This is a genomic window from Fibrobacter sp. UBA2449, assembly GCF_002342555.1.
In the GTDB taxonomy this organism is placed as follows: Bacteria; Fibrobacterota; Fibrobacteria; order Fibrobacterales; family Fibrobacteraceae; genus Fibrobacter.
The window spans coordinates 57,672-161,988 of record NZ_DDQF01000015.1 but is presented as its reverse complement, the minus strand read 5'-3'; the positions used below and the strand labels follow the sequence as shown (position 1 = coordinate 161,988).

At 55.9% G+C, this 104,317-nt stretch carries 89 protein-coding genes and 1 tRNA gene (1 of these 90 running past the window's edge); 57 read left to right on the top strand and 33 right to left on the bottom strand.

The annotated features are described in order from the left end of the window. Positions 1-796 precede the first annotated feature (796 nt). Positions 797-1,120 (bottom strand): helix-turn-helix transcriptional regulator, encoded by a 324-nt coding sequence (locus B4B27_RS10015; RefSeq protein WP_073324052.1) that lies wholly within the window; start codon positions 1,118-1,120, stop codon positions 797-799. Between the two features lie 123 nt (positions 1,121-1,243). Between B4B27_RS10015 and B4B27_RS10010 the strand changes: the two genes are divergently transcribed. From B4B27_RS10010 to B4B27_RS09970, 9 genes are all read left to right on the top strand, one after another. Beyond that, positions 1,244-1,426, top strand: a complete 183-nt coding sequence (locus B4B27_RS10010; protein ID WP_073324054.1) for a hypothetical protein — start codon at positions 1,244-1,246, stop codon at positions 1,424-1,426. Further along, complete coding sequence (locus B4B27_RS10005) at positions 1,404-1,874, top strand: hypothetical protein (protein WP_074207732.1); 471 nt, start codon at positions 1,404-1,406, stop codon at positions 1,872-1,874. The genes B4B27_RS10010 and B4B27_RS10005 overlap by 23 nt, the downstream gene beginning before the upstream one ends. A 22-nt stretch (positions 1,875-1,896) precedes the next feature. After that, complete coding sequence (gene bet / locus B4B27_RS10000) at positions 1,897-2,748, top strand: phage recombination protein Bet (protein WP_073324057.1); 852 nt, start codon at positions 1,897-1,899, stop codon at positions 2,746-2,748. An 11-nt stretch (positions 2,749-2,759) separates the two neighbouring features. Then, a complete protein-coding gene (locus B4B27_RS09995; protein ID WP_139261248.1) occupies positions 2,760-3,743 on the top strand; it encodes a hypothetical protein in 984 nt (327 codons plus the stop codon). Positions 3,744-3,864: 121 nt separating this feature from the next. Continuing rightward, positions 3,865-4,131 (top strand): hypothetical protein, encoded by a 267-nt coding sequence (locus tag B4B27_RS09990; protein ID WP_073324061.1) that lies wholly within the window; start codon positions 3,865-3,867, stop codon positions 4,129-4,131. 48 nt (positions 4,132-4,179) lie between these two features. After that, entirely contained in the window at positions 4,180-4,497 is a 318-nt protein-coding gene (locus tag B4B27_RS09985) for a hypothetical protein (RefSeq protein WP_073324063.1), read from the top strand. Further along, positions 4,481-4,747, top strand: a complete 267-nt coding sequence (locus B4B27_RS09980; protein ID WP_073324065.1) for a hypothetical protein — start codon at positions 4,481-4,483, stop codon at positions 4,745-4,747. The genes B4B27_RS09985 and B4B27_RS09980 overlap by 17 nt, the downstream gene beginning before the upstream one ends. Before the next feature lie 65 nt (positions 4,748-4,812). Continuing rightward, positions 4,813-5,073 (top strand): hypothetical protein, encoded by a 261-nt coding sequence (locus B4B27_RS09975; RefSeq protein ID WP_141225542.1) that lies wholly within the window; start codon positions 4,813-4,815, stop codon positions 5,071-5,073. After that, complete coding sequence (locus tag B4B27_RS09970; protein WP_088656778.1) at positions 5,070-5,402, top strand: hypothetical protein; 333 nt, start codon at positions 5,070-5,072, stop codon at positions 5,400-5,402. The genes B4B27_RS09975 and B4B27_RS09970 overlap by 4 nt, the downstream gene beginning before the upstream one ends. A gap of 45 nt (positions 5,403-5,447) precedes the next feature. On the opposite strand, the gene B4B27_RS09965 is transcribed toward B4B27_RS09970, so the two are convergent. After that, positions 5,448-6,479, bottom strand: coding sequence for a tyrosine-type recombinase/integrase (locus B4B27_RS09965; protein WP_173371514.1), 1,032 nt, complete (start codon positions 6,477-6,479; stop codon positions 5,448-5,450). 272 nt (positions 6,480-6,751) lie between these two features. Further along, positions 6,752-8,182 carry a glycogen synthase gene (locus B4B27_RS09960; protein ID WP_290726155.1) on the bottom strand — a complete coding sequence of 477 codons (1,431 nt, stop codon included), beginning with the start codon at positions 8,180-8,182 and terminating at the stop codon, positions 6,752-6,754. Positions 8,183-8,330: 148 nt separating this feature from the next. Between B4B27_RS09960 and B4B27_RS09955 the strand changes: the two genes are divergently transcribed. Beyond that, the gene (locus B4B27_RS09955; RefSeq protein ID WP_290726153.1) at positions 8,331-9,392 is read left to right on the top strand and encodes a hypothetical protein; all 1,062 of its coding nucleotides are present in this window, start codon (positions 8,331-8,333) and stop codon (positions 9,390-9,392) included. A 49-nt stretch (positions 9,393-9,441) separates the two neighbouring features. Here B4B27_RS09955 and opgC read toward each other — a convergent pair whose 3' ends face one another. Both opgC and B4B27_RS09945 read right to left on the bottom strand, forming a co-directional pair. Next, positions 9,442-10,518: an OpgC domain-containing protein gene (gene opgC, locus B4B27_RS09950; protein ID WP_290726151.1), complete on the bottom strand. Its 1,077-nt coding sequence runs from the start codon at positions 10,516-10,518 to the stop codon at positions 9,442-9,444. A 32-nt stretch (positions 10,519-10,550) separates the two neighbouring features. Continuing rightward, positions 10,551-11,669 (bottom strand): hypothetical protein, encoded by a 1,119-nt coding sequence (locus tag B4B27_RS09945; RefSeq protein ID WP_173366032.1) that lies wholly within the window; start codon positions 11,667-11,669, stop codon positions 10,551-10,553. Between the two features lie 107 nt (positions 11,670-11,776). Between B4B27_RS09945 and B4B27_RS09940 the strand changes: the two genes are divergently transcribed. Genes B4B27_RS09940 through recF form a run of 4 tightly spaced genes read left to right on the top strand, consistent with a single transcriptional unit; the run spans position 11,777 to position 16,204 of the window. After that, a complete protein-coding gene (locus tag B4B27_RS09940; RefSeq protein ID WP_290726150.1) occupies positions 11,777-12,412 on the top strand; it encodes a LolA family protein in 636 nt (211 codons plus the stop codon). 2 nt (positions 12,413-12,414) lie between these two features. Then, positions 12,415-14,040 (top strand): hypothetical protein, encoded by a 1,626-nt coding sequence (locus B4B27_RS09935; protein WP_290726148.1) that lies wholly within the window; start codon positions 12,415-12,417, stop codon positions 14,038-14,040. Next, the gene (locus B4B27_RS09930) at positions 14,040-15,089 is read left to right on the top strand and encodes a hypothetical protein (protein ID WP_173366034.1); all 1,050 of its coding nucleotides are present in this window, start codon (positions 14,040-14,042) and stop codon (positions 15,087-15,089) included. The genes B4B27_RS09935 and B4B27_RS09930 overlap by 1 nt, the downstream gene beginning before the upstream one ends. After that, positions 15,086-16,204: a DNA replication/repair protein RecF gene (recF, locus tag B4B27_RS09925; protein ID WP_290726146.1), complete on the top strand. Its 1,119-nt coding sequence runs from the start codon at positions 15,086-15,088 to the stop codon at positions 16,202-16,204. Before B4B27_RS09930 ends, recF begins: the two co-directional genes overlap by 4 nt. A gap of 99 nt (positions 16,205-16,303) precedes the next feature. On the opposite strand, the gene mscL is transcribed toward recF, so the two are convergent. Beyond that, on the bottom strand, positions 16,304-16,744 hold the full coding sequence (gene mscL / locus B4B27_RS09920; RefSeq protein ID WP_290726144.1) for a large-conductance mechanosensitive channel protein MscL: 441 nt from the start codon (positions 16,742-16,744) through the stop codon (positions 16,304-16,306). An 86-nt stretch (positions 16,745-16,830) separates the two neighbouring features. On the opposite strand from mscL, the gene B4B27_RS09915 reads away from it, so the two are divergent. Together B4B27_RS09915 and coaE are read left to right on the top strand one after the other, a co-directional pair. Further along, positions 16,831-17,703 carry a DMT family transporter gene (locus tag B4B27_RS09915; protein WP_290726142.1) on the top strand — a complete coding sequence of 291 codons (873 nt, stop codon included), beginning with the start codon at positions 16,831-16,833 and terminating at the stop codon, positions 17,701-17,703. A 23-nt stretch (positions 17,704-17,726) separates the two neighbouring features. Next, the gene (coaE, locus tag B4B27_RS09910) at positions 17,727-18,296 is read left to right on the top strand and encodes a dephospho-CoA kinase (RefSeq protein ID WP_290726140.1); all 570 of its coding nucleotides are present in this window, start codon (positions 17,727-17,729) and stop codon (positions 18,294-18,296) included. Here coaE and B4B27_RS09905 read toward each other — a convergent pair. After that, positions 18,274-20,154, bottom strand: a complete 1,881-nt coding sequence (locus tag B4B27_RS09905) for a glycoside hydrolase family 9 protein (RefSeq protein WP_290726138.1) — start codon at positions 20,152-20,154, stop codon at positions 18,274-18,276. The two genes, coaE and B4B27_RS09905, sit on opposite strands and share 23 nt — an antisense overlap. A gap of 320 nt (positions 20,155-20,474) precedes the next feature. Here B4B27_RS09905 and B4B27_RS09900 point away from each other — a divergent pair, with 320 nt between their 5' ends. The 4 genes from B4B27_RS09900 to B4B27_RS09885 all read left to right on the top strand — a co-directional run bounded on the left by B4B27_RS09900 (position 20,475) and on the right by B4B27_RS09885 (position 27,994). Further along, complete coding sequence (locus tag B4B27_RS09900) at positions 20,475-23,090, top strand: carbohydrate-binding protein (protein ID WP_290726136.1); 2,616 nt, start codon at positions 20,475-20,477, stop codon at positions 23,088-23,090. Between the two features lie 13 nt (positions 23,091-23,103). Next, entirely contained in the window at positions 23,104-26,073 is a 2,970-nt protein-coding gene (locus tag B4B27_RS09895) for a glycosyl hydrolase family 95 catalytic domain-containing protein (protein ID WP_290726134.1), read from the top strand. Positions 26,074-26,216: 143 nt separating this feature from the next. Then, positions 26,217-26,516, top strand: coding sequence for an ArsR/SmtB family transcription factor (locus tag B4B27_RS09890; protein WP_290726132.1), 300 nt, complete (start codon positions 26,217-26,219; stop codon positions 26,514-26,516). Between the two features lie 2 nt (positions 26,517-26,518). Then, positions 26,519-27,994, top strand: coding sequence for an SO_0444 family Cu/Zn efflux transporter (locus B4B27_RS09885; RefSeq protein ID WP_290726130.1), 1,476 nt, complete (start codon positions 26,519-26,521; stop codon positions 27,992-27,994). Positions 27,995-28,056: 62 nt separating this feature from the next. Here B4B27_RS09885 and ispD read toward each other — a convergent pair whose 3' ends face one another. Further along, the gene (ispD, locus tag B4B27_RS09880; protein ID WP_290726128.1) at positions 28,057-28,776 is read right to left on the bottom strand and encodes a 2-C-methyl-D-erythritol 4-phosphate cytidylyltransferase; all 720 of its coding nucleotides are present in this window, start codon (positions 28,774-28,776) and stop codon (positions 28,057-28,059) included. Positions 28,777-28,794: 18 nt separating this feature from the next. Then, entirely contained in the window at positions 28,795-31,413 is a 2,619-nt protein-coding gene (locus B4B27_RS09875) for a DEAD/DEAH box helicase (RefSeq protein ID WP_290726126.1), read from the bottom strand. Between the two features lie 78 nt (positions 31,414-31,491). Here B4B27_RS09875 and rfbA point away from each other — a divergent pair, with 78 nt between their 5' ends. The 11 genes from rfbA to B4B27_RS09820 all read left to right on the top strand — a co-directional run bounded on the left by rfbA (position 31,492) and on the right by B4B27_RS09820 (position 43,619). Beyond that, positions 31,492-32,379, top strand: a complete 888-nt coding sequence (rfbA, locus tag B4B27_RS09870; protein ID WP_290726124.1) for a glucose-1-phosphate thymidylyltransferase RfbA — start codon at positions 31,492-31,494, stop codon at positions 32,377-32,379. A 166-nt stretch (positions 32,380-32,545) separates the two neighbouring features. Further along, positions 32,546-34,609, top strand: a complete 2,064-nt coding sequence (locus B4B27_RS09865) for a family 43 glycosylhydrolase (protein WP_290726122.1) — start codon at positions 32,546-32,548, stop codon at positions 34,607-34,609. Between the two features lie 78 nt (positions 34,610-34,687). Then, positions 34,688-36,076 (top strand): DNA methylase, encoded by a 1,389-nt coding sequence (locus tag B4B27_RS09860; protein ID WP_290726120.1) that lies wholly within the window; start codon positions 34,688-34,690, stop codon positions 36,074-36,076. After that, entirely contained in the window at positions 36,069-36,287 is a 219-nt protein-coding gene (locus B4B27_RS09855) for a hypothetical protein (protein ID WP_290726118.1), read from the top strand. The genes B4B27_RS09860 and B4B27_RS09855 overlap by 8 nt, the downstream gene beginning before the upstream one ends. Before the next feature lie 140 nt (positions 36,288-36,427). Then, positions 36,428-37,675 carry a cytosine permease gene (locus B4B27_RS09850; protein ID WP_290726116.1) on the top strand — a complete coding sequence of 416 codons (1,248 nt, stop codon included), beginning with the start codon at positions 36,428-36,430 and terminating at the stop codon, positions 37,673-37,675. A gap of 20 nt (positions 37,676-37,695) precedes the next feature. Then, positions 37,696-38,526 carry a pyridoxamine kinase gene (locus B4B27_RS09845; protein WP_290726114.1) on the top strand — a complete coding sequence of 277 codons (831 nt, stop codon included), beginning with the start codon at positions 37,696-37,698 and terminating at the stop codon, positions 38,524-38,526. Positions 38,527-38,537: 11 nt separating this feature from the next. After that, entirely contained in the window at positions 38,538-39,197 is a 660-nt protein-coding gene (locus tag B4B27_RS09840) for a TatD family nuclease-associated radical SAM protein (protein WP_173381133.1), read from the top strand. A gap of 26 nt (positions 39,198-39,223) precedes the next feature. Then, positions 39,224-39,892: a fibrobacter succinogenes major paralogous domain-containing protein gene (locus B4B27_RS09835; RefSeq protein WP_290726112.1), complete on the top strand. Its 669-nt coding sequence runs from the start codon at positions 39,224-39,226 to the stop codon at positions 39,890-39,892. Positions 39,893-40,013: 121 nt separating this feature from the next. Beyond that, a complete protein-coding gene (locus B4B27_RS09830) occupies positions 40,014-40,931 on the top strand; it encodes a hypothetical protein (RefSeq protein ID WP_290726110.1) in 918 nt (305 codons plus the stop codon). 70 nt (positions 40,932-41,001) lie between these two features. Next, entirely contained in the window at positions 41,002-42,966 is a 1,965-nt protein-coding gene (locus B4B27_RS09825; protein ID WP_290726107.1) for a GTP-binding protein, read from the top strand. Positions 42,967-42,980: 14 nt separating this feature from the next. Next, complete coding sequence (locus B4B27_RS09820; RefSeq protein WP_173381137.1) at positions 42,981-43,619, top strand: CatB-related O-acetyltransferase; 639 nt, start codon at positions 42,981-42,983, stop codon at positions 43,617-43,619. 3 nt (positions 43,620-43,622) lie between these two features. Here B4B27_RS09820 and B4B27_RS09815 read toward each other — a convergent pair whose 3' ends face one another. The 8 genes from B4B27_RS09815 to B4B27_RS09780 form a co-directional block, all read right to left on the bottom strand. Next, positions 43,623-44,513 (bottom strand): DUF58 domain-containing protein, encoded by an 891-nt coding sequence (locus tag B4B27_RS09815; RefSeq protein WP_290726104.1) that lies wholly within the window; start codon positions 44,511-44,513, stop codon positions 43,623-43,625. Between the two features lie 174 nt (positions 44,514-44,687). After that, a complete protein-coding gene (locus tag B4B27_RS09810) occupies positions 44,688-45,068 on the bottom strand; it encodes an Hsp20/alpha crystallin family protein (RefSeq protein ID WP_173381139.1) in 381 nt (126 codons plus the stop codon). Positions 45,069-45,378: 310 nt separating this feature from the next. Continuing rightward, complete coding sequence (locus B4B27_RS09805) at positions 45,379-46,902, bottom strand: T9SS type A sorting domain-containing protein (protein WP_290726102.1); 1,524 nt, start codon at positions 46,900-46,902, stop codon at positions 45,379-45,381. Positions 46,903-47,094: 192 nt separating this feature from the next. Next, complete coding sequence (locus tag B4B27_RS09800) at positions 47,095-48,612, bottom strand: T9SS type A sorting domain-containing protein (protein WP_290726099.1); 1,518 nt, start codon at positions 48,610-48,612, stop codon at positions 47,095-47,097. A 205-nt stretch (positions 48,613-48,817) separates the two neighbouring features. After that, a complete protein-coding gene (locus B4B27_RS09795; RefSeq protein ID WP_290726097.1) occupies positions 48,818-50,110 on the bottom strand; it encodes a TolC family protein in 1,293 nt (430 codons plus the stop codon). A gap of 103 nt (positions 50,111-50,213) precedes the next feature. Further along, positions 50,214-50,288, bottom strand: a tRNA-Val gene (locus B4B27_RS09790). Between the two features lie 50 nt (positions 50,289-50,338). Beyond that, a complete protein-coding gene (locus B4B27_RS09785) occupies positions 50,339-50,803 on the bottom strand; it encodes a PTS sugar transporter subunit IIA (RefSeq protein ID WP_173366093.1) in 465 nt (154 codons plus the stop codon). Between the two features lie 121 nt (positions 50,804-50,924). Continuing rightward, on the bottom strand, positions 50,925-51,689 hold the full coding sequence (locus tag B4B27_RS09780) for a type I 3-dehydroquinate dehydratase (RefSeq protein ID WP_290726095.1): 765 nt from the start codon (positions 51,687-51,689) through the stop codon (positions 50,925-50,927). 96 nt (positions 51,690-51,785) lie between these two features. Between B4B27_RS09780 and B4B27_RS09775 the strand changes: the two genes are divergently transcribed. The 6 genes from B4B27_RS09775 to B4B27_RS09750 are packed head-to-tail and all read left to right on the top strand — an operon-like array spanning position 51,786 to position 55,777. After that, complete coding sequence (locus B4B27_RS09775; protein WP_072809322.1) at positions 51,786-52,367, top strand: ATP-dependent Clp protease proteolytic subunit; 582 nt, start codon at positions 51,786-51,788, stop codon at positions 52,365-52,367. A gap of 23 nt (positions 52,368-52,390) precedes the next feature. Continuing rightward, complete coding sequence (ftsY, locus tag B4B27_RS09770) at positions 52,391-53,311, top strand: signal recognition particle-docking protein FtsY (protein ID WP_290726093.1); 921 nt, start codon at positions 52,391-52,393, stop codon at positions 53,309-53,311. A 14-nt stretch (positions 53,312-53,325) separates the two neighbouring features. Beyond that, entirely contained in the window at positions 53,326-53,679 is a 354-nt protein-coding gene (locus B4B27_RS09765) for a hypothetical protein (protein ID WP_290726091.1), read from the top strand. Next, positions 53,676-54,167, top strand: coding sequence for a thioredoxin family protein (locus tag B4B27_RS09760; RefSeq protein ID WP_290726090.1), 492 nt, complete (start codon positions 53,676-53,678; stop codon positions 54,165-54,167). Before B4B27_RS09765 ends, B4B27_RS09760 begins: the two co-directional genes overlap by 4 nt. After that, positions 54,164-55,315, top strand: a complete 1,152-nt coding sequence (locus B4B27_RS09755) for a glycosyltransferase family 2 protein (RefSeq protein ID WP_173366089.1) — start codon at positions 54,164-54,166, stop codon at positions 55,313-55,315. Before B4B27_RS09760 ends, B4B27_RS09755 begins: the two co-directional genes overlap by 4 nt. Positions 55,316-55,318: 3 nt before the next feature. Then, positions 55,319-55,777 carry a hypothetical protein gene (locus B4B27_RS09750; RefSeq protein ID WP_290726087.1) on the top strand — a complete coding sequence of 153 codons (459 nt, stop codon included), beginning with the start codon at positions 55,319-55,321 and terminating at the stop codon, positions 55,775-55,777. 91 nt (positions 55,778-55,868) lie between these two features. Here B4B27_RS09750 and pflB read toward each other — a convergent pair whose 3' ends face one another. Further along, on the bottom strand, positions 55,869-58,130 hold the full coding sequence (pflB, locus tag B4B27_RS09745) for a formate C-acetyltransferase (RefSeq protein WP_173382905.1): 2,262 nt from the start codon (positions 58,128-58,130) through the stop codon (positions 55,869-55,871). A 408-nt stretch (positions 58,131-58,538) separates the two neighbouring features. On the opposite strand from pflB, the gene alaS reads away from it, so the two are divergent. Continuing rightward, on the top strand, positions 58,539-61,184 hold the full coding sequence (alaS, locus tag B4B27_RS09740) for an alanine--tRNA ligase (protein WP_290726084.1): 2,646 nt from the start codon (positions 58,539-58,541) through the stop codon (positions 61,182-61,184). A 10-nt stretch (positions 61,185-61,194) separates the two neighbouring features. Here the strand turns inward: alaS and B4B27_RS09735 are convergent, their stop codons facing one another. The 4 genes from B4B27_RS09735 to B4B27_RS09720 all read right to left on the bottom strand — a co-directional run bounded on the left by B4B27_RS09735 (position 61,195) and on the right by B4B27_RS09720 (position 68,785). Next, entirely contained in the window at positions 61,195-63,057 is a 1,863-nt protein-coding gene (locus B4B27_RS09735) for a glycosyl hydrolase (RefSeq protein ID WP_290726081.1), read from the bottom strand. Between the two features lie 158 nt (positions 63,058-63,215). Further along, positions 63,216-65,102: a T9SS type A sorting domain-containing protein gene (locus tag B4B27_RS09730; RefSeq protein WP_290726078.1), complete on the bottom strand. Its 1,887-nt coding sequence runs from the start codon at positions 65,100-65,102 to the stop codon at positions 63,216-63,218. 229 nt (positions 65,103-65,331) lie between these two features. Next, positions 65,332-67,602, bottom strand: coding sequence for a glycosyl hydrolase (locus B4B27_RS09725; protein WP_290726075.1), 2,271 nt, complete (start codon positions 67,600-67,602; stop codon positions 65,332-65,334). A gap of 175 nt (positions 67,603-67,777) precedes the next feature. After that, positions 67,778-68,785, bottom strand: coding sequence for an aldose 1-epimerase (locus B4B27_RS09720; protein ID WP_290726072.1), 1,008 nt, complete (start codon positions 68,783-68,785; stop codon positions 67,778-67,780). A 34-nt stretch (positions 68,786-68,819) separates the two neighbouring features. Here B4B27_RS09720 and mnmE point away from each other — a divergent pair, with 34 nt between their 5' ends. Together mnmE and B4B27_RS09710 are read left to right on the top strand one after the other, a co-directional pair. After that, entirely contained in the window at positions 68,820-70,214 is a 1,395-nt protein-coding gene (mnmE, locus tag B4B27_RS09715; RefSeq protein ID WP_290726069.1) for a tRNA uridine-5-carboxymethylaminomethyl(34) synthesis GTPase MnmE, read from the top strand. Continuing rightward, positions 70,204-71,067: a GRP family sugar transporter gene (locus tag B4B27_RS09710; protein WP_290726066.1), complete on the top strand. Its 864-nt coding sequence runs from the start codon at positions 70,204-70,206 to the stop codon at positions 71,065-71,067. Before mnmE ends, B4B27_RS09710 begins: the two co-directional genes overlap by 11 nt. Here B4B27_RS09710 and B4B27_RS09705 read toward each other — a convergent pair. Further along, complete coding sequence (locus B4B27_RS09705; RefSeq protein WP_173366498.1) at positions 71,048-71,959, bottom strand: hypothetical protein; 912 nt, start codon at positions 71,957-71,959, stop codon at positions 71,048-71,050. The two genes, B4B27_RS09710 and B4B27_RS09705, sit on opposite strands and share 20 nt — an antisense overlap. 33 nt (positions 71,960-71,992) lie before the next feature. Between B4B27_RS09705 and B4B27_RS09700 the strand changes: the two genes are divergently transcribed. Then, positions 71,993-72,772: a hypothetical protein gene (locus B4B27_RS09700; protein ID WP_290726063.1), complete on the top strand. Its 780-nt coding sequence runs from the start codon at positions 71,993-71,995 to the stop codon at positions 72,770-72,772. Positions 72,773-72,846: 74 nt separating this feature from the next. Next, complete coding sequence (locus B4B27_RS09695; RefSeq protein ID WP_290726060.1) at positions 72,847-73,332, top strand: hypothetical protein; 486 nt, start codon at positions 72,847-72,849, stop codon at positions 73,330-73,332. A gap of 3 nt (positions 73,333-73,335) precedes the next feature. Here B4B27_RS09695 and B4B27_RS09690 read toward each other — a convergent pair whose 3' ends face one another. Then, positions 73,336-74,721 (bottom strand): MATE family efflux transporter, encoded by a 1,386-nt coding sequence (locus B4B27_RS09690; protein WP_290726058.1) that lies wholly within the window; start codon positions 74,719-74,721, stop codon positions 73,336-73,338. A gap of 250 nt (positions 74,722-74,971) precedes the next feature. Between B4B27_RS09690 and B4B27_RS09685 the strand changes: the two genes are divergently transcribed. After that, positions 74,972-76,117 carry a hypothetical protein gene (locus B4B27_RS09685; protein ID WP_290726056.1) on the top strand — a complete coding sequence of 382 codons (1,146 nt, stop codon included), beginning with the start codon at positions 74,972-74,974 and terminating at the stop codon, positions 76,115-76,117. Positions 76,118-76,129: 12 nt separating this feature from the next. On the opposite strand, the gene B4B27_RS09680 is transcribed toward B4B27_RS09685, so the two are convergent. Then, positions 76,130-77,011, bottom strand: coding sequence for a GGDEF domain-containing protein (locus B4B27_RS09680; protein WP_173365801.1), 882 nt, complete (start codon positions 77,009-77,011; stop codon positions 76,130-76,132). Positions 77,012-77,305: 294 nt separating this feature from the next. On the opposite strand from B4B27_RS09680, the gene B4B27_RS09675 reads away from it, so the two are divergent. Beyond that, positions 77,306-81,700, top strand: coding sequence for a fibro-slime domain-containing protein (locus tag B4B27_RS09675; RefSeq protein WP_290726054.1), 4,395 nt, complete (start codon positions 77,306-77,308; stop codon positions 81,698-81,700). A gap of 70 nt (positions 81,701-81,770) precedes the next feature. Further along, a complete protein-coding gene (locus B4B27_RS09670) occupies positions 81,771-82,181 on the top strand; it encodes an SPOR domain-containing protein (RefSeq protein ID WP_173365803.1) in 411 nt (136 codons plus the stop codon). A 42-nt stretch (positions 82,182-82,223) separates the two neighbouring features. Here the strand turns inward: B4B27_RS09670 and B4B27_RS09665 are convergent, their stop codons facing one another. Both B4B27_RS09665 and B4B27_RS09660 read right to left on the bottom strand, forming a co-directional pair. Next, positions 82,224-86,318, bottom strand: a complete 4,095-nt coding sequence (locus tag B4B27_RS09665; RefSeq protein ID WP_290726050.1) for a hypothetical protein — start codon at positions 86,316-86,318, stop codon at positions 82,224-82,226. Between the two features lie 36 nt (positions 86,319-86,354). Continuing rightward, positions 86,355-87,224 carry a glutamate--tRNA ligase family protein gene (locus B4B27_RS09660; RefSeq protein ID WP_290726048.1) on the bottom strand — a complete coding sequence of 290 codons (870 nt, stop codon included), beginning with the start codon at positions 87,222-87,224 and terminating at the stop codon, positions 86,355-86,357. Positions 87,225-87,605: 381 nt separating this feature from the next. Here B4B27_RS09660 and B4B27_RS09655 point away from each other — a divergent pair, with 381 nt between their 5' ends. Beyond that, positions 87,606-88,196 (top strand): hypothetical protein, encoded by a 591-nt coding sequence (locus tag B4B27_RS09655; protein ID WP_290726046.1) that lies wholly within the window; start codon positions 87,606-87,608, stop codon positions 88,194-88,196. A 20-nt stretch (positions 88,197-88,216) separates the two neighbouring features. Then, the gene (locus B4B27_RS09650) at positions 88,217-88,783 is read left to right on the top strand and encodes a 3'-5' exonuclease (RefSeq protein WP_290726044.1); all 567 of its coding nucleotides are present in this window, start codon (positions 88,217-88,219) and stop codon (positions 88,781-88,783) included. A gap of 9 nt (positions 88,784-88,792) precedes the next feature. On the opposite strand, the gene B4B27_RS09645 is transcribed toward B4B27_RS09650, so the two are convergent. From B4B27_RS09645 to B4B27_RS09620, 6 genes are all read right to left on the bottom strand, one after another. Continuing rightward, positions 88,793-89,902, bottom strand: coding sequence for a glycoside hydrolase family 3 N-terminal domain-containing protein (locus B4B27_RS09645; RefSeq protein WP_290726042.1), 1,110 nt, complete (start codon positions 89,900-89,902; stop codon positions 88,793-88,795). Between the two features lie 15 nt (positions 89,903-89,917). Continuing rightward, positions 89,918-92,464 carry a DNA topoisomerase III gene (locus tag B4B27_RS09640; protein ID WP_290726040.1) on the bottom strand — a complete coding sequence of 849 codons (2,547 nt, stop codon included), beginning with the start codon at positions 92,462-92,464 and terminating at the stop codon, positions 89,918-89,920. Between the two features lie 2 nt (positions 92,465-92,466). Further along, the gene (locus tag B4B27_RS09635) at positions 92,467-93,600 is read right to left on the bottom strand and encodes a glycosyltransferase (RefSeq protein ID WP_290726038.1); all 1,134 of its coding nucleotides are present in this window, start codon (positions 93,598-93,600) and stop codon (positions 92,467-92,469) included. Between the two features lie 156 nt (positions 93,601-93,756). After that, positions 93,757-94,473: a queuosine precursor transporter gene (locus B4B27_RS09630; RefSeq protein WP_290726036.1), complete on the bottom strand. Its 717-nt coding sequence runs from the start codon at positions 94,471-94,473 to the stop codon at positions 93,757-93,759. A gap of 1 nt (position 94,474) precedes the next feature. Then, positions 94,475-94,951 carry a preQ(1) synthase gene (gene queF, locus B4B27_RS09625; protein ID WP_290726034.1) on the bottom strand — a complete coding sequence of 159 codons (477 nt, stop codon included), beginning with the start codon at positions 94,949-94,951 and terminating at the stop codon, positions 94,475-94,477. 116 nt (positions 94,952-95,067) lie between these two features. Further along, the gene (locus tag B4B27_RS09620) at positions 95,068-95,949 is read right to left on the bottom strand and encodes a glycoside hydrolase family 26 protein (RefSeq protein ID WP_290726031.1); all 882 of its coding nucleotides are present in this window, start codon (positions 95,947-95,949) and stop codon (positions 95,068-95,070) included. A gap of 154 nt (positions 95,950-96,103) precedes the next feature. Between B4B27_RS09620 and B4B27_RS09615 the strand changes: the two genes are divergently transcribed. The 10 genes from B4B27_RS09615 to B4B27_RS09570 all read left to right on the top strand — a co-directional run. Further along, complete coding sequence (locus B4B27_RS09615) at positions 96,104-97,420, top strand: GntR family transcriptional regulator (RefSeq protein WP_173382348.1); 1,317 nt, start codon at positions 96,104-96,106, stop codon at positions 97,418-97,420. A gap of 157 nt (positions 97,421-97,577) precedes the next feature. Then, complete coding sequence (locus B4B27_RS09610; protein ID WP_073113399.1) at positions 97,578-98,108, top strand: YceD family protein; 531 nt, start codon at positions 97,578-97,580, stop codon at positions 98,106-98,108. Positions 98,109-98,110: 2 nt separating this feature from the next. Further along, a complete protein-coding gene (rpmF, locus tag B4B27_RS09605) occupies positions 98,111-98,299 on the top strand; it encodes a 50S ribosomal protein L32 (protein ID WP_072813504.1) in 189 nt (62 codons plus the stop codon). Positions 98,300-98,335: 36 nt separating this feature from the next. Continuing rightward, complete coding sequence (gene plsX / locus B4B27_RS09600) at positions 98,336-99,319, top strand: phosphate acyltransferase PlsX (RefSeq protein ID WP_290726026.1); 984 nt, start codon at positions 98,336-98,338, stop codon at positions 99,317-99,319. Positions 99,320-99,612: 293 nt separating this feature from the next. Beyond that, positions 99,613-100,092: a hypothetical protein gene (locus B4B27_RS09595; protein WP_173382346.1), complete on the top strand. Its 480-nt coding sequence runs from the start codon at positions 99,613-99,615 to the stop codon at positions 100,090-100,092. 141 nt (positions 100,093-100,233) lie between these two features. Further along, positions 100,234-101,154, top strand: a complete 921-nt coding sequence (gene fabD, locus B4B27_RS09590; RefSeq protein WP_290726025.1) for an ACP S-malonyltransferase — start codon at positions 100,234-100,236, stop codon at positions 101,152-101,154. Positions 101,155-101,179: 25 nt separating this feature from the next. Continuing rightward, on the top strand, positions 101,180-101,920 hold the full coding sequence (gene fabG / locus B4B27_RS09585) for a 3-oxoacyl-[acyl-carrier-protein] reductase (RefSeq protein ID WP_173382344.1): 741 nt from the start codon (positions 101,180-101,182) through the stop codon (positions 101,918-101,920). Positions 101,921-101,967: 47 nt separating this feature from the next. Next, positions 101,968-102,210, top strand: a complete 243-nt coding sequence (gene acpP, locus B4B27_RS09580; protein ID WP_173382343.1) for an acyl carrier protein — start codon at positions 101,968-101,970, stop codon at positions 102,208-102,210. Positions 102,211-102,316: 106 nt separating this feature from the next. Continuing rightward, positions 102,317-103,135, top strand: a complete 819-nt coding sequence (gene rnc, locus B4B27_RS09575; RefSeq protein WP_173382342.1) for a ribonuclease III — start codon at positions 102,317-102,319, stop codon at positions 103,133-103,135. 10 nt (positions 103,136-103,145) lie between these two features. Continuing rightward, positions 103,146-104,317: the 5' portion of an extracellular solute-binding protein gene (locus B4B27_RS09570; protein WP_290726021.1), read on the top strand. It continues 640 nt past the right edge of the window; 1,172 of the gene's 1,812 nt are visible here — the first part of the coding sequence; its start codon is at positions 103,146-103,148; the stop codon falls past the right edge of the window.

Sequence of the window (104,317 nt, the reverse complement as noted above, 5' to 3'; positions counted from 1 at the left end):
GCCTTGCGTTCGTCGATGGAAACCTTTATTTCATGGTCTGAAATGCGTTCAAGCTGGGGACGGGAGGAATCCTCGGCTTTGAAGAAGCCGAGGATGGAGTACTCCATCGCGTCCAGCGAATCCGCCTTGAAGGGCGGCTGGTGCATGTCGAAGATTCGTTCGAAATTCTGCATCTGTTCTCTCTTTTCGCCGTAAAAGATACAAAAATGGAGGCGCCTCACTTGACAGCTTCTGCAATTCGCAAGCAATCGCAGCCGTTCCCGCCGTTTCGCTTTTGTTCGCTGTGCAAAACGCTGCAAGCGTTCCGCAGCATTAAGCCGCTAAACTGTCCGCCAAAGGCGCCAAATGGGCGTACGCGAAGCTGCACGCCTGCGGGGGGGGGGGCTAAAGTTGCGAAATTTCACTTTTTTCAAAAGTGTCACGAATTGACAGAATAAATTTTTATTTTTTCCGCTGCTCAAGTCGGGACGGAAAAAATCCCCTTCGATATCTATATCGCCCTCAAGCTCATTTTCTTTTTTTCGTCGCGCAGTCGCGTGAGTTGAGTATGAGGTTTTTATATATCAATATCTCCACAATAACGGAGTGAGTCCTACTCATACTCCTACTGTTGATTATTCTCCTATTACTACTACTGATATAATAGGCTTGCAAGTTTTTGTCGCGACTTGAACCCGTTTGTTATGCCTGGGTTCAAGCGTTTGCAAATCGTTGCGACTTGCAAAAGTTCCCACAAAAAAAGGCCCGAACAGGGCCAAAGGACTGCTTATGCCTAAGCTAAAGGAACACGGGGAAATTACCCTTGTTGGTCTTCAGAACTTTCATCTTTTAGACGCAGACTGCGAAGCCCGTTGCGTACGATTAGAGCGCATTCCTCGGGAGTCAGCACAACCTCGCCCCGAAACTCCGCAGCGTGACGAGTCTTTATCGCCTCCCAAAGTTCAGGAGTGAAAAGCTCGTCGATTCCCATGCCGATTTCCAGTAGCTTCTGGCAAATGTCGTAGCTGGGAGTCGCCTTGCCTTTCTTCCAAGCGGTGACGCTTGAGGCGTTGAGTCCCAGTTCGTCGGCCAGGGTGCTGGCCGTCTTGTTTGTTCTGTCAAGGTATTTTTCAACGTTCATGCCATAAATTTAATCAAAAATTGCACAGTATTCAATAATTTTTAAAAAATTTTTAAAAAATCCCTTGATTTTTTGCTTAGAATTGAATAGATTTTGAATGTAAGGCAAAAGAAATTGAAAAGTATGCAAAAGAAAATAAACGGTACGCAAAAAATTTGGCAGGTCGGCATAACGGCACGGGCGAAGCAGGCCCTGGAGCAGCTGGCCAGCGAGAACAAGCGAAAGGGTTTCCCGGCGAGCCAGGGACTCATTGCCTCAACCTTGATACTTAGGGCTTTTGAACATGGCGAATCCATATTGGGCTAAGGTTTCGTTCAGTGACTTTATCAAGCACTTCCGAAAAATGACGGATGAACAGATTATCGCCGACGTGAGGGATTCGATGGATGCACTTGAGGATGTTGACGGGACTGGCGACAGTTTCGGGGCGTTCATGGTGAAATGTTCCAGCGAGAGAATCCAGCAGCGGAGCGAGGTCAACAGGGCGAACGCCCTGGCTGGACACGAAAAACACGGACATGAGATTAGGAAAGTACAGCCGCCGCGATTGCCGACGACCGAGGAGCTTTACGACTTCTGCGCGGAAAAGCACCTCGACGACGCGCTGGGACGCGAATGGCTGGAGATTACGCTTTCCAGGGGAGGGAAAACCCGTGAGGGCATGACGATTATGAACTGGAAAGGGGCGGTCACGAACTACGTGGCGGCAAGGCTAAAAACCCTGTCGAAGGGACAACAAATGAACAACTACTAACAACAAAGGGAAACCAACAACTATGAATAACGCAATAGCTACACAATCCAATCCGCAGCAGGTCAACGACGCCCTGCTGCTTGACTACCTCACCGCGACGACGCCGGGTCTCAATGACCACCAGGTCAAGCAGTTCCTCGCGGTTTCCATGGCGTTCGGGCTGAACCCGTGGAAGAAAGAAGTTTATGCCGTCACGTACAACAATCGCGACGGCGGAAAGACGATGAGCATCGTCACGGGGTACGAAGTGTACCTCAAGCGTGCCGAGATGAACCCCAACTACGACGGCTACGAGACAGAATGGCGCGGCGAGTTCGTCAGGGGCAAGTCCACCAAGAGTGGCAAGAACGGCAACTACAGCGTGGATGCGCTTGTTCCCAAGGACGGGGACGTGAGCTGCATCTGCCGCGTTTTCCGCAAGGACAGGAAGGTTCCCGTCAAGTGCGAGGTGTTTTTCAGCGAGTACGACCAGGGCAATTCCATGTGGCAGAGCAAGCCCAGGGTCATGCTTGAGAAGGTCGCGATTGCGCGTGCGTTCCGCCTCGCTTTCCCCGTGGAGTTCGGCGGGATGCCCTATGAGAGCGCGGAGCTTTCGCCGGAACAGGGACTTGACCCTGAAAAGGAAATCAAGATTGAGGAAGCGGTGGAAAGGGCGGAAGCCCCGAAGCCGGAACAGCAGCCGCAGGAACATACGGGCGACCGCAAGGCGAAATTCATCGAGGTGTGCAACAAGATGATTCCCGCCGCGATTAAGGACACGCTCAAGGCGTACAACTGTCGCAGCCTGGAAGAACTGGGCCTTGACCAGATTGACGGATTCTACCGCGAGGCGAAGCGCGTGGAAGCCGGAATGATGCAGGAGGTGGAGTTCTAATGGAGGCGACGATGGAAACCGAAGAAGTGATGGAAGAAAAGAACCCCAACGCGCTCGTCCTTATCGACGAGGGAAAACAGTTCGCGGTCAAGACGGACTGCATGGACCCGGAGGCGCTTTTCCTTGACAAGAAGAACTTTGTCCCGATGCTCAACCAGGTCAAGAAGATTGCGCGTGGGCTGGTTGCCGACGTTCACACCGAGGAGGGGTTCAAGGCCCGCAAGGCGATGAACGCCAAGCTCGCGAAGCTCAAGACCGCCATCGAGGACAGGGGCGCACAGGTCGCCAAGGAACTCAAGGCGAAGCCCAAGCGCGTCGATGAAACGCGTAGGCTTGTGAAGGAAACGCTCGAAATGCTCCAGAAGGAGGTCTTGGCGCCCATCAGGGAAATCGAGGCGAGACAGCAGGAAATCGTCGAGATTTCCAACATTCCCGCGACGGCCATCGGCTGCAATTCCGAAGGGTGCAAGCAGGTGCTTGAGGCCATCGAAGCCCATGTTCACGACGCCAAGTACTGGGACGAAAGCTACCAGGAAGCGATGGACGCCATCAACGACGCGAGGCGCCAGGTCAACGGCATCCTCGCCAGCGCGGAGAAGCAGGAAGCGGAGAAAGCTGAACTGGAACGCTTGAGGGCGAGTCAGGCGGACTTTGAAAAGGCGGCGCGTGAGAAGGCGGAAGCCGAGAAGCGCGAAACGGAAGAAAAACTGCGCAAGGCGCAAGAAGAAGCGGAAACTGCAAAACGCGAGGCGGAAGCGGCCAAGCGCGAAGCTGCGGAAGCACAGAAATTGACCAATGTCGATTTCGGGGAAGCTGATGCCAAGGCGACACGCGAGGCGATGCTTTTCCCGGACGACGAACGCCAATACCGACGCATGGCGAATCGGGAAGCACTCGAAGACCTGATGAACTACGGACTTGACGAAGCCGCCGCGAAGCAGCTCGTTACGGACATAGTGCACGGGAAAGTGCGCCATGTGCGGTTTGTTTACTAAGAAAACTCGCAGCTTTTTCTAACCCAAGCTGCGGCGCTGCTGGTGCGCGAATCGCCAGCGTTCTTTCTTTGACTAACAGCAGTTAAGAAAATCAACAACCAATAAACATAAAGGAAAAAAAATGACATACGAAGCAAGAGGAAGGTTCGAGGAAACCTTCGCAAATGTACCGGGCGTAACCGTTTCGGAACTCAAGATTACCTGCGACGACCATGCACACGTTCTGCGCTGGATGGCAGCTGTCGTAAAGGAATGTACGGGCGTCGCACTTGAGGAACGGATAAAGTTCAGCGTCTATGAAAAGATTGACGACGAACGCGTGAACTCGAAGGAGTATTTCGTTTACGAGGGAGGCGAGAACGTCTCCTGGAACAAGGTGAAGATTTAGCCGACCGCTGCATGGTGCAGGCGGTGGCCTAGATGGATTGAATCGAAGATGGACAGACTGGAAAAGGAACTTGAACAGATAATCGTGATGGAAGATGCAGGGCTTAGCCTACGCTCGCTCTGTCGCATTTATAAGGAAACCGTGCTGGACGACGAGTCCATGAAGGACATTCCGCTTGAGGCGAAGCAGTTCGCCGTTGCGGAGAGCCTTACCAAGGGCTACTGCGGGATAGCACGGAAGTTCGGGTTTAATGATGAAAAGTTCATGTCTGGACTCATGTCAAACTTTATGCTGCCACTTGTGGCCGCGCTGCATTATATCGTCACCAGGAATGGTGAAAGGAGTACCGATGAAGATAATCGCTGATGAAGAATTTCTCGACCGTACCGAGGCTGGGAATTTTATCGGGATGGCGACATCCACTTTCGACAAGCTGTTGGCAAAAAGCCGTCACGGCAAGTTGGTCTATCCGCTGGAAGTTTACCAGCCGGGTGGACGCGGCACTCCGATGTGGTTTAGCAAGTCCAGGTTGAAGGAATGGCTCAACAATGTCATTTCCAGCGGCGGCATCGCCGTATGTGCGAGAAAGACGCACTTCACGATGGACGAATTTTAGGAAGATACCTCCTTGACGCACGAAGGCCCTGGCTCATGCCGGGGCCTTTTCTATTTTTTGTCGTGATGAAAAAGCGGCTGACATATTCCGATGTGCTTGAGTCCCAAACTTGCTTTGAATTTCAGATGAAGTTCAGCTGGGAGAATATGTTTATCCATATTTTCGGCGGATTCATGGGGCAGAAGGATGCAGATGGCCCTGACCTGGATATTGACCTTTCTCCCGAAAAACTGCTTGAAACGATGAAGAAGTCCGTCGAGACTGGCGAAGATTTACTGCTTCGCGTTGCTACTCCGCATATTGTCCCCGAAGGTGCTGTTGAATGATTGAAATTGAACACGCCCTGAGAAATTACCTGGTGAATCCAAACGACTTGGATTTGGGTTTCGCGATGGCTGCTTTGGCTCGAAAGACAAAAGCGCATTATCGCGAACTGGGAGGCAACCTAAAGAAGGAAGCAGTCACGCTCGGCAAGACTTTCGCGATTGATTTGAAAATCGGTAAATGGCCCGATGTTCTCGATGGAAAGTTTGAAGACAACTTTAAAACAAAAACCGTTTCCTTCTTGAAGAAGATAAACGGCGATGTGCATAAGGCTGCGGAGCTGATGCTCAAACAGTGCTTCGACACCGTTGAAAAGAATGTTAAGCGGTGAAATGAATGGAATAAGATGAAGATGGCTCGCTTTCGCGAGCCTGATTTATTTCTTATTGAGAGCCTTTTCCAGGTCGTCTTGCAGCAGGTGGCTGTAGGTGTCCAAGGTCTGGCGCACGTCTTCATGGCGCATCAACTGCTGAACGATTTTCGGGCCAACGCCTGAACGGATTAGGTTGGATGCGAATGAATGACGCCACTTGTGGTTCGTCGCGTCGTCGCTCTTATATCCCGCAGCTTCCACTGCAATTCGCAGCGTTTCGTTGCACCTGTCCGCATGGTCGAAACGGGCTGTCGCGAACATGCCGTCTTTCAGCTTGCCGTAGCGTTTGATTTCCGCCTTGAGGCGGTCGCTAATAGGGAGGAACGCTTCCTTGTCGCCCTTGCCGACGACGCGCATCTTTCCGTCCTCTTGGATGCACGACGGCCCGAATCGGCAAGCCTCCGCATGACGTAGGCCAGCGAAAGCCATGACCGACCAGAACAGTCTAAATTCCGGGTCGGGCGCGTTGTCGAGAATCCTTTCAATCTGTTCGGGAGTCCAGAACGCCTTGGCGCGTTTCGGAACCTTGGGGAACGCCACGTCGCGGAACGGGTTGTAGTCGCCCAGGTCGTAAATCTTAGCCGCCCACTGGCAGAACTGGCTTGTGCAGCGAACCATTTCGTGCTGGGACTTGGGAGCGTACCTTTCGGACAGCCACACCGCCCAGTTCGTCGCCTGTTCGGCATCGAAGCGCATGAGCGTCTTGATGCCGTTTGCGTCAAGCCATTCCCTGAATGTCTTGAGTCGGTACTTGTAAGCGAGGTGGGTCTTGGAGTCGTCGCCCTTGGACGCCGCGACAGAATCCAGGAACTTCGGGAGCGCCTCGTCGAAGCCTCTGTCCTTCGGCATGAGCTTGCGGCGGATTTCCTCGGGCATGAACCTGGCCGCGTTCATCATGTTCAGCCATTCCTGTGCGTCGCTCTTGCGCTTGGTTTTAAGGCTTATGTAGGAGAACTCGCCATCCTCAGCGATTCTCCCGTACCATGTAAGGTTGCCGCGGTACTTGTACCGCTGCGATATGCTGTAGCTTTTCATACAAACAAATCTACTAAAATTTGCCTAAAAGTCGGCTCACAAAAAGCTCACAAATGTCTCACATTATACCCGATTTTTGGCGGTTTCTCCCGTCTTTCGGGAAAAACCATTACAAGCGACGGAGAACCGCGACAGACAGTCCAAATCGCGCCGGAAGCCTTGATTTTACTGATGAAAAAGGCCCGGAGGCTTTTGCCTTCGGGCTTCCAATGGAGTACTTTCTGAAAATTTTTCGGGGCTGGGTTGATAGTCCGCTGCTCTAACCAATTGAGCTAAAGTCCCAGTTCGCCCAATATTAGCAAATATTTCGAAATCGTGCGGTCCCATTCGTAATGGAACCCGCTGTAGGCGTTGACTACGGCCTTGTCCCAGTCGGCGACTTCGTTGCGGTAGACGTGCAGCGCGTCCTTGAGGCGGCGCAGCATCTGGTGCGGGGCGTTCGCATCCTCGACGAGGAACGCGTTCGCGCAGCCGGCGGTTTCGGGGGCGTAGTCGTCGAGCATGGTCGCGACGCCGATGTTGCTGCCGGTGAGCGGGAGTGTCCCCGCGGCAAGCGCCTTGAGGATGATGGAGGTGGAGGGCTCGCGGAGGTTGGCCGCAAAGAGGATGTCGGATGCGGCGAGGACTTCACGGAGAGGTCCGGTGTTCTCGGCCCCCTTGGCAAGCGGCCACACGTGCAGGATGTCGGGGTACTGGTGCGCGAAGTCCTGGTAGTAGTTCCATTCGGGGGCGTCGGGATACATGCCGACGATGACGAACACGTCCTGCTTGGTGATGTCGGCGAGGATGGTGGCGAGCGTCTCGGAGGTCTTGCCGGCTTCTTCGTCGAGGTGGACGTAGAGGGCGAGCTTCGAGTCGAAGTCGATGTTCAACTTCTTTTGGAGGGCGAGCTTCGCCTTGTGCTTCGCTTCCTTGATGGGGAGGTTCTCTTCGCGGTTGAAGTCCCACACCTTGTAGCTCACGCCGAACTGCACCCCGATGAGCTTGTCGGCGTTGTAGTTCAGGAACCCGCTGAGTCCGCCGGGCAGGTTCGTGTTGAGCATGGCGTCCCGGTAGCCGGGCGAGGGGAACAGGACCTTCTCGGCGTAGCAGATGCCCGCCTTCAGGAGGCTCACCTTGCCCCAGAATTCGTAGCCGTCCATGTTGAAGTCTTGCGGGGGCAGTCCAATCTTCTCGATTTCACTCGCCGGGATATGGAAGTCGTAGGTGATGTTATGGACGTTGAAGAAGAAGGGGGTGTGGCCTGCGTAGTTCGTGTAGGTGGTGCGCGCTAGCGCTCCGACGAGGGCGCCGCCCCATTCGTGGCCGAGGATGGCGCTGCACTTGAAGCCGCTTTCTTCGGCATAGGCGAGGGTCGCCGACGCGAGGAAGGCGAACCGCAGGTGGTTGTCGCTATAGGGGAGGTCCTTGGGCGGGCCGTAGACGTAGGGGCGGCCGAAATATTCGTCGTTGTAGATGTAGGTGTGCAGGGGGTCGGATTCCGACTTCCAGATCTCGTAGGGCTTGCCCTGGAGGCGCTCGGTGCCCCGGAATACGCAGTGGTAGTCGGTCGTGTCCTGGAAGAGCCTCTTGTAGAAGGGGGAACAGGTGACGACGTTCACCCCGGCACGGGCGAAAGCGTCGGTCAGCCGGTTGACTGCCGTAGCGAGTGGGCTTGGCGTTTGCCAGTTGCCAGCTTCGGGGCTTACGACTAGGATTTCCATTCCCTGAACACCTCTCCAAATAAAAATTTACCATTAAAGGCAATATAAGACAAATTTATTTATTTAAATTACATTTTGTAAGACCCCCTTGCCTATAAGGGTGGGTAATCGGGTCATTTTTGAACTAAAATCCACGAGGTTTTGAAAAATGAAGAAACTCTTTCTTGCTGCTCTGGCCGTATCGGTCGCTTTCGCGCTGACCGGATGTAAGGGCGCCAACGAAAAGCGCGGTGACGAGCATCTGCAGGCCAACCGCTACAAGAACGCCATCAACCAGTACCTGGACGCCCTCAAGAAGGGTAAGGTTTCCGATGAGTTCTATGACAACTTTACCCTCGCCCTCGTGCGTGCCGCCAATGCGGAAGCCAAGGCCGACATCAACAGCAGCCTTTTGAGCGGCTACTTCGACCGTGCCGTTTCCAACGTGCCCAAGGTCACCAAGCCGGAAGTCATCGAAGAATTCGTGACAAGCTACGCGAACGTGGGCAAGGTCCAGGCCGCCCAGGAAGGTATCGACTACGGCACCATCCTTCAGGCATTCGCAAAAATCGATACCGCGCTTTCCGTGGCCAAGCGTACCAACACTGCCGAAGCTGCCGTGAAGACCATCCGTAACGAGGCCGAAAAGCTTTACGTTTCGAAGGCCCTCCCCGAAGCTAACGACGAAAGCGATCCGGTGGTCTGCGAATACATGCTCCTCCGCATTGCCGAAGTCGCTCCCGAAAATGCCGACGTGAAGGCGGCGCTCAACAAGAGTCGCAAGAGCACCCGTGGCTACTTCCTCATCTTCGGTGAAAACATTCCCGACCCGTCCGGCAAGCACCGCGTGGACAAGTGGGGCTACGTGATGGCCCTCCCGACCATCAAGATTACCCCGACCTCCCTGAGCGGCGAACTCCAGTTCTGGGCCTCGACCGGCAACAACACCGTGCTCGACCCGGAAAAGATTACGCTCGTCTCTACGGAAGGAAAGACCGTCACGGCCAAGGCTGGCACCGGCTGGTGCGAAGCCGAAGTGCTCGTGGGCAAGAAGGGCGACGAGAAGATCGAGAAGAAGCGCCAGAACCTGAAGAGCGGCGAAAAGGGCAAGCTGATGAACGAATTCCAGTGCGGCCTCAATGTCTCGTTCTCCTTCGAGAAGGGATTTGTCCCCGACTACATCCATTACAAGGATGACTTCGGCGAAGGCAAGAAGTTCCTCGGTCAGTAATCGACGACGCGACAGAAACTGCACAAGACCCCGGCTCCGCCGGGGTTTTTCATTGTACCGAAGGCGCCCGCGAAGCCCTCCCTAATCGTATCTTAGCGAGGGCCCACAGCAAAACGCAGGCTGCAACCGGGACGAGTATGTTCCACGGTCCGTGGTAGCGGATGCTCCCGGGAATATTCATCCAGATGTAGACGAACACGATGTGGGCGGTGTAGATGTCGATGCTGCAGCGGCCCATTGCGTTCGTGGGCCTGAAGTCCAGCAGGTTCGGCCACTTACGGACGATGGCGCAGATGCCGAGCATAAAGACAAAGAAGTTTGCGAAACGGAGCGGCCCCACGTGGACCTTGCTCGTGAACGCTTCTGCGGGAAGCGGGAGCGCGATAAACTGGTGCGACCACAGGAAGCAGAAAACGAGCGCTATGACGATGGCCGGCGAAAGTGAGCGGACCAGGGCGACGGTACGCGGGTGACCGGCGGATTCGTCCTTGCGTGCGAGCTTCCACCAGGCGGCGACGGCCGTTCCCGAAAAGTAGACGCATTGCCAGGCGAAGGGGTCGAAGTCCCCGTGGTGGATCCACTGCGGGAAGGCTGAATTGACCAGGTCGCGGAGCCCGAACTGCGCGGCAATCCAGACGGCAAGCGACGGAAGCCAGAGCGCGAAAACTTCGCGCTTGCGTTTTGCCTTCAGGAACAGCGGCATGGCGACGGGACCGAGCATGAGGAAGATGACATAGAGCGGCAGAACGTCGAGCCATTCGGGTGTGTTTACGAGCGTAAGGCTCCAGAAGCTACCTGCGACGGGGTGCCCGTAGATGGACTTGAACAGCGTGGCGGTCTGCGGCATTATGGCAAGCCCGGCGATGGCGAGGGCTGTAAGTGTTGCGATGTGGTAGCGCCAGGTCTTGAAGGCGCGGGCGAACATCCAGCGCTGGCCCGGGTCCTTTGCGCATTTGCTTGCGGCGGCGAGCAGCCCCACGAATCCGGAGAGGAAAAAAAAGCCTTCGGCCGCACTGAAGAAGCCGAAGCACTGGTAAAGGTAATAGGAGATGGGCCTTCCGAAATGGTCGAGGGTCATCTGCAGGAGCAGCAGGCCGCGGATGGAATCTAGAGCCCTTATCCTCACGGATTATCCCGTGGCGTTGCGCCTGCCGGAGGCTAGAAGCTCGCCTTTGCGCTGATACCCATCGCGAAGTCGGTCTCGATCTGGTCGGCGAAGTTGTAGCCGCCCCAGAATACGAGTTCGGTCTTCATTGTGGGATAGAGGTAGAGGTTCAGGCCGAGGTAATGGTAGTCGTCGTCCTCCTTTTCGAGGTCCTTGTTGTGGTATTCGTAGCCCACGCCCATGCTGAACTTCTTGTGGATGATGAAACTGGGTTCGATGGCGAACATCATCTGGTCTTCGGTGAAAATCTGCACGTCGGCATCGTAGCGGTCGTCGGCCAGGGCCACGAAGAAGCTAGCTCCCAGGTTGAAGAAGTCGTAGTTGAAGCTCGGTTCGACGAGGAAGGAGTGGACCCCCTTGCCCTTGTAGGGGTGGATTCCCCATACGGCGTAGACCCCGTAGTTCATGTTCTCGAGGCTCTTGGTGTAGTCGACTTCGAGACCGAACACGTAGGTGTGGCTGCGGCCCATGTCCTTGCCGAATACCCAGTCGACGCTCGGGGTGAGCACGAGGTGCTGGTCCACGTGGTTGACGAGCGGGTAGGAATAGGTGGCGAAGAGCGCCGCGGAATGTTCGTTGTTCTCGGAAGCGCCGAAGTAGACCTTGCCCGAGCCGTACTTTTCGTTGCCGACTTCGATACCGGCACCGCGCAGGTTCTGTTCGCGGACGATGACGGCGTAGCGGGCGGGGTCGCGCCAGTAGTAGTAGTTGAAGGCGCCTGCGCTATAGGTGAGGTCGCCGAACACGAGGCCGATGTCGTGGGTGATGTCCCAGCGGAGCTCGACACCGTCGAAATTGAACTCGGTGTACTTGCCGCCGTCGCCCATGGCGGTCGAGTGCGCGTAGAAGTGGCGCCTGGTTTCGGAGGCTTGGTAGTTGCCCAGGGTGTCCTGGTAGCTCGTGTGGGTGTTCGCTTTGACGGTCACAGAAACGTTCTCGTCCATGTTCGCCTTGGCGGAAAGGTCGATGTCCTGGTTTGCGGCGTTGATGGGGCTGAAATGCTCGTCGAAATAGCTACCGTAGTCAAAGTTGACGGATCCGTGCAGTTCGACATCAACGGCGAGCGCGAAGCTTGCGGACATGAGGGCGATGGGCAGAATGAGTTTGCGCATAAAATCCTTCTAAAAAAGTTTCTTGGCAAAAGATAGAAATATATCTTTGAAAAACCCAATGTCCAGAAGCCGTTTGTTTTGTATTTTTGTGGATATTTAGGAGCTTTATGAAATTTCGCAGATTCTTTTTTGCAATGGGTGTCCTTGCGTTCCTTTGTGCGCAGGCGTTCGCGCTGACCGCCGACGAGGCCATGGAAAAGTCGAAAACCTGGTTCAAGTCGGGCAAGGCGTGGAAACTCGAGTTCCAGGTGCAGATGTTCTATTCGGAATCTCCCGACATCGTAAGCCAGAAGGGAAAGCTTCTGGTGGCCGACGGGGACCGCTTCACGCTCGATGTCGCTGGAATCAAGTTCTATAGCGATGGCGAGAGCATGTGGCAGTACAACCCGGAACAGAAGCAGGTGCTCATCAAGGCGATTGAGGACCTGTCGTCGGCGTTCCACCCGTCGGAGCTCCTGTTCAAGTATCTTGGCTGCAAGGCGCGCGAGCTGAAGGAAGCCGAGTTCAACAAGCAGAAACTCTGGGTGCTGAAGCTCGACCCGTCCAAGTACGCGGGGCAGTTCGACCAGATGGAAGTCTGGCTTTCGCAGAAGGATTTTTCGCCGGTGAGGCTCTTTACGGTTGACCCGTCCGGGAACGCGACCTGGTACAACATTATGAACCTGAAGGTGGTGAAGCAGGTTTCGCCCGATGACTTCAGGTACAAGCCCGTAAAGGGCGTCGACGAAATCGACATGAGGTGATGATGGATGTGAACTTGTACAAGGCGCTGCGGCGTTCTCTTGCTGCCGTGACGCTGGCCTCGGCCGGTGCCCTCGCCGCAAACCAGACGCTTTTCAGCAACTGGACCTATTCTGTCGCTCCCGGCGGAACGGATGGCGCCCTGTGGGTGTTTTCCCGCGGAAACGTGAATAGCGGCGTGACGCTTCTGAGTCTCAAGGTGTCTGCTTCGGGACAGGTCCAGGTGGACGATGCCGTCCAGGATGCGGTCTCGGATTCCACGACGGCTGTCCAGGACGGAATCTTTATTGATGTCAATGCGGAACGCAGGCGCATCCCGGTCGCATCTGCCGGCAGGCTCGGGACCGTATTCCCGATGTATGGGCTCAAGCGCGACAGCAGCTTCCTTCAGCCGAAGGGGTTCATCTCGGTTCGCGGGATCGGGAACGTTGTCGAGACTCCGCTGGAACTTCCGGTAGCGGCGGAAGATGTCGAATCGGCGATGGACTATGCCGTGAGCGGGCTTGCCTTCGATTCCTCGAGTTCGACATTGTGGATTGCCCGCGGGATCCTGGGGCTTACGGGCTACAACATTTCGAAGGGGGCGAACGACCCGAAGGAGTTCCGGCTGATTTTTGACCGAGACTCCAAATCGCTCGATACGCTCAAACTGAATGCGACGAAGGATCTCTCGAAATATACGGAGGTGCTCGATGTCGCCATGGATAACGATGCGGGAGACTTGTGGCTTGCGACTTCGCGCGGACTCTGGAAAATGGCCCGTGACGGCAAGCTCTCGCTTGCTTCCAAAGCGCTCGATACCATGCGGGTGACGGGTGTCTGGGTCGGGGGCTCGCCGCTGCAGGTGATTGCGGAAACGCAGTCGAAGGGCAAGGATCCGGTCGTGGGTGCGCTCTGGCGCAAGAAGGCCGGCGCCTCCGGTGACTTTGCGAAGATCCCGTTCCTTGACCTTGACGGCAAGGCCCAGAAAAAGGATGTCTATGACAATGCCGACTACACGGTGAGCGACATCGCGTTTGTCGGAAGCATGGCGTTCGTTGGCGTCCGGACGGTGGGCGGCTCCGTTAGCGGGTTGCTGAAGCTCGATTCCCTTGGATTCCGGGCCTACGAAGTCGACGAGGACGAACTCGCCTGGCTTTACGGGTTCGAGATGGGCGTCACCGACCGTGACGTGGTTATCTGGTCGGTTACTTCGTTCCCGCTGGCGAAGGGGATGACGGGGCTTGCTGTCGCTGCGGACGGGAACGGCGTCTCCGTTTCGGCCGATACGGGCAAGACCTGGACTCCGGTCCTGAACCGAGCCAAGCTGGGCGGCGACCTGGGGACGGTGCGTATGGTGCCTTCGGTCATCACGGCGGGCTCGGAATCGCTTGTTTCGTACAAGGTAAGCAAGGACTCGAAGATTACCATCGAGGTGTTCAGCTACGACATGCGGAAGGTGCGCAAGATCGTGAAGTCGGCTCCGCGCTTTGCGGACAAGTCTCGCAGTACGAATGCGAGGGAAGACGTGTGGGACGGCCTTGACGACTACGGCAATCCCTGCACCATGGGCGTCTATTACGTGCGCGTGAAGGACAATCATGGGCATGTGGGCTGGGGCAAGGTCATGTCGCTCGGAGGGGGTCGCTGATGCTTATGCGTAAGATTTCCCTTGGTGCCTTGTTTGCCCTTGCCCTGTTTGCGTCTTCGGCTGTCGCTGGAGTCGTGGACAAGAAGGCTGCGCTTGGCGGCTACGACGGATTCGTGGAACGCATGGGGGCGGGAACCCGCGAACTCGGCCGCGGCAATACGGGTTCTGCGGATACATCTGCCATGCCCGGTGCCTATTGGAACCCGGCCATTCTCGGATTCCGGCAGAATTTCAATTACACGCTCAATGCAGAACGCCGCAGCCTGGACCGCACGGGCGGTTCGCTTGGACTTGAAACCTCCGTCGGAAACCGCATGGGGATTGGCTTTGCCATGCTCTACCGCGGCGATATCGATTTCGAGGTGATTGACGAGGATGACCAGACTCTTGGATCGGCGACCCCGTTCTTCTCGATGATGTATCTCGGGTTCTCCTTCAGGGCAACGCGTCGGGATGCCTTTGGCGTGTCGCTTTCGTTTGGCTACGACAACATGGACATCGCGGAGTATTATGATGACCTGGACATGACCGACGGGTTCACGAGTCCGATGGCGCTCAATTTCGGGTGGCTTCGCCAGTGGAACGAAAAGTGGTCGTCGTCCGTCGTCATCCGGAATATCAGCTTTAGCAAGAACCTTTCGGCGCGCTGGACTCGCAGCCCGAGTTCCGATAACCGCATCCCGTCGACGGAGGGCGTGCGCCCCAAGGTGCTGCAGGTAGGCCTTGGCTACCGTTCTAAAATCATGGGCAAGCCCGTGTATGCATGGATGGAAGCGCTTGACTACCAGGTGGCGGATACGCTTCTCGTGTTCGACCCGCAGCATCACGTGTGGACGGGCCGTGTGGGTTTCGAATGCGAAATCATTCCCGCGGGAACCGTGCGTATCGGCATGGATGATTTGAATGCGATGCTTGGCCTCGGATACAAGTTCGATGTGCGCATAGGCAAGAAACGCTACCTGTTCGACGTGAACTATGCCTTGACTTACGAATCTAGCGCCGGGCTCTTTAATCCGTTGAGTTTTGGCGTGAGGGGATTTATCCCGTGATAAGCTCGCTGTCGGTCCGGAACGTTCGAAGCCTGTCTGGAGGCGCTTCCGATTTTCGCGAGTTCGCCTTTTCGCATGGGGTGAACGTTATCCATGGGCCAAACGGCTGTGGCAAGACGACTGTGCTTGAGGCTGTGCACCTGCTTTTGCAGGGGTTCTCGTTTCGGGCGCGGGACCTGAAGGAACTGATTGCCTGGAATGCCGACGAGATGATTTTACGCGGGTCGTTCTATGACGAATCCCACGAATGGAACCGTGCATTGCAGGTGGGGAATACCGGAACGGTCGTAAAGGAAAACGGCTCGCCGCTTCGAACGGCGTCGTCTTTTTTCGGGAAGATGCCCGCGGTAATCATGCAGCCGTCCGATATCGAACTTTTGCGCGGTGCGCCCGAAGTGCGCAGGCGTTGGCTCGATGAAATCCTCTGCTTCCGTTCGGCGGCGAACGCAAGCGTGCTGCGCAACTACAAGCGCGTGCTTCAGCAGAGGAACCAGTGGCTCAGGCAGTTCAAGAAGGATGGAAATGCGGTCGGAGGCGAAGACCTTTTCCAGGTGCTGACGGGCCAGCTGGTGGAACTCGGGGCGAAACTCTGGTCGATACGGCTGGAACTTTCCAAGGAAATTTCTCCCATCATCACGGGTTACTACAGGCGCCTTTCCGGTGGTGTAGACGAGATTACCTGCGATTACAAGAGCTCGATTCTTAGGGAATTCGATGCGTCCGGAATCCCGAACGAAGATATGCTGAAGAATGCCTTCGCGGAAAAGCTTGCGGGGCTTGAACTTGTAGAAAAACTGCAGGGAATCACGATGTCGGGACCTCACAAGGATGATCTCGCGCTTTGCGCCTCGGGATACGAGATGCGTTCGGTGGGATCGCAGGGACAATGCCGTTCGGCGGCTATCGCCATGCGCTTTGCCGCGGTCGATGTTGCTTCCCGCTATCTAGCGAAGCCGGTCCTTTTGCTGGACGATATCTTCGCGGAACTCGACGTGAACCGCCGCGATGCGGTCGCCGCGCTTGTTCGCGAGAAGGATTGCCAGGTGCTGATTGCCACCCCGCAGTTCGAGGAACTGCCTTTTAAGGCGGATTCGGAAATTTCTTTAAGCGACTAGGGAGGAGTTCCTCCTCCCTAAGACCCTCCCTAAAACAAAAATAAAGGCCGCCTTGCAGCGGTCTTTGTTTTGAATTTGGAAAGGTTCGCGCGAACTTTTTTACTTCTTCAGCAGGTCACGGATTTCGGTGAGGAGCTTCTCTTCGGCGCTCGGCTCAGGAGGGGCCGGAGGAGCAGCCGGGGCTTCTTCCTTCTTGCGCATGTTCTGCATGAATCCGAGGAACTTCTTCATCACGATGAACACCACGATGGCGACGATGAGGAAGTCGATGATGCCGCCGATGAAGTTGCCGTACGGGATGGTCACGCCGTTAGCGGTGGTGTAGGCGAGAGCCTTGAGGCCTTCGCCCGCGTCCTTGCCACCGGCCATGGAGATGATGGCCGTGACACTCGGCATCACGATGTCGTTCACGAAGGAGGTGACGATTTTACCGAATGCGCCGCCGATGATAACACCGATGGCCATGTCGACGATGTTGCCCTTGAACGCGAAGGCCTTGAACTCTTCGAGAAGGGACGTTGCTTTACCTTTGATACCCATATGGGCTCCTTTGTTGATTGTTGTCTATTTTAAAAAATAGTATTGTGGCCCGTGTTGGCAACTCATTTTTCTAAATTTGGCGCGCTATGTCATGGTTGATTCTGGCTTTCGCCTCGGCTGTTTTTTTGGGCCTTTATGATCTTGCGAAGAAAAAATCGGTGCAGGACAATGCCGTCCGCCCGGTTCTCTGCCTCTGTAGCGCCTTTTACGCCCTCTTTATGCTCCCGGTCCTGTTCCTGGGGCACTGCGAACCCCTGTCGTTCCACGACCACCTGTTGCTGATGGCGAAGGCGGTCATCGTGGGCCTTAGCTGGCTCTTTACCTACAATGCTATCGCGCATATGCCGCTTTCGATTTCGACCACGATACGCGCCCTGGCCCCGCTCTTTACCATCATGATTGCGGTAGGCTTCATGGGCGAACGCCCCTTCCCGCTCCAGTGGGTGGGGATTGTCGTCTGCGTTTTTTCCTACATCGGGCTGAGCCTTGCGGGCAGGAAGGAGATGGGACATTTCTTCAGCAATGGCTGGGTGGTGTCGATGCTCATCGGGACGATCCTTGCCAGTTGCAGCGGGATCTACGACAAGTTTATCTTGCAGCGCATGAACTTCGAGCCGATGACGGTGCAGGTGTGGTTCAGTATCTACATGCTTGCGGTCCAGTTCATCACGACCGCCTTCACATGGTACCCGACCCGTAAAAAGACGACCCCGTTCCAGTTCCGCTGGAGCTTTATCGCTGTGGCAGCCCTGTTGATTGTTGCGGACCGCTGCTATTTCCTCGCCGTAAGCCACGAGGGCGCTCTCATTTCGATCATCACGGTGCTCAGGCGTTCGAGCGTGTTCATCAGCTTCCTGGCGGGAATTCTCATTTTCCGTGAAAGGAAGAGCAAGCTCAAGTTCGTTGCGCTTCTGGGCGTGGTGCTCGGGCTCTGCCTCATCTCCCTTGGCAAGGGTTAGAAAATTTTTTTATAATGCATGGCATGAAAAAGATTGGCATTACGGGTGGCATCGGTGCCGGGAAATCCTTCCTGGGCAAGATGCTTGTGGCGCGCGGGTTCCGCGTGCTCGATGCCGATATCGCCGTCCATGAACTCTATGCGCACGACAAGGACCTCCGCGACAAACTTGCAAAAGCATTCGGGAAGGAATGCCTAACGGAAGACGGAGTGGACCGGCGGTTCCTTTCGAATGTCGTATTCAAGGACGCACAGGCGCGTGAACGCCTCGAAAGCGTTGTCTATCCGTACTTGGCGCGAAAGGTTACGGATTTTTTCGGATCGCCTGCGGAATCCATGAACGAAAAATATCGGTTCGTGGAGGCGGCTGTCCTTTCTCGTGCGCCTGCGATAGTCGAAATGCTCGATGAAGTCTGGATTGTGGAGGCTGCCGAGGAGATTCGCCTGGAAAGGCTCGCGACCCGCGGAATGACGCGTGAAGAAGCCTTGCGCCGCATAGACAATCAGCGCGGGCTTTTTGAACCCGCGCGGTTTAATGGCAAAGTTGTCCGCATTATTGAGGACAAAAGCGTTATCGATTCCCTTTTGAAATAGCGCCTTTTAGATTGAAGTAGCGGATGCTGCCGTCGCGTAGGGCCTTTTCGACTTGGACGGCTCCGTTCTTGAATATAAGCCTGTTTCCTGAGGCGCGAATCTTGGCGCCCGGCTTCGTGACGGCGATGGCGTCGAGGTCGTAGGGCTCGGGCTTGGAGGCTCCGACTTCGTAAACCTTGCCTGTTGCGGCAATCGCCTGCAGGGATCCTGCGAGGTAGGCGAAGGGGGCGTTCCAGTTGATGGCCACTTCGTTTGTCGCGTAGCTGCAGGAATTGTCGTAGTAGGATTTTGCAGGCGCGTCGGCTTCGATGTGGCTCTTGGCGCAGTCGTTTGCAGAGGAATTCGGACCGCCCACGAGCATCCCGGGGACAGGCATTTCGACCGTATCGCCCTCGCTCGGACGGTGGTGCGGGTGCAAGACCTGATTTACGCCCCATCCCGTGAGGTACGAAATATCGAGCGGGTTTCTGCCGAGGAGGTAGTCGAGGAGTCCCTGTGCCGCGTCGAGGTATTTCTTTTCCTTGCTCAGGATGTAGGCATGGATGAGCACCATTCCCTTGTTCGCCACGGCGCTGTTGGAACCCCAGTAGAAGTCCGCATTGTCGATGGCAAGGCCGTAGCCGTTGTCGGGCATGTCGATATAGCTGTCGGCAAGCGTGAAAATTAGGTTCCTCGAAGAATCTACCTCCGCTTCGCCAAAGAGGTGCGGATTCGTGGCGATGGTGAATGCGGCGAGCGCATATACGGTCTGCCAGGCGGGTAGCTTGCTGCGCTGCTTCGAAATGGGGTTGCGGAGGACTTCTTCGAGAAATTCCGGCTTGCCGGTAATCCGGAAAAGTTCGGCCGACCCCCAGATTTTTTCGTCGATCGCGTTGCCGTCGCTGTAGGTGCCTGTTCCCACGTCGCTAGGCTGGGAATAGTAGGCGCGCGGATTTTCCCTGGCCCACCAGCGCGCATCGGCGGCGGCCTGGGCGCACTTTGCGGCAAATTCGGGATCGAAGGGCTTGTAGATGTCGGCTGCGAGCGCGGTTACGCCTACGAAATCCCAAGTCGCAGTGACGCTCTTGCCGATGGCATAGCGCTGCTTGACCACTTTTTCGGGGAGCACCATGCCGGCGAACTGCTTCGTGGTAAGCTTGTGGAATACGCCTCCGTCGCTGTCCTGCATCGTAAGCATCCATTCAATATTCCAGCGGATTTCGTCGAGGATGTCGGGAACGTCGTTCTTGCTTTCGGGGATGTTCAGGTTCAGGGTGTCGAAATAGTCTTTGTTATGCTGGTAGAGTTGCAGCAGGGTGTAGGTGGAAATGCCGGAGTTCACGACGTACTTGCCGTAGTCGCCTGCATCGTACCATCCTTTGGCTCCGTTGAATGTGGAGGTGAGGTCCGTCCGCCCGGTAGAAGGGTGGTACATGACTGCCGTATCCGGGGTTCCCATGGCACGTGCGTACTTGCCTGCGAATTCTTCGGTGAGCTCTGTGGAGGAACGCTGGAAGTAGAAAAACTTGAGCGAAGCCTTGGTGACGCCTTCCAGGGCGTTGTCGCTGATGATAATCGGGTGCCCGATTGCTTCTCCGTCGAGATAGGCCTGGTAGGTTCCCGGCGTCGTGAGTTCGGAGAAGTTTACGAGGGAGGCCTCTTCGTTGGCGCTTTCCCATAGGATGGCGTCGGGTGCGGTCACGGTCAATGCGGTTTTCCCGTCCGCATCCTTGAAGATGATTTCTTTGCCTGCGGCATCCGTGACGGCGATGTGCTTGGGGCCGTTGGTCAAGAAGCCGACCTGGTTCTGGTAGGCCGTTGCTGCGAAAGCCGTTGTTGCGGCAAGCATCGAAGTGAGAAAAATTTTATTTGAATCCATACATCCATACCTTGGTTTGTCCTAAAATTAAATCCCTCTCGAAGTGCAGGGAATGTTTTGCTCGAGCAAAAGTGTTTTCGCTTGAAAACAAAATGAGTTTTGTTTACGGGGGTGTCCGGAAAGTGTTGAAATGTATTGTAAGGGCCCTTGCGATTTGAAGAAAAATGTTATAGGAAACTCTCTTTTTTGCAAAATTTTGGGGAATTGTGGACATCTTATCCATGCAAACTCCTTTATTAGGGTGAAAAATCGGGCTTTTAGGGGGTATTTTTGGGTAAGGGATGATATTGTTGGTGTAAAAACGGGAAAAAGAGGAAATTATGGGAACGAAGTCGTTACTATCCTTCTGTTTGGTGATGTCGGGCATGTCTCTTGCCGCGACGCAGGCAACCTTCTATGTGGCCCCCTCGGGCAACGATTCGAACAAGGGTACGGAAGCCGAACCCTTCAAGACGATTACGCAGGCCCAAAAGGCCGTGCGCGCTATTAACGGCACCATGACGGGTGACATCGAAGTCATTCTTCGCGAAGGCACCTACGCGCTCCCCGCAACCATTGCATTTGATGAGCGCGACGGCGGTAAGGACGGCCACTACGTGCGTTATAAAGCCTACGAAGGCGAACGCCCGCTGATTACCGGCGGTATGCCCATTACGGGCTGGACTCTGCACGACGAGGCGAACAACATCTGGAAAGCCGAAGGCGTCGAAGGCCGTTTTCGCCAGCTTTATGTGAACAACCGCAAGGCGGTTCGCGCATGCTTCCCCAACGTGATTGCCGCAAATGAAAAGGGCAATGGCGGTTTCGACCACGATTTCGTGCGCCTCACGAAGGTGGACTCTTCGGGCCGCGCCTTCGATGTCTCTGCCGACTACGTCAAGAATATCAAGAACATCGAGGATGTCGAAATCCACTTGATGATCGCCTGGTCCGAAAACATCCTGCGTCTTGAAAAGGCTCAAGTAAACGGCGGTACGGCAAAGCTCATCCCCAAGGACCCTGAACGCACCAAGCTGTTCCACCGCGCTTACCCGATGCTCGGCACCGCTTTCGCGAGCAATCCGCCCAAGCAGCAGGTTTTCTATCTCGAAAATTCCTACGACTTGATTGACGCTCCGGGTGAATGGTACCTGGACGAAAAGGAACACGTGCTTTACTACAAGCCCCGTTCCGGAGAAAGCATGGCTACCGCAAACGTGGTTGCGCCCCGTCTCAATACCTTGTTCAGCGTCTTGGGTAAAGATACCAAGAACAAGGTGGGCTACATGTCTTTCGAAGGCCTGACCTTCGCCCATTCCAACTTTACACGCCCCAGCGAAGAAGGCTTCCTGGATTTACAGGCTGCGAACTTCAATGTTGACGTTCTGCCGGATCCGAGCCGCGGAAACTGGGAAAAGCTGAACAGCAACAAGTACTTGCTGTGGCGCCCCGATGCGGCTTTCCGCGTCGAAAATGCGCATCATTTCTTGGTGCAGGGTAACGTGTTCTCGCAGATTGCGGCTACGGGCCTCGACTTTGTCTCCGGCACCAATGACGACATGATTCAGGGCAACGCCTTCTTCGAAATCGGCGCTGCGGGCATTATGCTCGGCAAGTTCTATCAGGATTCTACCACCGAAATCCACATCGCCTATAATCCCAGCGACAAGGACGAAATCAGCACCCGCGATACGGTCAAGAACAACCTGGTCACCAACGTGACGAACGAGCATCAGGGTGCCGTAGGTATTGGCGCCGGTTACCCGCGCTATGTGGTGATTGAGCATAACGAAGTCTCTTACACGTATTACTCCGGCATTTCCATCGGCTTTGGCTGGACAAAGGCTCAGACCGCCATGACTAACAACCATGTGAACTGGAACGAGATTCACCATATTGCCCGCCTGCTTTGCGACTCCGGCCCGATTTACACTTTGAGTAACCAGGGAACCGGCAGCGAAATCCAGCACAACTATATCCACGACAATGGAACCTCCAAGTGGGCCGACTACTGGAACGTGCCCATTTACCTGGACGAAGGTTCCAGCGGCTTTACCGTGAAAGAAAACGTGTTCAAGAATTCTCCCTCGGGCGTGGGTCAGAACCAGGCCGGCCAGAATACGTTGCAACAGGACGGTAACTACTACAGCGAAAATGTCGTGAACAATGCCGGTATCGAGAAGGAATTCCGGTACATCCGCGACATCAAGGAAATTCCGCTCGCTGACTTCAGCAACACCGTGACGCAGGCCGCGTTCAAGGCCGTGATGAGTGTTCCGGGTATCATCCAGGCCGAAGACTACGATGTGGGTGGTCAGAGCGTTTCGTATAGCGACAAGGACTTCGTGAACGAGGGTAACACCTACCGCGAAGACGGCGTGGACGTGGTGGGATTCGGTTGTGCCGATTCCGCGATGACGCAGGACTGCATGGGTTATGCCATCGGTTACACGCAGGCGGGTGAATGGCTCGAATACAGCGTGAACGTGGTGATGGCGAGCAAGTACGTGTTCCGCGCAAACGTGGCGACCGGGCTCGAAGGCGGCAGTTTCCAGTTGTTCCTCGACGGCAAGGCGGTTTCGGATACGATACCTGTGCCGCAGGGCGAAGACTGGAATACTTATGCCACAATCGACGGCGAGACTACTGAACTTGCGAAGGGTGACCACGTTCTCCGTATTCAGTTTACGGGAAGCTATGTGAATCTGGACTGGATAAAGTTTGCGCTCACTGCCGAGGAACTTTCTCCCATTCGCCAGACGGATATGCGCCTGGGCCTCGGCGAACGCGGCTACGACGTGTTCGGCATGGACGGCAAGTTTGTCTGTAGAATCGAAGGCGTAGAGGCGCTGGGCGGCATCAAGGCGGCTCTCTCCGCGAAGGGAGTGAACCCCGGCATCTATGTGGTCCGCGGTCTCGATAGCAAGAAGGCCATTAAAATAAATACGGTCAAGTGAAAGCAGGTTAACTATGAAATCGTTTGGAGTAATGCTGGGCGCTTTCGCCTGTGTATCCTCGCTAACTTTCGCGTCGGCGGATAACCCGCTTACCCTCTGGTACAACAGCGATGCGGCTGGCGAATTCACGAACGCTCTCCCCATCGGCAACGGCTACATGGGCGGCATCATCTACGGTGGCGTCACGAAGGATATTATCGGGCTCAACGAGAGTACGGTCTGGTCGGGCGGCCCGGGCGACAACAACAAGCAGGGCGCGGCAAACCACCTGAAGGATGCCCGCGACGCCATGTTCCGCGGCGACTACAGGACTGCCGAATCCATCGTGTCGAACTACATGATTGGTCCCGGCCCGGCAAGCTTCCAGCCGGTGGGTGACCTCGTGATTACCACGTCGCATTCGGGGGCCACGAATTACCGCCGCGAACTTGACCTCAAGACGGCCCTTGCAAAGACTACCTATACGGCGGGCGGCGTAAAATACACGCGCGAATATTTCGCGAGCTATCCGGACCACGTGATTGTTGTTCGTTTGTCTGCAGACAAAAGCGGCTCGGTGAGCTTCGGGGCGACCATGACAACTCCACATCGCAACAACAAGATGTCGAATAGCGGGAACACGCTCATTTACGACGTAACGGTCAATTCCATCAAGTTCCAGAACCGTCTGAACGTGGTGGCCGATGGCGGTACGGTTTCCGTCTCTAACGGGAATATCAATGTGCAGGGCGCGAATTCCGCGATGCTTGTGCTTACGATTGCGACAAACTTCAAGGCGTATAACGACGTGAGCGGCGACCCGGGCGCCATCGCGGCAAGCCTCATGAGCAAGGTGAAGGGCAAGTCTTACGACGACCTGCTTGCGGCGCACCTGAAGGACTACCAGACGATTTTCAACCGCGTGAGTATCGACCTGGGTACTGCCGACGCGAGCGCAGGCGACATTACCAGCACCCGCGTGAAGAATTTCAATTCCACGAACGACCCCTCGCTCGTAGAACTGCATTACCAGTATGGTCGCTATCTGCTGATTGCGAGTTCGCGCAAGGGCGGCCAGCCTGCAAACCTGCAGGGCATCTGGAACAAGGACACGAACCCGGTTTGGGGCAGCAAGTACACGACCAACATCAACCTCGAAATGAACTACTGGCCGGTAGAGACGGCGAACCTCGGCGAGTGTGTGTGGCCGCTCATCGACAAGATCAAGAGTATGGTCCCGCAGGGCGAAAAGACCGCGAAGGTGCATTGGGGCGTAGACGAGGGCTGGGTGGAACACCACAATACCGACCTCTGGAACCGTACCGCCCCGATTGACGGCGCATGGGGCCTGTGGCCCTCTGGCGCAGGCTGGCTCAGCACGCACCTCTGGGAACATTTCCTGTTCAACCCGACGGACAAGGCTTACCTCCAGGACGTTTACTCCACCATGAAGGGGGCGGCGCTCTTCTTCGTGAACAGCCTTGTGGAAGAACCTGAGACTGGCCACAAGTACCTGGTGACCGCTCCGAGCGATTCTCCGGAAAACGACCACGGCGGTTACAACGTCTGCTTTGGCCCCACGATGGATAACCAGATTATTCGCGACGTGTTGAACTACACCATCGAGGCGTCCAAGATTCTTGGCGTCGACGAGGATGTTCGTGCCAAGATGGAGGCGACCGTCAAGAGGCTCCCGCCCACAAAGACGGGCAAGTACGGCCAGATTACGGAATGGTTGCAGGACTGGGACGACCCGAACAACAAGAACCGCCATATTTCGCACCTGTACGGCCTTTTCCCGAGCGCGCAGATTACGCCCGAAGAAACTCCCGACTTGATCAAGGGTGCTGGAGTTACGCTGAAACAGCGCGGCGACGATGCGACCGGCTGGTCTCTTGCGTGGAAAATCAACTTCTGGGCCCGCATGCACGATGGCGATCACGCATACACGATGATCCGCATGCTCCTCACGCCAAACAAGACTTACAACAACCTCTTCGATGCGCATCCGCCGTTCCAGATTGACGGCAACTTCGGTGCGGTCTCGGGCGTGAACGAGATGCTTATGCAGAGCCATAACGGCAGAATCAACTTGTTGCCGGCATTGCCTTCGCAGTGGAAAGACGGTAGCATCAAGGGCATTCGTGCCCGCGGCGGTTTCGAGATTGATTCCATGGCCTGGAAGGGCGGCAAGCTCACGTATGTCGCCATCAAGTCCGATGTGGGCCAGACGCTCAACCTGGTGAACGGCTCCAACAAGTTCACGACCACGACGGTCCCCGGCAAGATTTATGAATTCGATGGTAACCTCAAGCTCACGAACCAGCCGTTCGAACCGGTAACGGTTCCGGGCAAGATTCAGGCCGAAAGCTACATCGCGATGGACGGCGTGCAGATTGAGGATGACGAATCGGGCGAGCCGAACCTTGGCTGGATCAACGACGGTGATTTCAGCGAATACCTGGTAAAGGTCCCGACTGCTGGCGCCTACACGCTTACGGCCCGCGTGGCATCTGCCGCCGAAGCGAAATCTACCGTTACGGTGGTCGATTCTACCGGCAAGGTGCTTGCGACGCTTACGGTAGACCCCGAAAAGACGAAGGGCTGGAACGACTGGTATGAAACTTCGACGACAATCGCGCTTGAAAAGGGCGAACAGAAACTCCGTTTCAATTACTCCGGCGAAAGCACTTACCTCTTGAATTTTGACTGGTTCAGCATTGCGAAGGGGACGGATGCGGTACCGGCGACGCGCCGGGTTGCCACGACGCTTGATGTGCGTCCGGTGCGGATGGCGCGAGCGCCCGTGGCTCTGATGGTGCAGTCGAACGGGGATTTCGAAGTGCGCCTGTATACGGCTAACGGGAATCTGGTCGCAAAAAGCCGGGGTAGCGGTGATGGGCTTGTTGAATTCGGCAAGAACGGTCGTCTGCTCCAGGGCACCTACATTGCTGTCGTTACCAGCGGAAATCTGCAAAAAACGCTAAAAATTCACGCTTTTTAGGCAGAAATAGAAAATTTTTTAGAAAAAGGGCGGTTTGTCTCTTGACAAACCGTCGTTTAAAATGTATATATGAAAATATGAATAACTGTTCATGTATTAAAAACAAAACTCATTGTCACGATGCTGTTACGGGAATCCAAAAGATGGACGTGTCTCTCGATACCCTTTTCGAACTTTCTGAATTCTTCAAGTTTTTTGGCGATACCACGCGCATCCGCATCATCCACCTGATGCTTTCGGGTGAAATTTCGGTGAACGAGATTGCCGAAAAATTGAACCTCGAACAGTCGGTGGTAAGCCACCAGCTGCGCATCCTCCGCACGGCGAATCTCGTGAAGCCGCGCCGCGAAGGTCGCAAAATTTTCTATTCGCTCGATGACGAACATATCGGGCTCATTTTCAATACGGGCCTCACACACATTCTCCACAAGAAGGGAAAGTAGACATGGATTCCTTCGTCGATATCTTTAAGGTCTTTGTACACGAGTTTATCACGCTGTTTTCCGAGATGGCGCCGTTCCTGCTGCTCGGTTTCTTGCTTGCGGGCATTTTGCACGTGTGGGTGCCGAACCATCTGTACGTTCCCAAGATTTCCAAATCGAATTTCATGTCGGTGCTGTGGGCGGCCCTGTTCGGTGTGCCGCTCCCGATTTGCAGTTGCGGCGTGATTCCCACGTCGATTGCTCTCCGGAAGGAGGGGGCGAGCAAGGGGGCGAGCGTGAGCTTCCTCATTTCGACGCCTGCGACGGGTGTGGATTCTATCCTCGCGACGTATTCGCTGCTCGGGCTCCCGTTTGCGATTTTGCGCCCGATTGCGGCATTCGTGACGGCGCTTTTCGGAGGCGTGCTCACGAACATCGTGTCTCGCGGGGAAGATGCTGCGGCGCAAGGTGAGGCTCACCCCGAAACTATCGACTTTGACGACTGCGATACCGATCACCACTGCGGTTGCGGCCACTGCGAGGAGGACCATGACCACGATGACCACGACCATCACGATCATTGCGGGTGTGGCGAACATGGCTGCGGTTGCGAATCGCGCGATGTGCACCACATGGCTTTTGGCCAGAAGGTTGTGGAGACATTCCGCTACGGGCTCGTGAACATGGTGGGCGACGTGAGCAAGTGGCTGCTCATTGGCCTCTTGCTGGGCGCCTTGATTTCGGCGTTTGTCCCGAACGAGCTCTTCCTTGCCCTGCGTGAATATCCGCTGCTCTGTATGCTTGCCGTTCTCATGCTCGCGATGCCGATGTACACGTGTGCGACGGGTTCCATTCCGCTTGCGCTTGCGCTCGTGGCGAAGGGAATTACTCCGGGGGCGGCCCTCGTGCTGCTCATGGCGGGCCCTGCGACGAGTATCGCCTCGATGCTTGTGGTAGGGAAGGCGTTTGGCAAGCGGACTCTCGTGGCATACCTTGTCTCGATTGCGGTCGGCGCGATTGGCTTCGGGCTGATTGTCGATACGTTCTTCATGGACACGTTCCTTGCGGCGATGCTCCCGCATGGCTCTGCGGAATGTCACGGGCATGGTGCGCTTGGCGTGTTTGACTATGTATGTGCGGGCCTGCTCGCTGCATTCATGATTTACGCGAAGTTCGGACACAAGGGCTGCGGCTGTGGGCACGAACATGGTGGACATTGCGGGTGCGGCCATGACCACGAAGGAAACTGCTGCCACGACCACGAAGAGGAATGCGATGAATGCGTTCACGTGACTTACCGCGTGAACGGCATGAGCTGCAGCCACTGCAAGGCGTGTGTCGAGAAGGCGGTTCGTGCGCTAGACGGTGTGGAATCTGCCGAGGCCGATGTCTCGAAGAAGGAACTTCGCGTGGAGTGGCACGACGTACACGATGTCGATGAGACGGCGCTCAGGAAGGCCGTTGAAGAAGCGGGTTTTGAGTTCGGCGGGAAGGTTTAGAAAAAGATGCCCGACCAGGCCGGGCATGACGAGAATCTGTTTCGTGCGGAAAGACGCTTAAATTACTTCGCGCGGCTTGCGAAAATCTCGAAGTCTTCGGGCGTGGTGAGCTTGTCGTTCGCGGCGTTGCCCTTCACGATGTAGACGCTCTCGCCAAAATATTCTAGGATGCTCGCCTCGTCGGTGGGCGTGAAGTTCAGGGGCTCTGCGGCAATGCGCGCGTAGAGCCTTTTCAGTAGCGCGATGGAGGCTGCCTGCGGGGTCTGTGCCATCCAGACGGTATTGCGGTCGATGGTGGATTCGACGCGCCCGTCTTTAGCAATCTTGATGGTATCGACGGCGGGCTTTGCAACAAGGCAGCTGCCCTTGGTTAGAAGCGTCTCGCACACGTCGCGGATGATTTCCCTGCTCACGAAGGGGCGTGCCACGTCGTGGACCAGAACGAATTCCGCGTTGCTTGTAAGTGCGTTCACGCCGTTCTCGACGGACTGCCAGCGCTCCGCACCGCCCACGACAATCTTCATTTTGCAGGCAATAAGTTCGCCGAGCTTGCCGGAGTGTTCGCTGTTGAAAATTTCCTTTTCGAAATGATCCTTCCAGTCGGAGGGTACGGCCATCACGACTTCTGCGATTTCTTCCATCTCGAGGAAAGTCTCGAGGCTGTAGCGGTAGACGGGCTTGCCGCCCAGGAGCATCAGCTGCTTGGGAATGTTGCCGCCCATGCGTTTGCCGAGTCCCCCTGCGGGGAGGACTGCCGCGAATCTGCCTTTCAAGTTCTGCATGTCGGTAAAGATATAAAATTACGCTTCGCCGATGCGTAGCATTTTCAGGAGCGGGATTCCGGCTTCGCGGCTGTCGGCGAGGTTTATCTCGAAGTCGATGCTCCAGTCGTTGAATTCTTCCTCGTCCTGCAGCATCTGCTGTATGTGCATCACGTCGCCCTCGTAGGTCACGATGGTGTGGGCGAGTGCGCGACCTTCCACATCGAGACGGAACTTGTGGTGCTCTGCCGTGTAGGCGGCCATAATCTCGGTGAGCATCGGCTCGGTCCACGGCTTGCCTTCGCCGTCCACGAGCATCTGGCCCTCTTCCAGGTCGTCGGCGAGGCTGTCGAGAACCGCGGCAAAATCCTGCTTCGCGAGGTTGCCCATAATCTGGAAGATGCGCTGGCGCACCATGCCTAAGAATCGTTTCTTGTCGTAGGTGATGTCGGCTGCGGCCTTGTCAGCACCGAAGGCCCTCTCTGCCTCGTCTTCTGCAGTGCCTGATTCCAGTCGCTTCTGGTAGTCCTCGGGGTGGGCCATCTTTTCCCATTCCTCCAGCAGGCTCGAGTCGGTGCGGCGTATCATGTCGCCGAGGTAGTCTTCCATCTCGTGGAGTTCGTCATTCTTGTAGCCGTCGGGCACCGTCTGGCTCAAAACCTTATATACGTAGTTGAGGTGCCGGAGCAAAATCGCTTCCATGCGCTGCAGGCCGTACTGCTTCACGTAGCCGCTGAAGGTGCTGAAGTTCTCGAACATCTCGCGCACGATGCTCTTGGGTTCCACGTTCACGTCGACCCACGGGTGCTGTTCCGCAAACTCGTTGTACGTGCTGTAGATAAACTCGCGGAGCGGCTTGGGGTACTCGACCTTCTCGATTTCTTCCATGCGCTGGTTGTATTCCATGCCCTGCGCCTTGAGTTCGTCGAGCCTTGCCGTGCGGGCCTTGTTCTGCTGGATGCGAAGAATCGCCTCCGGGTTCTCTACGATGCTTTCGCACAACGTAATTACGTCGAGCGCGTATTCCGGGCTTTCGCTGTCGAGTTTCGGGAGCGTATCTACCAGGTAGAGCGAGAGCGGCTGGTTCATCGCGAAGTCGTCCTGCAGGTCCATGTTCACGCGCAGGTGGCTGTAGCCTTCGGCTACGGGCTTCACGAACTCCACGATGTTCTTTTCCACCAGGCTTCGGAAAAGCTGGAAGGAACGGTGCTGCAGCTGTTTCTTGCTCGCTGTGCTCTCGTGGCAGTCCTTGATGAGCGTACGCATCGCCTTGCAGCCGTCGGTCTCGCGGCTCAGGATATTCAGGAGCATCCCGTGGTCTACGCGGAAGCTCGAGGTAAGCGGTTCGGGCTGCGCATCAATCAGGCGTTTGTATGTGCTCTCATCAAAGGGGACGTAGCCGTGCTCGGGCGGTTTGCGCTTCTGGAACTTCTTCCCTGTCTGGCGGCTCTTCGCCTCGAGTTTCAGGTTCTCGATTACGTGCTCGGGAGCCTGCGCCACCACGTATCCGATGTTGTCGAATCCCTTGCGCCCTGCGCGGCCTGCAATCTGGTGGAAGTCGCGTGCGGTTAATATCGCGGTCTTGTCGCCGCTGTACTTGCAGAGCTGCGTGAAGAGTACCGTGCGGATAGGGACGTTCACGCCCACGCCGAGCGTGTCGGTGCCGCAGATGACTTTCAGTAAGCCTTGCTGTGCGAGCTTTTCGCAGAGGATGCGGTACTTGGGGAGTAGCCCCGCGTGGTGCAGGCCAATCCCCTGCTTGAGCCAACGCTTGACATCGGGACCGTAGGGGCTAGAGAACCGCACTTCCTTGATGGCTTCGTTTATCTTGACCTTCTCTTCCTTGGTGCAGAGGTCGAGACTCATAAAGTTCTGCGCATTGCTTGCCGCAGCCGCCTGAGTAAAGTGAACTACATATACGGGTGCCTTGCCCTCGTTCACGAGCTTCTGCACCTCGGTCGAAATCTCTGTGGTGCTGTAGCTGAAATCGAGCGGGACGGGCCTCTGCGAGGAACGGACGGTGACCGACTGCCTGCCGGTATGCTTCGTCATCTCGCGTTCGAAAAATTCAGTTGCGCCGACGGTCGCGCTCATCAGGAGAAATCGAGACTGCGGGAGCGTCAGGAGCGGTATTTGCCAGGCGACGCCGCGCTCGCGGTCGGAATAGTAGTGGAATTCGTCCATCACTATATCGGTAATCGTGAGTTTCTCGCCTTCGCAGAGCGCCATGTTGCTTAAAATTTCTGCGGTGCAGCACAGGATGGGGGCGTCGCGGTTCACAGTCGCGTCGCCGGTAGAAAGCCCCACGTTCTCGGGCCCGAATTCCCTGCAGAGTGCCATCCACTTCTCGTTCACGAGCGCCTTGATGGGGCAGGTGTACACGCTTTTGCGTCCGTGCGCGATGCTGTCGAAATGGAGCGCGAGGGCGACCATCGACTTGCCCGAACCTGTGGGCGTGTTCAGGATAACGTTCTTGTCGTCCAGAAGTTCGAGGATGGCCTCTTCCTGCGCGGGGTAGAGCGTGGTCCCGCGGGACTGCGCCCATTCCATGAATGCTTCCAGGATGTCCTCGGAAGCGGGCGCGGTGCGGCCTCCTGCCGATTTTGTGGCGAATCTTGCAATGAAATCCTTGAGTGTGGCCTTGTTTTGCTCTGCCATAATGCGCAAAGATAGTTCTTTTGTCCCGGCTGTAATTTTAAGATTTCTATTATTTTGAAAAAATAAAAGGAACCTAGCATGAAAGGAATCGTTCTCGCCGGAGGCTCCGGCACAAGGCTCTACCCGCTGACCATGGTCACCAGCAAGCAGCTCTTGCCGGTCTACGACAAGCCCATGATCTACTACCCGCTTTCGACCTTGATGCTTGCGGGCATCCGCGAAATCCTCATCATCTCGACGCCGACGGATTTGCCGAATTTCGAGCGCCTGCTGGGCGACGGTTCTGCAATGGGCCTGAGCCTCAGTTACAAGGTGCAGCCGAGCCCCGATGGCCTTGCACAGGCGTTTATCCTGGGCGAGGAATTTATCGGTAACGACTGCTGCGCGATGGTGCTGGGCGACAACATCTTCTACGGCAACGGCTTCAGCCCGCTTCTGAAGGCTGCGGTGAAAAACGCCGAGGAGAACGGCCGCGCGAGCGTATTCGGTTATTACGTGGAAGACCCGGAACGTTTTGGCGTGGTGGAATTCGACAATGCAGGTAAAGTAATTTCTGTGGAAGAGAAGCCGAAGGAACCCAAGAGCAACTACGCGATTACGGGCCTCTACTTCTACGACAACCGCGTGAGCGGATTTGCGAAGGCCCAGAAGCCGAGCGCCCGCGGGGAACTCGAGATTACCGACTTGAACAAGACGTACCTCGACAGGGGAGAACTCGACGTGAAACTCCTGGGCCGCGGCTTTGCCTGGCTCGATACCGGCACGATGGACAGCCTGATCGAAGCGGGCGAGTTCGTGAAGATGATCGAGAACCGCCAGGGCATCCAGATTTCCGCAGTGGAAGAGATTGCCTACGTGAACGGCTGGATCAGCAAGGAAAAGTTGCTCGAGTCTGCCGCCAAGTACGGAAAATCCCCCTACGGCCAGCACCTGCGCAAGGTCGCCGAAGGGAAAATCCGTTACTAGGCCAAATTTGAAGTAAAAATCCCGCTTTTTTGACCAAAATCGCCAGTTTGGCTATTGACAACTTATCCATGCGAACATGCTTTTCGCATGGAATTTTTTCATGATTTGTGGATAATTTTAGAGTGGTGAGTTATATAAATGCCTCTCGGGGCGAAAGGGATGTAACATGAAGTTCGCTAAGACTGCAAAAATTGCTGCTACCTTCATTGGTTTCGGGCTCTGCACCTCGGCCATGGCCGAAAACCCGCTTATCCAGACATACTATTCTCCGGACCCGGCGCCTGTGGTGTTTGGCGATACGCTTTGCACCTATTCCGGTAACGACGAGGGCGGAAGTTTCTTCACGATGCACGGCTGGCGCGTATCGTGCACCACGGATATGGTGAACTGGACCGATATGAATACCCTCATTTTGGAAGCGGGTGACTTTAACGGTTCTGCCAAGAAGAACGGTGACTGGGCGTCCCAATGCATTCGCCGCAATGGCAAGTACTATTATTACGTGACCGTGGAATCCACCCGCGGCGGCCGCGCCGTCAACGTAGCCGTGTCCGACAAGAAGGAAGGCCCCTTCAAGGATGCCCTGAACGGCAAGCACTTGGCGGGCCCCAACTGGGACTACATCGACCCCACCGTATTTATTGACGACGATGGCCAGGCTTGGCTCTACTGGGGTAACCCGAAGCTCTATTACTGCCCCCTCAAGGAGAATATGATTGAATGCGCAAGCGAAATCAAGGTCTCCGATATGAGCACCTTTAACGGCAAGTATACCGAAGGCCCGTGGATTCACAAGCGCGGCAAGAAGTATTACATGATTTACGCTGCCGGTGGCATTCCAGAATCCATTGACTATTCCTGGAGCGATTCTCCGACGGGCCCCTGGACTTACAAGGGCGTCATTATGCCGAGTAGCGAACCGGGTGCCGCGTTCACCGTCCACTCCGGCATTGTCGACTTTAAGGGCCGCAGCTTCTTCTTCTACCATAACCAGAAGAACGTGAAGGGCGGCGGCTACAGCCGTTCTACCGCCATCGAGGAATTCACCTGGAATGCCGACGGTACCATTCCCACTATCCGCGCCACCAACAATGGCGTCGTGAAGCCCATCAAGAACCTTGACCCGTTCGTGCGCGTGGAAGCCGAAACCAAGGCCTGGGTTGGCGGCATGACTGTCAATACGTCGGGCGGTTACACCATCATCGAGCATGTCGGTGCCGAATACGGCAATGTGTTCCTCACCAAGATGAACAGCGGATTCTATACGAAGGTGCGTTCTGTTGACATGGGCGACGGTGCCGACCGCATTATCGTTTGCACCAGGGGTAACGGCGGTAAGCTTGAACTCCATGCCGGTTCCGAAAACGGCGCTCTCCTTGCATCCATGAATATCCCTGCAAGTTCAGCTTGGGAAGAACATACCTTCGATGTGACCGATGCCGCCGGCGTCGACGACTTGTTCTTTGTGGTAAAGCAGGGCGGGTTCGATTTCGACTACTGGTACATGGAAAGCGAAAAGACTGCCGTTCCGCAGACGGCTTACAACGATAAGCCTGCGACAATTCCGGGCAAGATCGAGGCTGAAAACTACGACGAAGGCGGCCACAACAAGGCCTTCTACGACAACGACCGCGAAAACCAGGGCAAGGCCTACCGCGAAGACGAAGTCGACGTGGTCGACATTAGCGATTCCAAGTGCGGAGACGCTGCCTGCACGGGCTATGCCATCGGTTACACCAATGACGGCGAATGGGTCGAATACACCATCAATGTCGCTGCCGATGCCAAGTACGATATCACCGCGAATGTGGCGACCGCATTCGAAACATCTGCGATGCAGCTGTTCATTGACGACAAGGAAATCACCGAATCGGTGGTTGCCCCGAAGGTCGATTCCGTGTGGACTACGTATAAGGTAATTGACGTGGGCTCCGCGGAACTCAAGAAGGGCGAACATGTGCTCAAGCTCCTGATTACGGGTGCCTACCTGAACGTGGACTGGATTCAGTTTACCGATCCGAATACGGTGGCTCTCGGTCAGGAGATTCGTGTTGCTCCCCAGCATCCGTCTGCCTATAACGTGTTCAGCGCGATGGGCAAGTTCCTCGGCCATATCGATAATGCGGGTGCGGACCTCTCCGCAACCCTCAAGCAGGCGGGCTTTGCGAACGGCATCTATATCATGCGCGGTGTCGACCATTCCAGGCCCCTTCGCGTGATGGTGAAGTAAAGGTCTTTTATAACGGATGGCGCCCCGCTAGCGATAGCGGGGTGTCTTTTTTTATCCGTCGCTTCCTATATTTTCATCGTGCAATCGCGAACTTATGCAGCCATAGACCTCAAGTCGTTCTTTGCTTCGGTGGAATGTATCCTCCGGGGTATTGACCCGTTGAAGGCGAAACTCGTGGTGGCCGACGAGAGCCGTACCGAGAAGACGATTTGCCTTGCGGTGACGCCAGCCTTGAAGGCCTACGGGATTCCCGGGCGCGCCCGCCTTTTCGAGGTGAACCAGAAGGTTCGTGAAGTCGAACGCAAGACGGGCGAGAAGATAGAATTTATCATTGCAAAACCGCAGATGGCCAAGTACGTGGAGTTTTCCACGAGGGTTTACAACGTTTATCTGAAATACGTGAGCGCCGAGGATATCCACGCTTATTCCATTGACGAATGTTTCTTGGACTTGACACGCTACCTTAAGTTGTATAAGAAACCGGCGCGCGAACTGGTGAAGACGATTATACAGGATGTGTTCACGACTACGGGCATTACGGCGACAGGCGGGATAGGCACGAACCTTTACTTGTGCAAGGTCGCGATGGATATCATGGCGAAGCATGTGGAAGCTGATGAAGATGGCGTGCGCATCGCGGAACTCGACGAGATGAGTTACCGCAGGCAGCTGTGGTCTCACCAGCCGATAACGAGCTTTTGGCAGGTGGGCCGTGGGATTGCTGCTCGCTTGGAAAAGTGCTACTTGAATGGTGGGCGTGGAATCCGTACGATGGGCGATATCGCCCGTGTGAGCGTCAAGAATCCCGATGCACTTTACAAGATGCTCGGTGTGAATGCGGAGATATTGATAGACCATGCCTGGGGTTACGAACCCTGCACGATTGCCGACATCAAGAAGGCGAACCCCCGGAGTCGCAGTACCGGCGAGGGCCAGGTGCTGCAGGACCCGTACCCTTTTGACAAGGCGAGGCTCGTGGTGCGCGAGATGGTCGATACAGTCTCGATGGCGCTGGTTTCGCACGACCTGGTGACAAATGCCATGGTGCTTACTGTGGGTTACGACCGCGAAAATGTGGACAAGGGAATTTACCGCGGCGAGACCGTAGTGGATTTCTACGGACGGACAATCCCGAAGCCTGCTCACGGGACGGCGAATATCGGCTACTACACGAGTTCGCAGGCCGTGATGGCGGAAGCTGTAATGAAACTCTTTGACCGCATCGTGAACCCGGAACTGACTGTGCGACGCCTGAACCTTGTAGCGACGGACATTGTGGATGCGAGCTACGAACAGTACGATCTGTTTACCGACGTGCAAAAACAACAGCGCGAAAAGAAGCGCCTGAAGGCGGAACTGCTCATCAAGAAGCGCTTTGGCAAGAACGCCATCGTGAAGGGCATGGATTTGCAGGAGGGGGCTACCACCATCGAGCGGAACGGGCAGATTGGAGGACATCGTGCGTGACGACTACAGCGACATAATAAACTTGCCGTATCCGCGCGACGATTGGAACTTCCTCATGAAGCATCCGCGTATGGCCGTGGTTGACCGAGCAAAGATTTTTCATCCTTTCGCTGCTCTCCGCGGGCATGCGGAAGCGCTTGATGCGACTGCCGAAAAGAAACAGGATGCAGTGGAAAACGAGTTTGGCTACGATGACGATTTTGGCGCGTGATTTTACAGATAGTGAAAAGGCTATTGATATAGTTAAAATTTATAGTTTGGCATAAGAAAGTAGTATTGTCGCGGGGCCTTGTAATGCGGGGGCCGCATTTCTATTTTTGCGCCGTCTTTTAAACTACATGGAGGCGTTTTATGGAAAAACGTACAGGCTTGTTTTCGAATGGAATCATCTGGTTCGGTGTCGCCATTTCTGTTTCCGAAATCGAGGCGGGCATCGAAATCGGTGCCGCGGCTGCACGCGATTCCTTGTGGCTCCCGCTAATCCTCGGCCATGTGCTGGGCGGCATCCTGCTCTTTTTCGTGGGCCTCATCGGTGCGCGCGTGCGTGTGAACGCGATGGAAACGACCGCCTCCGCCTTCGGTAAGTACGGCTCCAAGTTTTTTGCCGCGCTGAACGTTTTCCAGCTGCTCGCGTGGGTGGCCGTGCTGAACGCGCAGGGCGCTTCGGCCTTGGCGGGGCTCAACCTGCCTATTTCTTTCCCGCTTACGTGCGTCATTCTTGCGGTGCTTATCGCCATCTGGGTGTTTGTCGGGCTCAAGCGTTCCGCGAACGTGACGACGGTCGTGATGGCGGCGCTTGCGGTTTTGCTTGCGATTCTTTCTGTCAAGCTGTTCGGGCTCAATGGCGTCGATAGCACGACCGTCGCCGGCGCTGCCGCCGGGGCCGCCGCGGGTTCCGTAGCGTTACTCGGCTTCTGGAATATCTTCGAGATTTCCATCGCCATGCCCATTTCCTGGCTGCCGGTGATTTCGGACTACTCGAAGGACGTAGAAAAGCCCGTGAAGGCGACCGCGGTTTCAGCTGCTGCATACACGTTCGCAAGCCTCTGGATGTACATTCTCGGCATCGAAATTGCGGGCATCGGTGCGAACAACAACATCGCGCAGGCCATCCTCCTTGCAGGCCTCGGCATCCCGGGCATCATCATCGTGGTGCTCTCTACCGTCACGACGAACTTCCTCGCGGCCAATTCCGCAGGCGAATCCTCAAAGGCGATTTACGGCAAAATCAACCCGAAGATTGCAGGCGTTATCGTGAGCCTCCTGAGTGCGGTCCTCGCCATCTCGGGAATCATGGAACACTACATCAGCTTCCTCTACCTGATTGCCTCGGTATTCGCGCCCATGGCAGCCGTGTTGCTCGTCTCGTTCTACTTCGGGAAGGTTGGCGCAGTCGATGCCCGCGAAAACAGCGCACGCGCCGCATCTCTCGGATTCTGGCTCTGGAACCTTTTCTCTTGGCTTGCGGGTTTCATTGTCTATCAGGTCGCCGAGCACCTTGATTCCGTGCCGCTCGGCCCCACACTCCTCGCCGTTATCGTATCGGCCGTATTTGCCTATGCACGCGTGCTATTCCGCGGCATCCATGGCAGGCAATAATTTCTAAATTATAACTCGCTATGCCACAGAAGAAGATTGCCCTCATCAACGATATCACCGGATTCGGCCGCTGCTCGGTTGCCGTCATGGCTCCCGTCATCTCGGCCATGAAAATCCAGGCGGTCGCGGTACCCACGGCAATACTTTCTACGCATACGCAGTTCCCCAAGTATTTCTTTGACGATTACACCTCCAAAATGCGCGACTACATCCAGACCTACAAGGACCTGGACATGAGTTTTGACGCCATCGCGACGGGGTTCCTCGGCTCCGAGGAACAGGTGGACATCGTCATCGACTTCATCAGGACTTTCAAGAAGAAGGGCGTGTTCACGCTGGTCGACCCGGTGATGGGCGACTACGGCAGGCTCTACACCACGTACACGCCGGAACTTTGCGAAAAGATGCGCGCGCTCGTGCATTACGCCGACATCCTCACGCCGAACCTCACCGAACTCTGCTCGCTTACAGGTTCCGATTACCGCGACGGGAAACTCTCTCCCGCCGAAATCGAGAACATGTGCAGGACGCTTGCCGAACAGGGCCCCGAACACATCGTGGTGACGGGAATTCGCTACAGCAGCAAGCAGATCATGAACTACGTGTACAGCAAGGGCGAAGAGGCTAAAATCGTGATGGCCGACCGCATCGGCGGCGACCGCAGTGGCACAGGCGACGTGATAAGCGCAGTGATTGCGGGCATGTACCTGAACGGCCACGATTTTTACGAGTCGGTGAAGAAGGCTGCCGAATTCGCGTCCAAGTGTATTGAATATTGTGTACAAAATAATGTTCCCGAACACTGGGGCCTGAGCGTCGAGATGTACCTTCGCGACCTCATAGAAGATTAAAGGGGGGCCAAATGATAGTTTATACCGTGACAGGAAAAGTCGGCCAGGCCGGCTATTTGGATATCGCGAACAGCGGCGACATTGCTGGCAAGAACATCTACGTGAACATGACGAACCGTTGCCCGTGCAGTTGCGTGTTTTGCCTGCGCCAGACGAAGAAGATGATGGAAGGCAATTCGCTCTGGCTCAAGGAAGGTGAACCGAGCGTCGAGCGCGTGATGGAAATTTTCGACGCATACGACCTGAACGCAATCAACGACCTTGTTTTTTGCGGGTTCGGCGAACCGCTTGAACGCCTGCACGACGTGTGCGAGGTGATTGACAGGCTCAAGGCGAAGTACCCGAAGCTCAAGGTGCGTGTGAACACGAACGGCCTTGCGAACCTGATCCACGGCAAGGATATCACGCCCGAACTCGAAGGTCGCTTCGACACAGTATCCATTTCGCTGAACGCCCCCAACGCCGAAGAATTCCTCGCACTCACGCGCTCCAAGTTCGGCATCAAGTCTTACGATGCGCTCAAGGAATTCGCCGTGCTAGCGAAGGCCCACGTGAAGAACGTCGTCATGACCGTCGTCGAGAAGGTGATGCCCGAAGAAAAGATCGAGATTTGCCGCAAACTGTGCGATGAACTCGGCGTCACGCTACGCGTGCGTCCGTTCGAGGAGTAAATGCTAACCTGGTGCGGAGAATGCTGATGTTGCGTTTGATTGTAATGTGTTTGGCGGTGGCGCTTGCCTGCACGAATTCGTTTGCGGCGAAGTCCGGCGCAAAATCTAAACCAGCAAAAGCATCGTCCGCAAAGTCGAAGCCCGCGAAAACGGCCTCTAAATCCAAGGCGCTCGAGTTCAAGGACCCGCGCGACAAGCAGACTTACCGCCTCGTGAAAATTGGCGACCGCACCTGGTTCGGCGACAACTTGAATTTCGAGTCCGAAGGCAGCTACTGCCTCGATGACGACGACAACAACTGCATGGCGTATGGCCGCCTCTACACGTGGGATGCCGCCCGCAGTGCGTGCCCTTCCGGTTTCCGCCTGCCGAAGCACGAAGATTTCGAGAGCCTCTGGAACGCAGCCGGTGGCGACTACAATGCGGGCTACCTGCTCAAGACAAACTATGGATGGAAGGGCGACACCAACGGCAACGATACGCTCAAGTTCGGTGCCATGCCTGCCGGCAATCGCTTTGACGACGCCACCTACGGCAACCTTGCCAAGTTTGCCTTTTTCTGGAGCTCGGATGATGCTCTGGAAGATATCGGGCAGGGCGAAGCCCGCGTTTGGTACCTCACGAACAAGTCGATGGCCTTCGGCTACACTTCGAAATCAAAAGTTTTCGGTTTTTCGGTGCGTTGCGTCAAATAGAGCGTTTTTCCTTGCTTTATTGTAAAATTTCAATCGCTTTTACAACGTTTTTTGGGTTAAAGCATCGCAATGTTTCTTTTTTTATTTATTTTTATGGAAACACACAAAAAAGGAAGAACATATGAAGAAAAAACTTTTCCCCCTCCTTGGATCCCTCCTGCTTTGCGCAGGCTGTGAAATTACGGTAACGGATAACACCGAAATTAGCGAACCCTCTGACACTCCGGTATCTCTTGGTCAGCTTCCCAAGGATTACTATATCAAGGACCTGATGGCCTACACTTGGTCTGACGGTGCTGGTCAGGCAACAGTTTATTCCTCGACCTGTAAGGAAGAGAATTATGAACTCGTCTGGAAGGCCGACAATCAGAAGGAATATGTCGTCACCTTCTATGATTACCCCTCTCGTGACTCTCTCGAAATGATGATTGGTGCTGCAAGCTTCGGCATGTACTATGATGCCGACATGAGCAATCCGTATCCGGCAGGCCGTATCTACCAGGCCGACCAGATTAACAAGGATGCCATCAGCGGTTTCGTTATCGGCTACGACACCTATGCCAGCGTAGGCTTCATCAACACGGAATGCCCTGTCGAAGATCTCGATTTCGCTGACGAAATCATGGACTTCCTCAAGATCAATGCAAATGACCAGGTAAGTTACAACTGCAATACGGTCACTGCTGCTGGCGTAGATATCAAGCTCGTGTCCAACAAGCCGACCTCCGTTTCTTACTCCATTTCGTTCGAAGGCAACAAGTGTGACATCACCGAAACGCTCCGTTTCGCCTTCTATGAAGATGACTGCAAGGCCGCTTACGATGACTTCCTGATTGACGCAGAAGCCGAACCGGGCCTCCGCTTCGACATGAACGATTACAGCTACAGCCTCGAAACCGAGAGCCTCCGCTGCCTCGACAACCTCCTCGACGACTTCTACATGGACGCCCCGCTCTTCAAGGGCAAGAAGGTCGAAAAGAGGAGCGGCAAGGAATTTGCCAAGTTCCTCAACAAGATGTCGAAGAAGATCCGCAAGTAGTCTAAACGGCAAAGCTTGATAAAGGGATTCCCCGGAATGGGGAATCTCTTTTTTTGTTAGATTTGAAACGATGCCGCAATCTGTCCGCAACATTGCTATACTCGCGCATGTCGATGCCGGAAAGACGACCCTTTCCGAGCGTATATTGTTTGCGGCGGGCGAGGTGCGCAGGCCGGGAAAGGTCGAAGAGGGCCTTGCCACGATGGACTACATGCCCGAAGAAAAGGAACGCGGCATCACCATCGAGAGCGGAGTCGCGCACTTCGAGTGGAAGAACATCTGGTTCAACTTTATCGATACGCCGGGGCATGTGGATTTCGGTGCCGAAGTCGACATGGCGCTCTCGGCCGTGGAAGGCGCCGTGCTCGTGGTGAGTGCGGCAAGCGGGGTCGAAACGCAGACGGTCGCCGCTTTCAAAAAGTTGCGCGAGGCGGGAGTGCGGACCATCCTGTTCGTGAACAAGCTCGACAATCCCGACTATTCGCTTGACGAAACTCTCATCAACATCGAAGAAATCCTGGGCGTGCGTCCGGTGCTGATGACGCTTCCGCAATACGAGAACGGTCGCATGTCGGGGGTGCTCGATGTGCTCAGCCAGAGCAGACTCGTCCATTCGGAAACGGGCGAGGAAGTGGTCGATGACGGCTGGAATGTCGAAGACGGATGGGACGGTTCTCAGGAACTCAAAAAACATTATGTCGAAGCGTCCGAGTTCGCGAGCAATTTCGACGACGAGGTGCTGAAGCTTGCCGTTGATGGTAAACGCGTTCCGCCCAAGACGCTGCTGCGAGGCCTCAAGGCGCTTGCCAATAGCGATGATTATGCGCTCTGCTATGCGGGTTCTGCAATGGAAGGCTACGGCGTGCGGAGCCTTGTCACAGCGCTTTCTTTCTTCTTGCCCGAACCGCCCGTATTTGCCGATGGCGAACTCGGACAGGTGATTCGCTTGCGCTATTTCAAGGGCGTGGGCGAAATTTCGCTGTTCCGCAGCCATGCCGACATGGAGCGCAAGGCGTGGCCCGCGGGTTTTGAGTTCTCGCGCCTCAAGGCGAACTTGCTGCAGCCTGTCGACGAAATCCGTTCGGGCGATATTTACGCGATGCGCACCCCGTTCGAGACAGAACTCGGACAGGTCATCTATGCGGATGGCACTTCGCCCTCGCCGCAGGCCGAAGCGGCGTCCGACGATGACATGCCGACCTCCATCCGCGACAAGTACCAGCCGCTTTTGCAGACGCGCGTGGAATGCCTCGGTTCCGAGGACTACCACCATGTGGAAAAGAGCCTCAATACGCTTGGCCGCATGGATCCCAGTTTCCGCGTGCAGAAGGACGATGGCGGATTCTGGTACCTGCATACCGTGGGCGAGGTGCAGCTCGATGTGTTGCTTGCCCGCCTCAAGCGCGAATTCGGTTGTGAAGTCAAAGCAGGTAGCCCCGAAGTCCGCTGGCAGGAGCGCCTGTGCCGTAACGTGGGCCCTGTCGAAAATACTTTCCAGCTTGGCCCGCACAAGATTTCGATCAAGCTTTCGGCGACGCCGCTCGAAGGTGATGCGCATGATATCCGCCTTTCCGCCGAATTTTTGGAGACGGCTCCCCGCGAAATTCTGGCGGGCGTCCGTTCGGCTCTCCTGGAATCAACCGAGGTGGGAATCCTTGGCAAGGGAGCCCTTGTCGGTGTTTGCTTCGAAGTCCATGAATTTACATGGACCGAGGGGGCCTTGCCGCCCATGATCAAGAAGGCGTGTGCCGATGCAGTGACCAAGCTAATCAAGCCTGCCGATGTGGAACTTTACGAGCCCATCATGGAACTTTCGCTGGAATGCCCCGTGAACTTTGCGGGTCTTGTCACCGGCGATATCCAGGCCCGCGACGGCAAGGTGAAGGAAATCGGCGGTGATGGCAAGATACACTTCTTGAAGGCGGATGTGCCGCTGCGGAAAATCTTCGGTTACGCTACCGGCGTGCGCAGCATCAGCAAGGGCACTGCGCTCTACAGCATGAAACTGCTTGGTTACAAGCCTGCGACGGTTTGATATATATTTAGGCTATGAACAATAAAATCCCCAATCCAAATACAGTCCACCCGATTGCTGGCTACGACAAGGAAATCTACGTCAAGCCTACCATCAAGAACCCGAACATCATCGTCGGGGATTTTACCTACATCGCCGACTCGGAATTTGAAAGCCACGTGACGCACCATTACGACTTTATCGGCGACAAGCTCATTATCGGGAAGTTCTGCCAGATTGCCGCGGGCGTAGAATTTGTAATGAACGGGGCGAACCACCAGATGAACGCCGTTTCCACATTCCCGTTCTACACGCTAGAAGGCTGGAACATGAAACCGCCTGCCGCTGGCGACATGCCGTTCAAGGGCGATACCGTCATTGGGAACGACGTGTGGATTGGGCAGAACGCGACTATTTTGCCTGGCGTGCATATTGGCGACGGTGCCATCATTGGTGCAAACAGCGTCGTCGGCAGCAACGTGGAACCCTACGCGGTCGTGGTCGGGAATCCTGCTGAAACAATCCGTCACCGCTTTGACGGCGAATTGACTTCGCTGCTGCTAAAGTTCAAATGGTGGGACAAACCCGTTGAAGAAATCAACGCGTTGATTCCCTTGCTGACGAACGGCGATTTGGAGGCCGTAAAGCGGGAGTTGAAAAAAAGGATGGTGTAAGTCCTACATTCTTGCGGCTTTCGCGCGGCGCCTGAAGTGCTCGATGAGCGGGGCAACGGTTTCCTTGAAGTCGTCGTGGGTCTCGATGCGCACGAAGTCAATCGACATGCGTTGGAACAGTTCCTTGGTCGCCTTGCCCTGGCGCTTTGCCTCGCGGGCGAACGCCTCGCGGAATGCCGCATCGCCGGTGTCAATCAATAGTGTTTCGCCCGTCTCGGGGTCTTCGAGCTCCACGAGGCCTGCGGGCGGGAGTTCCATTTCGCGCGGGTCCACCACGGAGACCGCAAGCACGTCGTGGCGCTTGCGAAGAATCTTGAAGGCGTTCTCGAAACCTTCGTCCAGAAAGTCGCTCATCACCACGACCACGGCACGGCGGTTCAGAATCTTGCCTGCATACTCCAGCGCCACCTGCGTGTTCGTGCCGTGGTGCTCCGGCTTAAAATAAAGGATTTCGCGGATGAGTCGCAGCACGTGCTTGCGGCCTTTTTCCGGCGGTATGAACAGTTCGACCTGGTCCGTATAAATTAAAAGCCCCACCTTGTCGTTGTTCTTGATGGCGGCGAAGGCGAGGAGTGCGGTGAGGGTCGCCATGACCTCTCCCTTCATCTGCTTGCCGGAACCGAACTCCGAACTGCTGGACGCGTCGACCATCAAAAGCATGGTCATTTCGCGCTCTTCGATAAACTTCTTCACGTAGGGCGTGCCGGTACGAGCGGTCACGTTCCAGTCGATGGTACGCACGTCGTCGCCCGGCATGTACTCGCGGACCTCGCTGAACTCCATACCGTTTCCCTTGAACGAACTGTGGTAGGCGCCGGTCATCACGGTGTCGAGCGTGCCGCGAACGCTGAGCTCGATGCGGCTGACGGTCTTTAGAACTTCTTTATCAAGCATTATTTTGTCATGCCCGCCTTGATCCTATCGGCCTTTGGCCTCCAGGATGACAGGGCATCTCCATTTTCTCATGTGAATATACAAAATTCGTGCGCGAAAGTCCAAAAAAAGAACTCCCGGCGTAAACCGGGAGCCCTCTAAGGAGAACAACGATTGGAGTACATTCTTAATCGATTAGCCGACGGTCAGCTTGCGGGCTGCGGCCTGGGCCTTCTTCGACAAGTCGAATTTCAAGATGCCGTTTTCGAGCGATACCTTGATGTTCTCGGTGTCGATGTCGTCGGCCAAGCGGAAGCTGCGCTCGAAGGTGAACTTCTCGTCCTTGCTGCGGACACGCGTCGCCTTGACGGTGATGATGTTCTTTTCGACCTGGATGTCCATGTCTTCTTTCTTCACGCCCGGGAGCTCGACTTCCAATGCGAACCCGTTTTCGGTCTCGTAGTAGTCGGCCTTCGGCGTGTAGGTGCATTCGCCCTTGGCGGCTTCGGCGTTGAAGTTGTCAAGGAAGTTCTGGATGCCATAGAATGCGGTCGGGAGAATCTGTGCGTTGATCATAATTTTACCTCTTTTGTTGCGGGCCCTTTTGGCGGGAACCCATTGTTTTTTGTCTTCGCACTACTATAAGCGAACTCCGTGCCAAAACGGGTGACTGATGCATCCGGAAACGAAAATCTGCCATTTTTTGAAGAAAATCGACAGTTTTGCGCTAAAGCCGTGCCAAAACCATGGCAGCCTATTTCATAAAAAAACATGCCGGTTTCACGTGCGAAACGCCGGCATTTATCATTTTGAAAAGTCGCAGAGGTAAAAAAGAAACGGCCCCCCGATGAAGGGGGACCGCTTGGGTTGGTTATGGAGGTACTCTTTAGAACTGTTCGAAGAACTTGCGGACTTCTTCGGGCACCCAGGTTTGTTCCCAGTTCCAGCCGATGCTCATGTTGCCCGTGTCGTGGGCGGTCCACTGGTGGTTTCCGGGCCAGCTGCACCACTTGACGGGGAAGCGTTCGTCCACTTTCTTGAAATCGTAGCACACGTGGCCGGTGTTCCCACTGATTTCCTGCGGTTTTTCGCTGCTCGCGTCGGTGAAGTCGCCGTTCGCGTCGGCCTTGCCGTTCCTCTTCAGGATTCTCGGCAGTGCGCTGTTCTTGGCGCGGTTGTAGTCGCAGCGGTCGTCGTTCACGCCGTGCACGTTCATCCAGGCGATAGGCAGGTTCTTCATCGCGTTACCCTCGGGCAGCCAAATATTGTAGTCGGCCACGGCGTAGGTGGCCGCTGCGCGGACCCGGCTCTGCATGTCCTGCATCAGCGAGTAGCTGAACATGGCTCCGTAGCTGAACCCGGTGATGAACACGCGGCTCGTGTCGATACAGTAGTTCTCGTTCAGGGTGGTGAGTGTCTGGGCGAAAAAGTCATGGTCGGCCTGGCCCTTGCTCCATAGGCCGCCAATCGCATCGAGAGAGACGAAGATGTAGTCGCCGTTCTTGTCGAGCACCTGCTGGCCGTAGTAGGGCGTGGGGTGGTCGTAGTCGGGGTCGTGGTGCACAAAGTCTTCGCCTTTGCTGCCGTAGCAGTGCAGCGCGAATAGCACCTTGTGCGGCTTCTTGTTGTCGTAGTTCTTGGGCAGGGTGACGAAGTAGGTGCGGTTGTCGCTGCCTACCCGGATCTGGAACTGGTCGCCGTTCTCGACGCTCTTGACCTTTTGCAGCTTGGAATTGGAGCCGCAGCCCTTGCTGGGCGTGGGGTCGTTACCGATTGCATAGCCGAACTTGAACTGGGGTGCGGTCTTTACGAGCTTGACATCGAGCGTGGTGTCGAGAGTGCCGAGGGGGACCGTGAGCGTGTCGAAGCCTTCGGCCACGAAGCGGATGGATTCGCTCTGCTGCACCTGTTTCAGGAGGGCGCGGCCTTCGCTGTCGAGGGAATTGGTGTAGGAGCCGTTCGCGTTGAAGCGGAGGGTCTGTGTCGCGCTTCCCAGGGTCACCTTGGCGAAATACGTGCCCTTGGCCTTCACGCCGGAGGTGAGGTCCACCTGGCCTGCGCCATAGAGGGTCTGGGCGAACACCCGGTTTCCGAGCGAGTTGAAAATCATGACCTCGACGGGCTTGCTGCCGCTCTGCGCATAAGAGAGGATTCCGTTGCTTATGCCGATGTAGCCGGCGGTGGCGCCTGTAACCGGCCTGATTCCCGTTTCCTCGTCCTCGTGGATGGTAAACTTGCCCTGGTCGTCGGTCGTAGCGGTCTTGCCTTCCTTGAGGAGGCTCGCTGTGGCGCCCTTGATGGCTTTGCCCTGGTCATCGGAAACGGTTCCCGATACGGTATATGCAGAAACGGTCCCGCAGAATGCGAAGAGGCATGCTGCCGTGAAAAGACTGAAACCCTTGATTGTCATGAACACTCCTTTTCCCAAAAAACTATTAGGAACTACACCTTGCAATAAACTAATCTAAATCGTGACATATGAAATGTCGTGTGCTCGCCCGCCCTATTCATGGATGAATTGTCTACAAAAACAAATTTACAGGGATAAAGAAACGGCCCCCCGATGAAGGGGGACCGCTTGGGTTGGTTATGGAGGTACTCTTTAGAACTGTTCGAAGAACTTGCGGACTTCTTCGGGCACCCAGGTGTTCTGCCAGTTGCCGTTGTCGTAGGCGGTCCACTGGTGCTGACCGTTCCAGCTGCAGAACTTGACCGGGAAGCGTTCGTCGACGGTTGTGAAATCATAGCAGAGGTGGCCGGCGCCGCCGACTTCCTTCGGCTTTTCTGCGCTGGCATCGGTAAAGTTGCCATCTGCATCGGCCTTACCGTTGTTTTTGAGGATGCGCTTGAGTGCACTGTCACGAGCGCGGTTGTATTGGCAGGTGCCGTCGTTCTTGCCGTGCACGGCCATCCAGGCGATAGGCTTGCCCTTGTTCTGCGGCAGGTAGATATTGTAGTCGGCCGTTGCATACACGGCCACGGCGCGCAGGCGGTGCTGCATGTCCTGGGCCATGGAGTTAGTGACCATGGCGCCGAAACTGAAGCCCGTCATGAAGATACGGGTGGTATCGATGCAGTAATTCTCTTCGAGAGTCGTAATCAGCTGGTCAATGAACTTGTGGTCCTTGTCGCTGCTGACACTCCACGGCATGCCATCGGTATCGCCACGCGGGGCGACAAAGATGTAGTTGCCTTCCGTATCAAGCTTCTGCTGGCCGTAGTACGGAGACGGATGGTCCTGGTCCGGATAGTGGTGGACGAAGTCCTCGGCGTTAGAGCCCATGCAGTGCATGGCGAAGAGCAGCTTGTAAGGTTTCTTGTTGTCGTAGTTCTTCGGTAGCGTGATGAAGTATTCGCGGTTGTCGCTGCCCACTCTCATTTCGAAGCGGTCGCCGTTTTCGACGCTCTTGGTCTTCTGCAGCTTTGACGTCGTGCCGCAACCCTTACTCGGGCGCGGGTCGTTCTTCAATGCGTAGCCGAAGGTGAACTGTTCTTCGCCGCTGGTTATCTTGTTGAGGAAAATGTTGAGATTCGTGTCGAGCGTGCTGAGCGCCATGGAGAGCGTGTCGTAGCCGTCGGCGGAGATGATGAGTTTTTCTCCCGGTTGGACTTCCTTCAGCAGGGCACGGCCTTTGCTATCGAAGGAATTGGTGTAGGTTCCGTTTGCGCTGAAGCGGATGGTCTGCTTCACGCTGCCCATGGAAACCTTCGCAAAGTAGGTTCCTTTCGCCTTCACTCCGGAGGAAAGGTCCACCTGGCCTGCGCCATAGAGGGTCTGGCCAAACACGTTGTTGCCCATGGCGTCAAAAATCTTGACCTGGATGGGGTTGCTCCCGTTCTGGGAGTAAGAGAGGATTCCCGAATTGATGCTGATGTAGCCTGGGGCCTGCATGGGGTGCAGCGCGTCGGGCGGCGGGGTAATTGTATCCTGTTCGTCTTCGTGAATGGTGAACTTGCCTTCCGCATCTGTTGTCGCGGTCTTGTTCTCCTTGAGAAGCTGGACCTTGGCTCCGCTGATGGCGGGGCCGTTTTTGCTACCGTCGGTGACGGTGCCGCTTAGGGTGTATGCGGATGCGGCAGATACCGCGAGGGCTACTCCAATAACCAGAAGATTCTTCATCTTCAACTCTCCTTTTTTTAGAATATCCCAATACTCCACCCTCAAATCTACCCATATTTATGTTTAAATCCACCGCATGTAAATTTTAGTTTATGGATAAATTGTCCACGTTATTTTGAGAATCGAAACGCGAAAAAATGAAAAACATGAAAAAAAGAACGCCGCTTTTTCCGGCGTTCCTGAATTTTTTTTTGGTGCCTTGGAACTAGTCCAGCTTGCCCTGGTACAGGTCGAGCACCTTACGGGCGAGCAGGCTTGTGTATTTCGCGTTCACGAGCGTTACCTGCGCCTTCTCGAGGTTGTTCTTCTGGGTGAGGTAGTCGGTGTAGGTGAGTGCGCCCGCGCCCCGCTGTTCCTCGGCGACTTGGAGTGCCTCGTTCTCGGCTTCCACCTGGAGGATTGCCGCCTTCCACTGCATGTCGGCGCTCACCGCGTTCAGGTAGAGCTTCTCGATGTTGTTCTCGAGGTTCTTTGCGGTCTCTTGCATGCCGAGCTGCGCTTCCGATTCGCTGACCTGCGCGAGGAGCACCTTGTTGCTTGTGGACCCACCGTCGTAAATGGGGATGTTGATGCCGAGCGATACGGAATTCTGCCAGCCGTACTTGAGCTGGTCGCCGTATGCGCCCGACTCCCAAGCCTGGAGGCCCGTGCTGGAGTTTGCGCCGAGCGTTACCGTGATGGAACTTCCCTTGCCCGCAACCTCGGTGTTCTTCTTCGCCGCGCGAACCGAGACGCTATCGGACTTGAGGCCCGGGTGCTGCTCCCTGACCGCCTTCTTGAGGTCGGCGAGCGCGGGTAGCGGTTCGAGCGAGTCGGGGGAGGCGATGGAAGATTCCGGCGCGGAGATGTCGAATTCGGCGTCGTCGCCCAGTTCCAGCAGCTGCCGGAGCGTTGTCTTCGCGGTACTTACCGCAAGCTGCGCCGAGAGTTGCGCCACCTGCTTCTGCAGCACGTTGGACTGGCTCTGCGTGAGGTCCTTCTTGGTGATGGAACCCGCCTCGAAAAGCTTGCCGTAGTGCTCGAATTCCGCCTGCGAGAGTTCCACGGATGCGTCTGCGGTACGGAGGTTCTCCTGTGCGGCGAGGAGGCTCATGTAGGCGTTCAGCACGCCTTCCTGGATGCTGCGTTCGGTCTGCTTTGTGGCGAGTGCGGCGGACTGCTTCTTGAGCTGGTTCACTTCGACGGTGGCGCCGCTCACCCCGCCGTCCCAAAGCGTGTACGAGCCCGAAATTCCGAGGCTCAGGCGGTAGTGGTCTTCGTTGTGGACAAAGGGGTGGTCGTAGAGCGTGTTCTGGATGCTGGCCGAAACGGTGGGGCGGTTGCCGATGCTTGCCTGCTTGATGTTGATTTCGGCCTGCTGTTCGCGGAGTTTCGCGGTCTCGAGCGAGAGGCTCTTTTCCTTCGCCTGCTTGAGGCATGCGTCAAGCGTCCAGGTGTCGGCCTGGGCGAGGGTTGCCGTCATGAGGGTCGCGAGAATGATAGCCTTTCTGTTGTTCATGCCATTTAGATGCGCGGATGCAACGGTGCGTTGCGTGTCCGGGGTGTATAAGATAAAAAAAACAGAAACGGAAAAGGCCCGGACGATGCCGGACCTCTTCGAGTGGACGGTACTGGATTTGAACCAGTGACCTCTGCCGTGTGAAAGCAGCGCTCTAAACCAACTGAGCTAACCGTCCAAAATGGTAGCGCAAATATAAAAAAGGTGCTTGACCTTGTCAAGGGGTGACTACAGGTACTTGTCCTCGGCGCCGCGGAGGATGGTAAGGAACTCGGCCGGGGTCTTGGCGGCGATGAGGTCCTTGCGCACGTTGCCGTCGGCCAGGAGGCGGCTTACGGAAGACAGCGCCTTGAGGTGGGGGCCCACGGTGTTGCCCGGGCTCACGATGAGGATGAGCAGGTAGACCGGTTCGCCGTCGAAGGAAGCGAAGTCGAGACCGTTCTCGACAGTGGCGGCCACCATGCACATGCGGTCTACATAGTCGATCTTTGCATGGGGGACGGCCAGCCCGCAACCGATACCGGTGGAGCGACTCTGCTCGCGGTTCCAGACGGCTTCGAAAATCTCGTCGCGGTGTTCAAGTTTGTAGGCGCTGCAGAGCGTGTCGACGAGCTCGTTGAGGATGTCCTCCTTCGTCTTGCTCGCAGAGTTGATCAAGATGCAGTTGTCTACGAATCTTTCAGAAAGTCGCATTTTGTTTTTCCTTATTCTATCCCACCAAACTTATATTTTAGAAAAATTTAACACAAATTTCGAGATTGTATTCATAAAATAATTTTTGGACCCTGCGAAGAGGGGCCGAAATGTCGAATTATTAGAATTTTGACAGCAAATCTGCAGTTTCGAAAGGCGAATTCAGGTTTTCGAGTTCCCTGATGGCCTTTTCCATGCGCGCGACGTCCACCTGGCCGGGGGCCTGCGCCTGCCCGATTGACCCGTAGGTGAGGTTCGCCCCCTCCTTGAGCGACCAGATGCGGCTCGCCTTGCCCGTTTCGCCCATCCCGAACGCGGCGAAGAGCTCGAAATTCTGCGAATGGATGCGCGCGAACTTGTACAGGCGCTCGCAGTCGGTTTCGCTGTTGCTCATGGCGGCAATCTTCAGGCCGTCGGCCTTCATGCGCAGGCAGTCGCGGGCGAAGTCGTCCAGTTCCTGCAGGTTCGGAATGCGCAAAAAATTGTGCTGCGATACGAGAATCTTTGTCTTGCGGAGGTCGGCGAGATTCTTGAGGTTCTTGAAGTCGTACAGGCAGTCCTGCTCCAGGTCGAGCCATTCGGGCACATCGCCTTCGGCAAGAATCTTTGACCAGAGCGGGATGCGCGAGTACGCGTCCTTGTCGGGGAACCTGCCGCCGTCCCGTTCCAGGCGGATGGTGCCTACCTGCATGGCGCCCGGGGCAATCTTCTTCACGCGCCTTGAAAGCGCGGGCCATTCCTTTTCGGGAAAGAAGTCGTAGCGGATTTCGAGCGCGTTGCATGCCTCGATGTCCAGGAACACGGGGTTCATGGAGTCTTCTTCGATGGCGGAGAGGACTTCGGGGCCGATGAGGCCGACCAGGATTTTTTCGTTGCTCGCGGGCATACGTTAAATATAGGAATTTGGCGCTTTACAATCCGTGCTTTCGGGACGATAATAAAATGAAATTTCTAAATTATACCCGAACAAAAAGGATTTATTATGGCCGATTGCAACGAAAAGAAAGAAAACCAGACTCCGGAAATGATGAAGAAGGCGGAAGAATTCCTCGCCTCCAAGCGCCGCATCTTCTTGTGGGGCGGCGTCGATGACGAGAGCGCCGAACGCATCGTGAAGCAGCTCCTGTACCTGGATTCCCTGAACCACGAAGACATCGTGTTCTTCATCAACAGCCCGGGCGGCGTGATTTCTAGCGGTCTCGCCATCTACGACTGCATGAACGCCATCCAGAGCGACGTCGTGACGGTCTGCTGCGGCCAGGCTGCTTCGATGGGGGCGGTCCTCCTCACTGCCGGTGCGAAGGGCAAGCGCGTTGCATGGCCGAACGCCCGCATCATGATTCACCAGCCGCTCATTCACGGCGAGATTGTGGCTCCCGCGAGCGACATCCAGATCCAGGCCGAAGAAATGCTGCGTATCCGCGGCATCACGGGCAAGATCCTTGCCGAGACCTCGGGCCACACGATCGAGGAAATCGACCGCGACACCGAACGCGACAACTTCATGAGTGCCGAAGAGGCCAAGGCCTACGGCCTGGTCGACAAGGTCGAGAGCCTCGTCTAACGGCGCGTTAAAGGATTCTAGAAATGGGCCTGTTTTCTGCCATCAAGAGCGGTCTTGCAAAGACGCGCGACGCCCTCATGGGCGAACTCAAGGGCATTGTCGGCGCGGGCAAGATTACCGACGACACGCTCGAGGAACTCGAGGAACACCTGATCAAGGCAGACGTGGGCGTGGAAGCCGCGTTCCTGCTGACGGATGCCCTCCGTGAACAGGCGCTGGGCAAGTCGCTCACCACCGAGCAGGTGCTCGACATCATGCGGAGCGAGGCGGAGCGCTTATTGAAGGACCCGCCGCCGTTTGAACTCAAGGGCAAGCCGCACGTGGTTCTCGTGATTGGCGTGAACGGCGCCGGCAAGACGACTACGATTGGCAAGCTCGCCGCCCGCTGGATAGGCGAAGGCAAGAAGGTGATGATTGCGGCCTGCGACACGTTCCGCGCCGCGGCCATCGAACAGCTGGAAACATGGGCGCAGCGTAGCGGTGCAGAATTCGTGAAGCACCAGGAAGGGAGTGACCCGGCAGCCGTCGCGTTTGACGCGTGCCAGGCCGCCGTCGCCCGCGGGTGCGACGTGGTGCTGATTGATACCGCCGGCCGCCTGCACAACAAGGACTACCTGATGGAAGAGCTCAAGAAGATAGTCCGCGTGGTGAAAAAGGTGAACCCGGATTTTCCGCACGACATGTGGCTCGTGATTGACGGCAATACCGGACAGAATACCATCAACCAGACGAAGATTTTCAACCAGAGCTTCCCCCTGACGGGCCTCGTGGTCACCAAGCTCGACGGGACTGCGCGTGGAGGTGCCGTGCTCAGCATCGCAAGTTCGCTCCAGATTCCCATCCGCTGGATTGGCATGGGCGAGCGCATCGACCAGCTGGTGCCCTTCAGCAAGGCCGAATACGTGGAAGGCCTTTTCGAGAACGCGCTGGAAGAGAAAAACTGACGGAGCGGATTGCGATGGCGTTGCCGGTGCGAAAATTCCTTGTTCCTCTATGCTGCGCATTTGCGCTCCTGGCGGGCTGCTCCGACGATGCCCCTTCGGTCGATAAGAAACTGGTGAAGGCGTTCGTCGAGGTGCGGATGGCCGAACAGGCCTATGGCAAGGAGGCTCCGAACGTGAGACTGGCGCGCCGGACTATCCTTCAGAAATACGGCTACGACACGGAGTCGTTTGCGGCTGCCTGCGACAAGGTGCTTGAAAATCCCGAAAGCTGGGTCCCGTTCCAGCAGGCCGTGGTGGAACATGTCGATTCCCTGCTTGGGATTCCGAAACAGCCCAAGGATGACAAGAAAAAGGGGAAGAAAAAGTGAGCCCGCGCCGCCTCTCCATCGCTGGCCTCGTCTGTGCGGTTCTGCTGGTCCTTTCGGTTCCGGCATTGTCAGCCGTGCCCATGCAGAAGCCCCAAGTCCATTGGATGAGCTATTCCAAGGCCCTCGAAAAGGCGAAACAGAATCCGAAGCTCATCTTCGTGGACCTGTATGCGGACTGGTGTCTCCCTTGCCGAGTCATGGATGCGAACGTCTATTCCGACTCGACGGTCGCCTCTCTCCTGAACGGCAAGTTCTATGCGGTGAAGCTTGACGTGGAATCCAAGGAAAAGATTACGTGTGACGGCGAGCATAAGATTGTGAAGGATTGCATGACCCAGGTGTGGGAATTGAGCACTTTGCCGTCGTTCGTGCTGCTCGCTCCCAAGGGGCTTTCTATATTGACAGTGACGGATTCCATGAGTCCGCAGGAAATGCAGTCTCTCCTGTACCAGTTTTTGGCGAAGGAAGAGGAATGGAGCAAGCGATGAACGAACAGGTCCTTTTTTACATACAGGTTGCCTACTGGGTGCTGTTCTTCTTGCTTGCGCTTTGTTACGGGATATTCCCGGTGACGCTCCCGTTCGTGAGTGAACTGTTCAAACGCCGCCGTCGCCACATAGACGAACATTTCGAATTGCCGAATGTCTCGCTCCTCATATCTGCGTTCAACGAGGAAGGCGTCATCGAGAGGAAAATCCAGAATATCCTCGAAATCGACTATCCCAAGGAAAAACTCGAGGTGCTGATTGGCGACGATGGCTCTGCCGACCGCACCGCGGAGATTGTCGCGCGCTACGCCGACAAGGGCATTACCCTCGTGAAGGCGCCGAAGAACGCGGGCAAGGCGGCGATGCTCAACCGTCTGCAGAAAATTGCGAAGGGCGATATCCTTGTATTCTGTGACGCGAACACGATGTTTTTCCCGAACGTGGTCCGCAAGTTGGTGGAACCCTTCAAGGACAAGAAAATCGGTTGCACCTGCGGTCACCTGATTCTTTCGGACAAGAGCGGGACCATGCTTGGACAGGGCGAAAGTTCGTACTGGGACCTGGAATCCGAAATCAAGAAATTCGAGGGGATCCTGGACCGGCTCATCGGCGGTAACGGCGCCCTCTATGCCATCCGCCGGGAACTCTATACGGAACTGCCCGTAAAGAAGAGCGTCATGGACGACTTCTTCATTACGACGAAGATTCTCCAGAAAGGTTATTTCTGCACGTTTGTCGCGAGCGCCATCGGAACGGAGCAGACGTCGAAGGAAGGGAGCGGCGAGTTCCGCCGCAAGGTGCGTATCGGGCGGGCGAACTTCAACTACCTGCTTTCTTACCTGCCGCTCCTGAACCCGTTCAGGCCGCTGCTTGCCTACCTCTTCTTTTCGCACAAGATTCTGCGCTGGTTCTCCCCGCATATCATTATCCTCCTGTTCGTGCTGAATGCACTGCTGCTACCCCTGGGCTTGTTTTACCAGGTGTCGTTCGGTCTCCTTGTGCTCGCGTTCCTCATTTGCGTCACTAAGGCCGTGCCCAGCGCCTATTATTTCATGTCGATGAATTTCGCTCTCCTCAAGGGGTTCTTCCTTTCGTTCTCCCGCGAAAAGAGCGGCGGCTGGGCTCGCGAAGCCCGCAGCGACGAGTAGCTTATGAAAAAATTCCTGACTGCTATTTTGTTTGCGATTGCGTTTGCCGCGATTCCGGCGAACGCCTTCACGATGGATGTTCAGGGTGGAGTTGTAAACCATGTGAGTGAACTCTCGAAGTTCAACATGAGCTTTTACGGGCACCTGTGGTATCCTATCGACCAGATGCTCTTTGTGGGGTTTGGCGGCGGCTACCAGGAGCTTGATAACGTGGGCTATGTCCCTCTTTCCGGTAGCCTCTGGGTGCGCCTTCCTTTTGGGCGGCAGGTGATGCCGGTCGCGACGGGCGATATCGGATACATGATAGGTGAGCGCCACCAGATGTTCTGGCGTGCGTGCGGTGGCGTCGATATCAAGAACGGCGACTATTCTTCCATCCTGGTCATGGGCGGTTACGAATTTCTCAACCACGATGGGCACGGGTACGCCTTCTTGCAGATAGGTGTCCTGATAGAGCTGTAGCGAGATTGCCTTCCCGTTTTTGCAAACCGGAATCTGTTTGCACGAAAAAAGCCCCCTTTCGGGGGCTTCCTGATAATTGCGATAAGCGTTATTACAGCACGCCGTGAGCCTGGCGGGCGATCACGTCGAGCTGCTGTTCGCGCGTAAGCTTGATGAAACGCACCGCATAGCCGGATACGCGGATAGTGAAGTTCTGGTATTCTTCCTTCTCCGGGTGCTCCATCGCGTCCTTCAGCTTTTCGATGCCGAACACGTTCACGTTCAGGTGGTGGCTGCTCTTGCCGAAGTAGCCGTCGAGCACCTGCATGAGCTTTTCCGTGCGTTCGGTGTCATTGCTTCCGAGTGCGGCGGGGTTGATGGTCTGCGTATTGCTGATGCCGTCGAGGGCGTATTCATAGGGGAGTTTCGCCACCGAGTTGAGGCTTGCCAGCAGGCCGTTCTTTTCGGCTCCGTAGCTCGGGTTCGCACCCGGGGAGAGCGGTTCGCCTGCCTTGCGTCCGTCTGGGAGCGTGCCAGTCGCCTTGCCATAGACAACGTTGCTTGTGATAGTGAGGATGCTGGTTGTCGGCTCGGACTTGCGGTACGTGGGGTTCTGGCGGATTTTCGCCATGAACGTCTTGAGCAACCACACGGCGATATCGTCGGCGCGGTCGTCGTCGTTTCCGTAACGCGGAAAATCGCCTTCGATCTGGAAATCCTGGGCGAGGCCCGTTTCCTTGTCGCGGATGACCTTCACCTTTGCATACTTCACGGCGCAGAGGCTGTCGACCACGTGGCTGAAACCTGCAATGCCGGTCGCGAACGTACGGCGCACGTCGGTATCGATGAGTGCCATCTCGGCTGCCTCGTAGTAGTACTTGTCGTGCATGTAGTGGATGAGGTTCAGCGTGTTCACGTACAGGCGGGCAAGCCAGTCGAGGTAGAGGTCGAACTTGTGCACCAGCTCGTCGTAGTCGAGGTATTCGCTCGTGATGGGCGGGTACTCGGGGCCAATCTGCTGCCCCTTGCAAATCGCTTCGTCCTTGCCTCCGTTGATGGCGTAGAGGAGCGTCTTCGCGAGGTTCGCACGGGCACCGAAGAACTGCATTTCCTTGCCGGTCTGCGTGGCGGACACGCAGCAGCAGATGCTGTAGTCGTCGCCCCAGATGGGGCGCATCGTGTCGTCGTTCTCGTACTGGATGGCGCTTGTCTTCACCGAGATTTCGGCGGCGAACTTCTTGAAGTTCTCGGGCAGGCGCGGGCTGTAGAGCACCGTGAGGTTCGGTTCGGGCGAGGGGCCCATGTTCACGAGCGTGTGGAGGAATCGGTAGTCCGTCTTCGTTACCATGTGGCGTCCGTCCTGGCCGATACCTGCGACTTCGAGGGTTGCCCACACCGGGTCACCGCTGAAGAGTTCGTTGTAGCTCGTGATGCGGGCGAACTTCACCATGCGGAGCTTCATCACGAAGTGGTCGACGAGTTCCTGGGCTTCCTCTTCGGTGAGGATTCCTTTCTGCATGTCGCGGTTGATGTAGATGTCGAGGAACGTGGAAACGCGACCCACGCTCATGGCGGCGCCGTTCTGTGTCTTGATGGCGGCGAGGTATCCGAAGTAGAGCCACTGCACGGCTTCGCGGGCGGTCTTCGCGGGCTGCGAGATGTCGTAGCCGTAGATCTTTGCCATTTCTTTCATGCCCTGGAGCGCCTTGATCTGTTCGGCGAGTTCTTCGCGCTGGCGGACGACTTCTTCGGACATGTCGGTCTCGTCGGTGAGGGCCTTGTCGGCCATCTTCTTCTCGATGAGGTAGTCGATGCCGTAGAGTGCCACGCGGCGGTAATCGCCCACGATTCGACCGCGACCGTAGGTGTCCGGAAGCCCGGTGATGATGTGCGCCTTGCGGGCCGCGCGCATGGCCGGGGTGTACGCGTCGAACACGCCCTGGTTGTGCGTCTTGTGGTAGTCCGTGAAGATGTGGTGCAGTTCTTCGCTCGGCGTGTAGCCGTAGTTCTTGCACGATTCTTCGGCCATCTTGATGCCGCCGAACGGCATGAACGCACGCTTCAGGGGCTTGTCCGTCTGCAGGCCCACGATCTTTTCGAGGTCCTTCATGGCGTCGTCGATGTAGCCTGCCTTGTGGCTCGTGAGGCTGGAAACCACGTCGGTGTCCATGTCGAGCACGCCGCCCTTTGCAATCTCTTGCTTCTGTAAGTCTTGGACCTTGTTCCAGAGCTTGTTTGTAGCGTCTGTCGGCCCTACGAGGAACGACTTGTCCCCGTCATATTGCTTGTAGTTCTTCTGGATAAACAGGCGGACGTTGATGTCCTCTTTCCAGCGCTGGCCTACGAAGCCATCCCATTCTTCCTTGACAATCATGCTTTACCTTCTTTGCATCCTTATTCAAAAAGTCCTTGTTTTTTCCAAATTTACCAAAAAAGAAAGGGCAGTTCTGGGGTGTTACGGGCCTTGCTTCTCGGTTTTCTTGTTTTTGTAATTATTACAAATATAAACAATAAATTATAAATTTGCAACCGGTAAATGTCTTTTTTTTGTAACTTGTTGAACCATAATGATATATTGAAATGCGAAGTTTTGGATGTGCGATACTGTTGATACAGTCTGGTTTGGAAATTTACGTTTTTTTTACGTTGAGAGGAAAAAAAATGTGTATTTTTAAGGCATACTAAATGTTCTCCTCCTAAAGGAATCCCTGGACTTGTCCGGGGGTTTCTTTTTTTGGGATGAAATTTCTATCTTTGTGCCGAAAAATAAAAGGGACACATTATGCCTACTATGACTTCTGCGCAGGTGCGCGAATCTTTCATCAAGTTCTTTGAATCCAAGGGCCACCTCTTCGTGCGTTCTTCGCCGGTGGTCCCGCATGACGACCCGACGCTCATGTTCACGAACGCGGGCATGAACCAGTTCAAGGCAATTTTCCTTGGCGACAATCCGAAGGGCTGGAAACGCGTATGCAACAGCCAGAAGTGCCTCCGCGTGTCCGGTAAGCACAACGACCTCGACGTGGTGGGCCGCGACAACTACCACCACACCTTCTTCGAAATGCTCGGTAACTGGAGCTTCGGCGACTACTACAAGAAAGAAGCCATCGCCTGGGCTTGGGAACTTTTGACCGAAGTTTGGAAGCTCCCGAAGGAACGCCTGTTTGCCACCGTGTACCAGGACGATGACGAAGCCTGGCAGATTTGGAAGGACGTGTCCGGCCTCCCGGACGATCGCATCATGCGCTTTGATGCCCACAGCAACTTCTGGGAAATGGGCGACACCGGTCCGTGCGGCCCCTGCTCCGAAATCCATTACGACCGCGGCGACCTCGCTACCCAGGCCGAAACGTTCAAGGACCCCATCAAGGGCGTGAACGGCGAAAACGACCGCTATATTGAAATTTGGAACAACGTGTTCATGCAGTACGAACGCGTGAGCGACGGCAGCCTCATTCCGCTGAAGGCTAAGAACGTCGATACCGGTATGGGTTTCGAACGTATCTGCGCTATTCTGCAGGGCAAGACCAGCAACTACGACACCGACGTGTTCACCCCGATTATCGCAAAGATTGCTGAACTCAGTGGCGTTCCGTACAACGATGGCGAAGCCGGCACCCCGCACCGCGTGATTGCCGACCACATCCGCGCCATTTCTTTCGCTATTGCCGATGGCGCACTCCCGAGCAACGAAGGCCGTGGCTACGTGCTCCGCCGCATCCTTCGCCGCGCCAGCCGCTTTGCCCGCCTGCTCGGCCAGAAGAAACCGTTCATTTGCCAGCTCGTGCAGGTGCTCGCTGACACGATGGGCGATGCCTTCCCGGAAATCCGCGAACGCAAGGAATTCGTCGCAAGCGTGATCAAGAGCGAAGAAGAAAGCTTTATCCGCACGCTCGACGCCGGCCTCGAACGCTTCGCTGCCATCTCCGCCGACCTCAAGAAGGGCGACAAGATTCCGGGCGACAAGGTGTTCCTCCTCTACGATACCTACGGATTCCCGCCGGACCTCACCGGCATCCTCGCCGAAGAAAAGGGCCTTGCGATCGACGAAGAAGGCTACAACAAGTGCATGGAAGAACAGAAGGCCCGCGCCCGCGCCAACATGAAGCAGGGCATCAACACCATGGGTACCGAAGGCTGGACGCAGTACAGCGAAGAAAGCACCAAATTCGTGGGTTACGAACTCTCCGCTTGTGAAACGAAGGTTGTCCGCTGGCGCGAAGACAAGGGCGTGCTCAGCATCGTTCTTGAAACTTCTCCGTTCTACGCCGAAATGGGCGGCCAGGTCGGCGACAAGGGTACGCTCGTTTCCGGCGACCTCGAAATTGACGTGTTCGACACCGTGAAGGTGAACGACACCGCCCTCTGCCGCGGTAAGGTGAAGAAGGGTACGGCCAACGAAGAGACGATGAGCGCCGTGTTCATGGCAACCGTCGACAACGACCGCCGTAACGATATTCGCAAGAACCACTCCGCCACTCACTTGCTGCAAGCCGCTCTCCGCCAGGTGCTCGGCACTCACGTGCAGCAGCAGGGTAGCTTCGTTTCGAACGAACTCCTCCGCTTCGACTTCAGCCACTTCAACGCGATGACCGCCGAGGAAATCCAGAAGGTCGAAGACATCGTGAACGCGAAGGTGATGGAATGCTTGCCGGTCAACACCCAGGTGATGGGGGTTGATGAAGCGAAGGCAAGCGGTGCCATGGCTCTGTTCGGCGAAAAGTATGGCGACGAAGTCCGCGTCGTGAAGATGGGCTGCGCAAACGAAGAATTCTCCAAGGAACTCTGCGGTGGCTTGCATGTGCAGAACACCGGTAACATCGGCCTCGTGAAGATTATCTCTGAATCTAGCGTGTCCGCTGGCGTGCGCCGTATTGAAGCAGTCTCTGGCCGTGGCGCGCTCTCGCTGCTCCGCGCCGGTACGCAGATTTTGACCGCTCTCCGCGAACAGCTCCGCTGCAAGGACGTCGAAGTTCTCGACCGCATCCAGCAGACCTTCTCCAAGACGCAGAGCCTCGAGAAGAGCCTGCAGTCCGTGAAGCTCGAACTTGCGACCCTCATTGCGGCCGAAGTGTTGAACGGTGGCATCAACGTGATGGGCGTGAACCTGTTTGTGCGCGAACTCAACATGCCCGAAGACAAGTACAAGGACTTGCTCGACGGCATCCAGAACAAGCTTGCAACCGACAGCGTTGCCGTGATTGCGAACAAGGTGAACGGTAACGGAAGCATCGCCGTGATGGTGGGCAAGGACGTTCAGGCCAAGGGCATCAAGGCCGGAGACCTCGTCAAGGACCTTGCCGCTGCTTGCGGTGGCCGCGGCGGTGGACGCCCGGACCGCGCTCAGGCCGGCACCAAGGAAGTCGACAAGATTGCCGGTGCCATTGCGAACGCCAACAACTGGATTCGCGCGAAGCTCGGCGCCTAATAAGGCTTCCTTATTTTATCTGAATCTTCTGCGCGAATCTCTCGTTGCCGGATTTGACTTGCACGATGTAGCTGCCTTGTGCAAGACCCTGCAGCGAGAATGCGTGCGTACCGGCATCGAGAACGCCTATGTTCAGCGTCTTGATGCGGTGTCCCGTAATGTCGAAAATGGCGATGGCGGTTACGCCCGCTTGCGGTAATGCAATGGCGAGGTCTTTGCCCTGCAAGGAGATTTCTGCTTTTCTGACAATGTTTCGGCCTGCGCGGATGACGTCCGGGGTGATTACTTTGTCCCAGCCGGGCATGTCGTCAAGCGCGATGATGCGTTCGTCGTCGAGATTTTTCTTCCACATGTCGGTAGGAGTCTTTTCGAGGAAATTTCCGCTCCAAGTCTGGCTCCAGGTCATCCAGTAACTCCAATAGGCCTTGTCTTCGGCGATGCTGTCGATATCAGGGATGGCGCCGTTTTCGCTCAGGGCGATGAGCTTCTTGGTTCCGACGTCGCTCACTATCTTGTTGAAGTAGTTGGCAGCGGAATTGTGGTTGTTAAGCGGGTCGTAAATATCGACCGCGACAATGTCCACGTATTCGTCACCTGGGTACCATTTCGCATTGAGCGCGCTGTAGTCGTAACCGAATTTCGGGTCGGTATTGATGTTCCATACCCAGATGAGGTTCGTGAGTTTATTTGTATTCACCATACGGTCAAACACGAGGCGGTAAAGCTGCACGTAGCACTCGGGGCTACCCACGCCCCACCAGAACCAGCCACCGCTGGCCTCGTGCAGGGGGCGCCACACGACGGCGATTCTCTTTTCCTCGAGTTCCTTGAAATAGCCCGAAACAATGTCCACGTCGGCGACGATGTCCTTGTAGACCTGCGAAGTCGCGTCAATCTCCTTGCAGGTGGAATCCTTGAAGGCCTTCGTGTAGTTGAAGCAGGTGTTGTTGTCGGCCGTCTTCGTGACGCCTTCGGTGCAACCCGCATTCCTGTAGCCTTCCTGCTGCGTGTAGAAAATCGTGTCTTCGCCGACTTTCCAGTGCCAGGTGTAGGTCGGAATGCCGCCCATTTCCCACAGCTGCTCGGTCATGACCAGGTTGTTCTCGGTGTAGCCCCGGAACCAGCCTTCCTCGTGATGCCCGCCCGCGGCAAAGAGCATGTCGAACCCGCCCACGGCCGGGTAGTGCCCGCTGCGCTTGTAGAACTCGGCAATGTCGGTCTGGCCCTTCCACGAGACTTCCTCGTCGCTGAACTTGCAGGAATCCGCCGGAGTGCATTCGCCCGCCTTCAAAAGCTTCATGTTGCCGTAGTCGTAGTTGAAGTTCTGGTCGCTAATCATCATGCCGCTCACGGTCTTCTTCATGAAGTTGTCGCGGAGGAATGTCTTGACCTTCTTGGCGCTCTCGCTCGCGTTAGGCGTTACGGGAAGTGCGCTGATGTTGAAAACAGGGTCGGGATGGCGTTCCACGGTAATGTAGTCCACGCCGATGGCGCCATTCCCTACGGTAATCGTGTTCTCTCCGGTACGCATCTTGGCGGATGCCGCCACCACGTAGCTGGAATCGCAGTTGCGCGGGGTGGTGAGCATCGAGCCCGCCTCGACACCGTTCACGAGAATCTTGGAGGTTGTCCAGTCGTACTGCTTGATGAGCACCTTGGTCGTGATGTCGTACATCGCGGTTTCTTCGACATTCACCGTGAAGGTGAACTCGGTACCGGAGGACTTCGTCACGAACTTCGCTCCGGTGGAATCTGCCGAGACATCGCCGGCATTTACGCCCGGCTGTGCTTCGGCTTCGTAGACTGTGGGGGCGGCAAAAGCGGATACCGCTACGAAGAATGCGGCCATTGCCGCGAAAGACCTGAATTCCATAAACACTCCATACATTTTATGCTTTAAATATACCCTAAAAAAGGGCTGGTTTTTTTTTTACAAGAAAAAAGAAAGAAAACCTGTTGCGTGGCGCACAATGTCAAAAAAAAAATGCCCCCGCAGGCGTGAACCCGCAGGGGCGAGGAGTCAGAAATCCTTTACTTTACAAGCGCGGGTTGCGTCGCGGTGATGCCCGCGCCCTTCACGCGCACGATATACATTCCCTTGGGCATGTTCTCGAGGCTGAACGCGTAGCTGCCCTGCGCGAGCGCTCCGTGGAAGAGGGTCGCGATGCGCCTGCCGTTCATGCCGTAAACGTCCACACTCACGTCGCCCGCCTTCGCGGTCACAAGCGAAATCGTGCTGCCGTAAATTTTGAAAGATGCTCCCGCCTTGACTGCGGCCACATGCGGTTCTTTCCCGATGGATGTTGTGCCGAATACGATCTTGATTTCGGGAATCATCTCTTCGGTATTCTCGAAACCGCGGCTGAAGGCATCGTACTTGTCTTCGTTGAAGTCCCAGAGAACCTGGTCGCCCGCCTTGAAGTTATCGTACAGGAGCGTTCCGGTGTAGCCCGGCGCGTAGTTCGCGATTACGACGCTCAATGTCTTGTTGCGGTCAGTAAAGCTCGAGATATCGAAGGAGCAGACGGTCGATTCGCCCGCGGGCACAACGCATGCGCCGGCATCGTCGTTCACTGGAGTCCAGGTCCAAGCATCCGTCAGCTTGAAAATCAGGTGCAGCTGGGCGTCGCTCGCGCCCTTGTTCGTCACCTCAAACGTGAACGTGCTGGCCTTGCTCAGGTCCCATGTCTTCTGGTATTCAATCTGCGCGTTATCGCCACCGTAGGTCACCGACATCTTGCCGTCGCCGCCTTCCTGGCTGATTGCTACATCCTTTATCTTGATGCTCGCCTCTTCCGTTGCGGCGAGTGCCTTCATGGCGTCAAGCGCGGGGTCAATCGTGTAGGTGTAGCCGCCGAAGTTCGATTCGGTCTTGTCGCCGATGTACTGCCAGGCGAGTGCGCCCGCGTAACCGCCGTCAAATGCCTTGCGGTAGCATTCCTCGGTCGAAATCTGGGTCTTTGCCGCCATGCTTGCGGTATAGGTATCGCCCTTCCAGCCGCTTGCGGGGAATTCGCCGATAATCATCGGCTTGCTATCGTAACCGTACTTGCTCGCCATCTGGGCCGCCGTATTCACGAACGGGCTCACCGCATCGTTCTGGTAATACGGGTAGTAGTGCGTTTGGAAAAAGTCGAGCGTGCCGTTCGCCTTGCCGCCCGCCGCCACGAGGGCCGCGTCGTTCCAGTGCTTCTGATACTGAATGTTCACGCTACCCGTAGAAACGAGCAGTTCCGGGTTTTCGGTATGGATGGCTGCCGCTACCTTGTTCGTAAATGCCTGGATCTTGGAAAGCGCCATCTTCTTGGTGGTCCAGCCGCTGCATTCGCTCGTCATGCCCTCGGGCTCGTTGAAAACTTCCCAGGTCATGAGCGCCTTGTGGTTGCCAATCGCCTTCACCACCGGAATGAGCGCATTGTCGATAAACGCCTGCGTGCCCTCGTCCTCGAACAGGTTCGTGTTCGCGGTGATGTCGAGCTTTTCGTCGTAAAGTCCCCACTGGTTGGGTTCCATCAGGTTGTGGCTGAAGAGGCACATCGAGACCATCACGCCGTATTCCTCGGCGATGTCCAGGGCCTTCTTCATGTTGTTGATGGTGTTTTCCTTGAGGCCCGAAACCAGGTGCGTCGTCTGGTCGATTTCGGGGCTCTGGCTCATGTTGTTGAAAAGCCACCAGCGGATAGCGTTACCGCCCGCGGCGCGCGTGCCTTCCACAGCCTTGCGCCAGGCGTTCTCGTTCAGCGGGGAAGCCCCCACGTCGGAATTGTAATCGCTCCAGGCGAGGTTTGTGCCCGAAAAGAAGATTTTCTTGCCGTTATAGAGCAGGTCGGTGCCGCTCACCGTGAGGCCCGGAGCCGCAAAAGCGGTTCCACCGAGCAAAAAGGCCCCGCAAAGAGCCGCAAAACTCAATTTTTTCATATAACTCCTCAAAACGCCCCTTCGGAGGCATTTACCCGAAAACTATAAATCGCTGGCGCAAAAAGGACATTTTTCGCCTTGGGGTGTTGACAAAAACCGCCGGATTTGTCCACACCGGGCGAGCGCGAAAAAGCTGAACCTGCGGCCATCTTGCGCTTGTTTTGCGGCTTCTATACGAAAAAAGCCCCACAGGCGAAAACCTGCAGGGCTTTGGAGTTAGGAGGAAACTTTACTTGACGAGAATCGGCTTGGTAGCGGCAATACCCGCGCCCTTCACGCGCACGATGTAGCTACCCTTCGGCATGTTCTCGAGGCTGAACGCATAGCTGCCCGCGGCGAGGTTGCCCTTGTAGAGTGTCGCGACGCGCTTGCCGTTCAGGCCGAACACGTCGACCGATACCATACCCGCCTTCGCGGTAGAAAGCGAAATTGTGTTGCCCTGGATGCCGAACTTGGCGGCAGAGGCGGCCACGGTCTTGATGGCGTCGGAATTGCCGTTCTCGTCCACGAGCTCGATTTTCGAGACGAAATCCTTGCTCTGGGTGGCGGTCGTGAAGAGTTCCGTCTTCTTGTCGAATGCGGAAATCACCTTCCCGTTGTCGGCGACGAGGTCGTCAAAGGTAATGGTGCCCGAGAATCCCACGGCGGCGACCATCAGCGTGACGGAGAAGAGGTTGTCGAGGTCCGTGGGATGTTCCACGCCAGCATCGTCTTCGTACTTGGTGATGTCGAATTCGCAAGTAGAGGAGGCACCGTCGTTGAGCCAGCATCCGGTAGAGGGGGACATTTCCCAGGTCCAGAGGCTATCCTTCATGCCGTTGCGCACAAAGGCGAGGCCTACCCAGACACCACCGTCTGCACCGCCCGAACCATTGTTCGTGATTTTGACGGAGACGGTCGATGCGCCAGTCAGATCCGGCACCTTCTGCAGTTCGATGTTCGCACCGTCCTCTCCGAGAGTCTTGTAGGTCACGGCCATCATCATGTTCTTGTAGTCTTCCGAAGAACCGCTACCTGCTCCGTATTTGGCGTTTTCTGTAGAGGTGGGGCAAACCTTCGTTGCGGATGCTGCTTCGTTGTAGTTGTCCCAGCCGGGCATTTCATCAAGCGTGATGATGCGTTCGTCGGCGAGGTTCTTCTGCCATACGCTTGCGGCGGTTTGGCTGACAAAAGCGCTTCCCCAGGATTCGTACCACGGCATCCACCAGCTCCAGGCGGCTCCCTCGTCGTACATCTTGTCTACATCGGGGATGGGGCCGTTTTCGCTGAGGGAAATAAGCTTGTTCGTACCGCCCTTGTTGGCAAAGTCGATGAATGCGGCGCTGTTGCTCTGGTGGTCATTAGCCTTGTTGTAGATATCGACGCTCAACACATCGTAATAGGTTTCGCCCGGAGTCCAGGAAATCTTGGAGGCGTCCTGCGGGTTGAAATCCCAAATAAGGTTGTTCACGCCGTTCTTGAACACCATGCGTTCGTAGAGCAACTGGTAGAGGGCCGCGAACTGCTTGCCCGTGTGCGTGCTCCACCAGAACCAGTTTCCGCCGGATTCGTGCAGCGGGCGGAAGATGGCGGCGACACCTTCTGTCTGGAGGCCGAGGAAAATTTCGGAAACGCGGTCAATATCGCCGACGAGCGCCTTGTAGGCTGCCGAGAGGGTATCCCAGGTGGTGGTGCCCTTTATGAAAGCTTCGGTGAAGTCGAATTCAGTGTAGGTTTCGTGTGCGCCCTTCACGTAGAATTCCACTTCGTCACCGGGGCGCCAGTGCCACGTGAAAGCCGGAATGCCGCCCTTCTTCCAGGTGGTCTTCGCGATGTCGATGGCCTTTTCGGTGTACTGCTGGAACCAGCCTTCGTCCTTGTTCGCGCCGGTTGCGTTCATGAGGTCGGCGCCGATGAGTGCCGGATACTTGCCACCGGCCTTGTAAACTGCCTGCACGTCTTCGTGCTGGGTGGCATCGCCCATGGTGTAGGCATCCATATTACCGGTCATCACGCCGGAGATGGTCTTTTTGCCGAAGTTGTTGACGAGGAAGTTGTAGAGTTTCTTGGCAGCGGGGGTCGCGTTTGCTGTGACGGGCGCATTGCAGAGATCGAAAGCCTTCGCTTCGTAAGGCTTGACTTCGATATAGTCCACGTCAATCCAGCCCCAGCTATTGGTGATGGCGATTGTATTTGCGCCTGCGGCAAGGGCGAGGACTGTTTCGACGTCCACAAATTTGTCCTTGTCCGTAACGGGGAAGGAAACCTGCGCGGAGGTGCTTCCGACACCGACATTGTTGATTTTGTCGCCACCGTAGTTGTTCATGTAGTGGATGACGACCGTGTATTGGCCTGCCGCATCGACAGTCACGGTCGGGAATGTGATATCGCCGCCGTTCATCTTGACATACTTACCGCCGGAGGCCGCTGTGCTGGTAGCGACAGCGGCATCTTTGGTAATCGTTCCGTCTTCGGCTTCGTATTGCGCGGCGAAACTGCTGACCGCTGCGAGACCAAACATCCATGCAAATTTTGTGATTTTCATACACATCCTTTTTTTGTTTTCCTTGAATATATATTAATAGGGGGTGCCCCGGCCCCCTTTTTTGGGGTCGCTGCAAAAAGATGTTGGGTAAATCACAACAACAAAAATGGCGAAATTTGCACAAAAACGGCAGATTTTGCTTGCCGAAGGGTTATTTGTATTCCGCGCCGAAGGTAAACGTGCGTTTTTCGCCGGGCGGGATGACGATGAGTCCGCGGTGATGGTTCAGCGCGTCGGGCTCCGATGTCATGGGCTCGATGGCGATGCTCTCGCGGGTCGGGGGCGTGTATATCTGGATGGCGTTGTACTGCCCGAGGCGGGCGTCCTGCCAGAGGGTAAGCTTGCCGTTCTTGCCTTCGAGCGTAACGATGCCTCTTCCTGTTTCTCCCGGCTTGCTGTTGTCAACAAGGCAAAAACAGTCGTTGATGAACTCGTCGTTAATCTTGCGGCCTGCGGTAAAGCGCGTGTCCGCATGGAAGTTGCCTGTCGGAAGGTCGGCACTGTCAAGTTCCGCAAGGAGCGATTCGGGGAGTGTCATTACCAGGTCGTTGATTTTTTCACCTAGCATGTAGTACGGGTGCCAGCCTTCGGAATAGGGCATGTCCGTGTTGCCCATGTTCTCGACGGTCGATTCGACCTTGTACGCGTTCCCGGAGAACGTTATTTTGTTTGTAGCACGGAACGGGAAGGGAAATCCCGCGAAGGCACCCGGCCAGTCGCAGGTAAAAACGGCAGAGCAACTTTCGTTATCGCTTTCGAAACGCTCGAATTTCCATTCCTGGTTCTGCAAAAAACCGTGCAGGGCGTGCGGGGCCCAGCTCACGTTGTTGATGAGCTGGTAGGTCTTGCCGTTCCAGGTGAACTTCGCGTAGGCGGTGCGCCCGGGGTAGGGGGCTAGCCTGCAGCCCGCGTTGGTGTCGGGGCCCATCTTGAAGATGTCGTCGCCTTCGCGGTAACCGAAGAGCAGGTCAAGCGTTTTTTTGCCGGCGCTTGCCTCGGGTGAGTTGCCCGCGGAGGCATTGTTTGCGACGGGGATGCGCCAGGCGTTGAGTCCGCCGCCGTAGCCGCTCAAGACTTCGAATTCGGCGCCGTCGTCGCGCTGGAGGACAAAACACTGCACTGTGCCGATAGGGCGGGAAATCAGTTTGTAGTTGCTCATGTGGGGTAAGATAGAAAATGCTATCTTTCCTGCCATGGATTCCCAGACGATAGTCGCCCCGATGACACCTGCCGGCGTGAGTGCCGTGGCCGCGCTTCGCGTGAGCGGTCCGAAGGTACGTGAAGTCGTCCGAGCCCTGTTTGGCGAAAAGCGTGCAGCTGCGCTTGAACCGCGTATGGCAAATCTCGGCTGTGCGCGTGACCCGCAGTCGGGCAAGCTTATCGATAGCCTATTGTATATCTTCTTCGAAGGCCCGAATTCCTATACCGGCGAAGACGTGCTGGAACTCTACCCGCACGGGAACCCGCTTATCGTACGCGACCTGCTGCAGGCAATCCGCGGGCTCGATGGCGTGCGTCTTGCCGAGCCCGGGGAATTCACGCGCCGCGCCTTCCTGAACGGCAAGATGGACTTGACGCAGGCCGAATCCGTGGCCGACGTGATTCACAGCGCGAACCGCGCAGAACTCGAGAACGCTCATCGCCTTCTGGGGGGCGCCCTCTCGAAAAAGATTGCGGCACTCGCTTCGCAGGTCAAGGACATCTCGGCGCGCCTCGAACTCGATGTGGATTTCGCGGAAGAGGAGGCCGACCCGGACTTTGCGGGCTGGGAAGCGCGGTTTGTCGCTGTCCGCGAATCCATCCAGCAAGTTTTAAACAGCTTCCACGGGAAGGCTTCGCTCAGCAGGCTCCCGCTGGCCGTGCTCTACGGCGCGCCGAACGCGGGCAAGTCAAGCCTCGTGAATGCCCTCCTGGGCGAAGACCGCGTGCTCGTGAGCAACGTACCGGGTACGACGCGCGACTTTGTGGAAGTGCGCCTCTTCTTGCCCGGTGGCGAAATCCGGCTGGTCGATACGGCGGGTATCGCGGCGCAGGCAACGGACGAGCTCGACGCGCTCAGCCAGAAAAAGAGCAGGGAAATTCTCGAAGAAGCCGACATGAAGATTCTCGTGGTGGACGGCTGCTCGCAGGAATGTCATTCTCGCGACGGCGAATTAGCATCTCGTCATTCTCGCGAAGGCGAGAATCTTAGGATGTCCGCTTTCGCTGACATGACAAATAACGCGGACCTTGTCGTTTATTCCAAGTCCGACCTGTGCGCATCCCCGATTCCCGATGGTGGACTGAGCGTTTCTTCCAAGACGGGCGAGGGCCTTGCGGAACTTCGCCAAGCGATGAACGCCTCCCTGTTCAAGCAATCTGCGGACGCAGAAGACCTCTGGATTACAAGCGAACGCGAGAAGGCCTGCCTCGAAGACGCCCTTGCGGGTATCGACCGCGCGCTCGCCCTGCTCCGGAACAATCCGGCGGTGGAACTGCTCGCCTTCGAGATGCAGGTGGTGCGCCGTGCGCTCCAGAGCATAACGGGCGAAATTTCGTCCGAAGACATTTTACAATCTATTTTCGCGGGGTTCTGCATTGGAAAGTAGTGCTCTCAGTATTATCGGCGTCCTAATCGGCGTCTTCGCGTTCGGGACATACATGGTCCCGCTCAAGAAATACCCGAACTATTCTTCGTGGGCGTTCCTTGCCATGATGGCCGTGGGGGCGCTTGCCTGTTCTGCGATAATCGCCTGCGTCACCGGACAGTTCAACCTGCAACCCGTCGGCGTGATTTGCGGGCTCCTCTGGGTTGTCGGCGGTGCGCTCTGCTTCTGGGCGGTGCAGGCCGAGGCGGACCTCGCGGGCACGGGACTGCGCTCCATGAGCGTGAGCATCTTGCTTTCGTTCATTACGGGTGTCACGCTGTTCGCCGAGCACTCGCTTTTCTACTTCTCTATCCCAGCCATCGTGTGCATGCTCGTGGGTATCTGGATTCCGGCGGGGCACATCAAGCATATCTGGAAAAACTGGCGCTCGCTCCTTTCGGGAGCGGTGTTCGGCTCGTACCTTATCCCGTACAAGCTAAGCGGGCTCGGGGATATGGAATTCCTGTTCCCGTTCTCGGTGGGCGTATGCGTCGGGAGTGTCGCTCTCTTTATCGTGCTCTCGCTGGCCCGCGGCAAACGCTTTGAAATGCCTGCGGTGCCGTCGCTTTTCGCCTTTGCTGCCGGCATGCTCTGGATGCTCGGGACACTCGCCATATTCTGGGCCATCGCCGACGATGGCATGTTCGGATATGCGGTGGGCTATCCGCTCCTGCAACTTAATTTGGTTGTAAACCAGATGTGGGGAGTCTTTGCCTTCGGGGAATATGCGACCCGCACCGAACGCTTGAAACTGGCCGCGTCGACGGTCATTATCCTTGCAGGTGCAGCCCTGCTTACACTTTCAAAGATGTAATTTCCGACTCGAATGCTTCGGCGGATTTTGCGTCCTCGTTGTAGAGGGCGCAGATTTTTTTTGTACTCAGTTCCAGAACCTTGCGGGCAAGTTCGTTGTCGCCCTGCTCGCGCAGCATGCGCAGCGATGCGTCGATGCGCTTCACGTCCAGCGGCTCGGGGTAGTCCTTCATGAACTTGTACAGCAGTTTCACCTGTCGGTCGTAATCCTCGTCGGTTTCGCAGGCGAGCAGGAAGGGTATCACTTTCACGTTCAGCAGGTTCCCGAGGTCGCCCACGAACGTGTTGAGCGAGGCGCCTTCGGGGAACAGCTCCACCGTGTCGCTCATGATGTCGTCGTTGTCGAGGAACTGCCCGTTCTCGAACTGCGAGAGCATGTCGTTCAGGAGTTCCATCTCGATTTTCTTGGTCTGCTCGCGGTAACGCGCCTGGTAGTAGATGGGGAGCGTCGTGAGGCAGAAGTGCGCCTGGTTCGCGCCGATGAATTCACCGACGTAGTAGATGTCCGCGTCTTCGTTCAGGATGTCTTCTTCCTTGGTGAAGTTGCCGATACGCGCCGGAATGGGGATGACTTCCATGTTCGAAAGTTCATGCAGACGATCGCGCATGGTTTCCACGTCGAGGTTCTCCGGCAGTTCGACGCCGTTCTCCTCCATCGTTTCGAGGAGTTCGTTCAGGCGCTCGTCCATTACCTGGTTCCTGCGGTGGCGCGAGGGTACGGTCGGGTTGAACTTGCGGAAATCGCCTTCGAGCGTCAAGAGCCCGTTCTTGATCATGTCATCGAACGGAGAGTTGCTTTCTTCGGCGTCGGGCGTGGGCAAAATCCTTGCGTAGGCAATCATCCTGCCGCAAAGCTTATCGTCGTTTCCTTTTTTCTGTTCAATTCCGAGCATGTGCATAATATAGCAATTTCTATCTTTGCGTTTATGGAAAGCGCAACCTGGCAAAAGATTCTCGACCTGTGCAACAGGCTCTCGAACGTCACGTACGAGAACCTCACGAAAATCATACGCCTCGAATCTACCGGCAGCGCTACGGCCGCGCGCAACCTCGACGACAGCGACCAGAACGATATCGATACCTGGATGGGCGGCGGCACCTGCTTCAGCATGACTTGGCACCTGTACCAGAGCCTGCGCGACATGGGGTTCAACCCGCGGCTCGTGATGGGCCACAAGCGCAAGGAGAGGAACATCCACTGCGCGCTGATTTTACCGGATGCGGATTCAGATTTCCTCTTCGATCCCGGCTACCTCATCTTCGACCCGCTCCCCATCCCGCTCCCGAAGCCCTTCGGTGCAGGGGAGGCGCTTTTTCCGCTGGTGCCGAACAGCGTGCGCCTCGTGCGGCCCGACATGGATTCCATGGAACTCTGGACCGGCGGCGCGCTCAATGGTGCAGGGAAACTCAGCTCCCCGATGAAGTTGCGGTTCGAATACCCGGTGGCAGGCGTGAGCGTCGAGGAATTTAAACAGCACTGGTCCGAAAGTTTCTACCGCGAGATGATGACCTACCCGGTGTTGAACCGCCTCGACCGCGAGCGCGGCGTGCAGTACTATTACCAGAAGGGCAACCTCGTGACCCGCGACGCAAACGGCAGCCGCATGGAACGCATCGCCGAACCCGAAAGGGTCGAGAAATTGAGCGAAACCTTCAGGCTTTCGCCCGAACTCGTGTCCAAGGCGCTTGGTATCCTCTCGAAATAAGTATATATTTGTTTTATCGTCATCCCCGCACAGGCGGGGATCTTTAAGCATTTCAGGAACATAAGGAGTCCCATATGAAAAAGATTCTGGCCGCTTTCGCCATCCTCGCTTCCGCAGCCCTCATTGCCTGCGGACCTTCCAAACTCGAAATTCAGGAAATGTCGTCTGCGTGCGATGTGTCCGTCGAAGTGGGCAAGGTGCTCGACGATACCATCAGCCTCTACGTGGGCAACATGTTCTTCCTGAACGCAAAGCAGACCGTGAACGAGGATCTGTTCCCGCTTTCGGCTAGCATCCGTGACCCGATGAACATCGAGGTGAAGGGCCGTACCGACGTGATTGCATCCGCTGCCGACTTCATTGCCTACCTCCGCCGTTCCGCTCCGAACGCCGTGAACTTCGGCATAGTCGTGAACGAAGCCGCAAAGAACGAAATCGGCTTCGACGAGACAAAGACCGTCAACCGCCTGGTCGAAGTCTTCAAGACCCTCGAGGGCGGCTCCGTCATCCTCTTCCACGAGAAGGACGGCCAGCTGACCGACGCGAAGAAGTTGTTCTAAGGTTTATTTCAGCTTCTTCAGTTCGTGCCGGAGCATGAGCACGCCGATGATGGCCGCACCCGTGTCGGCGATGGGCTGCGCCATGAACACGCCCTTCAGTTCAAAGAAGTGCGGGAGCACGAGCAAAAAGGGAATTAGCAGAATTACTTGCCTGCAGGCGTTCAGGAACATGGACCTGAGCGCCTTTCCCGTACCCTGGAAAAAGCTGCCCGAAACGAGCCCGAGCGGAATCATGAAGAACGCCGCCCCGAAAATCCGCATGGCCCACGCGGCGACTTCTTGCAGCTTGAGGTCGGTAGGCGCGAAGGGGGCCACGAACACTTCGGTCTTCCACATCAGTATCGCCCACGCCACGAGCATAAAGCTCCCCGCGTAGATGAACGTGAACTTGAGGGTCGCCTTCACGCGGGCGTTGAGGCGCGCGCCGAAGTTGTACCCGATAATCGGCTGCGTTCCGTGCACAAAGCCGAGCAGCGGGAGCAATATGAACGAGGCGATGCTGTTCACGATGCCGAATGCGGAAATCGCGAGGTCGCCGCCCGAGAGCGCACCCGTGTCGTGCAGGCTGATTGCCCCGTAGGTGGTGAGGCTCCAGTTGAGTATGGCGTTCATCAGGCTGTTGCACACCTGCATAATGCTGGGCGGAATGCCGAGGATGATAATCTTCCTCACGTACGCGAAGCGCAACTTCATGTGGCGCCAGCGGATGCGGATGGGGGTATCTTTCTTCACGAAGAACTGCGTGATGAGCGATGCCGCCACCAGCTGTGAACCGATGGTCGCCCATGCGGCTCCCTCAATGCCCCAGCGGAACTGCACTATAAACAGCCAGTCGAGCGCGATGTTCGTGACGGCTCCGATGACTTCGCGGAACATGGCCGTCTTGGGGTGACCCATGCTACGGATAAAGTGGTTCATGCCCGGGGCGACCGTCTGGAATACCGCACCGCAAAGCAATATGCGCATGTAGCTGCTGGCAACGGGGAGCGTCTGGTCGCTTGCTCCGAACAGGCGGAGCAGGGGTTCCATGAATATCTCGCCGAGCGTGAACGTGGTGGCGGCCATCAGCAACAGGAGCGAGAACGAGTTGTTTAGAATGATGCTCGCCTGGATGTACTTCTTTTGCCCGAGGCGGATGGCGAACAGCGTGTTGCCGCCCACGCCAATCATCATCGACATCGCCATGATGAACAGCATGATGGGGAAGCACAGCGTGATGCCCGCGATGCCGAGGCTTCCGACTTCCTGGCCCACGAAGAGGCGATCTACTATATTATAGAGCGCGTTTACCAACATGCTCACGATGGAGGGCACCGAGAACTGCAATACCAGTTTCGGGATACTTGCTGTACCAAAGGAATTGAGGCGCTCGGAATTCAGTTTCGACATTTCGGCGCCAAATATAGGAAAAGCGCGCAAGACGGGTAAGGCGCGAAAACTTGTTTCCCGAATACTGGTGTCCGGCCTGCATATGAAACGACTGTTGCATATAGGAATAAAATATGTAAAACAAACAAAAAGTTTGTGATTTTGATTAAATTTTCTTGATTTTGTTTTATAAACTATTGCTTTTCTTAAAAAAGGGTTGTATATTTGGAAAAGAATCGAACACATGTTTAATAGAAAAAAGGAGAATGGTATGAAAAGGAAAATTTTGAAATCGACATGCAGTATTGCTGCGGTGGCCCTTGCCGCGTTCATGTTCGCTGCCTGCGACGAAGACAGCCCGAGCGCCCCGGTCGGCGGTGACGAGAAGTCTTCTGCTGTCGAGAGTTCCGATGCGAAATCTTCGGGCAATGATGAGCCCGCTTCTAGCGAGACGGCTCCCGAAAGCAGCTCCGACGTTGCGGAAAGCTCCAGTTCCTTGCCGGAAACGCTGTCCAGCTCTAGCCTGGAGGAACGCTCTAGTTCTAGCATCTTCAAAGCGTGCATCGACATGGATGGGATGTGCCCGCCTTGTGAAGGTGACTTTTGCCCTGTGACAAATGTGGCCTGCAACCATTGCGATGTAGACGGCGAAATGGCTCCTGACTGCAAGGGCGGCCCTGACTATGTATGCAGCGACAGACTCTGGAGGCAGATAAAGCCTACCTGCGAACATATTACCGATTACGACGGGATGAGCGCAGAAGGAAACTGCGTCGGGAGAAACGGTGAGGTCGCTACCGATTGCGAGACCGAGCAGCAATTCAAGTGCGTCGATAATTACTGGAGTGTCATGAATGTTGTCTGCCTTCCGGGTGGCGACTGCAACGGCGACGGCATCCCCGACGGAATCCGCAGGCCTGACCTGGAGCCCTGCGACACGGACACCCTGCTGGAGTTCTTTGGCCGCGCTTACCAGTGCATTGAAAACAAGTGGGTGTACCTGCCGCCTCCGACCACGTACATTAATGAAAAGGCGACCGACGTCTCGGCCATGTATCGCGGCGGTCCGGCGGTTTCTCCGCGCGTCGTGAAGGTGGAAAGCGCTAGCGGCGCGGTTACCTTCCGTGACGATGGTGTGCTTGTGGACGACCTTTGCACTTTCAACGGGCTCAATGCCGAACTCAGGGGCGATACCCTGGTTGCTACCATCCTGTATCCGGGATGCACGACGACCGGCGGCTCCATGGGCGTCATCACGTTCACTCTTAGCGGGACATTTGCCGACGTGAAGTACATCAAGTACTCGAACGAATCGAAGATCAAGCCGGTTGACGAAGCCGAGGAACTGCTGCCCTGCGGGAACACTTCCTCTTGTGAGACTTGCGGTGGAGACCGTGACGGCGACGTGGGCTGCTAAGGGCCCTGCGTCTTAAAAGGCCACGCGGTTCCTGCCGCTTTCCTTGGCCACGTAGAGCATCTTGTCGCACTGCGCGATCATCGCTTCGATTTGCGGAATGTCCTCTCCCTGTTTGGAGCAGAGCCCGAGCGAAATGGTCACCGGGATGACTGTATCCTTCCACGAGAACTTGTGGCGTTCCACGGCCTTGCGGAGGCGTTCGGCGCTCTTCTGCGCGTCTTCGGGCGAAATGTTCGAGAGCAGCAGCAGGAACTCCTCGCCGCCGTAACGGGCGAGCAGGTCGGATTCGCGTTTCTCTTCCTTGAGGATTCTCGCGATTTCCTTGAGAACCATGTCGCCGCACTGGTGGCCCCAGGTGTCGTTCACGCGCTTGAAGTGGTCTGCGTCCACCATGATGGTGTGCACGAATTCCCCGCTGCGGCGGGCGAGCGCGAGTTCTCCGAGGCTTCGGTCCATAAAGCTGCGGCGGTTGCTAATCTTGGTGAGCGGGTCCATGGTGGCTGCTTCGTAGAGGGCGCGGTCGAAGGCTTCTTCGCTCTTGTCCTTGAATTCCACCTTCAAGACCATCTTGCCGACCTGCAGGCGCTTTTCGGAATCGAGTTCTGCAATCTGCACGGGCTGTCCGTCTACGAAGGTGCCGTTGGTGCTGCCGAGGTCGCGCACGGTCACGTGGACCCCGTCAAAGTCGATGGCGCAGTGCTTGCGGCTCACGAGTTCGTCGTCGAGTCGGACTCCGGCATCCTGCCCGCGGCCGAGGATGGTCGTACCTTTTTCAATGGCGATTTGCCGGAACTGTTCCTGCGGGTAGAGCACTATCAAATGCGGCCTCAGTTCGAGCCTCTCGAACTTGATTGTCTTGCCTGGGGTCACGATGGTCTGGTCCAAATCTTGCATAGGAACTCCGGTTTAGGGTAAAAATAGAAAAGTTAGATAGGAAAGATGTAAAAATTCATTTACAAAACGGCGCTTTTTTCTTGTGATATCTTGTGATAATTTGCACTTTCTTTTGTTGACTGGCCGGTTTTTTACCGAAGTAAACGTATTTTTAACAAAAAATAAAAAAAGAGTTGGCTTTTTTTCAAAGAAAAGAATAAATTTGAGGTCGGTGTGGCATATTAAAAAGGCCGGTCTTTTTGGTATGCTTAGTTGGAAGGAAAACCATTGATGGAAACAAAAATGATGAAATACATGAAGATCTCCCTGTGGAAGTGGGTTTTGGGTGCCTGCATGCTGTTTGTTGGCGTGCAGAGCGCTGCAGCCGCATGTACGGGTACGCTCCATTTTAAGAAGCCTGACGAATGGCCCGCTTCTTTCTATGTGACCATGAATAATAAGGCGGCCCTTGTCACTGCGGCGAACAAGAACCCCACGACGGGTTATTATGATTACGACTTGTCGAACGCCCTTGGCGAAGCCCAGGAAACGGCATTCGGCTTGGCGAACTCTTCGTCAAACCCGCTCGACTACATCCTTGCCGCTGTATGGAATGGTCACTCTGCCTATGACCCGAATATTCCGAAGAATTCTCGAGATATCGCATGCCCGAGCACCAAGGGCACGACGGATGTCTGGGTTCTGGAAAACCCGAAGCAGGCGGGCAAGACCCTAGTTTCCTATACCGAACCAAATATCAAGTACATGTATGTGCTCGTGCCGGACGAAGCGGAGTGGAAGGCGACCGTCCCGATGTGGTCTCCCGATGGAACCTACGCGAGCCGCCAGCCGTTCAAGGTTGCGCCGGGTATGTGCGGGTGGTACTACGCCGTGTGGATGGACGAACCCCTGCCGACATCCTTCATCTTCTTCAAGGACGATGACGCAGACTTGGAAGATGCCATTGGCTTGGACGGTTGGGAAGCGGATGTGCTTATCCCGATTCCGATGGAAGTCATCTATAACCAATATAATACTAACAAGGTTTACTTCATTGCCGATGTTGACTTGGCCGCAGAAAGCGCCGTCGACCAGATTTCGATTACGGACCCGGGCCTCGAAGGGAACTGCACCTACAAGTTGGCCGCCATCCTCTATGATACCGATGCGAGCATGCATGGCGCCTTTACCTGTGATGCCTACCCGCAGGTGGCCACGAACGGATGTGCTGTGGCTGGAGCCCCTTATTCCTATCCGGGTACAATCCCCTGTATCGGCGTGACTCCGGGGATTGTGAACGCGACGCTTCCGGCGACAAAGAAGCCGGTCTACAATCCGGCGAGTGGCTGCTTCGTGAGCCAGGAAGCCTTTGACGTGATGTTCAAGCCCACACCGGGCGTGAACTACCAGCATTGCCGTGACGTCACCTTCAGCCTCACCAAGGATGGCCTGTGGGAATACGACAGCTATAACGAACCGACGGGCGCCTTTACCATCTTGAATGACCTGCTTACCGATCCCGTTTGCCAGGCCGATGCTGCTTGCAAGAAGGCAGCAACTGCCAGACCAGGTCTCGGAAACGTCAGCTATGGTACCGGTGGTTCTACTCCTACTGAAAGCAACATTTCTACAAAGGCTACGCAGACGTTGGGCGTCGTGGCGGACTGGTCCGCTATCGAACCGACGACCGGCCTTCCGTACATTGACCTTTACCCTGTCTCTGCCGGTGAATTCGGCGATGGTACCCATCCTAACGTTTACGACAACAGCACCTGGGATACCCGAATCAAGGGCAGCAACAACCAGATGTTCTGCTTCGAATCCCATGCCAAGTTCACTTACCGTCCGGGAATGCAGTTCTCGTTCCGTGGTGACGATGACATCTGGGTGTTTATCGACAACAAGCTTGCCGTGGACCTTGGCGGTACGCACTTGGCCGCCCCGGGCTACGTTAACCTGGATCAGTTTACAGGAGCTAGCGGCTCCCTCGTGGCCGGAACGGACTACGAAATCGACATCTTTTTCTGTGACCGCCGTACCGACATGAGTAACGTGCGTATCAAGACGAACATGTACATCAAGCAGTCGACCGGTATCGAGATTGACCCCAAACCGCAGGGCGATGGTGGCCTCGAACTTGATGTCTGCGTGCTCACGAGCGGCGGTGGCGACTGTGCCTCCGTGCTTGCCGGTACCGATGAAGGTTCCAAAGCATGTGGAGATAGTATTAAAACTGAAATAAGCTACAAGATTGTGACCCGCAAGAAGGAGCCGGTGCAGGGCTGTGGCGACTGTGCCGCTTTGACTCCGGGAACCATCAACCATGGCGGTATCGACCTCACGAACCCGAAGGTGCCGAAGTTCAACCAGGAAAAGATGAACGGACTTGCTCCCGGAACCTACTACCTCGTCATTACCGTGGATGGCAAGACTGCCTACCATAAGTTCAAAATCAAGGGTAACCTGGATGTCGTGACGCAGGATGTCGAATTCCCGAACACGGACGGTGATGCCAACATCTACCCGGCCGGAACCAAGTGGAAGTTCGAGGGCATGGGCCTCGCCGGCACGCGCCTCCCGATCTATGTATCCGCTCCGGACGATCAGGGCACGGTCGACCTCGCTTCTGCAGCGAACCAGACCTACACGCTCACGCTTTCTGCGGGTGCCACTCTCTACAAGAACAAGGAAGATACGACTCCGCTCTCTGTGCCCTACAATGGCAAGATTGACGAGAACGGTATCGATACCCTCTGGGTGGAAGTACCGCTCGCTGGTTTGACTGCCGCCGAAACGAAGGTTACGGCTTCCGTGCGCAACGCTGTCGCGACACTCTCGTTCTTCGCCCCGCAGCTGTCGTTTGCCAAGCCCAAGACGACCGACTCCCTCGGCAACGTCATGGAATGGACTACGATGGATCAGGATCCCGATGTGGATGAGGATGGCGATGAATACTTCCACTGGGTGAATGCCGACGTGGACTTCTACCTCATTGTCCGTAACCCGGCGACGGGAGCCCTCTGCACGGAATGTAATTTTGCCCTGGATATCCTGGATGCCTCCAGCGGAGTTTCGGGTGCTGTCAGCGCTCTGGTAGACGGTGTCGCCTTGGTGCGTATCCGTTCGAGCCAGGTCTACGATGACCCGAGTCAGCCCGCGGCGACCATGCTTGTGGGTGCTGTCGCGAACAACGCAGTCGCGGCTCCCTATGGCAACATGCATTTCTACAAACCGCCTGCACCGATGCCGCTCATTGTCGACATGTTCGACGTGAAGGGCGCTCCCACGGGCGAAATGAACATCTCGTCTAAGTTCTACAAGGAATCGGCGGACTACTTGGATGGTAGGGCGGACTCCATGGCGGTTATCTATGACCGTGCCATTCATCCGGACTCCATCCCGTTCTTCCTGTGCCTCAACTTCGACGAAAAGCACCTGGTGAAGATCAATCCTTATGATTTGGGTTATTCTACTAACCCGAAGGACAAGGAAATGTTCTGCTCCACGCAGTTCGGTGCTGCCGAAATCAAGGAAGCCTATGACAAGAGCCCGGATAACGGCCAGACGCTCGTGTTTGCTGTCGACGATCCGTTCACTGCCGATGTGAAGACTTTGGTACTGAACGAAGACAGGATTGCATCGTTTACGACCTACAAGTGGAAGGGCGATACCGTGAAATCGTTCTTCGAAGGTCACCTGACCGATCGTATGGCTCCGATTATCCTTTCGGCTCGTGCTTCGGCAGAAACAGACGGTGGCGTGTATGACCAGGTGAAGATTGTCGCTTCCGAACCGGTGATGGTTCTGGATGGCTCCGTGGCGACCTCGGCATTCAGCTATTATCTGAACTCTGCTGTCGATGAAGCGTTCAAGGAAGAAGAAGCCAAGTATATCCATGTGGAATCCCAGAACTCTCCCCAGAACAAGAGGGATACGCTTACGCTCCGTTACTACAACGATGACAAGCTGAAGCCGACTCCGCACGTGGGTGACTACATTCGTTTCCGTGCCGATAACGTTGTGTGGGCCGACTCCTCGAATGGGGCCGCTCCGGGTGCCGATACGCTCAGGCCTGCCGACGATGCTACCTGGCACTGGAATTCTCCGACGAACTATAATGCCACGAACCGCTTGCCGTCTCCGTGGGTGCAGGTTGTGGGTGATGCGAAGATCGACGTGACCACGATTCCGTATAACGTTGCGGATCCGTCGGCTGTGGACGAAAATACCCCGGTGGGCGAAGTCTTCCCGGTCAAGACGAGCGAGAATATGGACGATGTCAAGTCGGCCCACCCGAATACGCTCGGCCACTTCGTGCAGTCTGACATGGGTTCCATCATCGGTGCCGATACATCTTTCACGAGGGTGTACCAGAACAATCCGCATGACATCTACTTCTTCTACGAAGTTGACTACTACACGAACCTCGGCTCGTTCGTTGCTCACCAGAGTGGAAAGATCTACTGTGACGATGCGTTCTTCTCGGCCGACCCGACCCAGGAAGGTGCCGTGGGCGACTGCGTGAAGAACCCGCGCAACTTCTTCGTCGCATGGAACATGCTCTCTGACAAGCACCGCCTCGTGGGTACTGGCGCCTATATCACTAAGTACTCGTCCTTCGTGAAGCTCGGCTCCGTCGGAACCAAGGGCAAGAAGGAAAAGACCGAGGTCTGGGGCGTGAAGCGTGGCACGGGCGTTGTTAAGAAATAATAGCGCTTCTTCGGTCTAAAATGAACTTGCATCCCCGCCCTGAGGGCGGGGATTTTTCTACATTTGGACCATGCAAAAGATTAGCCTCCTGATTTGCCTCGCTGCGATAGCCTTGTCGTGGGCGGGTGACCCTACGGATATCGACTCCCTTTTCCGCGGCAAGGAATACAAGCCCGAACTGAGCTCTTCGCTGCGCGACACGACTGACATTTCGGCTCTCGCCGTATCGAAGGGTTCCGGAAAGGAATCCAAGGGAAATGGCTATTACGTTCTGCAGTTCGAGGCCGTGGGCGATTTCGATGCCGCCCAGCGTCGTAAGGCGCAGATTTCTGCATCGACGGGCTACAACATCCAGGTGGTGTTCGATGCCCCGTTCTACAAGCTGCGTGGCGGTGGATGGACATCAAGGAAGGCGGCCGAGGATAAGGCTCGCGAACTTTCCATCTACAATATCAACGCGCTTGTCGTGAAGCTCAAGTAGCTTTTTAGCTGTTTCGCTGAATTCCGCGTAATGGGCGGGTCCCTAGTCTATGAGCCCGAGTGCTTGCTTTTGCGCAAATTCGTCCATGGATGCCGGAAGCAGGGCCCTCTCCTCGGGAGAGACGTAGATGAACTTGCGTTCGTTTTGCGGACGCATGCTCCTGTCCCGCAACACTACGGGCGGGTTCTTCGTGGAGTAGAAGAACTTGCCTGTCTTGATGAACTTGTGGCGCTGGAAACCCTGCTTGATGGCGTCGTTCAGAGCCTGGAGGATCATCGGGCCTGCGCGATCGACATGGTGCAGTTCCAGCAGGCGCGACAATAGCACTTCCTCGTGGATGGGAGCCTCGTGATCGACATAGAATTTGAGCTGCACGATGAGCGAAAGCGCGGAGAGTTCCGCGATGGGCTTGTCGTGGGCGGTTCCTTCGATTTTCGGGTGGACCACCTGGTAGGGCTTCGTCTGGATTTCGGCGACCGCGGAATCGTTCTCGGCTGTTCCCGCTTCGGCCTCGGGTTCTTCGGGAGGCGGCGGTGCGACGCTCTGTTCGATGGCGATGGTCGTGATGATATGGCTCGCTTCGTCTGCGTTGGAAATGTACCAGAAGGGAGTCCAGATGTTGAGGACCTTCCAGCCCAGCTGGCGCAGGAGCACGGGGCGCACGTATTCGCGGTCTTCGATGGATTCGCGGAAGCGTTCCGTGGTGCAGTCGTCTTCGATGACGGCGAGGAACCTCTTGGGGTTGTTCGCGTCCACGACGACAGGGCCGACGGGTATGGCTCCGGAAGCGAAACTGGGCAAGACGTTGATGCCCTCGTTTTGCAGGAGCGCGATGACCTGGGAGCGGAGTGCCGAATCTGCCGGCTTGATTTCGAAGTCGGAAGGTTTCGCCTTGCGAAGCAGATGGGCCATCCAGTCACGCAGCATGGCAGACTTGGCGGTGGTCATCTTTTGCTTGTCGGCTTCGGTCATGAAAATCTTGAGCTTGTGGCGTGCGAGTGTCGCGCTGATGGCGATTTTCCCTTCGCTGGAGCTCTTGTCCATGGCTTCGGGCTCTGCGCAGACGAATATGACGTCACGGTATTTTTCGGTAGCCCTTTCTGGAGTCTTGATATAGAATCCGGTCGAGAGGTCGCTGTTTGTAAAGAATCTGGCGCAGGGGGCATCCTTGGTGAGAAGCGCCTTGATGGTCGACTCGATTTCGTGACATGTCACCTGGTGGAACGCGATGATTCCGAGAGTCTGCCCCGGATGCGTCTCGGCATGGTGAATGGCCGCCTTTGCAATGTCGATGACTTTGTCTGCAACCGTCTGGATGGAATCGCTCTTGCCGGAATCGCGAACCGGGGGCGGCAGCTGGCGGATGCCGTGGTTGTAGATGTGCTCGTTCGCAAATTCTACAAGGGACGGATCGGAATAGCTGTCCGAGAACCAGAGTTCGCGGGTCGGGATGCCGCGGCGCAACGAGGCCGTCATGATGCTTTCCTGGAAGAACGCCGTGTGTACGGGATCGATGTCGAGGTAGGCGTCAAAAGGCAACGGCTCTAGGGCCGGTGCGTGTGGGTTGCCGATGAGGATTACCTTGTTTGCCTTTAATGCAAGCGGGATGGATTCGGCTACGGAGATGCTGCCTGCGTCCAGAAGGACGATGGTGTCGAATTTCTTTTCGCAGACAAGGGCGTCTTCGATGCTCAATACCGAAAGTTTCTCGGTTGCGGTGGCGTGCGCTTCGCGGAAGTTCGCGTTGCAGAATTCGTCCAGCAGCAGACGGTATTTTTTGCCGAGCTGGGAATGGACTTTCGGGGCGCAGGAGAATACTTCGGGGAATTCCTTGCTGAAGCGCTGGACTTGGGAGGCCGCCCAGTAATATGCGGTGGCCTGGGGCAGTTCGCTGTTGACAGCCGCCGGATTCTGGACAAAGCGCAGGAGTGTCTTGCAACCGGTGCTCTCGAGTTCGCGGAACAGCGAGGAAAGCTTAAGGTGCGTGTTGAGGACGTTCCAGTTGTCTTTCCAGAGGTTGATTTCTTCGAGGCTCTTGTCGAGGTCGAGACTGTCGAGCGGAATGTCGAGAACAAGTTCCTTGGAGAGCACCCGCATGCCCGAAAGCAGTTCCTGCACGGCCTTGTCGAATTCCTCGAACCGCGGGAGCATCGGCTTGATCTGGTGCCAGTGCTCGAGAACCGTGAGCATCAGGTTGAACTGCGGGCTGTTCGCATGCTTTTCGCGGAAGTCGTAGATGTAGGTAATCTTCTTGTTCAGGTTGACCCAGTTCGATTTTTCGTAGAGCCAGTCGCGACCCAGCAGATGGTTGCCGAGAACGGCCGTGTCCTTGTAGGCGCGCTTGTTTTCTTGCAGCTCCAGGAGGGTATCGATGAGGTCGAGCAGGTGCGCATCCGAAGAAACTTCTTTTGGATGCTTGAGCACCTTCATGAGGCGCTTGCGCGAATTGCGGTAGCGGTCGGAAAGGCCCTTGAGCGTGACCTTGAGACTGTCGGCAAATTCTTCGCGGGCGGCGAGGATGTTCTCGTCGACGGCGTCGTCCGTGTAGATGTCGGATGTCTGCCTGCGGTAGCGGACCCACTTGTCGCCTGCTTCGGGCAGTTCCTTGAGGGAATCCTGGTAGGCGCTCCAACTGTTGGAACAGAGATCCCAGCCTTCGAATTCGGGCGTGTTTTCGTCGAAGTTCTTGCGGATAAGCGAAATGATTTCGGATAGCGCGGGCAGGTAGATGCCGGTGGGGAAGAACCCTTCTTCCTTGAACAGGTCGACAAGCGGCCTTATGACTTCGACTTTTTGGATGGTATCGTCAATGTTCTTGGCGATTTCGGCCTTCGCTTCTTGGGTGAGGCTTTCGGCCTTGATGTTTTCGAGGAGCTTGCGCGCTGCGATTCCGCCCTTGTTGAAATAGAGGTCGGAAATTTCTTGCAGGAGCCGCTGCAGGTTCGAAAATTCCTTGAAGGGGAGATTGTTCGATTCCTGGAAGATGGATTCGACGAATTTCGCCTTCGGCTTGGGCGCCTGCGCAAAGAACTGCAGGATGTCGGTCAGGCTCGTGCTGTCGGAGGGAGACTTCCCGTTGACCGCCTTGTAGTAGTTGATAAAGAATTGCCGCGTCTTGTTGATATCGGCGGCGACTTCTGCGCGCGGACGGCCGCTGTAGGAGCGGAAGTCGGATTTCCATGCCTGCGTAAAAGTCTGCCTGGAGATGGCGCGCCGCGTGACCACTAGCGTGTCATGTCCCTTCGCGAGGGCCTCGGCGACGATGTTTGTTGCGACCTTTACTTTCTGGGTACCGGGCAGCGCCTGGATGGCGTAGCCGTGCGCATTTTCGTCGAGCGCGTCGATGGTCACCTTGGTCGTGTGCGAGTCCGTGGTGTAGAGGAAATGGTGGTCGGCCGGGTTGTAGATTTGGTCGAAGTCCGCTTCCTCGAATACGGATTCCCGAACCTGGAATCCATCTTCGCCGAAGAGCGAGGAGAGGAAGGGGTTGCTGTCGATTTTCTTTTCGCTTCCGAGGTTTCGCATCGCCATCTTGAGGCGGAGCCTGCTGCTATTTAAGAAGGCAAGGCAGATGCCATGGCGCGTGAACTTCCAGTTCTTTTCGGCGGCGATGGCCTTTTCGAACAGGGAAAAGTAAAGTTGGATGCTGAACTGGCCGTCGAGCGTTGCGTCTTCGATGCGCGGAAGCTGGACTCCGGCAAGCCTCTCGGAGAGGACCGTGTTCTCGATGGGAGGCCTGTTCGAAAGGTTTATGGAGTTCCCGTCTGCACTGGGCTCGAGCGGGATGAGCAGGCTCGGTGCAAGCGCGTTGCCGTCCCACTTGAGGAATCCGGCAAGCAGGTAAAGGTCTGGCGTACCGAAGTCCTCGGCTTTCTCCTTGAATACCGTCTTGAAGAGAGTCTCGCACTGTTTCTTCTGCTGAGGCGTGAAGCTTGCAGATACCGGGATAAAAGAGTCGAGCGGGATAGCGTTGGCGGATTGCTTCCATTTTTCGTAGAAAGTGTCGCTCGCTTCGCGCAGGAGCGGAGTCTGAAATTCGTTCTTCGTCGAAAAGAGTAGCAGCCTGTCCTTGGAATCAAAAAGGGCAGCCTCCTGTCGGACTTTCATGACGGTGGATGACGGTGTATTGTGCGCCATGCCTAGAATATACGTTATTTTTTTGTTTTTTAGTATTTACAGTTTGCCGGCTACGACTGAAATCGCCTCTTCTAGCGAGAGGGAGGTGTCTTGGGCTACAAGCGAGGCCCTGTAGCATACCCGGCCCAGCAGTTTTTCGGCTGAAACTCCGGCATCGCGGTCCTGGCGCAGGCTGTGGGCGCGTTCGCGTTTCGAGAGTTTTTTGCCTGCGGCATCCACGACGAGCGGATGGTGCAGGTATATCGGTGGAACGTCGCGGCCGAGCAGGCGCATGAGGGCGATTTGCCTTGCGGTGGAATTTCGAATGTCCTCGCCGCGAACCACGTGCGTGATTCCTTCGTCGATATCGTCGACGCACACGGCGAACTGGTATGTCCACTGTCCGTCGCGGTCGCGGATCGGGAAGTCCCCGCATTGCTGTTGCGGGTTTTCATCGAAATCTCCGAGAAACTTGTCGTGCCAGTGAACAACTTTGTTCGGAATGGAGACGCGGAGGCAATGGGGCTGGTCCGACATTGCCTCCGGGTTTGCCTGCTGTCGACATTTGCCCTGGTAGATTACTTCGCCGGTGGAACTTTTGGGGTTCTCTGCTTCCAGCTGTTTGCGGCTGCAGTAGCAGGGGTAGACCAAACCCTGGGATTGCAGCTTTTGGAGCGCCTCTTCGAAACGCTCCGGGTGCTTACTTTGTATGCTATCGCTATCGAATCGGAATCCGAACCATTTCAGGTCTTCGTAGATGCTCTCGATGTATTCGGGGCGTGCACGGCTTTGGTCGTGATCCTCGATGCGCAGGTGTATTTGCAGGTTCCACTTGCGGGCCGCGGCCCAAACGTAAAGCGCCGAAAGCAGGTGGCCTTCGTGAAGGTAGCCCGTGGGGCTTGGCGCAAAGCGGATTTTACCGTCCATACGCAAAAATGTAATAAAAGCAGGGGGTGCGTGCGCTGTTTTTGGTGAATTTGGGGATTGAAAGCTCCTAAAATGAGGCTTTTTATCCCCATTTTTGCGTGTAAATTAACATGTTTTGACGCTGATGGAGTACAAAATCACCCGTTGTTGGCGGAGGTTGGGGATTAAACTGGGCTAAAAAATGGTTTTTATCCCCACTGTGCGGGCTTTTTTCACGCATACGTTGCGTACAAAGTAATAAAATGGGGATTGGATGGGGTGAAAAAAGACTGTTTAATCCCCAATTTTCGGCTTTTGGTGTTTTTTTTGACGCAGAATCCGCTTTTTTTATTTATATTCAGGGCGTGAGGGCTTTCTGGCCCGCAAACAGGATTTTGGGTTATGCAAATGAATTTTAAGCGCGCTTTTAAGTTGGCCTTCGTCGCAATGGCGGTCTGTACGGCGTTCTCCTTCGCTGAAGATATTGTCGCGACGACCTCCAACGGTTCGACGGTCATCCTTCACGACAATGGCCGCTGGGAATACTATCAGAACAACGCGAATATCAGGGACGTGCGCGAATCCGCCGTGCCGAAGGATGCCCGTTTCGAGGTTTCCGTGCTTTATGAGAGTCCGGACAAGGTGAAGAAGAATGTGCGCATGGCGCTTGAGGCCGATTTCGCGACCGAGGAAGAAATCAGGGATAGCCTCCGCAAGGTGCCGAAGGGCGGCTATGTCTACTTCCAGGTGCCGACGAAGCAGATTAAACCCGGCCTTGTGCGCGAACTTACGTATTCTATTTACGATACGGGCAAGAACGCCATCTTTACGAAGACGGTTCGCGATTCGGAAGCGACGGCGAGTGAAGATGCCGGCATCTCGAATCTGTTGGTGGTCCCTATCTACGGTCGCCCGAAGGCAAAGGTCATGAAGGCCAGAGTCGAAGACCGCAAGAACCATGCCACGCTCGATATCGATATCCCGATTCGCTGATGACCGCCCCGCAAGAGGATATGCTGAAATTCGCCGTCGTCGATGTAGAAACGACTGGCGGTGCGGGTGAATCGAACCGCATTACCGAAATCGGGATTGTCCTGCTCGATGGCATGGAACAGGTGGGACAGTTCCACAGCCTGGTGGATCCGGGCGTGCCGATTACGCCGTTTGTCAAGAACCTTACGGGCATTACCGACGAGATGGTGAACGGGGCTCCGCAGTTTTCGAAAATAGCGGAAGAAGTGTCCGGGATGCTTGAGGGCAGAATCTTTGTCGCGCACAATGTGCAGTTCGATTGCCGCATGATTCTGACGGAACTCAAGCGCTGCTGCGTGAAGTTTGACCCGCCGAGGCTCTGCACCGTAAAGATATCGCGAAAATTTTTTCCGGGACTGCCTAGCTACAGCCTGCACAACCTGACGGATTCTCTTGGCCTCAGCGACTTTAGGCATCACCGTGCGATGGATGATACGCTTGCCTGTGCAGAAATCTTGAAACTGGCCTACAACAAGGTCGGGCCGGGAAAGATATTGAAAGAGGTGAAGAACCTCACGAAAGCGAAAAAAGCGAACGTTGTGAGATGACTGACGCCATCAGGGCGAGAGCAGCCCTGCGCGAAGTTTCATCTTTAGAATGCGGACGACGGATTTCTCGATTCTTGCAAGGAATGCCTTGTCGTTCATGGCGCGATCGAGAATGAATTTCTTGATATCAACCGCCTTGGCGGGGTAGGTGATGATGAACATGTCGTTGCCGGCATCGAGGGCGGCTGTCACGACTTTCTTGAATTCGGATGCGGGGTAGGGGTCGTTGAGCGGAGTTCCGGGGCCGCTGATCCAGCCGCGCAGGGAGCTTCCCCAGAGGTCGTCGGTGAGGACCACGATGTCGTCGTCGAGGTCGTGGGCCATCTTCACGAGTTTCTTCTCGAATACGGCGGGAGCGTTTGAAATTTTCGTGTAGCGGACGCTGCTCATCATGACGATAGGAATGTCCGGGGAGAGAGCCCTGAAGAACTTGACGTATTCCTTGATTCTAGATTCGCTCGCATCGCTTTCGGCCATCTGCAAGTCGCTGTTCTTGTTGCTGTCATAGCCGGGAAAGTGCTTCGATGCGCTGATGATGCCGGAAGCCCGCATTCCCTTCACGAATGCGCGGACCTTCTCTGCATTCTCGATGCCGTTCCATGAGCGGTTCCAGTGCTCCATGAAGGTTTCCTTGCCGTGGGAATCGAATGCGGGGTCGAGGGTGGGGGCGAGGTTCAGGTTGAAGCCTGCGTCGTGAAGCGTCTTGCCGACTTCATGTGCCGTGCGCTCGATTGCTGCGGGCTCCGATTCTCGCATCTCCTTTGCGCTAGGGGTCTTTTCCCACTTGCGGTCGATGTTCACGGCCCGGTTCACGGTGCCGCCTTCCTGGTCGATGGTGACGAGCAGCGGGACCTTGATGCGCGAAGAAATCTTTTCGAGGTTCTTCCGGAACAGGTTCATGTTCGAAAGGTGCGGCTTCATTACGAGAATTCCGCCAAAGTTGTTTGTAACGGTGAAATTCGGCGGTGCCATGTAGACCATGATCATCTGCCCGATTTTCTCTTCGAGCGTGAGCGAATTCCAGAGCGGCAGGAGCTCCTTGGGAAGCCCGCGGGGGGCCGCCGCGAAAGAACAGGCGAATGCGGCAAGCAAACCGAAAAAGAAAATCCGCAGGCGCATGCTGGCCTCGTGGTGCTAGCCTTCGCTCTTGGCGGGAGCTTTCTTGAAGAAACGTCTGCCCTTGCTGAAGTCGCGCGGCGGGAAGTCGAACTTGATCTTGCCCTTTTCGAGCGTGAGGTAGGCGTCGAAGAGCCTGCGCGTCTTGTTGCTGCGGAAGCCCTTGATGAGCGCCGTTTTCTTGCCTGCAAGGAGGTTCTTGATTTCTTCGAGCGGGATTTCCTTTCCGAGGAGCACCTTGGGCAGGTTGAGACCCGAAGGCTGCTTGTCGATGTAGCTCTGGCTCACGTAGCCGGTGAGCGTTTCGAACACGTTGGTCCCGTCGACGGGGGATACCCCTATCTTTTCGCCGATTTCAATCTCTTCGGGCTTTTCTTCGAATACGAATTCGATCTTGTTCTGGTCGTTGATGATGAGCACCGCGGTGAATTCCGCACCGCGCTTGCTGCGGAACCCGGACAAGGGGCCAATCTTACGCTTGGTGAGGAGTTCCACGATTTCTTCGTCGGAGAGGTGCTTGCCGCCAATCATCTTGCGGATGACGATGCCGTCTTCGGTGGTGTAGCGGCTTACGGTCTCGAACACCTTCTTGCCGTTCACGGGGCTGAACTTCGCCTCGCCGGTGGTGTTCTCTTCCTTGAATCCCTTGATGTTCTTCACCATGTTCTTCGTCATGTCGACGATGCCCTTCATGAAGTTCTCGCGGGATTCCTTGCCCTTGCTGATGAGGTCCATCTTGTATTCCCACTCGCCGGTGAGTTCCGGGCTTGTGAGCGCCTCGCAGTTCATGGCCGAGAGGACCTTGATGAGGTCGAAAGCCTTCGCTGTCGGGATCATTTCCTTGCCGTCACGGACAACATACTTGTCGCTCACCAGTTTCTCGATAATGGCGGCGCGTGTCGCAGGTGTACCAAGCCCGCGCTCCTTCATGGCGTCGCGCAACTCGTCGTCCTCGACGAGCTTGCCTGCGCTTTCCATCATGGAAAGGAGCGTGCTTTCGGTGTAGTGCGCAGGCGGCTTGGTGAAGTCCTCGCTGCTGCGCATGTCAAGCGTCTTTGCTTCGTTTCCCTTCAGGGGTGGCACGTTTGATTCGTCGTTGCTGTCCTTGCCGTAGACCGCCTTGAAACCCGGGTCCACGAGAATCTTGCCTTCGGTAATGAACGTCTCGCCTTCGACGGTCGTAATGCGGGTGGTGCCCAGGTACTGTGCCGGCGGGAAGAATACCGCGATAAAGCGCTGGCACACCATCGTGTAGATTTTCTCTTCGGCTTCGGTAAGGCCCTTCGGGGTGACGCCCGTAGGGATGATGGCGAAGTGGTCCGAAATCTTCGTGTTGTCAAAGACTTTCGGGGTGCGCTTCACGTAGTTCTTGTCGAGGGCCTCTTGCGCGAACTTGGCGAGCGGGCCTTCAATCTTTGCGAGGGTAGCCTTCACGGGGGCCACGTAGTCTTCGGGTAGGCAGCGACTGTCGGTACGCGGGTAGGTCGTTGCTTTGTGGCGTTCGTACAGGGCCTGCGCAATCGAGAGCGTCGTCTTAGCGCTAAAGCCGAAGCGGTTGTTCGCCTCGCGCTGGAGCGTGGTTAGGTCGTAGAGTTGCCCGCACTTCTGCTGGCTGGGCGCTGTCGTTTCCTCGATCTTGCCGGGCTTGCCCTTGCATTTCTTGAGAATCTCGTTTGCCTTCTTCTCGTCGAAAATCTGCTTTTTGCGGTCCTTGCCGTCGCCCTCGAACCATTTGCCCTGGTAGTTCACGCCGCCGTTGTCGAAGTCCGCATCGATGGTCCAGAACTTTTCGGGCTTGAACTGCTGGCGTTCTTCTTCGCGCTTCACGATGATGGCGAGCGTCGGGGTCTGCACGCGCCCGCACGGCGTAATCTGGAACCCGCCCATGCTGCTGTTGTAGGCGGTGAGCCCGCGGCTCCCGTTCATGCCCACGAGCCAGTCGGCCTCGCTGCGGCAGAGGGCCGCGTTTTTCAGGTTTTCCATCTCTTCGGCGGTGCGCAGGTGCTCGAACGCGTCCTTGATGGCGGCAGGCGTCATGCTCTGCATCCACAGGCGCTTGATGGTCTTGCCCGTGAACTTGCCCTTGAGCACGTAGTCGAGGATGTAGAAGAAAATCAGTTCACCTTCGCGGCCCGCATCGCATGCGTTCACGATGGTCGTCACATCCTTACGCTTGATGAGCTTGCTGACGATGGAAAGCTGTGCCTTCGTGGCGGGGGTGGCAACGAGCGGGAATTTTTCGGGGAGCATCGGGAGCGTCTTCATGTCCCATGCCTTGTAGCGCTCGTCGATGTCCTTGGGGTCGGCGATGGTTACCAGGTGGCCGATGGCGTGGCTTACGATGGTCGAATCGCTTTCGTAATATCCGTTGTTCTTCTTGAACGACTTCGCACCGAGAACTTTCACGAGGTCGGCCGCAACGCTCGGTTTTTCTGCGATGATGAGGGTTATGCCCTCGCTGGCGGGTTTTGTCGCCTTCTTTGTCGCCGTGGTCTTGGCGGAGGCCTTTGCCGTAGTCTTTGCGGTGGATTCTGTCTTAGTCGTTTTCTTGGTCGTAGTTGCCATCGTTATTTCCATTTAAAGCGTCCGAACAGGCCGAAGAGCACGGCCAGCACGGTGAAGGGGGCGTGGATGAATTCAACGGGGATGCACCACTTGAGCAGGTGCTCCTGCCGGAAAATCCGGAGCCCGCGGAGTATTAATACCAGGTCGCCTATGCACTTGGCGACCGATGCGACGATTGTCGCGATGAGAATTTCGAAGCTGAAGGGCGAAAGTGCCGCCGAGACGCACTGCATCACGAGGAACAGGAATACCATGCTGAGCACGAATACGATTTTCGGCGTATAGTATATGGTTGCCGAAGCCCAGCGCTTGCGCTGTTCCCACAGTTCCTTGAGGGTCTCTTTGCCGCTCGTGGTGACGAAGGTCGATTCGGCAACGCAGTAGCGCATGGCCCAGGGACGGTCGTCAGCGATTTTCTGCATCAGGAGGTCATCGTCGCCGCTCTGGATCTTGAGGACGTTCTCGAATCCGTGGACGCTCTTGAAGAAGCTCTTGCGGTAGGCGAAGTTGTTGCCGGTGCTCGTGAGCGGAAGGTGCATCGCGATGCCGGCAGTCCCCGCCACGCGGTAGATGAGCGTCTCGACCGCCTGCATGCATATGAGCACGCTCGATTTGCCGGGAACGGTCGGGATGTAGGAATGCCCAGCCACGAGTTCGATTCCCGGTTCGAATTCGCGCACGATTCCGGCAATCCAGGTGGGTTTCACGATACAGTCGGCGTCGGTAAGGCAGAGGATGTCGCCGTCGCAGATGTCGACGAGTTTCGAAAGGGCCTGCTTTTTGGGGCTGACGCCGTCGGGAATGTCGTTGATGGTGAGAATGTGAAGCCGCGGGTAGCGTGCCGCGTAATCCGCGAGGATTTTCGGGGTGTCATCGTCGCTGCGGTCGTCGGCGACCCATACGTCCCATTCGCCGTCATATTCCTGTGCGAGGACGGAATCGAGTGTCGCGCGGATGCCCGCCGACTCGTTCCTCGCCGAAATCAGGATGCTTACGCGCGGTTTGGGTTCCACGTCGGACTGCCCGTCGCGCACCGTGCCCAGGGCGCGGAAAAGCCGCACTTCGAGGGCTATGTAGAGTAGCGCCGATACGGACAAAAGGCCGATGACCAGGTATGTGAGCACTGTCCAGAACATTTTTTCGGGCAAAATTTAGTTCATCGCACCCTGATTTGGGACTGCGGGTGCCGGAACGGGACGTCGATTTCTCGATACATATATATATGTTATTGTGTCGGACGAAAGCGAAAATTCGCGAATTCGGTGAAAAAACGCGTTTTTTGGGGGTGGACGTTATTCTTTCACGAGTTCGGGGTGCTTGTCGGCGATGCGCCGTGCGAGGTACACGAACGGTGTATCCATCAGGGAGGTTACGATGAAGATACCGTACCCGAAGACGAGGATTTCGCCGATGGTGTTCCATGGGAACACGCCCGCGAACGCGAGCAGGTTGAACACCACCACGTTGATAAGCTGGCTTACGAGGGTGGAACCGTTGTTGCGGAGCCACAGGAACCCGCGCTTGTCACCGAACTTCTTTTCGGTCCATTTCCACCAGGCATGGTAGGCCCACACGTCGAACATCTCGCAGACGGCATAGGCGAACAGGCTTGCGAGCATCACGCGCGGGGTGTTCGCGAATACGGTGCGGATAGGGCCAGCCATCGTGTCGCCGTCGGCCGGAATGTAGAGGAACCAGCTCTGCGAAATCAGGATGAAGGTGATGTTTGCGAGGATTCCGATTTTCACGCAGCGGTTGGCTTCTTTTTTACCGAAGATTTCGCTCATGATGTCGGTCGCGAGGAACGAGGAGGCGAAGATGACGTTGCCGAGCGTGGTATCGAGCCCGAAGGCGTGCACCAGGATAAGCACCTCGATGTTTGCCGCGATGGTGCAGATGACCGTCCACGCGAAAAGGCCCTGCTTGCCGAAAAAGCGGAAGAAGGCGACGAGCCCTCCGAAAAACGCGAAGACGGAGGCGACAAGGATGATCTCGTTCTGGAACGGCACTTTACTTTCTCCGGTCGATGGCCGCAAACAGGCGGGTCTTGGCGATAGATTCGAATTCGGTGCCCGGCTTGCCGTAGTTGGCGAACGGGTAGAGCGAGATGCCGCCGCGGGGCATGAAGATTCCTTCGACTTCGATGTATTTCGGGTCCAAAAGCTTCACCAGGTCCTTCATGATGATGTTCACGCAGTCCTCGTGGAAATCCCCGTGGTTGCGGAACGAGAACATGTAGAGCTTGAGCGACTTCGATTCCACCAGGTACTGGTCCGGGATGTAGTTGATCTTGATTTCGGCAAAATCGGGCTGGCCGGTTTTCGGGCAGAGGCTCGTGAATTCCGGGCAGTTGAACGTGACCATGTAGTCGTTGCCCGGATGCTTGTTCGGGAACTTTTCGAGCACTTCGGGGCTGTAGGTGGTCTTGTACTGGGTCTTGTTGTTGCCAAGCAGCGTGACGCCTTCGAGTTCTGCTTCTGAACGCATGGAAGTCTCCTAGTTTTGTTTTAAGTCAGGATGGGTTTCGAACTGACTGGCGTAAAGATAAAAAAATCCGGGCTTTTTTCAAAGCCCGGATGAAGCGGGAAAATTCGGCTACAGCATCACCGTGATGTTATAGCTCGGTGGGGTGCGTTGAGTCCCGCCTTCCAAGCATCCACTGCCGCACTCGACGTGTCGAGCGCCCAGTCCGCTTCGAAGCTCTTGCTCTGGTTGAACCACATGATGGCGAAAATCCTCGGAAATTCCACGGGCAGCACCTTGAACATGTCGGCTATCCATTCGGCCTTGTTCCCGCCCGATTCCGTGCACGATGTCTCGGCGATAAAGATGGGCTTGTCGATGCCCGCGAGCGCATTGTACGACTTCCTGAAAACTTCCGAGAAACTCTTCCAGCGGGACCAGCATTTCTTATCGCCCCAGTTGTAGCCGTCGATGGAGATGTAGTCCACGAAATCGTCGCCGGGGTAGGTTCCCGTGAAGGTCGTGTTTTCGCCCACGTTCGAGGAATTGGTCGTCCAGACCCACTTGACGTTACCGACGGATTCCTCGCGGAAAATCCTTACGATGTGCCGGAAAGCTTCGGCAACGTTCTCGTCGGTGTTGCCGGCGCCCTGCTTGCCGACTCCCCAGTCGTACCAGTCGCCGTTCGCTTCGTGGAGCGGACGGAGCCAAATTTCGTGTCCGTATTCCTTGGCGCTTTTTGCAAAGTGCCGTATGAAGGAATCTGCCTCGCCCTCGTTTATCCTTCTTGCGTTGTAGCCGTTGGGCATCCACGTGACAACGAGCGTGGAACCGTTCTCGCGAGCCGTTTCGGCGAAGGGCTCTACCCAGTTCCAGGTGTTGATATCGAATAGCGCAAACAGGCTCACGAGATCGACATTCCTTCCCTGAAGAGCCTGGAAAGCTTGAATGTTTTCTTTCGTGGGCTGCGGGTGCAGTTCGTTGCCGCCGACCCATGCCCCTATGCGGAATTCTTTTTGCATGAAACCTCCAGTCAAAAACAAAGATATTTCATTGGGAGCCGGTGACGAAGCCTTTGTTTTTTAGTATTTTCCAAAGTGTATCTAGTGTTTTAAACGAGTGTGATTTGGAACACTAAAAAAATGAGTTTGTGCGTATCGAACGAAGGAGGATTCGATGACTGTGGAAGAAATTTGTAAGTGGCTGGAGGCTTCGAAATTCAGGGAAGGCGACAGGCTCCCTTCGGTCAGGAGTGTTTCGGAGCGTCTTTCTACATCGACTTGCACGGTGTTTCGCGCCTACCGCAAGCTGATTGACGCGAAGAAGGTTTATGGGGAACAGGGTAACGGCTATTTCTGGGGTGCGGCCAAGGTCGCCATGCCGGAACCTCCCGTGCGAGAACAGGTGGTTGAACGGCTGGAACGATTGCTCCAGGAAGACTGGAAATCCGGCAGGCTTTCGGCGGATGCCCCGCTCCCGACCATCAAGGAACTTTGTTTGCAATACGAGACGTCGGTCGGTTCCATGAGGCGCACGCTCGAAAAGCTGCAGGCGTTGGGAATCCTTTCACGCCGGGGCAGAGGGCGTTTCTATTTTCGCACGGCGCAAGCCCCGAAGGCGAAGGAAATCCTCCTGGTGATGCGTTCGAACCCGACGGGGGATTTCTATTGCCTGGGGGAGCGTGAACTGGAATTTATGCAGAAGGTTTACGCCGAGGCTGAAAAGCGCGAGCTGCGCGTGCATGTGCTGGGTTACCACGAGGATTCAGGCAAGTTCTTGGATTCGGCGGGCAATGCCGTGTTGCCGGAGACATTCCGCGATGCGTTCGGCGCAATCCTTTCGACGATGCTCGTCTTTAAACCCCAGCGCCTATTCTCGCTGTTCGCGAGGACCCGATTCCCGATATCGGTGTGGTGGGAACATCCGCTTTCTGAAATCCCGCGTGCCCTCAAGAAAGAACCGCGGTACGCCTTCTTCAACCTCGCCTTCGGCGAGTTTCCGGGCCGTGCCGTGGGACGCTTTCTCCGGGAACGGGGCTGCAAGAACATCGTCTACATTTCGCCGTATCATTTGAGTTCCTGGTCCATCGACCGCCTGAATGGCCTCAAAAAGTCGGGACTGCATGTCTTCGAAGCGGTGGATGCCGAACGCGCGAGTCCGTTCGAGTTCAGCAAGGAACCTCCGGCTTTTTTTGAAAAAGTGGTCGCGCGCCTTGCGGGGAGTGTCCCGCAAGACACCGATGCCTGGGTCGTAGTGAACGACGAAGTGGGCTGCGCACTCCACCGGATGTTTGTACAACATAAAATCAAGCGCCCGCCTTACATGGTGTCGTTCGACAATACGGTGGACAGCTACCGCATCCGTCTGGATTCCTTCAAATTCAATCTCGATACGCTAGCCGAACAGTCGGTATTCCACATCGTGTCGCCCGGGGTCACGCTCTACAAGAAGGACGACTTCCGCGAACTTTCGGGCTCCGTGGTGGAAAAGTAGCGGTTCGCCGCCCGATTCTGCGGTCCTGGCCTACCCCTGGGACCAGCCCGACCCGAGCAAATAAAATAGGCTGAAACACTGGGCTGGGGCCCCTCCCGCATATAGTTTAAGCCTGAATGTTGAAATCAGGCTTGTTTTTTATTAAATTTGGGCCACTTTGAGAATCGATATCGCACAGAAACTTACTGAACCCGAAGACCGCCGAGCAGTCTGGTCCCATGCCGACGCTCCCGAAATCTTCGACGAACTGCACCTCAAGGGCGATCTGGTAGCCGAGGTGCTGGTGAGCCCCGAAGGCCCCGGTAAGTGTCTCGTGACCGGTACGCTCTCCGGAGTGCAAACTCTGACCTGTTCCAGGACGCTGGACTTGTTCGACCGCCCGTTTACGACCGAAATCGTGGCGGAGGTCGAGAGGCTCCCCATCGCAAAGCAGGAGCTGGACGAGGACGATGCAGATGTCTTCGCCTACAAGATTCCCCAGGGGCAGGACTTCGTAGATGTATCCGAGTGCATCCGACAGCTGGTTTTACTGCAAGAACCGGTCGCGCCCGTGAAAAATCCTGACGAAGATTTTATCTTTGTATCAAACAATCCGCCTGACGAAGGTTCCGACGGGGCCGCAAAGCCCATGGACCCGCGCTGGGAGAAACTCAAGGCTCTCAAGAGCAAAATGGAAAATAGGAGTTAAAAATGGCAGTACCTAAAAGAAAAACCTCGACCGCCCGTCGTGACAAGCGCCGCACCCACTGGAAGATGGAAGTGCCCGCGATGGCTACCTGCGACCACTGCGGTTCTGCAAAGCGCCCGCACCGTGTGTGCCCGGTTTGCGGCTACTACAATGGTGTCGAAGTTGTCAACATGAAGGATGCCGAAGCCTAATTTGTTGATGCAGCGTTCAGTTGCAAGGAGATGTTCATGGTAAAAGTTGCTCTTGATGCTCTGGGTGGCGATTTCGCTCCCGACGTCGTGGTTGAAGGTGCGGTAAACGCCGTCAACAAGAATGCAAACCTGCATGTGGTCCTGTGCGGACCGGAGGCCGTGGTCAAGGCTAAACTCGAGTCGCTCGGTTACGCCGGCAACGGGATTTCGGTCATCGACGCTCCGGACCCTGTCGCCATGGACGAACACCCTGTTCAGGTTCTCAAGAAGAAGCCCCACTCCGGCCTGGTGACGTGTGTCGCCCTGCAGAAGAAGGGCATGGTCGATGCTTCCGTGAGCGCCGGCAACTCCGGTGCCATGATGGCTAGCTGCCTCATGCTTCTCGGAAAGTCGAGCGAAAAGTTCAGCCGTCCGCCTATCGGTTGTGTCATTCCGACCGCCGACCGTCCAATCATCCTGGTCGATGCCGGCGCGAACGTCGATGAACGCGCCTCCACGCTGGTGGATTTCGCCATCGCGGGTTCCGCATTCGCCGAGACCTACTTCGGATATCAGAACCCGAAGGTCGGCCTCCTCAACATGGGCGAAGAAGAACACAAGGGTCCAGCTGTGCTCCAGGAAGCGCACCAGCTGTTGAAGTCCGCCCCGGTGAACTTCATCGGCAACATCGAAGGCGAAACGCTTATCGAAGGCGTCGCCGACGTGGTGGTGACCTCCGGCTTCACGGGCAACGTTGTCCTGAAGATGCTCGAAGGTTTCTACGAACTCCACAAGAAGATGTTCGGTTTCATCGATACCCCCAACGGCCGTCGCTTCGACGAGATGTGGGACTACCGCATGACGGGTGGCGCTCTGCTCCTCGGCCTCAACGGCACGGGCATTATCGCTCACGGCCGTTCCGATGCTCTTGCCATCGAGAAGGCTGTGGAAGTCGCCGCTAAGTACGCCGAGAAGGGTGTCGCTAAGAACGTGAACGAACGCCTTGCGGCCATCAAGGACGAACCTGCCGAAGCAAAGTAAGTGCTTGACTGGAACTAGTTTGTCTGCAAAAGGCTATTAGGGACGGAACCGCAAGGTTCCGTCTTTTTTTTGTAAACAATTATTTTGTTGATTTCGCTTTCGAATGAATTTACTTTGTTATTTAAAATAAATTTATAAGAGGCGATAAGGTGAATAGTTGTTTTGCCAATATGGTAATGGCTTTGTTTATTGTGGCATGTAGCAATTTTAGATAAATTGCCATCGGGCAAAGATGGACGGTCTTATACGAAAACGAATTTAAAGAATCTGTTTGAATTTTGGAAGGAGCGGCTATGAGAAAAATGTTTTTATTTTTAGTGTTGCTTGACGCCTTGCTTGTTGGTTGCTCGGGTTATGATGTTGCCCATGGTGACTATGAAGGAACAGGTTCACTGCTTCATGAAATTGCAAACAACTCTGGCTATGATGTGAAAGTAAAATTCTTATGGCAATATGATGAAAAAAGGGATTCCGTCTTGATGGACGTTGCCGAAGGAGATACAATTGTTTTGCCGGAATCCGTAGGTCACCTGGCAGAGACTTTTGTGGAAGATTTCAATTTGGCTTATCCTGATGGGACCTTTGATGCTTATATAGAATTTGATGTTTTACCTGCCAAATGTGTTTCTTTTGTGGGCGATGTCGATGAGCAGAATGATATACGTTCAGAAAAATTTTCTGAATTTATTGACCCGACGGATGCCGATGGATTCCGGTTCAAAAGGTATACCATTGATTCGGCTTTATATAAGGATGCTGCTCAATGCCCCTAGTAGGGCTCTAAACTTGCAAAAATATTCCTTTTATCTTTCTTTTGCGGGGAAATAGTGCTTTTTGCTCCGGGAACCTTTGGAACGGGGGTGTATTTTCTAAATTAGGGGTGAAAATTTTGCGGTATTCCGCAGAGGATAATTATGTCTAAGACTATTTTGCTTTTCCCTGGCCAGGGTGCCCAGTATGTAGGTATGGGCCAGACCCTTGCTTCCACTTTCGAACCGGCCAAGAAGATTATGCAACAGGCCGACGAAATCCTCGGCTTCTCGCTTTCGAAGCTCATGGCCGAAGGCCCCGAAGATGTTTTGAAGAGCACCGACAACACGCAGCCGGCCCTCTTTACCGTGTCTGCCATGGTGATGGAGCTCCTCAAGTCCGAAGGTTTCGCGTTCGACTACGTGGCAGGCCATTCCCTCGGTGAATACTCCGCCATCTACGCTGCTGGCGGTTTTAGCTTTGAAGAGGGCCTCCGCTTGGTGCGTACCCGCGGTGAACTCATGGCCAGTGCCGGTTCCAAGAACCCGGGTGCGATGGCTGCCATCATGGGCCAGGACGAAGCCAAGATTCTTGAACTTTGCGAAGCCGTGAAGGACGTGGGCGCCGTGGTGCCCGCCAACATCAACTGCCCGGGCCAGATCGTTGTCTCCGGTGCTGTCGCCGGCGTGAACAAGCTCGTCGAAAACTGCGGTGCCGCCGGCATCAAGGCCATCCCGCTTGCCGTGTCTGGCGCGTTCCACAGCCCGCTGATGCAGTTTGCCCAGGCAGGCCTCGCCGAAGCGATTGCCAAAACCAAGTTCAACGATGTCGAAAAGCCGGTTATCGCCAACGTGATTGCCGAACCGGTCACGAAGGGTGCCGAACTTGCCGAACTTTTGGTGAAGCAACTGGTATCTCCGGTCCGCTGGAACGACTGCATGAACAAGGCCATCTCCCTCGGTGTTACCCAGGGTGTGGAAGTGGGCTCGGGCAAGGTGCTCATGGGCCTCATGAGGAAGATTAGCCGCGACGTGAAGGTCACGCCGGTCGAAACCATCGAAGCCTTCCAGGCTCTTAAGGGATAAACCTTTCAATTACAGGGAACAAAAAATGGGTAAACTTACAGGTAAAAAGGCTATCGTGACCGGCGCATCCCGCGGTATCGGTCTCGCCATCGCCACCAAGCTTGCGAGCGAAGGTGCCGACGTCGCTATCCTTTCCACATCGGTCAAGGAAGAACTGGCCGCCAAACTTTCCGCCGAACTTGGGGTGCAGGTCAAGAGCTATGCTTGCGACGTGGCCGACTCCGAAACGGTGCAGAACGTGTTCAAGCAGATTATTGCCGACATGGGCACGGTCGACATCCTGGTCAACAACGCCGGCATCACCCGCGACGGCCTCTTGATGCGCATGAAGGACGAGGAATTTGATGCCGTGATTGCCACAAACCTCCGTTCCGTGTTCCTTTGCACCCGCGCCGTGGCCCGCACCATGATGGGCAAGCGCACCGGCCGAATCATCAATATTTCGAGCATCAACGCCCTGCGTGGCCAGGCCGGCCAGGCGAACTACGCTGCCGCCAAGGCGGGTATCATCGGCATGACCCGTTCCAATTCCAGGGAATTCGCTTCCCGCGGCATTACGGTGAACGCCATCGCCCCCGGCTTTATCGGGACGGACATGACTGCCGCCATGGACGATGCCACCAAGGAAAAATATGCAGCCCAGATTCCCCTCGGACGTATCGGAAAGCCCGAAGACGTGGCCAATGCGGTCGCTTTTTTGGCATCTGACGACGCCTGCTACATCACGGGTCAGATTTTGGGCGTAGATGGTGGGTTGAACGCCTAGCCAATTTTTACTAAATTTAAACTTAAACAATCCAAACGGAGTAAACAATGACACAAGAAGAAATTTTCAAGAAGATTACCGACGTCATCGTCGCCAAGCTCGAAGTCAAGGCCGAAGACGTGAAGATGGAATCTGAATTCGGTAACGACCTCGGTGCCGACTCTCTCGACCGCGTCGAGCTCGTGATGGCTCTCGAAGACGAATTCGAAGTCGAAATCCTCGATTCCGATGCCGAAAAGTTCCAGAAGGTTGCCGACGTGGTTGCCTTCATGGCCGAAAAGAAGAAGTAATCGCTTCTGCAAACGCCCTGGCAATGGCGCCGGGGCTTTCGATGAAATTTGCTCCGGCCCCTGCGGCCGGGCTTTTTCTATTTTCGCAGACAGAAAGGAGATGCCTTTGCCAGAAGAAAACGTATTGAAGAAATTGCTGAAATTCTGGTTTCGCCAGAAGCCCGACGGCGGACTTGAGGCGAAGCTTGGATATCGGTTCCGTGAACCGGAACTCTTGGTTCAGGCGCTGGTCCACCGGTCTTACCTGACCGGAACGGATTTGCCCTACACAGAAAACAACGAACGGCTCGAATTCCTGGGCGATTCCGTGCTGAACATGCTAACGACGGAATTCCTGTACAAGACGTATCCCGATGACCCGGAGGGCGAACTCTCGAAGCGCAAGAGCGCGATCGTTTCGGGGCATGCCTGTGCGCAGTCTTCGAAGGAATGGGACTTGAGCGAGTATATCAAGCTCGGGAAGGCCGAGGCGAAGATGGGCGGTCGCGGCAAGGAGAGTATTCTTGCCGATGCCTACGAGGCCGTGCTCGGGGCGGTTTACCTCGATGGCGGGCTCGACGAGGTCCGTGCAATCCTCAACAGGTTCCATTTCCCGCGTGTGAAAGAAATTATTGTCGACGATGACTTTGTGAACTACAAGAGTGCCCTGCTCGAATACCTGCAGGGGAAGCGCCATACGGTTCCTGAATATGTTCTGGTGGAAGAATCCGGACCGGAGCACCAGAAACTGTTTACCGTCGAGGCGCACGTGAACGGCAAGGTCTATGGCCGTGGCCAGGGTGGCAACAAGAAAAAGGCCGAACAGGAAGCGGCCCACAAGACTCTTGAAATGTTGAAGGCTGAAGAGGCGGCGCAGGCGAAGGATGTTCCGGCCGAGGTGGCGCCCGTGAAACCCGTAAAACCCAAGCGGTATTATAGACCGTAGGGAGATAAAGATGAAGAATGGAAAAATGAATTTTTGTCGTGTGGCTGCCGTGTCCGCGACGTTGATGCTGTCTGCGATGGCCCTTACCGCATGCAACGAGCAGGGCTCTGCGGGCGCGAAGGCTGCGGGCGGCGAGCTCAACTGCCCGGAACTGCCGGTCGATTCCACCGCCACGGGCGAGTTCGACCCCATAGCCTCGAAGGATGCCCGCCCCTGCGGAACGATTACGCTCTGGGGCTCCGCGATGCCGAAGTCGTTCAACATGTGGGAAGACTACAACAGCTTCTCTGCCGAGCTCATGGGCATGATGTTTGAACCGCTCGTGAGTCTGCACTCCACCGAGGACCGCGAAGTGGGCATTCTCGCCGACAGCTGGAGCGTATCGGAAGACGGCAAGACGTTCACCTTCCACGTAGATGCGCGGGCCCGGTGGAGCGACGGCAAGCCCGTCACCGCCGAAGACGTGCAGTACTACTACGACGTCATCATGGACGAGAAGAACCTCACGCCGATTTTCAAGGTCGGGCTTAGCCGTTTCGACCGCCCCGAGGTGGTCGACAGCCTCACGGTGAAGATGACCGCGAAGGAATCGCACTGGGGGAACTTCTGGGAAGCCGCGGGCATGCTCGCGTTCCCGAAGCACGTGTGGGCAGGGAAGGACTTCAACCAAATCCGCTACGAGTTCCCGGTGGTCTCGGGCCCGTACAAGATCAAGACCTTCCGCGAAGACCGCTATGTGGAACTGGAACGTCGCGCCGACTGGTGGGGTTTCCACAAGAACTGGAACCGCGGCAAGTACAACTTCCAGAAAATTCGCTACCGCTTCATGAACGACCAGACGAAGGCGCTCGAAGCCTTCAAGAAGCAGGACTTCAACGCCTACGCCATCTACACCAGCAGTATTTGGATGAAGCAGACCGACTTCGACGCCGTGAAGAAGGGCTGGGCCGTGAAGCAGAGAATCTTTAACAAGGAGCCCATCGGATTCCAGGGCATGGCCATCAACCTGCGCAAGCCGCAGTTCCAGGACGTCCGCGTGCGCCGCGCCCTTTCGATGCTCCTGAACCGTGAGGCCATGAACGAGAAGTACATGTTCGGCCAGTACTTCCTGCTGAACAGCTACTACCCCGACCTGTGGGAAGGCAACAAGAACCCGACGGCGCCGCTCTACACGTTCAATCC

Excerpts from the sequence above, each read along its gene's own strand:
- B4B27_RS09890 (WP_290726132.1), top strand. The coding sequence starts at position 26,217 with ATGGACGTGTCTCTCGATACCCTTTTCGAACTTTCTGAATTCTTCAAG.
- bet (WP_073324057.1), top strand. The coding sequence starts at position 1,897 with ATGAATAACGCAATAGCTACACAATCCAATCCGCAGCAGGTCAACGAC.
- B4B27_RS09915 (WP_290726142.1), top strand. The coding sequence starts at position 16,831 with ATGTCATGGTTGATTCTGGCTTTCGCCTCGGCTGTTTTTTTGGGCCTT.
- B4B27_RS09735 (WP_290726081.1), bottom strand. The coding sequence starts at position 63,057 with ATGGAATTCAGGTCTTTCGCGGCAATGGCCGCATTCTTCGTAGCGGTA.
- B4B27_RS09830 (WP_290726110.1), top strand. The coding sequence starts at position 40,014 with ATGAAGAAAAAACTTTTCCCCCTCCTTGGATCCCTCCTGCTTTGCGCA.
- B4B27_RS09805 (WP_290726102.1), bottom strand. The coding sequence starts at position 46,902 with ATGACAATCAAGGGTTTCAGTCTTTTCACGGCAGCATGCCTCTTCGCA.
- B4B27_RS09755 (WP_173366089.1), top strand. The coding sequence starts at position 54,164 with ATGAACGAACAGGTCCTTTTTTACATACAGGTTGCCTACTGGGTGCTG.
- B4B27_RS09930 (WP_173366034.1), top strand. The coding sequence starts at position 14,040 with ATGCTTATGCGTAAGATTTCCCTTGGTGCCTTGTTTGCCCTTGCCCTG.
- B4B27_RS09660 (WP_290726048.1), bottom strand. The coding sequence starts at position 87,224 with ATGGACGGTAAAATCCGCTTTGCGCCAAGCCCCACGGGCTACCTTCAC.
- B4B27_RS09820 (WP_173381137.1), top strand. The coding sequence starts at position 42,981 with ATGAACAATAAAATCCCCAATCCAAATACAGTCCACCCGATTGCTGGC.
- B4B27_RS09705 (WP_173366498.1), bottom strand. The coding sequence starts at position 71,959 with ATGCTCGGAATTGAACAGAAAAAAGGAAACGACGATAAGCTTTGCGGC.
- B4B27_RS09700 (WP_290726063.1), top strand. The coding sequence starts at position 71,993 with ATGGAAAGCGCAACCTGGCAAAAGATTCTCGACCTGTGCAACAGGCTC.
- B4B27_RS09810 (WP_173381139.1), bottom strand. The coding sequence starts at position 45,068 with ATGATCAACGCACAGATTCTCCCGACCGCATTCTATGGCATCCAGAAC.
- fabD (WP_290726025.1), top strand. The coding sequence starts at position 100,234 with ATGTCTAAGACTATTTTGCTTTTCCCTGGCCAGGGTGCCCAGTATGTA.
- mnmE (WP_290726069.1), top strand. The coding sequence starts at position 68,820 with ATGGATTCCCAGACGATAGTCGCCCCGATGACACCTGCCGGCGTGAGT.
- B4B27_RS09665 (WP_290726050.1), bottom strand. The coding sequence starts at position 86,318 with ATGGCGCACAATACACCGTCATCCACCGTCATGAAAGTCCGACAGGAG.
- B4B27_RS09620 (WP_290726031.1), bottom strand. The coding sequence starts at position 95,949 with ATGCAAAAAGAATTCCGCATAGGGGCATGGGTCGGCGGCAACGAACTG.
- B4B27_RS09800 (WP_290726099.1), bottom strand. The coding sequence starts at position 48,612 with ATGAAGAATCTTCTGGTTATTGGAGTAGCCCTCGCGGTATCTGCCGCA.
- B4B27_RS09995 (WP_139261248.1), top strand. The coding sequence starts at position 2,760 with ATGGAAACCGAAGAAGTGATGGAAGAAAAGAACCCCAACGCGCTCGTC.
- queF (WP_290726034.1), bottom strand. The coding sequence starts at position 94,951 with ATGCGTTCAGAAGCAGAACTCGAAGGCGTCACGCTGCTTGGCAACAAC.
- B4B27_RS09775 (WP_072809322.1), top strand. The coding sequence starts at position 51,786 with ATGGCCGATTGCAACGAAAAGAAAGAAAACCAGACTCCGGAAATGATG.
- B4B27_RS10005 (WP_074207732.1), top strand. The coding sequence starts at position 1,404 with ATGGCGAATCCATATTGGGCTAAGGTTTCGTTCAGTGACTTTATCAAG.
- B4B27_RS09720 (WP_290726072.1), bottom strand. The coding sequence starts at position 68,785 with ATGAGCAACTACAAACTGATTTCCCGCCCTATCGGCACAGTGCAGTGT.
- B4B27_RS09750 (WP_290726087.1), top strand. The coding sequence starts at position 55,319 with ATGAAAAAATTCCTGACTGCTATTTTGTTTGCGATTGCGTTTGCCGCG.
- B4B27_RS09725 (WP_290726075.1), bottom strand. The coding sequence starts at position 67,602 with ATGTTTGGTCTCGCAGCGGTCAGCAGTTTCGCCGCGCAATACGAAGCC.
- rfbA (WP_290726124.1), top strand. The coding sequence starts at position 31,492 with ATGAAAGGAATCGTTCTCGCCGGAGGCTCCGGCACAAGGCTCTACCCG.
- B4B27_RS09645 (WP_290726042.1), bottom strand. The coding sequence starts at position 89,902 with ATGCGCCTGCGGATTTTCTTTTTCGGTTTGCTTGCCGCATTCGCCTGT.
- B4B27_RS09695 (WP_290726060.1), top strand. The coding sequence starts at position 72,847 with ATGAAAAAGATTCTGGCCGCTTTCGCCATCCTCGCTTCCGCAGCCCTC.
- B4B27_RS09865 (WP_290726122.1), top strand. The coding sequence starts at position 32,546 with ATGAAGTTCGCTAAGACTGCAAAAATTGCTGCTACCTTCATTGGTTTC.
- B4B27_RS09780 (WP_290726095.1), bottom strand. The coding sequence starts at position 51,689 with ATGCCCGCGAGCAACGAAAAAATCCTGGTCGGCCTCATCGGCCCCGAA.
- B4B27_RS09940 (WP_290726150.1), top strand. The coding sequence starts at position 11,777 with ATGAAATTTCGCAGATTCTTTTTTGCAATGGGTGTCCTTGCGTTCCTT.
- B4B27_RS09845 (WP_290726114.1), top strand. The coding sequence starts at position 37,696 with ATGCCACAGAAGAAGATTGCCCTCATCAACGATATCACCGGATTCGGC.
- acpP (WP_173382343.1), top strand. The coding sequence starts at position 101,968 with ATGACACAAGAAGAAATTTTCAAGAAGATTACCGACGTCATCGTCGCC.
- B4B27_RS09985 (WP_073324063.1), top strand. The coding sequence starts at position 4,180 with ATGGACAGACTGGAAAAGGAACTTGAACAGATAATCGTGATGGAAGAT.
- B4B27_RS09975 (WP_141225542.1), top strand. The coding sequence starts at position 4,813 with ATGAAAAAGCGGCTGACATATTCCGATGTGCTTGAGTCCCAAACTTGC.
- B4B27_RS09615 (WP_173382348.1), top strand. The coding sequence starts at position 96,104 with ATGACTGTGGAAGAAATTTGTAAGTGGCTGGAGGCTTCGAAATTCAGG.
- B4B27_RS09650 (WP_290726044.1), top strand. The coding sequence starts at position 88,217 with ATGCTGAAATTCGCCGTCGTCGATGTAGAAACGACTGGCGGTGCGGGT.
- B4B27_RS09825 (WP_290726107.1), top strand. The coding sequence starts at position 41,002 with ATGCCGCAATCTGTCCGCAACATTGCTATACTCGCGCATGTCGATGCC.
- B4B27_RS09795 (WP_290726097.1), bottom strand. The coding sequence starts at position 50,110 with ATGAACAACAGAAAGGCTATCATTCTCGCGACCCTCATGACGGCAACC.
- B4B27_RS09635 (WP_290726038.1), bottom strand. The coding sequence starts at position 93,600 with ATGTTCTGGACAGTGCTCACATACCTGGTCATCGGCCTTTTGTCCGTA.
- B4B27_RS09895 (WP_290726134.1), top strand. The coding sequence starts at position 23,104 with ATGAAATCGTTTGGAGTAATGCTGGGCGCTTTCGCCTGTGTATCCTCG.
- B4B27_RS09900 (WP_290726136.1), top strand. The coding sequence starts at position 20,475 with ATGGGAACGAAGTCGTTACTATCCTTCTGTTTGGTGATGTCGGGCATG.
- B4B27_RS09595 (WP_173382346.1), top strand. The coding sequence starts at position 99,613 with ATGAGAAAAATGTTTTTATTTTTAGTGTTGCTTGACGCCTTGCTTGTT.
- B4B27_RS09875 (WP_290726126.1), bottom strand. The coding sequence starts at position 31,413 with ATGGCAGAGCAAAACAAGGCCACACTCAAGGATTTCATTGCAAGATTC.
- ftsY (WP_290726093.1), top strand. The coding sequence starts at position 52,391 with ATGGGCCTGTTTTCTGCCATCAAGAGCGGTCTTGCAAAGACGCGCGAC.
- B4B27_RS09690 (WP_290726058.1), bottom strand. The coding sequence starts at position 74,721 with ATGTCGAAACTGAATTCCGAGCGCCTCAATTCCTTTGGTACAGCAAGT.
- B4B27_RS09965 (WP_173371514.1), bottom strand. The coding sequence starts at position 6,479 with ATGAAAAGCTACAGCATATCGCAGCGGTACAAGTACCGCGGCAACCTT.
- B4B27_RS09955 (WP_290726153.1), top strand. The coding sequence starts at position 8,331 with ATGAAGAAACTCTTTCTTGCTGCTCTGGCCGTATCGGTCGCTTTCGCG.
- B4B27_RS09990 (WP_073324061.1), top strand. The coding sequence starts at position 3,865 with ATGACATACGAAGCAAGAGGAAGGTTCGAGGAAACCTTCGCAAATGTA.
- plsX (WP_290726026.1), top strand. The coding sequence starts at position 98,336 with ATGGTAAAAGTTGCTCTTGATGCTCTGGGTGGCGATTTCGCTCCCGAC.
- pflB (WP_173382905.1), bottom strand. The coding sequence starts at position 58,130 with ATGATTGTCAAGGAAGAATGGGATGGCTTCGTAGGCCAGCGCTGGAAA.
- B4B27_RS10015 (WP_073324052.1), bottom strand. The coding sequence starts at position 1,120 with ATGAACGTTGAAAAATACCTTGACAGAACAAACAAGACGGCCAGCACC.
- B4B27_RS09685 (WP_290726056.1), top strand. The coding sequence starts at position 74,972 with ATGAAAAGGAAAATTTTGAAATCGACATGCAGTATTGCTGCGGTGGCC.
- B4B27_RS09935 (WP_290726148.1), top strand. The coding sequence starts at position 12,415 with ATGGATGTGAACTTGTACAAGGCGCTGCGGCGTTCTCTTGCTGCCGTG.
- rpmF (WP_072813504.1), top strand. The coding sequence starts at position 98,111 with ATGGCAGTACCTAAAAGAAAAACCTCGACCGCCCGTCGTGACAAGCGC.
- B4B27_RS09680 (WP_173365801.1), bottom strand. The coding sequence starts at position 77,011 with ATGCAAGATTTGGACCAGACCATCGTGACCCCAGGCAAGACAATCAAG.
- B4B27_RS10010 (WP_073324054.1), top strand. The coding sequence starts at position 1,244 with ATGCAAAAGAAAATAAACGGTACGCAAAAAATTTGGCAGGTCGGCATA.
- B4B27_RS09905 (WP_290726138.1), bottom strand. The coding sequence starts at position 20,154 with ATGGATTCAAATAAAATTTTTCTCACTTCGATGCTTGCCGCAACAACG.
- mscL (WP_290726144.1), bottom strand. The coding sequence starts at position 16,744 with ATGGGTATCAAAGGTAAAGCAACGTCCCTTCTCGAAGAGTTCAAGGCC.
- B4B27_RS09885 (WP_290726130.1), top strand. The coding sequence starts at position 26,519 with ATGGATTCCTTCGTCGATATCTTTAAGGTCTTTGTACACGAGTTTATC.
- coaE (WP_290726140.1), top strand. The coding sequence starts at position 17,727 with ATGAAAAAGATTGGCATTACGGGTGGCATCGGTGCCGGGAAATCCTTC.
- B4B27_RS09670 (WP_173365803.1), top strand. The coding sequence starts at position 81,771 with ATGCAAAAGATTAGCCTCCTGATTTGCCTCGCTGCGATAGCCTTGTCG.
- B4B27_RS09815 (WP_290726104.1), bottom strand. The coding sequence starts at position 44,513 with ATGCTTGATAAAGAAGTTCTAAAGACCGTCAGCCGCATCGAGCTCAGC.
- B4B27_RS09970 (WP_088656778.1), top strand. The coding sequence starts at position 5,070 with ATGATTGAAATTGAACACGCCCTGAGAAATTACCTGGTGAATCCAAAC.
- fabG (WP_173382344.1), top strand. The coding sequence starts at position 101,180 with ATGGGTAAACTTACAGGTAAAAAGGCTATCGTGACCGGCGCATCCCGC.
- B4B27_RS09785 (WP_173366093.1), bottom strand. The coding sequence starts at position 50,803 with ATGCGACTTTCTGAAAGATTCGTAGACAACTGCATCTTGATCAACTCT.
- B4B27_RS09655 (WP_290726046.1), top strand. The coding sequence starts at position 87,606 with ATGCAAATGAATTTTAAGCGCGCTTTTAAGTTGGCCTTCGTCGCAATG.
- B4B27_RS09765 (WP_290726091.1), top strand. The coding sequence starts at position 53,326 with ATGGCGTTGCCGGTGCGAAAATTCCTTGTTCCTCTATGCTGCGCATTT.
- B4B27_RS09730 (WP_290726078.1), bottom strand. The coding sequence starts at position 65,102 with ATGAAAAAATTGAGTTTTGCGGCTCTTTGCGGGGCCTTTTTGCTCGGT.
- ispD (WP_290726128.1), bottom strand. The coding sequence starts at position 28,776 with ATGCAGAACTTGAAAGGCAGATTCGCGGCAGTCCTCCCCGCAGGGGGA.
- B4B27_RS09850 (WP_290726116.1), top strand. The coding sequence starts at position 36,428 with ATGGAAAAACGTACAGGCTTGTTTTCGAATGGAATCATCTGGTTCGGT.
- B4B27_RS09675 (WP_290726054.1), top strand. The coding sequence starts at position 77,306 with ATGAAGATCTCCCTGTGGAAGTGGGTTTTGGGTGCCTGCATGCTGTTT.
- B4B27_RS09840 (WP_173381133.1), top strand. The coding sequence starts at position 38,538 with ATGATAGTTTATACCGTGACAGGAAAAGTCGGCCAGGCCGGCTATTTG.
- B4B27_RS09640 (WP_290726040.1), bottom strand. The coding sequence starts at position 92,464 with ATGGCAACTACGACCAAGAAAACGACTAAGACAGAATCCACCGCAAAG.
- B4B27_RS09835 (WP_290726112.1), top strand. The coding sequence starts at position 39,224 with ATGTTGCGTTTGATTGTAATGTGTTTGGCGGTGGCGCTTGCCTGCACG.
- B4B27_RS09945 (WP_173366032.1), bottom strand. The coding sequence starts at position 11,669 with ATGCGCAAACTCATTCTGCCCATCGCCCTCATGTCCGCAAGCTTCGCG.
- alaS (WP_290726084.1), top strand. The coding sequence starts at position 58,539 with ATGCCTACTATGACTTCTGCGCAGGTGCGCGAATCTTTCATCAAGTTC.
- B4B27_RS09980 (WP_073324065.1), top strand. The coding sequence starts at position 4,481 with ATGAAGATAATCGCTGATGAAGAATTTCTCGACCGTACCGAGGCTGGG.
- B4B27_RS09960 (WP_290726155.1), bottom strand. The coding sequence starts at position 8,182 with ATGGAAATCCTAGTCGTAAGCCCCGAAGCTGGCAACTGGCAAACGCCA.